We start from the raw sequence: 115,343 nt of genomic DNA, 5'->3' as shown, positions 1-115,343 counted from the left end.
TAATACTCCAATGAACGCCATGATAGCAGCGGCTATGATTGACAACATGTCGCGTTTTGAAACTTTATCACTGTTTTGCATTTTTTTTCTCCTTTTCATGTGCTTTGGCAGAAGTTATTAGCAATGATTGGATAATATCACGTTGTTCGTGACTTAAATTACCTAAAGCAACTTCTTCGGCATGTTCCGTTAGCTTAGATAAAATTGGAATTAATTTTTTACCAGCATCTGTCACGTAAAGTCGACTAGCTCGTTTATCATCAGGATCATCTTGTCGATAAATATAACCTAATTTAATTAGTTTAGCGACCGATCGAGTAATCGTACTATGATCTAGAAACATAATTCTAGTTAAGTCATCTTGGGAAGATCCAGGATGATCTAATAGAAATAAAATGTAAAAATAATTGTTCGCTTTTAGATCATAGGGTTTTAGTGAACGATTCAAATCATTTTGAATGATTCTAGCAATAATATTAATCCCTTGAACACGGTCTTGATCAAATCCAAATGCCATAATAATAACCTCCATTTATGTGCAGTTGCACATAAATGCAACGTTTCTATTCTACTTTTATTTTTAAACTATGTCAAATTTAAATTAAAAAAGCCCGCTACGTTAATGGTAGTGGGCTTTTATTTGTTATTTATTGTTACCATTCATATTATCGTCTTCGGCGCTGTCTTCGAAGTATTCTTCTGGATTAAGCGAATTAGTTAATTCTTGATATTTATCTAAGACATCCTTTAATTGTTGGGCATCTTTAATACCATATTGTTTTAAAACTTTTTCCATATCTGACATGCTAATTTCCCCCTTATATGAATTAAATTTATTTTAGTACATTTTTTTAATAAACTATACTAATTAGTTTCAAAGTCTTCGGATTATAAAATATCTTTATGGTAAATAGAGCAATAAAATTTCAATAAAAAGAATAACTTTATTCAAAAAAGTGTATAATACTAAGTAGGGGAATCGAGGGGGAATCATACCTGGCAGCATTAGTTTATCGGGGGATAACTGATGCTTTTTTTATACATAAAATTAGACCGGCTAATAAAATAGTCGGTCTAATTTAAGTTATTTTGTGGATGATAATTTAATATGGTAAATTGATTAATTAAATTCGATTCCGTATTAGTAATATTAACATTACTTAAACAAGTAATTAACCGCTGTAAATCGCCTAAGGTAATGTCACTAGAGGCATGAGGCTGATTTAATAATGCAATATTATAACCTTGCTGGAATAAATTATTCACTGAAATAATTTTTTTAGGAGTGAATATCAATTGATTTTGATGTTCATCGGGAACGGACATATTAGCATGGTTAGGATCAGCAATTTGGTAGTTAAGTAAATTAATAAAATTATCCAATGAATCGCTAGGAATGGTATAACTGGAATTTTTCTTAGTATCCAAGTTAGGAATTGTCACTTGTATAGATGAATTAGGAACTATTTTAAGCTGATCATCATTCCGACTTTTAAGAAAGTCCGGTTCGATTTTAAAGTCAATTTTGATATTTCCAATTTCTATGATTTGCAATAATAATGAATTTAAATCATTCATATAAGTGCACCACCTTTTTAGTATTCTTAGGTAAAATATCTATAGATCATCTTCTGATTCAGGAGTTTCTGTTGATTCAGAATCTTGATCATTGGGTAGAGAGTTAGATGTTATGGGACGCCTGTCGGCTCTTAGAACTTTTTTGTCTTCCATTTCATTTTTATATTGTTGTTTCAGGAAATTAATATAATCAATCACGGCTTGACGCTGAGAAGTAGACATACCATCTAGAGGGATATCAACATGTAAATCAAATACAGAATCGTGGTGTGGATGACTGTCACGGCCGAGTAAATAATCTGCGCTAATGTCAAAAATATCAGCTAGTGCCGATATTTCATCACTATAGACCTTACGATCACCACTTTCGATTTTACTCATGGTTGACTTATCAATATGTAATTTTCTAGCTAGTTCGGTTTGCTTTATGTCACGCGCCTCGCGTAGATCAACTATGCGTTTTCCAAGGTAATTGGTTAACATAAAAGGTCTCCGTTTCTATTAATACAACCAATGATAGCAAAGTTTCTAAAATAGATACGTTTTGTTGTTGAAATGGCTACTAAATCAACGTTTGTTTATCTTTTAGCAACTTTTTTCACTAATATATAAAATGCAAAAACACACTATCGATTGGTAGTGTGTTTTTAGTTATTTACGGCTAAATTGAAGAAATTTTTTTAATCGTTGCTATAAGTTGATCTTTGGCAGCTTGGTATTGCTCTATTTTATCGCCAAATTGTTGGTTAAAACCAGCTAGGCCCCCGATGGCATAAGCTACTTCATAATTATAAACAGCGTGATAGTCCGAAGTAAATTGGACTAGTAGGGCATGATGATTATCGCCGGCCATTTGTAGGGCCATTTGAATTACACGAAAATCAGTATAAGCAAGCTCAAACTGGACCGCCCAGATTCGTTCAAAGGGTTGTTGACTCTTGATAGATTGGAAATGTTTTTCAACTGTGTCAGTTAAATTATTAATTGAACCTTTAACATCTAACATACAAATCCCTCCGTATTATTTGAATACTTCCAGTGTATAACAATTAGTTATGAAAGCTAGTTATGTGACTTATAGATTAAATTTTAAATTCCAAATAAAACACTTATTGGCGTTTTTTGAACGCTTAAATAAAAAATAACCACTTATTATAAATTAGTGTAATATTAGCTATGTTGGTTATACAAAATAATTAGTACATAAATTTTATAGTTTAAAATGTATTGGGTTAAAGTACTTCTAAAATTAAATATCGATTAATGAAGAATATGAATTATGTAAATAATAAATTATTGGGGATTGAACAAAACAATATTATGCTTAATTGGGGAATTAAGGATTAATCAAGATATTTAATTTATCAAATTTAAATTGGGGAATTTAGGTTTGATCAATAATGAATTTTAAATTATATTATTTTTTCGATAATACGTTAAAAATTACTACTTTATGTATGATAATTTTTAGCGTATTCTTTATATAAGAAAAATATTATCTTTATAGATAAATATTTATTTAATTATAATCAGAAAGGAATGATAAATATGTTTTCGACTTTTTCTTTTGGAACTTCAAAGAAGTCAGGCTGGAACATCTGGGATTGGTTGTTTTAATTGGGGAGAATTAATAAATGATTTATGTAGCTAATAGCTGGATGTTTGCGATTGATGTTTTTACCTTATTAATGGTAAAAATGTTGGTCCACAATTTTGAAAAGAAGGTTACTTCATTCGGATTTATTTTAAATCTCTTTGGAGTGCTTTTTTTTGCATTTATCGATTTAATGGTCGATGATTTAGTTTTTTTACTATTAGTTTTATTTGATTGGTTTTTTATGTATATTGCCGTTAAATTAAAAAAACGGACTACGATTGATTATGAACACTTGTCGTTTCTAACAATCGTAATTATATTGTTATTTGTCATTTTTTCACTGACAAATTATTTAGTGAATGTTTTATTTCTAAGAACTAAATTAATCGCAAGTTTTGATCCAAATTTATTAGAGATAGAACTAAGCAATAAAGAGTCTTGTCTATTTTTTGTGGCCTTTAGCTTAATTGCTTTAACAATAATAGGTCTTATGCATCTGGTGGTTCGCCACTTGAAAATTAGGAAGCGATTGAAACAGTTTTATTTAAGAATCTCTGAATTAAAACTTGAAAATCGGGGCTTTAAAATGGTCTTTATTTTTTTAGTTTATATTGAAGTAATTGTTTCAATTACCAATGCTCAGCATATTACCTCTAAAATTCAATTAATGTTAATTATTGTCTTTGTTGCTTCGATCGTATTTATGGTTTGGCAGGTTATTACATTTGCGCAAAGTTTTTCGATTAAGAAAATTGCTCAACAAGAATTACATTATGCCAAAGAGACTAATGCATATTTAAAGGGTATTGAAAAACAAAATAATGAGATCAGAGAATTTAAACATGACTTTAAAAACATAATTTTATCCATGCAAGAGTCTTTAGACAATAATAGTTCCTTAGTACTTAAAAATTACTTAGAAGAATTATCGCAACAAGATAAATTTATGAATAAGATTAAAGAAGTTAGTTTTGTGAAAATCAATCATCTTAAAAATGAGGCCATTAGAAGCTTAGTAGTGCAAAAATTTTTCCAAGCTAAAAGCAAAAAGATTAACTTAATTATTGAAACAGGAGATAATGATATTGAACTCAATCACTCAATAATTACAATAGTAAGAATTTTAGGAATATTATTGGATAACGCAATTGAATATGCCGAAGAACAGCACCTAACTGAAATTCGTTGTGCTTTTATTACTTTTGATAATATTATTGAGATCTCAATTGAGAATCAATTAGTCGATAAAGTTGAAATTAGAAAAATATATGAAATGGGATATTCCACTAAAGAAAATCATGATGGCCTGGGACTATATAATGTCAAAAGATTAACTAATCAAACGGATGGTCTTTATTTTAATGTCGAGGCTAAGAAAGGACGTTTTCAGACAACATTGGTTATTGAACGTTAGGGAGATTGCTTATGAAATATGTTGTTTTTTTACTTGAAGATAATCCTATTCAACTTCAAGAATTTTCAAAAATTATTAATTATTGTTTAATGGGAAATGATTATGATTTTGAATTTATTAAAACTAGTGAGATTGATGAACAACTGCTAGAACCATTTTCAAAATCAGATTATGGGATTTTTTTCTTGGACATCGATATTAATGGAAAAGAAGAAGCGGGGATTGATTTTGCTGAAAAAGTCCGTCAAAAAATGCCCTTTGCAAACATTGTGTTTGTTACTAGTCATGTTGAACTATCATTATTAACGATTGAAAGAAAAATTGAACCGTATGATTTTATAGTCAAAGATGACGATATTGATCAAATTAGAGATAACATAAATACCGATATTAAACATACTTTTGAAAAAAATATGGAACAAATTAATCAAACTAAGAGTATGTTTAATTATTCAATTGGTAAACATTTTTATTACTTACCAATGAATGAGGTAATTTCTTTAGAGACACAACCCGATGTACCAAATATAGTAACATTGAATGGTGAGGATAGTCAGTCTTCATTTCCAGGTAGTTTAAAAGAAATTGAGACGGAGTTTTCGAATTTATTTAGATGTAATCGAAATTGTTTGATCAATTTGGACAAAGTGGTGGACTATGATGGTCATAAACGTATAGTTAATATGGAAAATGATCTTTCTTATCGAGTGTCGGTTAGAAAATCCAAACCATTAATTATGGCCTTAAATGATATTAATAAGTAGTAATTTTAAAATGGGATGTCTAGGGGAATATGAATTGAAAATGAATAATAATAGGAAGGTTTTGTTTATTTTAAATAGTCGCGATAAGATTAGAAATTCTTCAGTTAGGTATTTAAATTCATTAAAGATTGAATATGATTGGAATTTACAAGTACGAGCTGATAGAAAAAAATTATTATCGATAATGCAAAAAATAAATTTAGAATCTAAATCAGAATGCCAAAGAATTAAAAAAGAAAATAATGAGTTAATCCGGGTTAATCAATTGATTAATCAATATGCGAACGCTACAGAGGAGCGGTATGAAAAAGTCTATCATCAAAAAGATGATATTCTTTTAGCGATTATTGATGCTAAGGATAACGTCAATAGTCAGCTAGCGGATGCCTTTGTAGCTTCATTAGCGCATAAGAAATATAGTAAAGTTCGGCGAACTCAATTAGTTAATCAATTGATTAAGCGTCGCCAAATGCATCATACGCCACCAAGTGAGGTTAAGATCCTAAAGCGTTTAATGATAATTTCAGAAAAAATCATCGATAAATATTTAAAAAATATTTCTAATTATAAATTAGCCTTGAAGGACCATGAAATGGTTAATCAAATTATGTCGATAATTTTACAACTAAAGACGGCTAAAATTGATTACTATGCTGAATTTGAAAATTTACTAATTAGTATTGAGGATGCTATTCAAAATTATCCGGTGATTGATGATCGTGATCGCATTAATTTAAAAAATGCCATTTGTGAAGCTAAAAAGCAAAATTTAAAAGCGGATAATGCTTCCAGTATCAAGGCTAATATTGATGAAATTAATGCGAATTTAAAAAGATTAATTAATACGATCAATCGCTGTGGAAAATTTACGGTGCTGAATCAGGACCTCAACCAGTACTATTTGTCAGTAGATCATCTATTAAGTAATTATCAACAGATCTATATTGTCAAAGAACGCCAAGCGATTTAATAAAAAAAGCTAACTAGATACTAGTTAGCTTTTTTATTTAGATAAATTTTGATACTTAGCGGTCCATTGATGGTTTTTGATAGCTTGGGTAACCTCTTTAACGGGTTGTTGATTCATATCTTCATCAACAGCGGCTTGAGCAACCGCTTGGGCGATGGTTTGAGAAAATTCAGTGAGACGATTTACAGGAGGTAGTACGGCTGCTCCCGGTTCTGAAGCATCGACGATTCCACCTAAAGAATGTGCTGCTGCCGAAATCATCCCGTCAGTCAGTAATTTAGCATTAACGGCAATAGCTCCCAGACCTAATCCTGGATAGATTAAAGCGTTATTGGCTTGACCAATCTGGTAAGTGGTTCCTTTGTATTCAACTGGTTTAGAAGGGATTCCTGTAGCAATTAAGGCTCGACCATCCGTCCATTGAATTAAATCTTTAGCCGTGGCTTCAGTTAGCTTAGTAGGGTTAGAGATGGGGAAAATAATGGGACGCTTAGTATGGTTAGCCATTTCGGTAACGACTTCTTGAGTAAATGCTCCGGCAACGGTGGAAGTCCCAACCATGATAGTAGGGTGGACGGCTTTAACGACTGATAGTAAATCGGTGAGTTGTTGATCATTGGTAAATTCGCTACGTTTACGAGCAAATGGTTTTTGAGCCGGAGTTAAAGTAGGATCATCATCAAATAATAAGCCTTGTTTATCAACTAAATAAAATCTAGATTTAGCCTCTTTAGGAGTTAAACCTTGTTGAAGCATTTCTTGATAAATTCGGTTAACGATTCCTGCCCCAGCTGTTCCGGCACCAAAAGAAAGATAAATTTGATCAGTTAGTTTTTCTTTAGAAATATTTAGGGCACCTAAAATTCCGGCTAGGGTAATAATTCCAGTACCTTGGATATCATCATTGAAAGTAAGAATTTTATCTTTATAGCGATTCAAAATTTGGTCAGCGTTACGACGACCAAAGTCTTCAAAGTGAAGATATAAATTAGGAAATTGATTTTCAACAATCTCGACAAAGCGATCCACAAATTGATCATAAGTTGGTCCGTAGATCCGTTTGTGACGATTACCTAAATATAAATCGTCATTGAGTAATTTTTCATTATTAGTGCCGGCGTCTAAAACTACGGGTAAGACTTTAGCCGGATCAATCCCAGCTGCAGCAGTGTATACCATGAGTTTACCTACAGCGATATCTACCCCGTTAGTTCCCCAGTCACCAATTCCTAAAATTCCTTCGGCATCGGTAACGACTATCAATTGAATGTCACGACCATTGGCTCCGTTGATAATGGCCTCTTCCATATGTTCTTGATCATCAATTGATAAAAAGACGGCGCCTTGGGATTGGACATATAAATTACTGTAATGCTCAATTGTATCAGCAATCGTAGGATCATAAACGATTGGCATAAATTCCGCAACATGCTTACTAAACAAATAATAAAATAGTGTGCGATTTTCATTAAAGATTTGCATCAGATATAGACGCTTTTCTAGTGCAGATGACTTATGCTGATATTCGGCATAGCTTCGGATTGCTTGAGTATTAATATCTTCAATAGCTGGTGGCACTAAACCATTTAATTTAAATTTATCGCGTTCAGTGGCAGTAAAAGCAGTTCCTTTATTTAAAAATGGATTTAGTAAAATTTCTTCAGCTTGCATAGTTCGGCTTCCTTTTAAGTAGATTTAATTTAAAATTCTTTGCTAGTATATTCTAAATAAAAAATAATAGTCAAATGGTGCTTTTTTGATAAAATATACTTATCACGGAGGACAATAATGAATACCAATGATTTTAGATATTTTTTGAAATTAATCGAGTTAAGAAATTTTCGGGCAACGGCCAGATACTTTGGAGTTTCCCAACCGACGATATCGTATGCTATTAAACGCTTAGAAGCCTTTTATGGTATGCAATTAATTCAACGCCAGCGCGGACAAACGATGATTATCACCTTGGCAGGGTGGCGGCTAAATGAACATTTGAAAAGGGTAGTAAGAGAATTAGATTTAGCTAAAATCGATATTGAAAGTTTAGATAATCCAAAAGTAAAATTTGGAATACCCCCAATGATTGGCAATGTGTATTTTTCTAGTTTGGCTGAATCCTTAAAAGCTGAACGAATTCTATCCAAAATTGAATTAGTCGAAGATGGTTCGCAAGAAATCCTAGAGCAATTAAAAAAAGGTAGAATTGATTTGGCACTGATTGGAACAAGACAGCCGATTAATGATGTAGCTTTAAGCACCATTCCCATTACTAAACGTACAATTAGTATTGTGGTTAGTGAACATGATGAACTGGCCCAATTAGATCAAGTGGATTTTGCTGATTTAGCTAATGAACCCTTTGTTATCTTTAACTCAGGCTTTGTTCACAAACAAATTTTTGATGAATTGTGTGCGACTACCGAGGTTTATCCCCAGATTTTACAACAGACTAATGATTTATCAATTTTGAAAAATATGATTGCAGAAAATATCGGAATTAGTTTGTTAGCCGATGTAGCAATTAGTCCCTTTGATGGAATTAAAAATATTCCATTAATTAATTCAGTCCCTGATTTTTATATTTCGTTAGTCTACCGTAGAAATTATCAGTTAACTAAGGTGGAACAACAGTTAATTGAAATCACCAAGCAAATTAAATAAAAAATCCCAATTACTTAATATAGGTAATTGGGATTTTTTTATTTAGTATGTTTAATAATTTTAGCCGGATTACCAGCAATAACAGTATTATCTGGAAAATCTTTAGTAACTACACTACCAGCCCCAACGACTACGTTATTTCCGAGGGTCACTCCGGGAAGTAAGATTACCGAACCGCCGAACCAACAATCGTCACCAATGGTAATTGGCAAATCATACTGCCAACCGGCCCGTCTTAAAAGTTTATTGGAGGGATGGTGGTTAGGCGTATATAACTGGCAATTTGGACCAATGAAACAATTTTTACCTATAGTAATTTTACCAGCACTTAATATCTGTAAATTGGCATTGATAAAGGTTCCATCACCTATATAAAGGTTTTGTGGATATTCAATGCCGGAAATGGGAAAGTAAATTTCGGCGTTATCGGCGATATGAGGAGCGATATCACTTAGCATCTTACGCGCATTGACGTCGTCGACTTTGGCCACATCGTTAATTTGTTGAATTACTTGAGCACTATTTTTAACGATTGCTTGTAGTTTAGGTTCATGGCCATATTGGTACCAATCGCCATCCGCTAATTTTGCAAAAATATCTTTCTTGCTTAATTCGTCAATATTTGGCTCACTAGGTTGTTTATTTGTCATAATGATCTCCTAAATTAAAACGTAATATGATAGTCGATTTCATGGGCAACGGTGTCACCTTTTGGTAAAACAATGTCACCAAAGTCATTAAAACGAGTAGCATCAGGTAAATTTTGTGCTTCTAAAGCTACTCCTTCATAAGGCATTCCTAAACCATTAGTTTTAGTTAGATTCATATGGTCGTGGGTAAATGAATTGGCGGTGAAGACTACCAAACCATTTCGATCGGAATTAATCGTGACACTACGTCCAGAATTGGGATCACTTAATACCGCAATTCCTTGGCCTTGATTGGTTTCATTAATTTTGAAAATATCATCGAAACCTTTTTCTTTGGTATTTTGCATTGCTTCAATAGCTTTACCTAAACTGGTAGGTTTTCGAAAATCAAATGGTGAATTATCAACGTCAATAAATTCACCGGTAGGCAACTTATTAGCATCAAAGGCTAGATGAGTGTCGGCATCAACCATTAATTCGTGATCCAAAATAGTATCTGAATCGCCTAAATTAAAGTAGGTATGATAAGTCGGATTAAACACCGTATCTTCATTTAAAGCGGTAGCAGCTAGTTCGATTTTAACTGTATTATCTTCAGTTAATCGATAAGTGATGGTGACATCAATATCACCAGGAAATTGATCCTCGCTGTGACGTTGGAGGCGGTGAAATTGAATCGCAGGAATGCCAGCTTCGTCAATGATTTGGCTATCCCAGATGTGGGTGTTAAAACCATGAGGACCACCATGTAAGGTAGTAGTACCTTCATTAGCTTCTAATTTATAAGTTTTATGATTTAATTCTAGTTCGGCATTTTTAATACGACCGCCAGTTCTACCGATGGCCATTGATACATAGAAGGGATTTTGGAGATAGTCAGCCGCGTTAGGATAATTTAAGACGATATTAGAAAGTTTGCCTTGTTTATCTGGGGAAATGATTTCATAGAGAGTTGCCCCAAAACTAAGTGCTGAAACCGTAACGTTATTGCCGTTACTTAATGATAATTTATCAATTTTTTGTCCATTATAATCACCGAAATACGTAACATTTGCTGAAATGGTATTTGTTAACATAATTAATTCTCCTTTTGGTAACGTTTTCAATATAATCGTAAAATATTGGTACGGATAAGTCAATTAATGAATCATATTTTAGCTAAATAATGAAAAAAACTTGATAAAACCAATAAAAAATTGAATAAATCGGAATTGTTTTTATAACGTTTTAACAGTTAATTTAGCAAGGATGCTAAATTAACTGTTAAAAATTGTACGTATAAATTTAAATGAAAACGCTTGATTTATTATGATAAATATTTTAAACTACAGATATTGAAATATGAAACTACTTCCAAGAACGCTTTTATTTTTTTTAATTATGTTTGTAAGCGGTTTTATAAAAATTAATTCGTACTTTGTTAGTTGCAATTATTAAGGGAGGAACAATTATGAAAAAGGAAAAGAAAATATCTAGTGCCTTTATTTATTTCTTCGGTTCATTTGGGGGAATTTTGTTTGGTTATGATATTGGTGTTATGACCGGGGCATTACCATTTCTACAAACAGATTGGCATTTAGCAAATGCACCAACTATTACAGGGATGATTACTTCAGCCGTTATGTTCGGGGCCATTTTTGGGGCTGCGATTGCGGGACAATTATCCGATAAATTAGGTAGAAGAAAAATCATTTTGATTTCATCATTGATTTTTGCATTAGGAGGAATCTTATCTGGATTAGCTCCTAATAATGGCTCAATTTACTTAATCATTGTTCGAACTATTTTAGGTACAGCCGTCGGAGCTGCTTCGGCTTTAGTTCCTACTTACATGTCAGAAATGGCTCCTGCTAAAGCGCGTGGTAAGCTTTCTGGTTTAAATCAAACCATGATCGTTTCTGGTATGTTGATTTCTTACATTATGGACTTCTTACTAAAAGATTTACCTGAAAACTGGGCCTGGAGAACTATGTTAGCCTTTGCGGCAGTTCCTGCCTTGATCTTATTCTTTGGAGTTTTAAGATTACCTGAATCACCAAGATTCTTAGCTAACTTAGGAAAAGTTGATGAAGCTAGAGAAGTTTTAGGTATTTTACGTTCAACCGATCAAGAAGCTGATGAAGAATTAGCTAACATTCAAGTTACTTCTAAAGAAGAAGCTGATGCTGCTAAAAACACTTCATGGAGTACCTTATTCTCTGGTAAGTATCGCTACTTAGTTATTGCAGGGGTTGGGGTTGCAGCCTTTCAACAATTCCAAGGTGCCAATGCAATTTTCTACTACATTCCATTAATTGTTGAAAAAGCAACTGGTAGTGCTGCAAGTAATGCTTTGATGTGGCCTATCATTCAAGGTGCCATTTTAGTTATTGGTTCCTTAGTCTTCTTACCACTAGCTGATCGTTTTAACCGTCGTACTTTATTAACACTGGGTGGAATTGTTATGGGAAGTTCATTTATTCTTCCTTCATTACTTAAAATGATGATGCCTAACATGAACAACATGATTATTGTAGCTTTCTTATGTTTATACGTTGCCTTTTATTCATTTACTTGGGCTCCACTTACTTGGGTTATTACCGGAGAAATGTTCCCACTACAAATTAGAGGTCGCGCTTCTGGTTTAGCTTCATCATTTAACTGGATTGGTTCATGGTTAGTTGGTTTATTATTCCCAATTATGACCGCTGCTATGTCACAAGAAGCTGTGTTTGCTATCTTTGGAATCATTTGTCTATTAGGTGTTATGTTTGTTCGTTTAGCAGTTCCCGAAACTCGTGGTCGTTCACTTGAAGAAATTGAAGAACAAGGAACTAATAAACATCACTCTTCTAAAACTGTTAGCGCTAAAAGTAAATAGGAGGAATTCACAATGAATTTAATCGAAACTTCTAAAGCAATCTCCAATGGTGAAATCACCCTTGGACTAGAATTAGGCTCAACTAATATCAAAGCCGTTTTAATGACGGATGATTTTAACACAATCGCTAGCGGTAGTTATAACTGGGAAAATCAGTTAGTCGATGGAATCTGGACTTATTCAATGGATGAAGTTTGGCACGGAATTCAAACTAGTTATACTCAATTAGCCGCAGATGTTCAAAGCAAATACCATCAAGCAATTACTAAAATTAATGCAATCGGAATTAGTGCTATGATGCACGGTTACCTTGCATTTAATCAAAATAATGATTTATTAGTTCCATTTAGAACTTGGCGAAATGCCATTACTGGCCAAGCTGCTGATGATCTTACTAAGTTATTTGACTTTAACATTCCACAACGTTGGAGTGTGGCTCATTTATATCAAGCAATTTTAAATGATGAAGAGCACGTTAAAGAAATTGATTTTATTACTACTTTAGCTGGATATGTAACTTGGAAGTTGTCCGGTGAAAAAGTCTTAGGAATCGGGGATGCCTCCGGGGTATTTCCAATTGATTCCAACACTAAGACCTATGATCAACGCATGCTTAACCAATTTAATGATCTAGATCAAGTTAAAAAATACGATTGGAAAATTGATGAAATTTTACCAAAAGTGTTAGTTGCCGGCCAACAAGCTGGTCAATTAACTGAATCAGGTGCTCAGTTACTTGATTTAAGTGGTAATTTACAAGCCGGTAGTGTCATTGCACCACCTGAAGGGGATGCCGGTACTGGAATGGTTGGTACCAATAGTGTAAGAAAACGTACGGGAAATATTTCAGTTGGTACCTCAGCCTTTTCAATGGTGGTTTTAGACCAAGAATTAAAAGCGGTGCATAAAGATATTGATATGGTAACTACTCCGGATGGATCACCAGTTGCAATGGTTCACGTTAACAATTGTTCATCAGATATTAATGCTTGGGTATCATTATTTGGTGAATTTGCTCAACGACTAGGGATTGAGGTTAATCCCAACAAGCTTTATGGAACATTGTTCTTAGAAGCAACTCGTTCAGATCCTAATGCCGGGGGACTAGTTAACTATAGTTATCTATCTGGTGAAAATATTACTAACATGCCAGAAGGTCGACCATTATTTGTGAGAACTCCCAATAGTGAATTTAATTTACCAAACTTTATGTTAACCCAGTTGTATGCAGCCTTTGCACCACTAGAAATTGGGATGCATATCTTAACTGAGGACGAGGGAATTAAAACAGACGTAATGGTTGCTCAAGGTGGTCTATTTAAGACTCCCGTAGTTGGTCAACAAGTCTTGGCCAACGCCTTAAATATTCCAATCACCATCATGCAAAATGCTGGTGAAGGTGGTCCATGGGGAATGGCCGTCTTAGCTAACTTTGTTAAAAATGGTAACGGTCAAAGTCTAGAAGATTTCTTAGATTCACAAGTCTTTAGTGATCCGGAATCAATGACTCTTAGTCCCGAACCTGCTGGAGTTAAAGGTTATCAAGAATTTATCACTAATTATCAAGCCGCTTTACCAGTTGAAGGCGAAGCAGTTAAAACGCTTAAAAATTAAAACTTACGGAGGCTATTATGTTAGAAAAGCTTAAACAAGAAGTTTACGATGCCAATATGCGTTTACCTCAATTAGATTTAGTAACTTTTACTTGGGGAAATGTATCTGGAATCGATCGAGAAAAAGGGTTGTTTGTAATCAAACCTTCTGGAGTTGAGTACGGTGATTTAAAACCATCTGATATGGTCGTAGTTAATTTAAAGGGTGAGGTTGTCGAAGGGGATATGAATCCCTCATCAGATACACCTACACATACTTATCTTTACAACCATTTTCCAACAATTGGTGGAATTACCCATACGCACTCTCCATGGGCCGTCTCGTTTGCAGCTGCTAAGTTGGATATTCCAGCCGTAAGTACCACTCATGCTGATACTTTCTATGGTGATATTCCATGTGCTCCAGCCCTAACCGATGCCCAAATTAAAGAAGGGTATGAGTTAAATACCGGGATCGATATTGTCAATGAATTTGAACAACGCGGAATCGATCCAGATGCAGTTCCGGCTGTCCTAGTTAGTCAACATGGTCCATTTGCTTGGGGACCAACTCCGGATAAATCAGTTTATAACGCTAAAGTATTAGAAGTCTCAGCCGAAATTGCTTATCACGGATTACAACTAACTAGAGATGAGATTCACGTTCCACAATATCTTTTAGATAAACATTATTACCGTAAACATGGTGCTAACGCTTATTACGGTCAAAATAATGCTAAATCTAAAGAACATGCTACACACAAATAGGTTTTAAAATTTAAAAAATAAATTATCTAATAAAGGGGATTATGATTATGATGAACACACAAAACTACAAATTCTGGTTTGTTACAGGTAGTCAATTTTTATATGGTGAAGACCAATTAAAACAAGTTGGTGCGGATGCTGAAGATATCGTAAAGAAATTAAATGCAACTGGTAAATTACCATACGAAATTGTTTATAAAGGCGTAATGACTACTGCTGATGGTATTACTCAATTTATGAAAGAAGCTAATTACAACGATGAAGTTGCTGGGGTAATGACTTGGATGCATACTTTCTCACCAGCTAAAAACTGGATTCGTGGGACTGAATTATTACAAAAACCATTACTTCATTTAGCTACTCAATATCTAAACAATATTCCTTATGACACCATTGATTTTGATTACATGAACTTAAATCAAAGTGCTCATGGTGATCGTGAATACGGATATATCAATGCTCGCTTAGGCATTAACAACAAAGTAGTTTATGGTTACTGGGGTGACGAAGAAGTCCAAGCAGAAATTGCTTCATGGGAAGATGTAGCCGTAGCTTACAACGAAAGTTTCAAGATTAAAGTAGCTTCATTTGGTGACAAAATGAGAAACGTTGCCGTAACTGATGGTGATAAAGTTGAAGCTCAAATTAAAATGGGCTGGACTGTAGATTACTTTGCAGTTGGTGATTTAGTTGCTGAAATGAACAAGGTTTCTGATGCCGATATTGATAAAAAATATGCTGAATTAGCCGAAATGTATACTATGAACCAAGGTGACAACTCTAAAGAAAAATACGAACACGCAGTTAAATATCAAATTCGTGAATACTTCGGTTTGAAACGCTTCATGGATGATCGTGGTTACACTGCTTACACTGATAACTTCGAAGATCTATACGGCATGGAAGAATTACCAGGATTAGCAACTCAATTATTAATGGCTGAAGGTTATGGATTTGGTGCCGAAGGTGATTGGAAATCAGCTGCCTTTGGTCGCTTATTAAAGGTTTTGAGCCACAATAAACAAACCGCCTTTATGGAAGACTACACTTTAGATTTACGTAAAGGTCACGAAGCTATCTTAGGTTCACACATGCTTGAAGTTGATCCAACATTAGCATCTGATAAACCAAGAATTGAAGTTCACCCATTAGACATTGGTGGTAAAGAAGATCCTGCTAGATTAGTATTTACTGGTACCGAAGGAGAAGGGGTTGACGTAACTATTTCAGACTTCCGCGATGGCTTTAACATGATTAGTTATGCAGTTAACGCTAACAAGCCAGAAAAAGAAACTCCAAACTTACCAGTTGCTAAACAATTATGGACTCCAAAAGTTGGTTTAAAGGCTGGAGCAACTGCATGGATCCATGCTGGTGGTGGTCACCACACCATCTTCTCATTAACTATTACTGAAGAACAATTAGCTGATTTAGCCGTAATGTTTGGCATTAAATCAACCCAAATTGATTAATGATTAAGTAAAAAGACTTCAACCTAATTATAGGTTGAAGTCTTTTTTTGAAGACATTTGAAGACATCTGCATGTTTTACTGGCATAATGTTATATATAAGTAATTCGATATTTGATAAATTGGAGCTACCTAAAATGATAACCAAATATGAACGAGTAAGACAAGATTTAAAAGAAAAAATTACCTCAGGGTACTACGCTATCAATGATAAGTTACCCACGGAATCTGAATTGATGGAAAAATATTCGGTCAGCCGTTATACAATTCGTCGGGCAATTGGCGATCTAGAAAATGATCACTATATTTATCGAATTCAAGGTGGGGGGATGTTTGCTGATGACTGGAAACAAAAAAATATCAGTCCAACCGATAAAAAATTTATTGGTATTTTATCCACCCATATCGCTGACTATATTTTTCCTAATATTATTAGTGGCGTTGATCATACAATTACCGATAACGGTTATATGACCGTTATTAGCAATACTCATAATGATCCTAAGCGTGAGCGTGAGGCTTTGCTAGCAATGCTTGATCGAAATATTGCGGGCTTAATTATTGAACCGACTCAAAGTGCTTTGGAAAGTCCCAATCGCGATTTATATAAACGGATTGAGGAGCTACAAATTCCAACTGTATTTATTAATGCCATTTATCCAGGCATGGAAGATAACTTTTTATCAGTCACCACTAATGATAGAAGTGGGGAAAAGCGCCTCACTAATTATTTAATTGAACAAGGACATAAGCGTATCTTGGGAGTCTTCCAAGTTGATGATATTCAGGGAATTAATCGAATGGATGGTTATCTATCAGCTTACCGGGAAAATCCGGATATTTTTATCCAATCTCAAGTACTAATGTACCAATCTTCTGATAAATTAAACGACGTTTTTAGTCGCATTGAAGGTTATCTAAATAGTGAAAATGCTCCTACTGCCATTGTTTGTTACAACGATAAACTAGCTATTCAAATTATTGATTTAATCCGTTCCCTTAATCTAAAAGTACCGGATGATATTTCAGTAGCTGGATTTGATAATTATCAATTAAGTCAGTATATTGATCCTAGTTTAACTACTCTAACTCATGAAAAAGAAAAAATGGGTCATGATGCTGCCGAATTATTATTAGATCTAATCCAACATCGTAAAGATATTAAATCAATTAGCTATGATCCAGAATTAATTATTAGAAATTCCACTAAATAATAAAAAGACCAAATTGCTTTTAAGCAGTTTGGTCTTTTTTGCTATAGAAAACTTTCATTTCAATATCTTGAGGATAATTACCAAATCCGGCTCCAAAAATGGTACAACCACCTTTATGTTTGGCACTATTTTTAATTTGAAATCTGATGGTGATGGTATCAGATTCGTTTTTTATGTCTTTTAGAGAAATATCTGATAAAGGTTGTCCATCTAGATAACTTCCATGATTAGTAACCCGAAAAGTTTTTAAAATTCCGTATTGATTAACGTTATCAGGGACCCAATCAGGAGTGAACTTCCCACGAGTATCGGAGAAATCTCCCGGACTAGTCCAAAAGCCGATTTCCTTATCATTAATAAATACAGAAATATCACTAGGCCAGGCGTTATTGGAAAATGGGAATTCAGACCCTAATTCGGCAGAAATGTCTAACATTTCAACGTGATTAATATTTTCAAAATACTTGGGAAATTGATATTCTACATAGCCATTATTCCACCAAATCATTTGAGCGTTGACTCGTTTAGGATCCATAAAATAGGTTGGCTGATCGACTTTACCAATAAAGTTATGTTCGCCAGCTAATCCACAAGATGGTTTAACAGCATATCCAGTGTATTGACCTACTGGCACTCGAACTGTGTAGGAAGAAAAATCCGGATAAACCTTTTTAGGAAAACTAATGTGGATGTTATCGATATTTAGAATGGATAACTTACGATGACCCCGGTATCGAAATTTAATGATGTTAGCATCTGCTAATTTGTTTAAATGCATTAAAACAATGGAACTACTAATCCCTAGTTCGGATGATAAATCTTGAACACTCATATTTCTGGTTGATAGTAAGTCGATGATTTTTAAACGTACTTCACTAGCCAGTGCTTTATATACGGGAAGTGAAGCTTGAGAAATGTCTAAATCCATTTTTATCCGGACCCCTTTTAAACGGAAAATTTATAAAAATATGAATTCAATTATGATAGCGCTTTAATTAACTGTGATTAGTATAACATAAATGTTAATTGTACATAAAAAAATCCAAAAACTTCTCTTCAAAATATTGAAAACGATTACATATAATTTTATGATTAATTTGTAAAAATAATTTATACGTATAAATAATAAAAATTTTGAAAGGTTTAGAGGAAATATGACAATTAAAAGTGATCAATACATTAATCCGTTGATTGTGCAAAGAGCAGATCCATATATCTATAAGCATACCGATGGTTACTACTATTTTACTGCTTCGGTACCTGCATATAATTTAATCGAAATTAGAAAGTCCAAAACATTAGCTGGTTTGGCTCACGCCGCCCCCAGAACCGTCTGGCGTAAGCATGAAACTGGTGAAATGAGTCAATTAATTTGGGCACCAGAATTACATTATATCGATGGCAAGTGGTTTATTTACTTTGCTGCTTCGGACACGACTGCGTTTGATGAAAATGGAATGTTTCAACACCGCATGTTTTGTATTGAATGTGATCAAGCCGATCCGATGGCTAGTGAAGATGATTGGATAGAACATGGCCAAGTCAAAACTCCCATGGATACTTTCGCACTAGATGCAACTTGTTTTGAACGGGATGGAGAATTGTACTATGTCTGGGCTCAAAAAGATCCACAAATTGCTGGTAATTCTAATCTTTACATAGCTCAAATGGAAAATCCTTGGACGCTAAAAACTCAACCTGTAATGATTTCTAAACCGGAATATGATTGGGAAACTAAAATCTTTTCAGTCAATGAAGGTCCGGCGGTTATTCATCGAAATGGTAAATACTTTTTAACTTATTCAGCTAGTGCAACAGATGAAAATTATTGCATGGGAATGTTAAGCATCCCAGAAGATGCGGATTTATTAAATGCTAATAATTGGTCAAAAACTGATCAGCCGGTATTTCAAAGTGACATGGCAGAACATCAATATGGTCCGGGACACAATTCTTTTACAGTGGCTGAAGATGACCAAACGGATATCTTAGTTTACCACTGTCGTGATTATACCGATATTAAAGGCGATCCATTATATGATCCTAATCGTCACACTAAGATCCAAGTGTTTAATTGGAATGCTGACGGGACACCTAATTTTGGCAAACCCGTACCTTATAACTATCAATAAAAAAGTAAAAGAAGGGGAAGAATATGGATACAAATGAACCAAGTACTAATGAAGGAGCAGTAACTGGAACTGATCCTAAAAAAATGCAATCAATTGATCAAGCAAGCAGCTCTAAACATGGATCTAACTTTTGGGGGTTTCCATTAACCCACTTTAGTTATTTCTTTATTTGGGCCGTTATTAATGGGTATTTAACCCTTTGGATGGAACAAGTTGGCCACCTCAATGGTGCTGAATCCGGAGCGGTATTTTCAATGATGGCGGGAATTTCATTGATTTATCAACCATTCTTTGGTGTAATTTCAGACAAGCTATTGTTTAAAAAGAATTTAATTTTAACTATTGCGATTGCTGGAATCTTTATTGGTCCTTATTTCCAATGGCTATTTATGCCTTTGTTAAATATTAATTCTTATTTAGCCGCTATTATTACCGGAGCGTTTTTAAGTTTTGTGCTTAACGGTGGTGTATCAGTTATTGAGCAATATGTTCAACGAGCAAGTCTAGCTAATCATTTTGAGTATGCTCACTCGCGAGTAGGTGGTTCAGTAGCCGGAATAGTAGCTGCCTTAGTTGCCGGAAGATTATTTATTTGGAGTCCTAATTCAATTTTTTGGATTTGTACTTTAGCTGCCATTATTTTGGTAGGATTATTAGTATTTTCTGACAAAATTAATCTTAACAATGCGTCAGCTGCAGGAGATACTTCAGATTCGCTTAATTGGAAGACGGTTCTTTCCGTATTTAAGTTAAAAAATCTTTGGGTACTAGCTATCTTTTACATGGGTGCCTCAGCTCTATATGACGTATTTGACCAACAGTTTATTATTTTCTTTAAAACTTTCTTTCATACCGCAGCACAGGGAACTTTAGCCTATAGTTATATGACCTCGGCACAAACTGCCATAGAATTTTTACTAATGTTTCCTATGCCGTTAATTATTAATAAAATTGGTTCAAGAAATGGACTAATTATTTATGGATTTATCACAGCTATTCGAATCATTGGTTCAGCGCTATCACCAAACTGGATTTGGATTATTGGCTTTAGATTATTAGCTGGTTTAGAAATGCCACTATTATTAACTTCAATTATGAAATACATTGCCGGAGCGTTTGACATTAGATTATATGCAACCATTTATGCGTTGGCATCTAACTTCGCTAAACAAATTTCGGTATTTATTTTCTCTTCAGTTGCTGGTGGTTTGTACGATTCAATAGGTTATCAACACACTTATATTTACATGGGAATTGTGGTAGCTGTAATTACTATTTTTGCCATGTTCTTCTTGAAAAAAGAAAATCCGGTACAGGCTGGAGAACGAGATTCTGAAGGTCATGTATTAAGATAAAAAAATCCGTTGCGATTAAGCAACGGATTTTTTTATTGGCTAGAATTATGAATATTAATATTGGAAAGCTAAATCAGTTAGTAAATTGATTAATTATCATATAATAACGACAAGGAAGTTGTAGTGATTATTAAGAGGAGGTAAGCAAATGATACTAGGATTAGTGACACTAATAATCTTAATGGGCGGATTAGTGATGGGCTATCATCAAGGGTTTATCAGTCAATTTGTCCAAATTATTGCCTTATTCCTAGCATTTATATTTGCCATATACTATTTTCAAACATTATCTGAAGTAATTATTCAACTGACTAGAAAAGTTTTAAAAATTTCCATGGATGTTCAATGGATCTATATTATAAATATCTTAGCCTTTTCGTTAATGTTTAGTGTTAGCTATTGGATTTATTTGGCGATCGGTAGCTTACTAGGTTCACTCACTAATTTACCGATTATTAATTTTACAAATTCACTGTTGGGTGCAATGATTGGCGGCTTAAAACGCTATTTATTAATTTTTGTTTTGTTAAATATATTATTAGCAACCCCCATAACTTGGTTTAAGCAACAATATCAAGAAATCCCCATACTTCAAACAATCGTAAAAAATACCCCTATTTTATCAAAATTAACCTTTGATAAATTCATTTTACAAGTAAAAGAAGGGGATTAAATGAAATGGTTTAGACGAATTTTGGTTTTATTAGTTTTAGGACTTTCTTTAAATATGTTTGTCCAGCCAAATTCGGTTAAAGTTATTGGAGAACGTATTAGAAGCTTAATGGTAATTCCGACGATTTTTAAAACTGAAATCAATGCAACTATTGCTAGCCAAACCGCCATTAAAGACACTAGTGATAATACGCCAATTGAAACCGTGGTTAATGGAAATCGGCTTAAACGACAATATAATTATTATTTCGCTAAAAATGTTCCAATTCCTGTGAAAAAAGTGTTCTTTAAGGCAGTTTCAAAATATAATCAGCTTCATATAGTGAAACTAAATTATGAAAAAAAGGCGTTAGATAATCAAAAAAATCAAATAAAATTTTATGTATACGATAAACCTGGTGAAAATGACAATGGAACTATTGAATTAGGTTTAGGAGGTCCGCAGATATACCCACTAATTGGGGGCAATGGATTTGCGATCAATCATGGAGAAGCAGGCTTAAATATCCAATATACTGAAAGTATTCAAGAGTCGGTTGCCATGCATGAAATTGGTCATGTCTTAGGGTTGGATCACAGTTATAGTCGTAGTTCAATAATGTATCCGATCGATCAAGGTCATACCAATTTTTCACCAATGGATTTAAAAGCACTACATGAAATTTATAAATAAAAACGACTTCCGATTGGGAAGTCGTTTTTATTAGTTATTAATCCATTTAGCAACTTGGTCGGCGAATTCTTGACCTTGTGGGAAGATTCCAAATTTATCTAAGAATGCGTGAGTCATCCCACGATAATTTGAATAGTAGGTGGAAACTCCATTGCCAGCTAATTTTTTAGCATAGGCATAGCCAGAAGGTCTTAAGGGATCGAATTCGTCGGTAGCAATGAAGGCTTTAGGCATGTGTTTATAATCTTCATCAGACATGTTATATGGTGAAAATCTAGGATCTTTGGCATCACCACCATTAATATAAACATCTACAATGGCAGGCATTCCTTTAGATGAAAAGACACTATCATTTTGATATCTAGTTTGCATGAAGCTATCTAAATGATATTTTGATTCAGGCCAAGAAAGTTGATCATTAGTAGTTTTATCTAAAGTAACACAGGGATAACACATTAATTGATGAGTTACATATTTATTACCAGCTTTTTGATCCATATAGGCTACTGCGGCTGCGACATTTCCACCAGCACTATCACCATAAACGGCTACGGTATTGGTATCAACGTGGAGATTCTCAGCATTTTCAACAATAAAGTTTAAAGCTTCAAAACAATCATCTGTTAAAGTAAAGCCCGGATATTCTGGAGCAAAACGGAAATCGACATTAAAAACTCGTAAGTGTGCTTTTTGGGCAATATATTTACAGAAATTTTCATTGACCAAAACGTTACCGCCAATCCAGCCACCACCATGGTAAGCAATAAAGGCGCCTAATTTTTCGTTAGGATCTTTAAGTTCGGGAGTATAGACACTAATTGGAATTTCATTAGTGTCGGTGTAAATCTTGGTAGTGGTTACGCCGTTGGAAATGTCTACCCCCATTGATCCCATTTGATCACGCCATTGGAAACAAAATTGTGCTGAGGGACTGTCGGGTTTAGGGCCGTTAAAACGTTTCATAATTTCAGATTCCGGTGCAAAGGGGCCCCCATTATCTTGCATGAAATGTAGATTAAAATCATCTACTGAGTATTCGGCAACTACTGAAGTATCCGAAACTACTCGATTCATGACCCCATTTTCATCTTTTTTAAAATCTGGGCTTTTACGTAAACGATTTAATTTATTATAGTAGTCTTTTGTTGTTGGTGTCCAAGTTAACATAATAAAATCCCCCTAAAGTATTTGTTATGGCTATTTTAAACGAGATATTTGAAAATTTGGTGTAATTTGATTATTAAGTCGTTTTGATGGATTATTATAATATCTTTAGATATAATGGCATCACAAAATAGTTAATGGGGTGTTATTATGAAAAAAATAAGTTTTTTGTTAGCTAGTGCTGCAGTCTTTGGAATGATTACAGCTGGACAAAGTGTATCTGCTAAAAGTTATGCAACTGTTAAAACTAATGAGTACATGAAAACTAGTGGAACTACCCGTAACGTATTACCAACTGGAAGTAACGCATTATATACTAAGGCTGGAACCCTTAAAGGGGCAAAATTAATATTAACCAAATCACAAATGAACAATTTAAAAAACTCATCGTCATCTAAAAGCTATTTTAGAGCTTATAAAATAGCTACTACTTCTAGAAACAGTGTTTATTACAAAGTAGTTAGTTTTGATGGTAAATACCGTGGCTGGGTGTACGGTGGTAGCAAGACAAATCAATTTGGCGGTGGAATTAAGTATGCTAATACCACTAAGAAGGTTGATAGTTCTAAATTAACTGGCGATTACTATTTTAAAAACGATCCTGCAGCGGTAACTAGAAATTATCCTACGATGACACAATATAAGGTTAAAAAAATAGTTACTAATCCGCAAAAATATTTAAACGTACCCTTAAAAGTCAATAAAGCCGCTCAACGTACCAAAGAAGGTAGCATTTATTATTATGTAAGTAGTGATAAATACCCTGAGGTAAAGGGTTGGATTTGGCGCGGTTATCTAACCACCAAAAATGACAGTTCAACTGATAAAAATATTGTCTCCTTTAACGCCTTATCCAGTACGGATGTAGTTGTAAAGGTTAAGGGACTTAGTTCAGATAAAGAGTATATGGCTCGTTATGTTTATAGTAATCAAGTAAAGACGGCTAATGCTTATCAATATGATGCTAATGATAAGAGTGCAAGTAATCAAGCTAAAATTAAACAGGCTTTAGGGGATGGAACTCGATTAGATCTAGGCGATAATTTACCAACTGGGGTAGTAAAAGTTAGCTTTGATAGTCAAGGAAAAGCCATCGTTACAATTGTAGGTGATGGAACTGAATTACCTGACAGTGATTACACTTTGGCGGGTAATAGGGATGCCATTAATAGTTTTAATGGATCACCTAAACACTTACCAATCTTTTCTAATGCTACTGATCAAGAAGTAGCTCAAAAATTATTTGGTCAAAGTGAAGCACCAATTTACTATTCTTATACTGATAGTAATGGTAAGATCAATAAGTCGTTAGTAACAATGGAAGTTAAGCGAGATAGTGACGGAAATATTACCAACATTTCGATTAATTTTGCTTAGTATAGAAACTAATTAAAAAGATAGTCCTAAGGGGCTATCTTTTTAATTTGGTAACAAATTTTATTGAAAAATAATTTATTATTGAGATAACAAAATTGTAATAAAATTTAGTTTAGGGTATATTATTTTTGTATCAAAATATTTATAAATGGGGAAGGATATATGAAAAAAATATTAAAATTTATGCTATTAGCATTTAGTTTAATACTAGTTTTTAGTAGTTTTGGGGGTAATTTAGAGGCCAGTGCTAAGACTACTAATTTAAACCAAACTAAACAAATTTTATCTAAGCACTATCGCTTTTATCGAAGTCCCACAAAATTAACTAAAGCTAGCAGAACTTCAACAGCCTATTATCTAAAAAGAGTTCATGTTAGCAAAGAAACTCATAATAAACATGGGTATTTTTACAAAGTTGACTACCAAGGTAAACAATTTGGTTGGATTAAGCGCGGAGCTTTTTATACCAAGATATATGAAACTTGCAATTATCGTTATAAGTTAACGATTAATAGTACTAATACTAAATTATATTCAGCACCTGCTAGTGTTTTGGGGGATAAACGTTTGGGCACAGTTAAAAGCCTAAAATTAAGTAAATACATAACAGGTATAAAACGTGATGATTTAAATAATAATAAAAGTTGGGGTTACATTAGTTTTAAACAACACGGTAAAACTTATTGGGTTAAGGCCCAAGCGGTTAAGTTTAGAGATTTAAACGCCCTTAAGGGGAATAATAAAAAGGTCGAAAAAGCCATTGCCACTGGTTTAAAATTAGTTGGTAAATCACCTTATAATTGGGGCGGCGGTCGTAACTCCTATGATATTGCGCGTCGATCATTTGATTGTTCTTCTTTTATTCATTATATTTACGCTAAAGCTGGCGTACGTTTGGGTAACACGGCTACAGCTACTACATATTCGGAAGTTAAATTAGGTAAAAAAATTAGCTATAAGAATATGAAACGTGGTGATATTTTCTTTTTCACAGCACCAGGTGAAGGAGTAAATTGTCACGTAGCGATATATTTAGGTAATCATTTGTTCTTACATGATTCACCGGCTTCAGATACTGGTGGGGTAGGAGTTTCCTCTCTTTTACAAAAAGAATGGAAATCATACTTTAATTATCGCATTCGTCGAGTAGCATAAATAAAAAACCTATTACTAATTTAGTAATAGGTTTTTTATTTATTGATGGCTAATCAAGAGCAAAATTAAACTAATTATTGCTGGTAGTCCTTGGGTAAAAATAATTTTTTTATTAGCCGTGATGGCTCCAAATAATGCTGCAATAATAACAAATACGATAAATAGTAATAAACCTGGATAGATAGCATCAACGGGAAAAGCAAAGCGCACCAATAAAATTCCTAGCCCAATAAAACCATTGTATAAACCTTGGTTTTGCATACTAACTTTGGCTTCGGGTTGATTTAAGTAATCTAAATCAAGATCAAAAGCTTTTTGAGCTAATTTAGAAGTACTCCCAAACATCTCTAATAACATAATGAAAAGCGCCTCGACGGCAACAAAAATAATCATAATATCGGAAATTAATTTTAACATTTTTAATCCTCCCGGAAATGATTGCTTTAAATTTAAAAAGTGTTATCATTGTTAAAAATATTATAACAGTAATAGGAGAATTGAATTGATCATTACCTTATTATTCATTTTAATAATGATATTTTTTATTAAAATGTTAGGGTCAACTTTAAGAATTTTACCAATTATAATTTTAATGATTTTAGGATTTTTATTGATTAAGTGGTTGGTGTTACCAATCATTGTAATTATGGGAATTGCATTTTTAATTCGCAATTAAGAGACCTCGCTAATTGGCGAGGTCTTTTTGGTTGGGTAAATTTCGCCATGAGCTAAATTATGGTTTTAAGTAATTAACATGGATATAATCGAATATGAAGTATTAATTTAAATCGAAGGGGTTAAGTAAAATGCGTAACCTAGTTTTAATAATTATTTTGGTGTGGTTATACCTGTTATCAGTATTGCGACGATCCAAAACCCCGGCTCTTTACTTTATTTTTGGTAGTATTGGAATGTTTGTAATTCTACTTACGATTAGTCGGCCTTATTGGGTTTGGCTTTTCACACATGCAATAGTTGAGGGCGTGAACAATTTTAGTAAGCTAATAAATATCTGCCGAGTTGACACATATACCGGCCTGGTTGAAATCTTTTGTAATCCAGCGCCGATTACTATGTCAATTGATTATGAACATTCCGGTATTATGGAAACGACGGCGTTTATTTCGTTAGTTTATTTTTACCCAATTTTTAATCGACAAGAAAAACTAAAATGGGGATTATTTGGAATAGTCTGGCTCTATTTTGCCAATATAATTCGATTAGTTGTGGTAATTAGCCTAGTGTATGTCTTTGGTAATGGTTCATTTTATTTGGCTAATACTTTTGCCGGACGCATGGTATTTTATGTACTTTTAGTAATTTTGTATTATCAGGCCTTTACATATTCAGCCGTTAATTATAGAAGGAGTCTTTAATAATGTATCTGGGAAATGACTTAAAAAAAACCATTTTTGATATTTTCTTTTGGATGAGTTGGTTAACCATTCCATTCTTAATTGAAGTAATTCCTAAGTTATATGTTGAATTTATTGTCCTAAAAGACTACCTATTAAAGAAATTTAATTTTGATGAAATTGGTAAGTTGAAAGAATTTCCATTTATTACAGTCATTATTCCCGTTTATAATTCATCGCCAACTTTATGGGAATGTCTTAGATCTATCAATAGTTCTACTTATCCTGATGAACAAATTCAAATAATTGTGGCTGATAACGAGAGTGGAGATGGCTTAAGGGAAACCTTTTTTAAAATCCAAAAGCATTTTCCGAATCTAATGATGCAATATGTGAATACGCAAAAAGGTAAAGCGAGTGCTTTAAATGCCGCAATTTATCGGTCGGTCGGGTCATATATTATTAATATTGATAGTGATGGTCGCCTAGATTCACGAGCTCTCGAAAAAATCGTTAAAGATTTAGAAGATCATCCAGATTTAGCTGCTACTGGTGGTACGGTATTGACCGATCAAAAGCAAATAAAGGGTCGTTCGTTTTTTAAAACAACCGAATTTTTTGAATATTGCCAAATATTTTTCTTCGGTCGTAAATATGCCGCTAGATCAAATGAACTATTTACTATGTCAGGGGCCTTTGCAGCCTATCGCCGAGATGCCTTATTGCAGACGGAAATGTACAATACGGGATCGATTGCTGAAGACACGGATTTAACTTTTCAAGTTAGAAGTGATTTGGAAAGTAAAGTGGGATATTGTCGGGATGCCATTTTTTATACGGATCCCATTGATGGTTTTGAATCGTTATACCGCCAGCGTGAACGTTGGCAACGAGGAGAATTAGAAGTTGTAAATAACTTTTCTAAGTTAAATTTTAAGATTAAAAATTTTTTTAATAACTTTATAGTTCGCCAATTAGTTTTCGATAATACCTTTGCCTTTATGGAAGTTATCTGGCTATTTTCGAGTATTATGCTGATATCAATGCATTTATCGGCAACCATCGTAATTGTTTCTTATATCCTGTTGTATTTAGTCTATATTATTTTAGCTTTGTTATATTGGATAGGCTGTTTAATAATTATGCCGTCTCAATCTAAAAATCGGCAATTTTTAAAGGCTAATTGGCAGGTGATTTTTACTTATCCGGCCTATAGTTTTATTACCTTTTGGATCCGTTTAATTGGAATTATCGATTTCTTTACCAAAACCACTAAGTGGAATGATCAAGAATTAAAAACCTTTTTTAAGAGAATCCAACGTATTATAAAATCAGATTTTGAAGCTTTGACAGAAAGGGTGATTAGATGGTGGCAGAATTAATTAAAAGTTATGATATGCATTATTTTTTTAATACCGATCGAGTTATTGTGAGAGATACCAACATTATTCCTAAGTCCTATACTTGGGAAATTAATTGTGATTTTGAAGCCGGTGAAGGGGTTCAAGATGATAAATTATACGTAGCGGTGAAGAATGTAATTGCTAATTTTAAACTTAAATTAGATAATCGAGAAATGGTCACTGTCGAAAAAATGGCTAATGAATTATTTGAAGATATTAGTAATGAATTAATCAATAGTACTTTGATTTCTTTATCGGTAAATAGTTCTCCCATGGTGGAATATAAAATAACTAGATCAAATATTTGAGGCTAACGTAATGAAAAAATTATATTCATTTAGTATTAATACCATAAATGTAATTTGGGTAATTTTAATTAGTCTAACTTTATATTTTGCATATAATTCACCTAATTTAATTCTAGGTGATAATAGTAAATTTGGAACTAGTACCACGATTACCCTAACTATTTTAATTTTAATTAGTATTTTATTTATTATTTCTGTCTTTACCTTTACACCATTTAAAAACCTATTGAACTATATCTTTGTTAAAAATCGTAATCTAACTTCTTACATTGTGTTAGCATTGGCGATAATATTTCAAATCATTTTTGTTCACTATGTTCATCCAGCCAATGGGTTTGATGCGGGGATGTTGCACTATGCCGCCACCAATGCCCAACATGTCAAAGAACCTGATGTGATGGCTTACTTTAGTTTAAATCAAAATAATTTACCGGTCATGCTAGTCATGCATTGGATTGTGACTACTTTTGGTCATAGTTCTTGGGAATTTTTTGATTACATAAATTTAGCATTAGTCGATCTATCGGTATTGCTAAATATTGCTAGTGTAAATGTAGTTTCTAAAAAGGTGACTTCCTTTGCAGTCTATGTCCAAGCGGTAGGCCTATGTTTATTTCCTAGCATTATTTTATCCTACACTGATACCTGGGTTTTGCCTTGGGTATCGGGATATTTGTTGTGTTATTTTATTTTGCTTAGTCATCGAGTGAAGTTAATTAATAAAATCATTGCGCTAGTTTTATTTGGTCCCTTAGTGGTAATAACTTACTTTATTAAACCTTCTGCTATTATTCCGGTAATTGCGATGGTCATTATTCGAATGATTCAAACTTTACCTAATATGAATCGAATAATTTGGAAAAAGATTCGTTTATCTTTACTAAGTACTTTAATAATATTGGCAAGTAGTGCGGGAACTTACTATGCAATTTCTCAAACGGTTGCGAAACAAAATTATATTTCAGTTGATTCCGCTAGAAATATTCCCGCCATTCATTTTGCCAGTATGGGAATTAGTGGAGATGGGGGATACGATGCCCATCAAGCCTTAGAAATGGTTTTATTACCGAATAAAAAAGCTAAAAGTGATTATTCTAAAAATATTATTAAGCAACGCTTAAAAGAATTAAAACCATGGGGGTATGCGGCCTTTTTGATAAAAAAACAAGGCAATAATACTGCCGATGGAACGTTTGGTTGGCTTAAAGAAGGTCACTTTTTCATGGAAAATCAAAAGCCTAAGTCACATGGCATCAGTAATTGGCTTAAAAATTATATCTATTTATATGGACGCCATATTGCTGATTTTCGCTTTATAGCTCAAATTGGTTGGTTAGCTTTTTTAATAATTATTGGTTTTGGTTATGGGAATAAGTCTAAACAAATGTTGATGCTTAGATTGGCCTTAATTGGTGGCTTTATGTTTTTACTATTATTTGAAGGTGGGCGTAGTCGTTACCTAATTCAATATTTACCATGTTTCATTATTATGGCCTCCTTGTCGTGGAAGAACTTTTTGAAGCGAGCACGGAGAATTAATAAGCTTTGGCGCTATGGTCATGCTAAAAATGTTCAAATTGAACCAGATAACTAATAAAAACTCCAATGGATATAGCTAGCTACCCATTGGAGTTTTTATGTTGGTTTTTAAGTAAATAAGTCGTACTAAGAAAAATAGTGGCTAAAATAAAAGTTGATAGCGGTAAGACTTGGGCCATATTGGCTGGTAATACAATGATTAGAAAGGGAAAGACAAAGGCAGCTGGTAATTTTAAACTTAGAAATTTTAGCATTAGTACAATTAAAGGTAAGGCTAAAGTAACGGTCACTAACCAATTAGCGGTAAATTGAAAAATAAACCAACTAATTAAAGCGGCCAGTGATAAAGCGAAAATTTGTCGGACTAATAAGTCAAACCGGTATTTTGGTTTATTTAATACTTCAAAAAAGGTAACCATTACGGGAGGGATAACTCCCATTTGAGCATGGTCAATTAACTGAGTAAATCCTACCCAAATAATTAATAACAATAAAAAAATAAAGTAATTTAAATAATTGATCGGTTGCTTAGCTGCTATTTTAGGTTGGCCAGCTGAAATTAAGACTCCCATCATTACTATAAAGGTAGTTATGAAGATAGCAATTAAAAATGAAAATTCAGTGGCATTAACAATAATTGGTAAGAAACCAGTTGCTAGGGAAGTGGCCAAAGTCGATCTAGTTACCATTAAAAACATCATCATAAAAGTTGCTGAAAGAATTATTTTAAGGGAGTAATTAATTTTAAATTGATTGATAATAAAGCCGATAATGGCGGTACCGGAGGGAATGAAAAATATTTTATAAGGATTATTAATCCAACTAGGTTCTTCATAAATCCACATTCCCGCAATCATTGCGGCGATTTCTGGCAAAATAATTTCTCGGTCGGCTCTTAAAATGGCAATGAACACCATAAGAATCAGCACTAAAAAACCCATGCCAGTCTTTTTAATGATTTTATTTGATAATTTCATAAAATTAACTCCTATATAAAAGAATGCTAATTAACTATTATAGGGATAGTTACGAATGTATTCAAATTGTAATTACTTTGACAAATAACATGACTTGTTATTTATATTACTAAAGTGTAAACTTAAGGATAATTAAGGGGGTGTACAATTAACCCAGTTAATTAAATACATATGAATGAATATTGGGGGATTAATAGTTATGAAGACAAATTTGAAAAATTCATTATTTTTAGGGATGGCAGCCTTAGGTTTTGTAGCAGCTGCTAGCTCAATAGATGCTAATGCAGCATCAACTGTTAAGGTAACATCAAATGTACACTTATCAAAAAATGTTAATGTTAACACCACTGGTAAGAATGGAATTTATACTAAAGCAGGGACCTTAAAAGGGGCCAGAGTACTTGCTGATACAAGTGAAGCCAAACGTATTAATAAGTCAGATAGTGGTCAAGATAATGTTTTAGCTTATCGTATGGCTACCACCAATCGTGGTTCAGTTTATTATAAAGTAGTAACTTTTGATAAATCATACCGTGGTTGGATTTATGGTGGTAAAACTAAGAACAGTTTTGGTGGCGGTTTAACTAAATACACCACTTTTAAAACTGGTAGTGTAAGCTCTGATGATAGTAATAAGAAATTTTATATTAAAACTCCAGGTACTGCCAATGATAACCAGTCAACTACTTACACCGCTCCAGCTTGGACTGAAATGGGTAAGGGTCGAACTGTTACCGATTCATCAAAATATGCTAACGATGAATTAACGATTACTAAATTAGGAACTCGTACTCGTGAAGGCGATACTTGGGTATATGTAACTGATAGTGAAAATCCAAGCTTTAATGGTTGGATTTTACGTAGTGGCTTGACTACTACTAATAGCGGATCTTCAGTAGATGCTACTGATGGAATTACTATCAAATATGTTGATGCTAGCGGTAACGATATTAGCTCTAAAGTAGTTAGTTTCGCCCCATCAACTACTGATAGCACTACTATGGACATGACTAGCGCGATTAACGATAATATGCCTGCGGGTTATAGTAAGAGCACTCAAACGGCCACTACCGCTAAAAAAGGTGACACAATTACCGTTACAGTTACTCAAAATAAGAAAACAACCTCTTTAAATATTAATATGAAAGAAAAATCAGGTGAATCTAAGTTAGCTAACAATGATATTTGGAATTATCTTTCAGACGAACAACAAGAAGCTGTTAGAACTCAAATTAATTCAGCTGATAATCAAGTAGTTACAGGAACTACTTGGACTAGCGATAAAATTCAAGCAGTTATTGAAAAAGCTCTAGGTACTTCCTTTAAGATCTCGGTAGATACTACTACTAAGCAACGCGCAAATGATTCTTCCGATGCTAAAAATGTTAAAGAATATACGGTTAAATTCAGTAGTGCTGACGATGTTAAAGTAGCTAAGGATGCCACTGTTGCCGATGCAACCGCCTACTTTACAGTAGGTAGTGGTACTAGTTTAGGAGATATCTTTGGTGATGATAGTAGTTTATCTGACATTCTTAATGGTTTAGGGTTAGATAGTGATAGCGACTTATCTGATATCTTAGATCAAATAGGTTTAGGTAGTCTATCTGATATTCTAGGTGGTCTAGGACTAGGTAGTGACAGTGGTTTATCAGATATTCTTAATGGCTTAGGTTTAAGCAATAATTGAAGTGGAGTTTCATCCATTATTAATGGATTGTTCGGTAGTTCATCTACTACAACTTTAAATCATGAATTAAGCCAAGCCGGTTTAGATCAAAATAGTAAACTAAGTTCACTTAATATTGATGCGAATACGCTGGCTAAATTAAAAGATTTGGGAGTTAATAGTGGAACTACAATTGCTCAATTGTTGGAAAAATTAGGTCTAAGTAAAGAACAAACTAAACAATTGTTTAGCACATCCTTCAAGACAATTAACCAATTATTGGATGCAGTAAAATCAATCAATGATTTGGTTGGTGGTAATCTTAGCACTAATGATATTAATGCCATTAAATCTGCATTATTATTAATCCAAATACAAATCCAAGCTAAAATCTAAATAAAAAAGACTCTCTTAATGGGGGTCTTTTTTATTTTGGCTAATTATTTAGACTTTCTTTTTATAAGTAAACGGTATATGATAATTTAAATATTGTCTGAGGAGTGAGGTAAATGGCTAAACATAAACAAAAATATAAATCTCCGTATGAATCATTTGAAACTAATCAACGCTTTGAATTTGCTAGTGAATTAGCTAAACAATATCATATGGATGTCAGTGAAATATTAATGGCTTATATGAAAATTACCGCCTCTGTGGCTAATAATTTTTCGGGAAAAATTAAACAGCAACAAGAAATTGACCAACGCTTTACCGCTTTTTTAAACGACGCTCAAGAAATGCGAAATAGTTAAGATATCCCGTGATATAATATTTAGATAAATTAAAACCTAAGGAGAAATTTATGACTTATCCACAACTAGATTTAGCAAATGTAAACGGACCGAAAGCAACTATTAATACTAATTATGGTAAAATTGAAATTCAATTATTACCTGAACAAGCTCCTAAAACTGTTGAAAATTTTGTTGCTTTGGCAGAATCAGGTTACTATAATGGCGTAACTTTCCATCGAGTAATTCCCGATTTTATGATTCAAGGTGGCGATCCTACTGGAACTGGAGCAGGTGGACAAAGTAGCTTTGGTGGAGAATTTGAAGATGAATTTTCTTTAGAAGCCTTTAATTTAAATGGGGCTTTATCAATGGCTAATGCTGGTCCCAACACTAATGGTAGTCAATTCTTTATTGTTACTAACCAAAATGTTCCCAGCAAAATGATTGATCAATTAAAGGGCGCTAATTACCCCGATGAAATCATTGAAGCTTACAAAAATGGTGGAACTCCTTGGCTTGATTTTAGACACACCGTATTTGGTCAAGTAATTGATGGAATGGATGTAGTTGAACAAATTAGCAAAGTAGCCCGTAACGCTCAAGATAAACCTAAAGATGATGTAATTATGGAATCAGTTGAAATTACTAAATAAAGAATCGACTATCGTTAGTCGATTCTTTATTAATTTATAAATGTCAATCTTGTTATACAAATTTTTTTCTTCTAAAATAGTTAAGAACAATAAAATAATAAAGGAGTTCTTATTATGTCAGAAACAATGAATATTTATTTAGCAGGTCCATTTTTTGATGAACAAAATATCCAACGTGATCGTGCCAACCGTGTTGCTGAAAAACTTCGCAGTAATCCAACAGTTACCGATGTGTTTGTCCCTATGGATAGTGATGAAAATACAAGTGCTGATTTTACCCAAGCACTAGATAAACAACATGAATGGGGTACGATGACTTATAACTCTGATATTGAAGAACTTTCTAAGGCTGACTGTGTAGTGGCCATCCTAGATTTTTATGGTCATGGTATGGATGATGGAACTGCATTTGAAGTTGGTTATTTCCATGCTTTATATCCCAATAAACCAATCATGATTTACCAAGAAGGCGATGAATTAGCTAACTTGATGTTAACTAACGCTGCTCGTTATTACACTAGAGATATCAATGATTTGGCAACGGTTGATTTTAAAAATATGCCTAAAAAAGAGTACGAAGGTGCTTTATTCTAAATAAAACAAAAGCTTTACTACCAACTGGTAGTAAAGCTTTTTTTATATATTGTAGTAAATTGAAATAAACATTAAGGAAGTCCCCAACATGACTAAGAAATGCCAAATTACGTGCATGATTGGTTTAGCTGGAAAACTGTAAATAAACGCTCCTAAGGTAAAGGTAATTCCGCCTGCAACCAATAACCAGAATCCAAGTCCGGTCAGATTAGTAAATAATTGCTTACCGGCTAATAGACAACACCAGCCCATTAAAACATATATCGTGGTTTCTAATTTTTGGTGTTTTCCTTTACTAACTAGATGATTGATAATTCCAAAAATAGCTAGAATCCAAATGAAAATTAACATTAGGTTACCTAAGTTTGAGTGCAAAATTACTAAGCAATACGGTGTATAAGTTCCAGCAATTAATAAATAGATGGAAGTATGGTCCATAATTTGAAATAAACGACTAACTCTAGAATTTACTAAAAGATGATAGAGACTGGAATTTAAGTAAAGGATTAATAGGCAGATACAATAAACAGCAAGTGCAAAAATATTATATCCAGAAAGTCCTAATTGAACTGACTTATTGATTAAAAAGTAACTGCCAAATAAGCTAACTAATAAAGCTATTGAATGGGTAACTATATTCCAAAACTCGTATACTCTAACATGATTGTTCATTGCTAATCCACCTCATATAAATAATATAACTAAATGATATAGTTTTTAAAACTAGATGTCAATTTAAAAAAAGCTACTTGCATTTTGTGTCGATATAGATATATAATACTTTTGTCGTTAACGATATATTTTTTAAGGAGATTTTATGATGACAAAAACATTTAAAACTTTAGATGACTTTTTAGGTACCCACTTTATTTACACATATGATAATGGTTGGGAATACGAATGGTATGCTAAAAATGATCACACGGTAGACTATCGTATCCATGGTGGAATGGTAGCAGGTCGTTGGGTTAATGACCAAGAAGCTAATATCGTAATGTTGACTGAAGGGGTTTATAAAATTGACTGGACTGAACCTACTGGTACTGATGTTGCTTTAGTATTCCTACCTAATGAACAAAAACTACATGGTACGATTTTCTTCCCTAAGTGGGTTGAAGAACATCCCGAAATAACCGTAACTCATCAAAATGAACATATTGATTTAATGGAAACTTCTCGTGAAAAATACGCAACTTATCCCAAACTAGTCGTTCCAGAATTTGCTAAGATTACGTATATGGGAGATGCGGGACAAGATAATGAAGATGTAATTAGCGAAACTCCATATCCTGATATGCCAAGCGATATCCGCAACGGTAAATACTTTGACGAAAATTATCACCGTATTAATAAATAAAGTAATTCAAATGATTTTGCGGTAAAATTGAGTACGATGTTATGATTAAAGGAGTAAGCAAACATGCCTAAACAACGTACTTTACCATATATAATAATGGGACTAATTAATATTTCTTCCATTGGTAAATTAACTGGTTCGCAAATTTATGCTGAATTTAACGACGAAATTGGTGAATTTTGGAAAGCTTCACATAGTCAAATCTATCCCGAATTGAAGCGCATGGTAGATGATGGTTGGCTAGAAGTAAATCAATTACCAGATAACGATAAAGAAAAACTGTATCAATTAACTTCGGTTGGATTGGATATCTTAAATGATTGGTTGGCTCAACCGGTCAATAACTTGCCATTGTTAAATGATCCATTTTCGTTAAAACTTTATTTTATTAAGAACAAAAATGATCCTCGCTTAATTCCGTTGATTAACCAACGAATTAAGTTATTAGAAGAACAAATTGTTCATCTTAAAGATCGTCAAGCACAGGTGTTTAAAACTGAAGCTGATCAAGAGCAAAATTTCGGTCACTACCTAATTTTACAGCGAGCTCTTTCAAGACAAACTAGTCTGTATGAATGGCTCCAACAAATCAGATTACAACTAAAATAAAAGACTACCGAATTTTTCGGTAGTCTTTTTAGTTTACAATTCCCAATTAAAGTTTTATAATCTGATTTTAGAATGATCGTTCTAAAAAGGAGTAAAATATGTCTAGAATCCAAACTGTACCCACCCAAACAGCTTTAGATGAAGCAATGTATTTATTTTGGCAACAAGGTTACGAACATACTTCCATGCAACAATTAGTTGAGCGTATGCAAATTAATCGCCAGAATTTATACAAAAACTATGGAGATAAACACACTTTATTTATTAAGGCTTTGAAGCGTTACATTGAAATTGTTAATCAAAAATTATTAACGATGACAGCAACTGGTTCCGTTGAACAACGCTTAATCCGTATATTTGATTATTTGAAAAGTGAGATCAGTAGTTACCAAATTAGGGGATGTTTAATTGTAAATAGTGCGACTGAGTTTGGTGACCGAGATTCAGAAGTAAATCAGTTGGTGGCCCAATTTACAGAAACTAATCGAATTGAAATCTATAAAATGCTGGCTCAAGCACAAGCTACAGGTGAAGTAGCTAAGGATAAAGATATTGAACAGTTAGCGAATTTAATTAATGTGAACTTAATCGGATTTAGAGTGCTAGTAAAAGTTACTAGTGACCAAACAGTTTTACAATCAGTAATTGAAGCAACCATTAAATTGTTAAAATAAGGAGATTAGTTATGAAAGCTGTTCAAATTAAGGAATATTCTCAAAATATTGATCCACAAATAAATGAAATTGCTAAACCTAAAATTGAAGATAATCAAATTTTAGTTAAGGTTGTTTCAGCGGCTGTAAATCCCCTAGATATTATGGATATTAAGGGCGAGGTTAAATTAATGCAGTCTTATAAGATGCCACTAACACTAGGTAATGAACTATCAGGGGTAGTTGAAGAAGTAGGCGCTCAAGTAAGTAATTTTAAAGTTGGTGATAAAGTTTATACTCGATTACCAATTCCCCACATCGGAGCATTTGCTCAATATGTGGCAGTAGATGCTCGAGCAGTGGCTAAAATGCCTCAAAATTTAGACTTTAAAATGGCTGCGGCAGCCGCTTTAACTGGTTTAACCGCCTATCAAGGATTAAATGATATTTTGCATGCTCAACCAGGTCAAACTTTATTTATTCCGGGAGGTTCAGGAAGCTTTGGTCAAATGGCGATTCCAATCGCTAAATCGATGGGCTTATATGTAATTGTATCTGGTAGTCCACGAGCTAAAGAGCAAACTTTAGCTGCCGGAGCTGATGAATTTTTAGATTATAAAACTCAAAATTATTGGGAAGAATTATCTCCAGTAGATTATGTAATTGATGCGATAGGAATGTCTGAATTTGAACATGAATTATCTGTTATTAAACCCGGGGGAACTTTACTTAGTTTAAAAGCAATGCCTAATTATCAATTTGCAAAAGCTAATCAATTACCATGGTATAAAAAACTTATTTTTGGTTTAGCAGGTCATAAATTGGATAAATTAGCCAAGCAACATCAGGTTAACTATCGATTTATATTTGTTAAATCTAGTGGTGAACAATTACAAAAGATCACTGAAATTATTGAAAAAAATAATATTCAGCCAGCGGTTGATCCTACTATCTTTAGTTTAAATGATGCCAAACAAGCGCTTGAACTAGTTGCTAATGGTCATCCTAAGGGAAAAGTTGAATTTCAAATTAATTAAAAAAAGCCATCAATTATTGATGGCTTTTTTGATTAGTTTGGTGAGGTAGTAACCAATAATAATGCCTAAGCAGTTGTTGATGACATCCATGATGTCAACGGTCCGATTTAAATTAATGAGTTGGTCTAAGATAAACTGAGTAGTCTCATTAAATAATCCAATCAATAAACTAAAACTAAAGACTTTCATGAAGTTAAGGCGTTTAGTAAATAAGTAGAGATAGATTCCTAAAGGTAGCGTCATAATAATGTTTAAAAAGGATTCTAAATCAAAATTTTGAAAGGGAATAACCACAATATGAGCTTTACCAATGGAAATATATTGATAAATACTAGTACTAAAACTAAATTTGGCGACGGTAAAAATTAAATGAAAAACACAAATTGAGTAAACTACAAAGGTAATTGCAACTAAGTGATTCCAAAAGGTTGGCTTTTGTTTATAGAAATGAATTCCGAAAATTAAAATTATTATTGAAAAAGTTAAGAATGGTACTTGATTAATTAATGACAAGATTTGACTCCTTTATAATAATTTTTTCATCATTAATGATATGATATACCTATTAGAGAAGATAATTAAAAAAAGTAACTTAATAATTTTTACATATTAGGAGAAGATTAATGGCAATTTTAGTATTAGGTGGTGCCGGCTATATTGGATCTCATACCGTGGACCAATTGGTTGAGCAAGCCAATGATGTAATCGTAGTGGATAATTTATCTACGGGACATATTCAAGCGGTAAATCCGCAAGCAAAATTTTATCAAGGTGATATTCGAGATAAAACGTTTATGAATTCCGTATTTGATAAGGAAAAAGATATTGAAGTGGTCGTACACTTTGCATCATTTTCGATTGTTCCTGAATCAATGCTAGATCCATTGAAGTATTTCGATAATAATATTGGGGGAATGATTACTTTACTTGAAGTTATGCACCAACACCAAGTCTTAAAAATGGTCTTTTCAAGTACAGCTGCAACTTATGGGGAACCTAAGCGAGTTCCAATTGAAGAAGCGGATCTTAAAATTCCTACCAATCCCTATGGACAAAGTAAGTTAGGAATGGAAAATATTATTAAATGGTGTGATGAAGCTTATGGCATTAAATTTGTAGCTTTAAGATACTTTAATGTTGCCGGTGCCAAAGTTGACGGAAGCATTGGCGAAGATCATCGCAATGAAACCCATTTAGTACCCATAATTTTACAAGTAGCGAGTGGAAAACGTGATAAATTACAAATTTTTGGTGGGGATTACGCCACTGAAGACGGAACGTGCGTTCGTGATTATGTACACGTATTAGATTTAGCTAAAGCTCATATTTTAGCAATTCAGTATCTCAATGAGAACCATGCTAGTACCGTATTTAATTTAGGTTCATCTACTGGTTTTTCTAATATGGAAATTTTAAAGGCTGCTCGTAAGGTAACTGGAAAAGCCATTCCAGCTGAAGTCGTTGAACGCCGAGCTGGAGATCCGGCGGTGTTAATCGCGGATTCTAAGAAGGCGAGAAATATTTTGGGATGGCAACCCCAATATGACGATATTGAAGAAATAATTCAAACAGCTTGGCAATGGCAACAAACTCATCCTAACGGATACGTTGATGATGAACTAACCATTGAATAAAAATAGTGGGCAATCAAAATTTTGGTTGCCCACTATTTTTTATATTTAAAATTGGTATAGTCCTAAAAAATGATAATAAATTGTGGTATTGTTCAATTGTTTGTGGTAATATTTTTACATTGGTATTGGTTAAATCATTTAATTTAAATACATATGAGTATATTACTAGGAGGGATACAATATGATTAAAACATACTTACAACGTATGGGCCGTTCGCTAATGTTGCCGGTTGCTACCTTACCAGCTGCAGCATTACTTATGGGAATCGGTCATGCGTTACCATCAACTTGGGCGTTTGCTTTATTTTTACAAGCGGGGGCAAATGCGATCTTATCAAACTTACCAATGCTATTTGCAGTTGGTTTGGCCTTAGGAATGTCAGTAGATAAATCCGGGGCTGCTGCTTTATCGGGATTGGTTGCTATGTTAGTGCCAATGTTTGTATTAGATCCAGTTCAAGTTGCTACATATTACCACACGACTGTTGGTAAAATTAACCCGGCATTTGGAGCAATTAAATCCAATGTTTTAATAGGGATTGTGGCAGGGTTAGTCGCCGCTGCTCTATACAATAAATTTCACGAAACCAAATTACCAATGGCTTTATCATTTTTCAGTGGTAAACGCCTAGTTCCGATTTTAGCTTCAGTTACTATGTTAATAATTTCTGGATTATTATTGGTAATTTGGCCACCAATGTATGATGCCTTGGTAGCATTTGGTAAATTCATGGTTGGTCTAGGTGCATTAGGTGCCGGACTTTATGGTTTATTTAACCGTTTATTAATTCCTACTGGATTACACCAAGCTTTAAATTCCGTATTTTGGTTTAACGTAGCCGGAATTAATGATATTGGTAAATTCTGGTCTGGTGATGGAATCCGTGGAGTTACTGGTATGTATCAAGCTGGTTTCTTCCCAATCATGATGTTTGGACTACCAGCCGGAGCTTATGCTATTTATAAAAATGCTTTACCAGAACGTAAGAAAGAAACTGCCTCTTTAATGCTAGCTGCTGGGGTAGCTTCATTTTTCACCGGGGTAACCGAACCGCTGGAATTCTCATTTATGTTTGTGGCTTGGCCACTATATGTGTTACACGCAATCTTTACTGGATTTTCATTAGGTTTAGCAGCATTTATGCATTGGATTGCCGGATTTGCCTTTTCTGGCGGTTTAGTGGATTACATTTTAAGTTTCCATTTACCATTAGCTGATAAACCTTACATGTTAATTGTTCAAGGCCTTTTAATGGCTGTGATCTATTACTTTGGTTTTGATTTTGCGATTAAAAAATTCAATTTAATGACTCCGGGTCGTGAACCAGTAGAAAGTACAGACGGTGGCGACCAAATCATCGAAGATAGTAACGATGATAAATACACTACTAAAGCTAAGAAAGTTTATATCGCTATTGGTGGTGCTGATAACATTAAGATTGTTGATAGTTGTGCTACTCGTTTACGTTTACAATTAAATGACACTAGTTTGATTGATGAAAAAGCTTTAAAACGTGCCGGAGCTGCAGGTGTAAACGTAGTCGATAAAAATAACTTACAAGTAGTAATTGGGACAGACGTTCAATTTGTTGATACGGCATTAGCTAAATTAAATGATGCTAACATTCCACTTTCTGATCTAACAATCTCAACTGATAATCCAGTGGCAGAAGATCAAGCAATTGAAAGTAAAGCGGTTGATGCTCCTAAACCAGTTACTGAATTATTGCATAGTGTTGCTAATGGACAATTCGTTGATATTACTCAAGTAGCTGATGATACCTTCTCACAAAAAATGTTAGGGGATGGTTTTGCCATAGAACCTAGCGATAATACTATTGTTTCACCCGTTGATGGGGTTATTACTACAGTATTCCCAACTAAACACGCCTTAGGAATTAAAACTAATGATGGTGTTGAGATTTTGGTTCATATGGGATTAGATACGGTTGAATTAAAAGGTGAACCATTTAGCGTTAAAGTAAATGATGGCGATCAAGTAGTAGCTGGTGATACTTTAGCCTTGATGGACTTAGACCAAGTTAAAGCAGCCGGTAAACAAACTACTATCGAAATTGTTATGACTAATATGGACCACGTTGGAAACCTTAAATTTGATAATATAAAAGAAGTTAATCACGGCCAAGTAATTGGTGCGGTTACTACTAAATAATTAAAAAAACATCTCAATTTATGAGATGTTTTTTTATGATTAATTATCGAATAATCAAATTGTTATAAGTTTGAATTGTTCGCATTTTAAACCGATAAATTAAATTTAGGGTTTATTTTTTGAAAAAAATGGATTATACTCGTATGTATAATTTTTTTTGGCCAACTTTACTCATTTACTGGCCATGATAAACCCTAAAGGAGATATATTTATGCAAAATGAACAAAATTTAAGTAGTACACCTGAAGAAAGAATTGCTTTAACTAGTGTTTTAAAACCTAGTTGGTATATTGAACAAATGAAAGGTTGGACTCGTCGAAGTTATATTTTATTAACGATTGGTTTAATAATTATCATTGGTTCTACTTTCTTAAGCCCAATTAATCCAATTTCAATTGTAACCATGATTGCGGCAGTTTTAGGATTTACTTGTACTATTTCAATTACCAATACCAAACCGTTGAATGGTATTTTTGGATTGGTAAGTGCATTAATTTATATTTTTGTTGCTTTTGCAGCTAAGAATTATTCAGATATTTTATTACAAGTGGTATTTATTGTTTTACTTGATTTACCGGTATTATTACTACCCGGTTGGTCAAAAGATGTTGATAAAAAAGTACGACAAATTAAAAATACTACTAATTCTAAAAAAACCTGGGCACTATTTGCCCTATTCTTTGTAGTTGTTTTAATTGCTTTATATGGTTTTGAAGCACACTTTACTGATTCACCAAGACCATTAGTTGATGCAATTACTTCTACTATCGGGGTTACTGCAGCCTTAATGACCACTTTACGTTACTCAGACACATATTACTTATGGTTATTACAAAGCATTATGTCCGTTGTCCTTTGGGGAATTACTGCTCTTCAAGGTGGGGCTAACTGGGTATTATTTATAACTTACCTACTATACCTAAGTAATGACTTAATTGCTTTATTTGATAAAGACGTTGCTTGGTTTAAAGAAAATAACTCAAAAGTTAAAGAAATTAAATAATAAAAAAGGTCTGGACTAATTAGTCCAGACCTTTTTTATTATTTAATTGATAATCGGGATGAACCCATAAAATACTGTCTATAATGCCAGAGGTAACATAAATTTGATTATCTTTGGTTACCAAGATACCTTCAATGTCCGGTTGTTTCTCAAGATCAGCAATTCCTTGCTGAATACCTTCGTAAAAACTAATCGTCGACCAAATTTCACCATCGATAGATTTATCACTAATGATACTAGCGCTTTTAATATCATTTTGCATGGGATAACCAGTTTGAGAATCTAAAATGTGGTGATAGATTTTACCGGCTTTTTTCAAAAAGCGTTCGTAAATTCCTGAGGTTACGACTGATTTGGGGGAAGTTTGAATAATCATCATTGGCTTATCACGAATTTGATCAGGATCTTGAATTCCCACATTCCAGTAACCGTTATGATCGCCTGGACCGATAAATAATAAATTACCGCCTAGATCAATAATTCCTTGATCAATATTGTGACTAGTCCAAAGTGCTTTAATCGCATCAGCAATATAACCTTTAGCGATGGCACCTAAATCAATCTCCATGCCAGCTTTAGTTAAGTAGACGGTGCGATTGACTTTATCTAATTTAATATTTTGAGGATCAGTTAGAGCTAAGCGTTGTTGAATTTGGTCATCATCGGGAACGTTAGCATTATCAAAACCAATGCTCCAAAGTTTCACGATGGGGCCAATAGCAATATTGAAACCTTTATTTTGTAAACTAACTTGAGTAGCTCGTTCAATTAAATTATAGGTGATTTCAGAAACCTGTACGGGATGGTTACCGGCAGCTTGGTTGATTGACATAACTTCGGATTTAGCTCGATTAACCGTTAATAGATCTTCATAATTCTTGATTAGCTCCTGAGCACTTTTTAATTCATCGGTAGCATTAGAAGAGCTAATAGAAAGATTAATATCAGTACCTAATCCATAAATCTCTAAATGTTGCATATTACTCCTCCTATTGGGAAAAACTTGTTGAGCGGTGTCGATAAATTGATTAATAATTTCAATATTCTTAGAATGCGATTGATAAGCTATGGTAAAGTCCACCTTAAAAACATCGGGATTAATATAAATTACCGCAATATCTTGATTAACAAATTCAGGTAACATATTTTCTGGAATAATAGTGGCCCCATATCCGGCCAAAGCTAAGTTTTTAGCCGTTTCAATATTAGCCGTTTCCAAAATAATTTTGGGTGAAATATTTAATTGAGTTAGGTAACTATCCACAACATGTTGGAAACCGGAATCGTTAGTTTCGATGACTAGTTCTTGATTGTTCAAGTAAGGTGATAAATCATTAACAGGTTGCTTAGGGATTGCTCCATCAATCTGATCTTTTTTAATTAAAAGTATGCCACCACCGGTATAAATTGACTGGTAACTTAAAAAATCATGGTAACTAGGTTTCATTCCCAGGTAAACATCGATTTCTTGATCTAATAGGTGTTGCTCTACGGCGATTGAAGGACTTTCCATGATTCTTATTTTAACTTCAGGATAAGTGTTTTTAAAGATGGGGAGAATCTTTGGTAAAATACTTACCGCCACGGCAGGATTAACGCCAATCGTAATCGTTTGTGACAGATAGGGATGAAACAGACTTAATTGATTAGCCATTAACTGATATGAGTGATTTAAATTTTGAATGGATTCTAAATAAAATTCTCCAGCTGCAGTTAATTTTAAAGGGTGTTGTTTGCGATCAATCAGTTGAACATGATACTTATCTTCTTCCTGCCTAATTAGCTTACTAACAGTAGGTTGGGTTAAATACAGTTGCTCGGCAGTTCTTGAAATGCTCCCCACATCACGCAACGTGGTTAAAATTTTGATGATTTGATTTTCTTTATTAAAATTAACCATAAATTATCTCCTTTAAATGAAGTATGCCAAAATTTGCATATTTTTTCAACGAATTAACTATTTTCCTTTTTAGTGAATTAAGTTCATAATCGAAGTGAATTAATTAACAAACAAGGAGATAATACCATGAAATTAGTTGCTTTTGTAGGGACAAATGCAAGCTTATCATACAATCGAAAATTGTTAGCATATATGCAACGTCATTTTGCTAGCCGTGCAGAAATTAACATTGTTGAAATTGGTAACTTGCCAATGTTTCGTGAAAATGCACCATTACCTGAGATAGTTGAGCAATTAGACAACTTAGTTAAATCAGCTGATGGTGTGATTTTCGGGACTCCCGAATATGATCATTCTATTCCAGCAGTTGAGAAAAATGCAATCGAATGGATGTCATCCGTCACTAATCCATTAAAACATAAGCCCGTTATGATTGTGGGAACCTCACTAGGCGCCCAAGGAACGGTTAGAGCTCAAGGCCATTTACGCCAAATTTTAGATTCTCCCGGAGTAGATGCTCACGTTATGTCCGGACATGAATTTGAATTGGGATATGCCCCAAGTGCGTTTGATGCTAACAATAACTTAACGGATCGTCGGACTATTAAATTTTTAGAAACCTGTTTTAGTCGATTCGAATTATTTGTTTCGGTTAATTCTGAAGGAGGAAATCAAGTGATTCAAGCAAAACAAACAGTTTTACCAACTAGTTGGAATAAAACTTATGATGTAGTAGTAATTGGATTTGGAGCTGCTGGAGCTTCCGCTGCTAGATTTGCCGCGGATAATGGTGCTAGTGTTTTATTAGTAGATGCAGCCCCACTGGGACACGAAGGCGGTAACACGCGTTATGCCGGTCAAATTGTTTTAACCGGTTATGATCGCGACCAAGTTAAAAAATATATGCAAACCCTATTTGGAAGTATTCAAGTTGAAGATGATATTTTAAACGTTTATATCGATGGAATTACTAATATGCGTGATTACTTTATTAAGTATTTAGACGTTAAAGATCCAGTTAGTTATCGTCAATCAACTCCTGAAACTACTGCTAAGGATACCATTGCACCGGAATATCCCGAATTTCCAGGAGCCGATACTATGGATGAAACTTTAGTTAGTGAAGGAGCATTTAATGCCTCACTTTGGAAGAATTTACGACAACATGTTATGGATCGCGATATTGATGTTTGGTTGGAAACACCCGCTAAACATTTAATCCAAAATCCGGATACGCGTGTAATTGAAGGAGTTCAAGTAAGTCGCCATGGACAAACCGTAAATATCCAAGCTAGAAATGGGGTAGTTATGGCCATGGGAGGTTTTGAAAATGATCCCGAAGCTATTCAAAGTTATATTGGTGCTCCTAAGTTAAAAGTTATTGGTACCCTTTATAATCGTGGCGATGGTGTAAGAATGGCCCAAGAAGTTGGGGCTAAATTATGGCATATGTCAGCTTATGCAGGATATGGATTTGATTCCGGATTTACTTTTGAAAATCCTAGTGAAGAACGAGGTAAATTCATTCACAGTGATCAACCATCTCTTTATGACGGTAGTATCTTTGTAGTAGGTGATGATGGAAGTCGTTATTTACGTGAAGATGAAGCTGGTCGTCACGGATTCATCTATTCACATGGTGGTTGGAGACATCCTGACGTATATAACCATCCATACGTGGTATTTGACCAAGCTCAAGCTGATAAGATTAAAGCTGATGCTAATTTCCCATATCCGGAAATTGGTAAGATTGTCATTCAAGCTAACAATTTAGAAGACTTGGCTGCCAAAATGGATGTTAATCCTGAGATCTTTGTTAATACAGCTGCAACCTTTAACCAAATGGCTAAACAGGGTCGTGATATGCAATTTAATCGTGATGGAGCTACTATGCAACCATTAAGTGATCAAGGACCATACTATGCAGCTCCATTAGCTACGGGACTATTAAACACCCAGGGTGGTGCCAAACGCAATGCTAAAGCAGAAGTTTTAGATGCAGAGAATAATCCGATTCCGCATTTATATAGCGCCGGAGAATTTGGTGGAATTAACGCTAACCAATATAATGGTGGTGGAAATCTGGCTGAATGTTTAATCTTTGGTAAGATTGCCGGAGAAAATGCAGCTAAAGTAAAATCAGATGCTTTAATGGTTATGGCCGCAAATGCTAATGATAATGCGGAAGATCTTGGTAGTAATGATATGGCTGCGATTGATTTAAGTAACTATACAGTTGAGGAAAACCAATATTTGGGTGTTAGTGATGCTGATACTGGAATTGGTGATCAAATTGTAGTTCGAGTTACTTATAAAGATCAGGTCATTGAAAATGTTGAAGTTCTGGAACAACACGAAAGTGAAGATATTGGACTTCAAGCTGTTGAAGAAATGCCTAAGGCGATGGTTGCTAAAAACACTGTCGATGTTGATGCGGTTTCTGGTGCCTCTGCTTCAAGTAAAGCTATTAAAAGTGCGGTAAAAAACGCAATTGCTCAAGCAAAATAACAAAAAAGTTTAGAACTTTGATTAGTTCTAAACTTTTTTTGTTAGGTGAATTTTTTAAAACGATTAACTTAATTGAGGAGAAAAAATTCTAAAAAATATTTTTTACTGTTATATCAACGGATTAGACCAATTTTGATTTTTACCGTCGAAACGAGTATAAAAGTCAATCCTTTAAATCCAAAAATTATCCTTGTATACTTTTTTGTAGGTTAAATTTACTCATTTACTGGCCTAAATATAAATCCTAAAGGAGAGAACCAAAATGCAAAAGAATCAAAGTTTCCAAGACAGTCAATCTGTCGAAAATATAGCGCTATTTAGCGCTTTTAAGCCTAGTTGGTACGTTGAACAGATGAAGGGGTGGACTAGGCAAAGTTACATACTATTGTTACTAGGATTGGCGATAATCCTAGGCACTACCTTAGTGGGTCCCATTACGCCACTAGCAATTGTTACAATGCTTGCGGGGATGTTGGGATTCACCTGTACCATTTCTATAACTAACACCAAACCATTAAACGGAGTGTTTGGATTAGTTAGTGCATTAATCTATATTTTTGTAGCTTATGCAGCTAAAAATTATGCTGATATGTTACTTCAAGCAGTTTACATCGTTCTTTTAGATATCCCAGTTTTACTTATGCCGGGATGGGCTAAAAATGTAGACTCACGAGTTCGTCAAATTAAAGATACAGAGCATCCCTATCGAATTTGGATGCTTACAGCCCTATTTTTTGGATTAGTCCTAATTGCACTCTATGGATTTGAATCTAACTTTACTGATTCTCCACGTCCATTAATTGATGCTTTGGCAGCCACTATCGGAATTACGGGGGCATTATTAACCACCTTGCGTTTTTCAGATACATATTATTTCTGGTTGGGCCAAGGCTTATTCTCCGTAACACTTTGGGGAATTACTGCTCTTCAAGGTGGAGCTAACTGGGTATTGTTTATTACTTATTTACTTTATTTAAGTAATGATTTTATTGCCTTGTTTGATAAGGGAGTAGCTTGGTTCCATAATGATAACGTTAAAAAAGGTATGATTGATTAATGAAAATCAGCTTGACTTTCAATTTTTAGGCTGATACTGTATATATCAATATTTAAAAATTAAAAACTAATAAATGAGAAAAATTGTTTATATAACGTCATGATATGGATGACAGTCTCTACCCAGTGCCGTAAATACTGGACTATGAACAAAAAGTGCTAAGTCGACGCCACTTTTTGTGGTGTCGACTTTTTATTTTGATTTGAAATGAGGACAGTTATGAAAAATCTAGTTGATTTACAAATAATTAATGCAAAGGTTTTAAATGTATTTAACCAGAAGTTCGAAGCAACTGATTTATGGATTAATGACGGAAAAATTATCAGTAACGTAAAAAACGATGAGAACCTTATGGCCAAATCAACTATTGATTTAACTGGAAAATGGATTGTTCCGGGGATGATTGATGCCCACGTTCATATGGAAAGCTCTATGGTAACACCTAGTGAACTAGGAAAAATTTTACTAAAGCATGGTGTCACCACGATTGTTACTGATCCTCATGAATTAGCTAATGTAATTGGAGTTGCAGGAATTCAATATTTAATGGAAGATGCCAAACAAACGGCATTAGATGTTAAATTTATGTTACCTTCTTCAGTACCATGTATTGCTTTTGATCATAATGGGGCAATTTTAACTGCTAAAGATTTAAACGGTTTATACAAAAATCCCGAAGTAGTGGGCTTAGCAGAAGTCATGGATTATCCGGCAATTGTTAATCATGACTTTGATTTATTTCAAAAAATTAATGATGCTAAACGTCATGGCAAACATGTTGATGGCCATGCTGCTGGCTATTCGGTATCTCAATTAAACCAATTAAGACTGGCCGGAGCGGATACGGATCATGAAGCAACCACGGTTAGTGAAGCCTTAGATCGGGTAAATAGTGGTTTTTATGTCTTTTTAAGACAAGGAACTGTAGAAAATGATCTATTAAATACCATGGGTGCAGTAAATGATTATAATTTTTCTAGATTTGCCTTTTGTACGGATGATAAAACCATTACCGATATTATTGCTGAAGGTTCAATTGACCATAATGTTAGATTAGCAATTGCTCATGGGATGCAACCGGAGTTAGCCTATATTATTGCTAGTTATAATGGGGCACAAGCCCATCGTTTATATGACCAAGGAGCCTTATCAGCAGGATTTTTAGCTGATTTAATAGTATTAGATGATCTAAACTCAGTTAAAATTGATCGGGTAATGAAACGGGGAAATTGGATTGCAGATTCTGCTCAACTTGAATCAACTCCAGTAAAATTAGATCGCCAAACAGTCAAACATCATTTACAAAAATCTGATTTAAAAATGCCGTTAAACGGCCACTCAGTAAATGTTATTGAGATTGAACCGAACCATATTACTACTCATCACTTGATTGAAAAACTTTCAGCTACCGATAACTTTGAAAGTGATGTGGATAATGATTTACTAAAAATGGTGGTCATCGAACGCCATCATAATTTAGGAACCGTTGGCTTAGGCATTGTTAAGGGATTCAAGTTAAATTCTGGTGCGATTGCTTCATCAATTGCTCACGATGCTCATAATATTGTGGCTTTTGGAACTAATGATGAAGATATTTTTCAAGCTATTGAACAATTAACTAGTACCAATGGAGGCTTGGTGATTGTTAATAAAGGTGAGTTGGTAGCCAATATGCCTCTACCAATTGGTGGACTTTTGTCTGATCAATCCTACGAAGTAGCTTCGCAACAATTACAAAACCTACTTAATAAATATCAACAGATTAGTCATGAAGTTAATTTTGATCCCTTTATTACCTTATCGTTTTTAACTTTGCCGGTAATTCCTGAATTAAAACTAACTGATCAAGGCCTCTATGATGTGACATTAGGTAAATTTATTCCATTAGAAAATTAAAAAAGCACCCCGTGGGGTGCTTTTTACATATCACGATTTAATAAATCAATTTTTTCTCCATTGGCAACTCGGCGATCAATATCGCATTCTCCCCAAGTACATAATTGATTTAAAATATTGCTCAAGGTTTTTCCATAGTCAGTTAAAGAATATTCAACTTTGGGTGGGACTTGGTTATATACTTTTCGATTAATGATAGAATCATCTTCTAATTCACGTAATTGTTGGGTTAGCATTTTTTGTGAAATATTCGGAATGGCTCTGCGTAACTCATTAGTTCGTAGAACCTTCTTACGTAAGTGACATAAAATAATGGGTTTCCATTTACCACCAATAACTTCCATCGTTGCTTCAACGCCAATATTATATATTTTTTCCAAACTATTTTCCTCCATAGGAACTAAAAAGTGACTATAGCACTTTAAAGTACGTAATTGCTAAAAAGTTCTCCAAAAGTATAATTTATATTTGTCGAATAATCAAGTTGATAAAAGGAGAATACTTATGGATGTCAATACAAAGAAGGCTTCAATTGCACCAGGTCTAACTTTACTTGCTTTAGCGATTAGTGCTTTTGCAATTGGTTCAACTGAATTTATTAGTGTAGGTCTAATTCCTATGTTAGTAAAAAGTTTTGGAATTACCGTATCACAAGCCGGTTTAACGGTTTCGATTTATGCTTTAGGAATTGTAGTGGGGGCGCCCTTACTTACAATTCTATCTAATAGAATCAATCGGAAGACCTTAATGATTTTAATTATGCTGTTATTTATTATTGGAAATGTTATGGATGCAGTAGCACCTACTTTTACTATCTTATTAATAGGTCGAGTTTTTGCCGCTTTTGCTCACGGAATTTTTATGACCGTGTCATCGATCATTGCAGCTGACGTAGTAGCGCCTAATAAACGAGCATCAGCTATTGCTATTATGTTTACAGGATTAACAGTAGCAACCGTTACGGGAGTGCCATTGGGAACTTTTATTGGTCAGATTACCAACTGGCATATGACCTTCTTATTTATTAGTGTGATTGGGGTAATTGGTTTAATTGCTAATGCAATCTTAGTACCGAATAATTTACCATTACCAGCTAAAACCAATGCTCTTGGCATTTTACGAGTTTTAAAAAATCCGCAATTATTAGTGGCCTTATTAATTACGGTCTTTGGATATGGTGGAACATTTGTAGTTTACACTTATCTATCACCAATTTTAGAACAAAGTATGCATTGGAGTGCTGGCGCCGTCGTTGTTATTTTAATCATTTATGGATTAATGGTAGCGGTGGGAAATACGATTGGTGGAAGATTAGCTAATCAAAAGACTTTACCAGCTTTATTAGCAATGTTTATTGGTTTGGCAGCCGTTTTACTGATCTTACAATTCACTTTAAAACTACACTGGTTAGGCTTAATCACCGTGTTGTTAATGGGCTTATTCGCTTTTATGAATGTTCCCGGTCTTCAACTTTATATTATGAAATTAGCAGAAAAATTTACACCTAATGACGTCACGATGGCTTCGGCACTGAATATCTCAGCGTTTAATGTTGGAATCGCGCTTGGTTCTAGGGTAGGCGGATATTTATTTGAACAATTTGGAATTACCACTACTCCCATTTCCGGAGCAATGATGGTGGGAGTGGGAATTATTTTAACTTGGCTGCTAATTAAAATGAAAAAATAAGTTAGTAAGCCAACCACTGATATTTCTTGTAAAATGTAGTTACGAGATATATTAGGAGGTAGATAAAATGAAAATTGGTTTTATTGGAACTGGCGTAATGGGTTCTCAAATGGTAATTAATTTATTAAAGAATGACTATGACGTTACGGTTTATAATCGGACTAAGGCGCATGCTCAATCAGTTTTAGATTTGGGCGCTCATTGGGCCGATAATCCACTGGAATTAACTAAACATCAAGATGTAGTAATAACGATTGTTAGTAATCCTAAAGATGTGGAAGAGACTTATTTTGGCGACCAGGGAATTTTTAAATCAGCAGTATCTGGACAGATTTTAATTGATATGACGACTAGTTCCCCAGCAATTGCTAAAAGAATCTATGAATATGGCCAATCCCGGAAAATTGAAACTTTGGATGCTCCTGTATCCGGTGGCGATGTGGGGGCTAAAAATGCCACGCTAACTATTATGGTCGGCGGTAATTCAGATACATTTCAGGCAGTAATGCCTATCTTTAATTCTCTAGGTAGTTCGGTTAATTTATTTGGGGAAGCTGGCATGGGTCAAAATGCTAAGATGGCCAATCAAATTATGATTGCCGGAACGATGACAGGGATGAGTGAAGCCTTAAACTATGCTAAAGAAGCGGGACTAAATCTAGACCAAATTATGGAAACTATTGATGGTGGTAGTGCTCAAAATTGGAGTATGGAAAATTATGGTCCGCGAGTGTTAGCGGGCGATTATCAACCCGGTTTTGCTGCTAAATATTTACTAAAGGATTTAAAAATTGCACTAGAAATGGCTCAGTCCATGCAAATTGATTTACCAGCTACTCAAAAGGCTGCTGATTTATACCAAAATATGGTGTCGAACGGTTTAGGTGATGAAGGTACGCAAGGATTAGTTAATATTTATAATAATTGGAAAAAATAAGCTTAGCCCTCAAGGCTAAGCTTATTTTTTTTGCTTTTTAATTTTTTTGAAAGTATCACTTAAGTTAATGACAATTGATATTACTAGTAAAATTAAGGCGACCACTATTAATGCCACTTTAATGTTAGCAGGCATATCAACACTTTTATTGATATAAAGTGCTAATATAATTGAAATGATTAAGCAGATATCTGCAAATATTAATTTTGGAGTGAATCCCATAAATCTGACCTCGCTTTTATTAATATTCGTATTATAACAAAAAAGATCTTCCATGATGGAAGATCTTTTAATTAATTAAGCTTTTTTTCAAAGTAACTAAGTGGTTGTAAATCTTCAGCTAAATAGCGTTTCTTAAATTTAGCAATTTGGTCGGCACTAAATTTATCTGGATCTAATTCGAGTTTTTCAACTGGAATTGGACGGGCATCTTGGACGTGAACATTAATTAAAAATGGTTCGCCGTTAGCAGTAACTTGGGCGGCTTGATCAAAAGCTTTTTCTAGATCTGCAAATTGTTGTACATCAGCACTTTGCATGTGTTGAGCTTTTGCGATGGCAGCGAAGTCCATTGGATCTAAGGCTACCCCGAAATCTTCGTGATTTTCATCTTCTTGTTCGTCTTGAATAAAGCCTAAAACATCATTCATGAAGACTACGTTAATGATTGGTAAATGGTATTTTACTTGAGTATCTAAATCTTGCATTACCATGGAAAGTCCACCATCACCAGCTAGGTTAAAGACTTGGCGACCAGGGAATTGGAGACTAGCAGCAATTGAACCGGGTAAACCAAAGCCCATAGTTGCAAATAATCCAGAAGTAAACCAACGTTTTTTACCATTCATCTTAAGTAAGCGAACGGAGTTTTGAGTAACTTGACCTACATCGATTGAATAGATAGCATCACTATTTGAAATACGATTAATTTGTTCAAAAGCTGGTTCAACGCGCATTGGATCGCTAGTCATGCCCATTAATTTATTATTGTATTGCCACCAGTTAGCAACGTTTTGAACATTTGCCTGGTACCATTTGGAATCAGGAAGGGGTTCACTTAAACTAATTAATTTATTTAAAGTATCCCCGGCAGTACTTAAAATAGCAATATCTGCACGATGACGTTTGCCCAATTTAGCTGGGTTGGTATCAATTTGTATGAACTTAACTTCTGGTCTAAATTCGAGTTGGCCAAAAGGAATATCCGATCCAATTAGTAAAATTAGGTCAGTTTCCGCAATTGCTTCATTAGCTGGTTTGGAAGCAACTCGAACAGATGAGCCTAAAAGAGCTTCAAAATCTGACGGAATAATATCTTTAGCGATAGCTGTAGTAGCGATTGGCATTTGTAATTTTTTAGATAATTCCATTACTAGGTCAGCGTGATCGGCTACCCCGATACCCACGAAAATCATAGGCTTTTTGGCTTTACTAATCATATCTAAAACGTTATTAATTTGTTCGTTGGTAGGTGCCTTTAATTGATTAACTTGATGAGCATTGGCTGCAGAATAGTATCCGTCTGCGGGAATATCTTCACCAGCTAAGTTTTCGGGCATGATTACTACACTTGGTCCACGATAAGCATAAGCTCGACGAATAGCTTCATCGACTACATGTGGTAAGGTGGTAGCGTCAGTGACTGTACGGGCATAAACCGCGCCATCTTGAAACATTGGATCTTCATCTAATTCTTGGAAGGAATCCATGTTCATTTGAGATTGAACTGATTGGCCCACCAAAAATAAGGCAGGCACTTTATCCATCTTAGCATCATAAATTCCTTGCATTAAATGAGTAGCACCAGGACCGGCAGAACCTAAGGCTACCCCAATTTGTCCACTGATTTTATAATCAGCTGAAGCTGCTATAGCTCCTACTTCTTCGTGCCTAACTTGGATGAATTTAATTTTATCTTTTTCAGAATCTAAGGCATAAATGAAATTGTTAATTGAACCACCGGGTAACCCATAAATATGATCGATTCCCCAGCTCTCTAAGGTCTTAACAGTAGCAATTCCTGCATTGATTGTATTTGTCATAATCATTCCCCCTAATAATTATGTAATCTACTATTTTTATGCCTTAATATTATCATAGTATTAAGGTTACTTGATTATATTTGCTTAATAAAAAAAGACCGCTTTTAGCGGTCTTTTTTTATTCAATAGACATTTTTTGAAGTTCTTTTTTGGTTTGATCCATAGCTTTTTGTTGAGCTTGTTGTGTAATCTTTTTAATTAGTTGTTTTTGTTGACTCTTAGTCATAGAAGGGTTAGCCATCATGGCTTGAGTTACTTGTTGTTTAACTAATTTTTCCATTTGTGGTTTAGCCTTTGCTTGTTGGTCCTTCATTTTAGTTTGAAGAGAACTAGCTTGCTTAGGAGTTAACACAATCCAATCATCATTAATAATGAATTCATTTTTACGTGATTGATAAACGTTGTTATTATCTAAACCGGCATAGAGAACTTTAAAGAAGTTATTTTTATAAACATATTTAGTAGTAGTAACTTTTAATTGCGGATCTTTTTTATTATCTCTAACAAATTTATTATCCGTGTTTTTGTCAGCTTGGGTATGAGCAGTCTTATTGCGATCATCTTTATAAACAATTACTGATTCATCCTTGGTACCTAATGGATTTTTAATTAATAATTTAGTATCTAATTGTTTAATATCTGAAGCGGGTTTTAAAGTTTTAGTTTCGGTAACCGTAACTTTTTTCATTCCATAGTGATTATTATCGCCGGCAGTAATTAATACTAATGAACCAATCATAATAACTAGCGAGAATATAAAAGTAAGAATTCTCAAAATTCCTTTAGGCATTAATACATAAGAAGCTATAAATAATAAAGCAAAAATAATTACTAAAGCTAGTGCCATTATTTAACGCCTCCTTTAGTAGGATTATTTTGTTTTAAGAAATAGGTGAGGGCCCAACCAATAAGACAGAATAAAATAGCAACGCCAAAAGCGGCAGTGTATCCATTTAAAACTGAATTGATAGCAAGGTCTTTGTATTGTAATGGGTTTTGGTGTAAGACGTGTTTAGCCGGCATGTTATTGTTAGTAACATTAGTTAAGACACTAACTAAAATAGCAGTACCGACTGAACTAGCGACTTGACGTAAGGTACTATTAACAGCAGTACCGTGACCAATTTGGTTAACTGGTAAGACATTCATACCAGCGGTTGTAACAGGCATCATAACCATACCAACCCCGACCATTCGAATTGCATACACAATTACGATAAAGGCTACGGGAGTATCTTTAGTTAAGAATAGGAATGGGATGGTACCAATAGTTAATAAAATCATTCCGGCAGTAGCTAAACGTTTAGCTCCCATTTTATCAAAAATGCGTCCAGTGATAGGACTAGCAATCCCGATCATTAAAGCACCAGGGAGTAAAGTCAATCCTGATTCAAATGCGGTATCGCCACGAACGGTTTGAAGATATAGCGGAACAATCATTTCAACCCCTACCATTGCCATGTTAACCACGGCTGCCAAAATGGTAGTAAGGGTAAATTCACCATTTCTAAATACATTTAGGTTTAAGAATGGATCCTTCATAGTTAATTGACGCCAAGCAAAAAGACCGATGAAAATAATACCAATTATAATAAAGGTAATTACTATTGATGATCCCCAGCCTTTGTCCCCAACTTCAGAAAATCCATATAGTAATGAACCAAATCCAATGGTTGATAGTCCAGCCGATAAAATATCTAGGCGATCATTATTAGTAGGAAGTAGTTTTTTAAAGAAAATTAATCCTAAAACTACCACAAGGATTCCAATCGGAATTAAAATTCCAAATAAAACGCGCCAATTATAATTATCAATAATCCAACCAGATAAGGTGGGACCAATGGCGGGAGCTAATCCAATAGCTAGCCCAAAGATACCCATGGTAGCTCCTCGCTTATCAGGTGGAAAGATTGATAATAGTAAGGCTTGACCTAATGGCATTGAAATACCTGCCCCAACTGCTTGGATAAGTCTAGCAACAAAAAGAGTACCAAAATTTGGTGCACAATAAGCTAAGATAGTTCCACCTAAGAAGAAAATCATAGCTAAATTGTAAAGTAATTTGGAACTAAAGCGGTTCATTAACCAGGCAGTGATGGGAATCATTACCCCGTTAACTAGTAAATATCCAGTGGTAAGCCATTGGACAGTAGATGTTGAAACATCAAAGGCTTTCATTAAAGCCGGATAAGCAGTAGCTAACATAGTACTACTTAAAACTGCCATAAAAACACCAACAATCATAGTTACGGTTAGTAAAGTACGATTATATGGTTTTCCATTGGCATCTAAAGGTTTTTCTGACATAGAAAAATCTCCTTTCGATTAATAATGGTGTGGAAAATTTAAGATGTTAATATAATAGTCTCTGGAAAAAAGTTTGTCAATAAAGTTTACAATGATGTTTATTAATTTGCCAAAAATATAGTGTGTTGGTATAATTATTTTTGTTAAATAACAAATTGGGAGAGAGATCATGTCAGAAACTAAAGAGTTCGATAAAATTAAATCATTAATGAGTGTTGATAATTTAATTTTTGGTATTGGCCAAGTTAGTGAATTATTAGGTGTATCTACTAGACAACTTAGATATTGGGAACAGCAGGGATACATTGAATCACTTGAGTCCCCCAAAGGATCCTCTCGACAGTTTAACTTAAAAAATTTAATTAAAATATTTCATATAAAGCATTTTCAAAATGAAGGATATACCTTGCAAGCAGCCGTTAAAAAGGGACAAAAGATTGAAAAGCAGTTTCCAATTCTAAAAGACTTTTTACGTAATAGAGTAGAAGATATTATCCCAACTGAAGATGGTGGTAAAGTTGATTTTGGCTTTTTAGATGATGATAAAACCAAACATATATATGGAGTAGTTGATAAAGATGGCTACCATTTTAAAATAGTAAAAGAAAAGTGATTACCTCTGGTGGCAATCACTTTTTTGCATTTTCTAAATAATTATATAATCCATAAACGGTTGCATCATTTAATTGAATGGGTTGATTATCTAAAGTAACACTTAGAACCTTATAATAGTCTTCTAAATCAGGAACTTCTAGTTGTTGGTTAGCTATGAAATCATCAGCTGACTTATAGGAAATGGTGCCTTGCTTTCCAGTAGTATCTTGAAAATTAATTTGTAACATTAAAATCACCCCTAATTAGTTTATGTCCTTATAGTAGAAGAAAAAATTTATTATTCAATTAATAAGCTCAATAATCTAATTGACATTAGTGAGTGACTACATTAATATTATGGTGATAAAGCGATGACATAGCCTGAGTAGTAAATTCATTGGACATTAGAAATTTAGCGGAGCTGAAAGCTAAACAAAGTGGATTTGTGAATTACATCTATGGAGCTTAATAACGGGTCATCACGTTATAGATGTATTGAGATGGTCATTGAATTTTAGATGACAATTCGGGTGGTAACGCGGAAATTTCGTCCCTAGCAATTAATTTTGCTGGGGACTTTTTATTTAGGAGGAATATCATGAACATTATTGATGATTTACAATGGCGTGGTGCCATTAACCAAGAAACTGACCACGATGCTTTATATGAATTAGTTAATGATAAAGCAGTTGGAATTTACGCCGGAATTGATCCAACTGGTGACAGTATGCATATCGGTCACTTAATTCCGTTTATGATTTTAAAAAGATTTCAATTAGCTGGACATAAACCAGTTATTGTCATTGGTGGTGGAACTGGTTCAATTGGTGATCCAAGTGGTAAAAAATCAGAACGAGTTTTACAAACAATGGATCAAGTACACCATAATGAACAAGCATTGACTAAACAAATGGAGAGTTTATTTGGTAAAGATGGTAATTTCCAAATTGTAAATAATTATGATTGGTTATCAAAATTATCATTATTAGACTTTTTAAGAGACTACGGTAAATTATTTAGTGTTAATACTATGTTGAATAAAGAAGTAGTATCTAGTCGATTGGAAAGTGGAATCTCATTTACTGAGTTTACTTACCAAATTTTACAATCAATTGATTTTCTTCATTTATATCAAGAAAATGATGTCCAAGTTCAACTTGGTGGAGCTGATCAATGGGGAAATATTACTGCCGGTATTGATTTAATTCATCGTATTGAAGGACCTAATGCCGGGGTATATGGTTTAACTATTCCATTAATGTTAAAAGCTGATGGTACTAAATTTGGTAAAACAGCCGGTGGAGCCGTATGGTTAGACCCTGAAAAAACTACTCCTTACGAATTCTACCAATTTTGGATTAATCAAGACGATCGCGATGTAATTAAATATCTAAAATATTTTACCTTCTTAACACAAGATGAAATTGATGATTTAGAAGAAAAGGTTAAAACTCAACCAGAAAAACGTGAAGCACAACGTCGTTTGGCCCAAGAAGTAACTAAGTTTGTTCATGGAGAACAAGCAGTTGCTGAAGCAGAACATATTACTGCGGCATTGTTTAGTGGCGACGTAGCTGATTTAACAACTAGTGAAATTGAACAAGGGTTTAAAAATATGCCTACCGCCGAAGCAGAAAATAAATCAATGAATATTATTGAATGGTTGGTCGATGAGACTAGTATTGAACCATCTAGAAGACAGGCTAGAGAAGATGTTTCTAATGGGGCAGTTAGAATAAATGGTGAAAAAGTGACTGATATTGAAGCTATGGTAGATCCTTCTTCAATGTTTGATGGTAAATTTGTAATTGTGCGAAAAGGTAAGAAAAAGTATTTCTTAGTAAATATAAAATAATAAAAATGGACAAGTTTAAAAACTTGTCCATTTTTATATTGACATGGTAATTGCTGACCTGTATTATAGATTATGCTTCTTACTTGAGAGAAAAATAAATTTAAAAAAGTTATTGACGCAAGCAAGTAGTTTTGGTAAGATATTACCTGTTGCTGATGAGCAAGCAAATGTATACCAATTATTAAATAAATTAATTTTAAAAAGTTGTTGACTTTCTAAAATACATGATATATAATAATTTATGTTGCTTGAGAGAAAAGCAAACGAACTTCAAAATTAAATATACCAATTAATTTTGAAACAGTAGATCTTTGAAAACTGAACAAAGTTTCGATTAAACAAATGTGCAGGGCGTCATAAATCATTTCGGTTTATGACCAAAACATTTGCGAAGTCAATTCGCTAGTAAATAGAACAACAAAATGAGCTTACAAGCTTAATCATTTTTAAAATGAGAGTTTGATCCTGGCTCAGGACGAACGCTGGCGGCGTGCCTAATACATGCAAGTCGAACGCGTCCTCGTTTAAAACAATCGGTGCTTGCACCGAGCGTTTTAAACATTGGGACGAGTGGCGAACTGGTGAGTAACACGTGGGTAACCTGCCCTAAAGCAGGGGATAACACTTGGAAACAGGTGCTAATACCGTATAACAACTGAAACCGCATGGTTTCGGTTTAAAAGGTGGTTTTGCTACCACTTTAGGATGGACCCGCGGCGCATTAGCTAGTTGGTGAGATAATAGCCCACCAAGGCAATGATGCGTAGCCGACCTGAGAGGGTAATCGGCCACATTGGGACTGAGACACGGCCCAAACTCCTACGGGAGGCAGCAGTAGGGAATCTTCCACAATGGACGAAAGTCTGATGGAGCAACGCCGCGTGAGTGAAGAAGGGTTTCGGCTCGTAAAACTCTGTTGTTGGAGAAGAACAGGTGTGATAGTAACTGATCATGCTTTGACGGTATCCAACCAGAAAGCCACGGCTAACTACGTGCCAGCAGCCGCGGTAATACGTAGGTGGCAAGCGTTGTCCGGATTTATTGGGCGTAAAGCGAGCGCAGGCGGTTTTTTAAGTCTGATGTGAAAGCCTTCGGCTTAACCGAAGAAGTGCATCGGAAACTGGGAGACTTGAGTGCAGAAGAGGACAGTGGAACTCCATGTGTAGCGGTGAAATGCGTAGATATATGGAAGAACACCAGTGGCGAAGGCGGCTGTCTGGTCTGTAACTGACGCTGAGGCTCGAAAGCATGGGTAGCGAACAGGATTAGATACCCTGGTAGTCCATGCCGTAAACGATGAGTGCTAAGTGTTGGAGGGTTTCCGCCCTTCAGTGCTGCAGCTAACGCATTAAGCACTCCGCCTGGGGAGTACGACCGCAAGGTTGAAACTCAAAGGAATTGACGGGGGCCCGCACAAGCGGTGGAGCATGTGGTTTAATTCGATGCAACGCGAAGAACCTTACCAGGTCTTGACATCTTCTGCCAACCTCAGAGATGAGGCGTTCCCTTCGGGGACAGAATGACAGGTGGTGCATGGCTGTCGTCAGCTCGTGTCGTGAGATGTTGGGTTAAGTCCCGCAACGAGCGCAACCCTTATTGTTAGTTGCCAGCATTTAGTTGGGCACTCTAGCAAGACTGCCGGTGACAAACCGGAGGAAGGTGGGGATGACGTCAAGTCATCATGCCCCTTATGACCTGGGCTACACACGTGCTACAATGGACGGTACAACGAGTCGCGAAGTCGCGAGGCTAAGCTAATCTCTTAAAGCCGTTCTCAGTTCGGATTGCAGGCTGCAACTCGCCTGCATGAAGTCGGAATCGCTAGTAATCGTGGATCAGCATGCCACGGTGAATACGTTCCCGGGCCTTGTACACACCGCCCGTCACACCATGAGAGTTTGTAACACCCAAAGTCGGTGAGGTAACCTTTTGGGGCCAGCCGCCTAAGGTGGGACAGATGATTAGGGTGAAGTCGTAACAAGGTAGCCGTAGGAGAACCTGCGGCTGGATCACCTCCTTTCTAAGGAATAAAGGAAGCCTGCACATTAATCGAAACTTTGTTTAGTTTTGAGAGGTCTACTCTCATACAAATAAGTGAGTTACACTTATGGGCCTATAGCTCAGCTGGTTAGAGCGCACGCCTGATAAGCGTGAGGTCGATGGTTCGAGTCCATTTAGGCCCATCACCGACCATAGGCCGGCAGTAACTTGGGGAATTAGCTCAGCTGGGAGAGCACCTGCTTTGCAAGCAGGGGGTCAGCGGTTCGATCCCGCTATTCTCCATTGGCGTAAAGCCAAACTTGGTTCTTTGAAAACTAGATAATATTAATTTTTCTGTAGTAATTATAATAAATATAATTAAACCGAGAACACCGCGTAATTTTGAGTTTTTAACAAGAAAAAATCGCAAATACTCAATAACTAATGCACAACCGTAGGTTGTGAGGTTAAGTTATAAAGGGCGCATGGTGGATGCCTTGGCACTAGGAGCCGATGAAGGACGGAACTAACACCGATATGCTTCGGGGAGCTGTACGTAAGCTTTGATCCGGAGATTTCCGAATGGGGAAACCCAGCAATCTTAGTCGATTGTTACTACTTAATGAATACATAGTTAAGTAGAGGTAGACGTGGGGAACTGAAACATCTAAGTACCCACAGGAAGAGAAAGAAAATTCGATTCCCTAAGTAGCGGCGAGCGAACGGGGAACAGCCCAAACCAATGAGCTTGCTCATTGGGGTTGTAGGACTGAACATTTGAGTTACCAAAGTTATTGATAGCTGAACAACCTGGGAAGGTTGGCCAAAGAAAGTGATAGCCTTGTAGGCGAAATCGATAACTCTCAGTTCAGGATCCTGAGTACGGCGGAACACGTGAAACTCCGTCGGAATCCGGGAGGACCATCTCCCAAGGCTAAATACTCCCTAGTGACCGATAGTGAACCAGTACCGTGAGGGAAAGGTGAAAAGCACCCCGGAAGGGGAGTGAAATAGTTCCTGAAACCATGTGCCTACAAGCAGTTAGAGCCCGTTAATGGGTGATAGCGTGCCTTTTGTAGAATGAACCGGCGAGTTACGGTAACATGCAAGGTTAAGGTGAAAAGCCGGAGCCGCAGCGAAAGCGAGTCTTAATAGGGCGAATAAGTATGTTGCTGTAGACCCGAAACCAGGTGATCTACCCATGTCCAGGCTGAAGGTGCGGTAAAACGCACTGGAGGGCCGAACCCGTGTACGTTGAAAAGTGCTGGGATGAGGTGTGGGTAGCGGTGAAATTCCAAACGAACTTGGAGATAGCTGGTTCTCTCCGAAATAGCTTTAGGGCTAGCCTCGGAATTAGAATCATGGAGGTAGAGCCACTGTTTGGGTAAGGGGTCCGTCATGGATTACTGAGCTCAGATAAACTCCGAATACCATTGATTTATGTCCGGGAGTCAGACGGTGAGTGATAAGATCCATCGTCGAAAGGGGAACAGCCCAGACCACCAGTTAAGGTCCCTAAATATATGCTAAGTGGAAAAGGATGTGGAGTTGCTTAGACAACTAGGATGTTGGCTCAGAAGCAGCCACCATTTAAAGAGTGCGTAATAGCTCACTAGTCGAGTGATTCCGCGCCGAAAATTTACCGGGGCTAAGCATATTACCGAGACTGTGGACATGAACTTTGTTCATGTGATAGGAGAGCGTTCTAAGGGCAATGAAGCTAGACCGTAAGGACTAGTGGAGCGCTTAGAAGTGAGAATGCCGGTATGAGTAGCGAAAGATCAGTGAGAATCTGATCCACCGAACGACTAAGGTTTCCTGGGGAAGGCTCGTCCTCCCAGGGTAAGTCGGGACCTAAGCCGAGGCCAAGAGGCGTAGGCGATGGACAACAGGTTGAGATTCCTGTACTAGTTAATCATGTTTGAGCGATGGAGGGACGCAGGAGGCTAAATTGTGCACACGGCTGGAAATGTGTGTTCAAGCAATAAGTCAGGTTAAGAGTCAAATGCTTTTAACCGGGTTGACAAGTTGTGATGAGGACCGAAATAAAGTAGGGAAGCAATTGACGTCACACTGCCGAGAAAAGCTTCTAGTTAGTGATTAACTACCCGTACCGCAAACCGACACAGGTAGTCGAGGAGAGTATCCTAAGGTGAGCGAGTGAACTCTCGTTAAGGAACTCGGCAAAATGACCCCGTAACTTCGGAAGAAGGGGTGCTGTCCGCAAGGACAGCCGCAGTGAAGAGGCCCAGGCGACTGTTTATCAAAAACACAGGTTTCTGCAAAATCGTAAGATGACGTATAGGGGCTGACGCCTGCCCGGTGCTGGAAGGTTAAGTGGATGAGTTAGCATTTAATGCGAAGCCCAGAAATGAAGCCCCAGTAAACGGCGGCCGTAACTATAACGGTCCTAAGGTAGCGAAATTCCTTGTCGGGTAAGTTCCGACCCGCACGAAAGGCGTAACGATCTGGGCACTGTCTCAACGAGAGACTCGGTGAAATTAAGATACCTGTGAAGAAGCAGGTTACCCGCGACAGGACGGAAAGACCCCATGGAGCTTTACTGTAGCTTGATATTGGGTGTTGATACAGCTTGTACAGGATAGGTAGGAGCCATTGAAGCCGGGACGCTAGTCTCGGTGGAGGCGTTGGTGGGATACTACCCTAGCTGTGTGAACACTCTAACCCGCACCACTTAGCGTGGTGGGAGACAGTGTCAGGTGGGCAGTTTGACTGGGGCGGTCGCCTCCCAAATAGTAACGGAGGCGCCCAAAGGTTCCCTCAGAATGGTTGGAAATCATTCGCAGAGTGTAAAGGCAGAAGGGAGCTTGACTGCGAGACAGACAGGTCGAGCAGGGACGAAAGTCGGGCTTAGTGATCCGGTGGTACCGTATGGAAGGGCCATCGCTCAACGGATAAAAGCTACCCTGGGGATAACAGGCTTATCTCCCCCAAGAGTCCACATCGACGGGGAGGTTTGGCACCTCGATGTCGGCTCATCGCATCCTGGGGCTGTAGTCGGTCCCAAGGGTTGGGCTGTTCGCCCATTAAAGCGGTACGCGAGCTGGGTTCAGAACGTCGTGAGACAGTTCGGTCCCTATCCGTCGCGGGCGCAGGAAATTTGAGAGGAGCTGTTCCTAGTACGAGAGGACCGGAATGGACATACCGCTGGTGTACCAGTTGTTCCGCCAGGAGCATCGCTGGGTAGCTATGTATGGATGAGATAAACGCTGAAAGCATCTAAGTGTGAAACTCGCCTCAAGATGAGATTTCCCATTCCTTTATGGAAGTAAGACCCCTGAGAGATGATCAGGTAGATAGGTTGGAAGTGGAAGCGTAGTGATACGTGGAGCGGACCAATACTAATCGGTCGAGGACTTAACCAATAGAGTTGATTTGGTGTTCTCAATGCGGAAAAATTAATATTAGCTAGTTTTGAGAGAACGAAGTTCTTTCTAGATATATAGTGTGGTGGCGATAGCCAGAAGGATACACCTGTTCCCATGCCGAACACAGTAGTTAAGCTTCTGAACGCCGATAGTAGTTGGGGGATCGCCCCCTGCGAGGGTAGGAAGTTGCCATGCCAATCATAAAAAAGGACTTGTTAGCATTGCTAGCAAGTCCTTTTTTGTTTATAATTGAAATAATTTTAACTTTTGGGAGAATAAAATGAATGGATATTTACATACCAATAATTTATTAAGGCAAAATAATGGTAAATTAATATTGCAGGACATATTTAACTCTGGAGTAACTACTAGAGCACAAGTTGCTAGGGATTTATCATTAAATAAATCAACAGTTTCATCAATATATAACGATTTAATTAAAACCAGAATTATTAGGGAAGGTGGAGATGGAGAATCTTCAACAAATGGTGGTAGAAAGCCAACCCTAGTTAGCATAAATGGTAGAAATGGTTATACAATAAGTTTTGATATAGCATATAATAATTTACATTATATGGTTAATTATTTAGATGGTGAAATCATAAAACATGAAAGTATTATGATAAATAATAATATACATGAAATATTAAAATTAATTGATAATATTATTAATAACTTAGAAAATTTTATTTCATCTGAAAATGGATTATTAGGGATAGCTATTTCTTATCATGGAGTTGTTAGTAATAATCAAATTATATCTTCACCATTTTTAAATCTAGATAATGTTGACTTAAATGATTATTTTCAAACAAAATATCCTAACGTGATTTTTGTTATTGATAATGAATCAAATTTAACAGCAGTTTATGAACGAGACTTTGAGCATGAAATGGATACAAATAATTCAATCACAATAAGTATACATAAGGGAATTGGCGCAGGAATTATCATAGATAAGAAAGTATTTCGTGGATCAACCGGTGAATCTGGTGAAATTGGTAATAGTCTAACCGTATTACCAAATGGGAAAGTAACTAAAATTGAGGATGTATGTTCAGAAGATGCAATAATTACACTTATCGAACAAAAAATTGGTAAATCATTAGATAGAAATGAAATTGTTAAATTATATAATGATAATAATAAAATTGTTATCGAAAATATTACTCAATTTATAAATATTATGTCATTAAATATTTACAACTTAAGTAAAAGTTTTAACCCTCAATCAATATTTATTAGCTCACCACTGATTGAACAAATACCTGAAATCCTAACAAAAATTAATCACAGAATAAGTAATTTTAGCAATAACTTCGATGCTCACATTTATCTAATTAACAATTCAGTTAAAGCAACATTATTGGGAGCATGTTCCTTAATTACACATAGTGTATTAAATTTACAAGGATATGAATTAAATTTTTCAAATAAAAAGGACTGATAGATATCAGTCCTTTTTATTATACGTTTGATTTTTCACGTAGAGTATTTTCAATCTCTTCTAACGATTTATTTCTAGTTTCAAAAACTTTAGTCTTAACAAACCAAATGGATAGGAAACATAACACTGCGTAACCAATAAATAAGCTACCCGTACCAAATAAATTTAATAGAGGAGGGAATGTTAGAGAGACGATCATATTAGCACTCCAGTTAATAACACTAGCAAATGAATTACCTAAACCTCTAATACTTAGTGGGAATACTTCACCAATCATTACCCACATAACTGGTCCCCAAGTTGCAGAGAAAAATGCAATATAAATTGTTAAGGCAAGTACACAAATCCATGCAGCAAAACTACTACCATTTGAAAAATGCATAGATATACTCATAATTAATAGAGAAATTCCCATACCGATTGATCCACCCATGAGCATTTTTCTTCTATCAATTTTATCCATAATCATAACTGCCACAGCAGTTACAATAACATTAAATATTCCAATTCCAATATGGGCAATCAATGCGGCAGAAACTCCGAAACCAACATCTGTAAATATAGTAGGTGCATAGTATAAAACAGTATTACATCCCATTACTTGTTGAAAAATTGCTAAACCAATACCAATAATTAATGCTGGGTGAACAAAACTACTAAATAGTTCTTTCCATCCGCCACTTTTAATCTTAGCCTGTTGTTTAATATTATCTAATTCGCTATTAACTACGTTCATATTATTACCATTCATAGTTGCTAGAACTTCTTTAGCAGCATCAGAATTACCTGATTTGGCTAAGAATCGTGGACTTTCTGGAAGAATTAGTGCACCTAAAAATAATAAGATAGCGGGTAAGGCAGCAAAACCAAGCATCCAACGCCAACCAGTATAAATTCCAGAAAATAAATAGTTTGTAATATAAGCAAGTAAAATTCCAGTCATAACCATTAATTGGAATAGACTAGACATCGCACCACGTTTATCTGCAGGTAATAGTTCTGCCAAGTAAGTTGGAACTAGGGCAGACGAAGCGCCAACACCCATTCCCAATATTACTCTGAAAATAATTAAAGACCAAAATTCTGGAGAAAAAGCAGAACCTAGTGCACCAACAAAAAAGATAATTGATGATAATAACACTAACTTTTTTCTACCATATTTATCAGACATTGGTCCAATAACTGCTGCACCAATAATGGCCCCTAATAATACAGCAGAAACTACCCAACCTTGTTGCCATGAATCTAAATGAAGTTGTTTTTGAATAAATAAAATTGCTCCGGATATAACTCCGGTATCATATCCAAACAGCAATCCACCTAAAGCACCAAAAAAGTAAACAAAACCAGCAGAAATATGATGTTTTTTATTATTTGAAATTGAAGTTTCCATGTTCTTCCCCTTATTTATAGATAAAAATTATAAGTAAGGTTGTTAAATACAAAAACAATATAACATTGAAAAAATAATATTTCAAGCGCTTTCATTAAAAAACATTAATTATAGGTATATAAATAAAAAATAATAAAAGCGCTTGCAAAAAATATTTTTGTGGCTTATACTCATATTCGTAAGTTGGTTGTTAATACAAACTAATGTTTATGGGAGGATTTATTATTATGAGTGATTTATGGAAAGGTATATCAAAAATTGAATATGTTGGAAATTCTGATGTTAATTCTGGATTAGGATTTCATTACTATAATCCAGAAGAAGTAATTGCTGGTAAAAAGATGAAAGATTGGTTACGTTACTCAGTTGCTTATTGGCATACTTTTGACCAACGTCTTGTTGATCCATTTGGGGATGGAACTGCACAACGACCATATGATAAAATAACTGATCCAATGGATTTAGCATTAGCAAAAGTTGACTATGCTTTTGAATTTTATCAAAAACTAGGGGTTCAATTCTTTGCATTCCACGATCGTGATCTTGCACCTGAAGGAAATACTTTGCGTGAGACTAACGCAAATCTACAAAAAGTCGTTGATAAAATTGTTAAAAATCAAAAAGATACTGGAATGAAAGTTCTTTGGAATACATCAAGCTTATTTACAAATCCAAGATTTGTTTCTGGTGGTGCCAGTGCTCCATTTGCTGACATATTTGCATATTCAGCTGCACAAATTAAAAATAGTTTGGATATCGCTAAACAAGTTGGTTCTGAAAATTATGTATTCTGGGGTGGTAGAGAAGGATATGAATCACTTTGGAATACGGATATGAAGAGAGAACAAGAACATCTTGCTAAATTCTTCCATATGGCTAAAGATTATGCTAATAAGATTGGCTATGAAGGACAAATGTTATTAGAACCAAAACCTAAAGAACCAACTACTCACCAATACGACTTTGATGCCGCTACAACAATTGAATTCATGAAAGAGTATGATTTAGATAAAGACTTTAAGCTTAATCTTGAAGGAAACCATGCTAATTTAGCAGGTCATACTTACCAACACGAAGTACGAGTTGCTCGAGATGCTGGCTTACTTGGTTCATTAGATGCTAACCAAGGAGATAAGTTAATTGGTTGGGATATTGATGAATATCCTTCAAACTTATATGAAACTACTGCTGTAATGTATGAAGTGTTAGAAAACGGAAGTATTGGACCTAAAGGTGGTTTAAACTTTGATTCTAAACCAAGAAGAACTTCATTTGAACCAGAAGACTTATTCTACGGACATATTGTTGGTATGGATAGCTTTGCAGCTGGTTTAAGAGTTGCTGATAAGCTTCAACAAGATGGATACTTAAAAGATATCGTTTCAAAACGTTATTCATCATGGGATGAAGGAATTGGTGCTTCAATTGAAGCAGGTAAAGAAGATTTTAATAGTTTAAATGAATATATTATTGATACTCCACAATCAGAATTAATTTCTGCTACTCATTCAGACCATTTGGAACAAATAAAAGATACAATTAACCATTATATTGTTAATACTTTAGGTAATAACTAAAAATTATTAATCAATAAAAGTGATTGGTTCATTAAATGGGCTAATCACTTTTTTATTAAGGAGAATGACAATGAATAAATATGCTTTAGGGATTGATTTGGGAACCAGTTCTGTAAAAGTTTCTGCAGTTAATCCTGATGGAAAAATTATTGCACAAGAAAGTTTCAGTTATGATCTAAAGCAACCTCATCCAGGTTATGCTGAACAAAATCCAGATGACTGGGTATACGGAACGACCTCTGCAATTGTTAAGTTGATTTTAAATGATAATATCCAACCAGATGAAATTGAAGGAATTAGCTTTTCTGGCCAAATGCATGGGTTAGTTTTATTGGACGAGGCTGGAAAGGTTTTAAGACCAGCAATTTTATGGAACGATACTAGAACAACTAAGCAATGTAAAGAAATTATGGATGCTATGGGAAAAAGGTTTATAGATATTACTCATAACGTTCCTTTAGAAGGATTTACGTTACCTAAGCTTTTATGGGTAAAGGAAAATGAACCTGAAATTTTTTCTAAAGCTAAAACTATGCTATTACCCAAAGATTATCTAAGATATAAAATGACGGGAATTTTAGCAATGGATTATTCAGATGCTACGGGAACCGTTATGTTAGATATTGAAAAAAATACTTGGAGTAAAGAAATACTTGATAAATTTGAAATTCCCATTTCTTTATGTCCAAAACTAGTCAAATCAATTGATTTTACAGGAAATATTACTCCCAGCTATGCAGAATTTTCAGGACTAACTACCACAACTAAGACTTTTGCTGGTGGAGCAGATAATGCTTGTGGAGCAGTTGGTGCCGGAATAGATTCTTCTAATAAAGTTTTATCAAGTATCGGTACTTCTGGAGTAGTTTTAAAATTTGAAGATAGCTCTAGTACAAATTATGATGGAGTTCTTCAATTTGAAGAACATGCTGTTCCAGATGCTTATTATAGTATGGGAGTGACATTAGCCGCTGGTTTCTCATTAAGTTGGTTTAAAAAAACGTTTGCTAACGATGAAGATTTTACTGATTTTGTTAATAGTGCAACACAATCAACTATAGGAGCTAATGGGTTAATGTTTTCACCATATATCGTTGGTGAGAGAGCACCATATGCGGATGCAAACATTCGCGGGAGTTTTGTAGGGATTGATGGAATTCATCAAAAACCAGATTTTGTAAGAGCAGTTTTAGAAGGTATTACATTTTCATTCGAAGACATTATGGAAATTTATCGTAAAAATGGAGCTAAATTTGATACCGTAGTCTCTATTGGTGGTGGAGCCAAAAGTGAAGTATGGCAACAAATTCAGGCTGATATTTTTAATACTAAAGTGGTTTCTTTAAAAAATGAGCAGGGACCAGGTATGGGGGCTGCCATGCTAGCTGCGGTTGGCTTAGGTTGGTTTAAAGACATTCATGAGTGTACTGATAAATTTGTTGAATATAAAAATGTGTTTGTTCCTAATCCAGAAAATGTTAAAAAATACCAACAGTTGCATGGTATATATGCCAAAATATATGAACAGACTAAAGAAATTAGTCACGAACTAATTGATTTTAGAAAAGAACAGATTTAGATGATTTATTGAGTGGTATATATTATAATTAATATGCCGTTTTAGCTCAGAAGGTAGAGTATTTCCATGGTAAGGAAAAGGTCCCGGGTTCAAATCCCGGAAACGGCTTATTAATTATTAAATAAAAAGTACAGTATAATTTAAATATACTGTACTTTTTGTTTGGGGGAATTTTATTATGCAAATAAATTATGATGTAGTAATTATTGGTGGTGGAGTTGCAGGAACCACTTTAGCTGACCAATTAGCAGCTAATAAGCTAAAAATAGCAGTTATTGAAAATGATTTATGGGGTGGGACTTGTCCAAATCGAGGCTGTGATCCTAAATCCATCTTAATTGCAGGAGTTTCAACCGTAACCAATTTTAATAATATGGAAAATAACGGGGTTAGTGGCCAAGCCAAAATCGATTGGCCCAGTTTAATGGAACATAAAAGAAATTATACCAATCAGATTCCTAATCGGACCGAGCAGGGACTTCTTCAGTCAGGAATTACTACTTACCATAATGCGGGTCATTTTATTGATGCTAATAGTTTTTTAATTGGTGATGATATATTAATGGCAGATAGATTTGTAATTGCTACTGGACAACGTCCCCGAACTTCAAAAATTGTCGGTCAAGAGTATTTATTAAATAGCAATGGATTTTTAGATTTAGATGAACTACCCAATGATATTACGTTCATTGGGGGAGGTTATTTGGGCTTTGAACTAGCTGCCATTGCTAACGCAGCCGGAGCAAAAGTTCATTTGATTCACCATAACGATCGTCCGCTAAAAGAATATGATCCGGAAATGGTAGATAATTTAATTAAGTGCTATAGAAATAGTGGAATTGAGATTATCCTGGATACTGACATTACTCAAGCAGCTAAAAAAAATAATCAATATGTTTTAACTGGTCAAGATTTTTCTTTAACGACTGACTTAGTTTTTGCTACATTAGGTAGAGTTCCTAATATTGAAAATTTAGGTTTGCAACAAGCTAATGTTAATTATGATAACAGAGGCGTTATAGTTAATGATTCTTTACAAACCACTAATCCAAAAGTATATGCTGCCGGAGATGTGATATCACGAAACTTGCCTAAATTAACACCAGTTGCCACTTATGATGGCGACTACTTAAGTAAATTGTTTATGGATAACAATGAACCAATTAAATATCCTACTATTCCAACAATTATATTTGGGAAACCAGCTTTGGCACAAGTTGGGCGAGTATCCACTAACGCCGATGATTCTAAAATAGAATGTGTAGAAAACGATATGACTAATTGGCTTAGTTATAAACGAATGCATACAAAATTTGCTAAAGCTAAAATATATGTTGAAAAATCAACTCAAGAAGTTGTCGGAGCTACTATAATTAGTGACCAAGCCGATTACCTAATAAATATATTTACAATAATGATTAATAATCACGCTACAGTTACTGAAATCGATAAGTATATTTTTACCTATCCGACGCTAGCCAGTGATATAAAATATTTAATTTAAATAAAAATGCTTAGGAAATTTCCTAAGCATTTTTGATTTGGACATCATTACGAGTTGTATGACTCATTTGCCAAAATTTAGTTTCGTATAGTGAACTAGTTCTAAAAATTTTCATATATTTATGTTTTTCGGCATTAGTTAAATTAGTGCAAAGTTGATCAGTAAATTTAATCCACTTATCGCAATCATTTTGATATTCTAAGTTAGCGTAATCACTGATTAGCTGATAAAAAATACTATCTTTATTAAGCTTAGGGTCTTTAATCACCTGATTAAAAATATAGTTATAACTAAGCATGCAAGGTAAACTAGCCATCATACATTCAATTGCGCCGGAACCGGTTTTAGCCATGGATAGCATATAATCGACATACGCTTGATTATCGGGACGTAGGGGTAGTGACTGAATTGCTTGATCAGTCAACTTAAAGTATTTTAAATACTGCCGTCTAGTTGAATTTTCATTTTCATTAACAAAAGCTAATAGTGAGTAATACTGACTAATTTCTTCCATACTATGGGCATGTAAAATTCCCCATGCAAAAATTTTAGAGTACTCTCTTAAATATAAACTATCGTCAATAATATAATCTCTAAATTTAGTTTCATCTAAAGATCCGTTAGTTAATTCCTGAATGAACGGAGTTTGTAGGGATGTTTGCCATAGCGGCAAACTATCAGTAACGCATTCGTTAACAAATGACATAATCAGGCTCCTAATCTATATATTTACTACTAAGGTCAAACAAGTGATTCATAGGACCACTACCTTGTCCTAAGTTCAGCATGGCGTTTAAGGCGCCAGAAATGTAATCTTTAGCATTGGCAACGGCAGTTACTAGATCTTGTCCTTTAGCTAAGTTAGCTGCAATGGCTGAAGATAAAGTACATCCGGTACCATGAGTATTAGAATTATTAATTCGTTTACCATTAAACCAAGTTAAAGTTCCATCTTTTACCAACAAATCATTAGCATCGTTTAAATCATGACCACCCTTTAATAAAACGGCACTGTGGTAATTATTACTGATTTTAGTGGCGGCAATTTCCATATCTTCTACGGTATTAATCGACATCTCAGCTAATAATTCACCTTCCGGAATATTCGGAGTTAAAACAGTAGCTAATGGAATTAAGTGCTCTTTTAAAGTATTGATTGCATCGTCTTTAAGTAATTTATCACCCGAAGTGGAGATCATTACGGGATCAATAACAATGTTTTTAGCTTGATATTGTTTTAATTTTTCTTCAATAACTAAAATTAATTCTTTTGAAGAGACCATTCCGATTTTTACAGCATCGGGATAAATATCGGTAAAGATAGCATCAATTTCTTTGCTTAAAAAAGCTGGTGAAGCATCAAAAATATCAAAAACTCCAGTAGTATTTTGAGCGGTTAATGAAGTAATGGCACTAGTGGCGAACACTCCATTTGCTGTCATAGTTTTAATATCGGCTTGAATACCGGCACCTCCACTTGAGTCACTACCGGCGATTGTTAGAGCTGTTTTCATAAAATTATCTCCTTTAAGTTAAATGGTTTAGTTACGTTAATTACTTTAAAACCTGCCTTCATGGCAGTTTTAATTGGTAAATTAGTATCTTCAAAAACTAGTGTGTTTTGAGGAATACTAGCGATTTTTTGAGCAGCAGTTAAATAGATTAAGGCTGACCGTTTACTAGTATGTAAATCATCTGTGGTTAAGATGACTTTAAAATAATTAAAAATTCCTAAGCGTTTTAGAGCCATAGCTACTAATTTATAATCGTTGTTAGTGGCAATAGCTAAGGGAATTTTATAATTAGCTAGAATTTTTAGATTTTTCAAAATTCCAGGCATTAAAGTTGCTTCATATTGATAAAAGTTAGTAATTAAACGTAAAATATCGATTTTAATTTGATTGATCGGGTCTTTAATCTGATAATGATCTTTTAAATATTGACTACTTTCTAAAATAGTAAAGTCTTCGAGGATGACGTTTAAATTTTTTTCGGGAGTTATATTTTTTTGTAATAGGTAACGAGAACCTAAATTTTCCCAAAGTTCTAGAGAATTTAAAATGGTCCCATCGACGTCAAAAATAGCACCGGTAATCATTAAATAATTTCCTCGACTTGCTGTTTTAATTTCATAGTGGCCGTTTGAATATCTGATTGTGCAAAAATAGCACTGATAACTGAAATTCCTTGGATTCCAGTGCCTTTTAGTTGTCCAAGGTTTTGATCAGTTATACCACCAATAGCTACAACCGGGATAGTTACAGTATGACAAATTTTATTTAATTCATTTAAGCTGACCATTTCGGCATCTTTTTTGGAATTGGTAGTAAAAATGGCTCCCACGCCTAAATAGTCTGCACCCCCTTTTTGGGCAGCTAAAGCTTCTTGGATAGTGTGAGCTGATACGCCAATGATTTTATGAGGACCAAGTATATCGCGAGCGATTTGCAATTGAGTATCTGATTGACCGATATGAACACCAGCCGCATCAACTTGTTTAGCAATTTGAACGTTATCATTAATAATTAAAGGAACATGATAGCTATCACAAAGGGTTTTAATTTGTTGGGCTTCTGCTAAAAATTGATCATCTGGTAAGTCTTTTTCTCTTAACTGTAAGCAAGTAATACCACCAGCGAGTGCCTCCTTGATTTGGTCTATGAAAGTTTGTTTACCAACCCAGTGTCGATCGGTCACGGCGTATAAAGTTAGGTAATTATTTAAAGAGTTCATATTGGGCCTCGTTTTCTAATTTTTCGGGTGATAAAGTATAAATTTCATCAAATAAATAGTTTTTAAAAGTTAGATTGCCTTGATCAGGTTGTAATTTTAAAGCTGCTTTTTTTCCAGCGACTCCCATGGCACATACGGAAGCTACACAAGCAGCTAAAGGATCTGAATTTGCCCCTAGAAAGGCCCCAGTCATGGCACTTAACATACAACCAGTACCAGAAAGTTGACTCATCATTGGATCGCCATTTTTAATTAAATAAGTGGATGATTGATTAGTTACGATATCGATACGACCACTAATGATTATAATGGCGTGAGTGCTTTGGGCTAGGTTTCTAGCAAATTGAATGGTTTGCGGTAAATTTTCAGTAGTAATTTGGTCGCTTGAATCTACGCCATAGCTATTAAAATGTTGCGCGGCCAAGGCTTTAATTTCTGATAAATTGCCTTTAATCGCTGTAAAATTAATTTCATTAAGTAATTTTTTAACGGCATCTAGTCGGTAGGTAGAGGCTCCAATTCCTACCGGATCTAAAATGATCGGGCACTGATTTAGATTGGCTGACTTTCCAGCGACTAGCATCGCCTCTAGAGTCCTTTCATTAATCGTTCCTATATTTATATTTAGTGCTGAAGCCATTTTAGAAATTTCAGCCACTTCTTGAATTTCATCTGCCATGATCGGTGAACCACCACAGGCAATAACAATATTGGCACAATCATTAGCGGTTACATAATTAGTGATGCTATGGACCAAGGGAACTTGATTTTTAAGATTAGTTAACTGATTAGCTAACATATTAATTCCTCCTAAATAAAAAAGTACAAAATACCAGCGCAGTATTTTGTACTCAATTTATGAGAATCTTATCCTACGTTGGCATTATCCAAATCAGGTTTATGGGTCAAAGGTCACACCTTTTTCTCAGCAAGTTTACAAGCTCCCCGTTGTTTATTTATTTGAGTTAATCGTACACTAACTTAATTTAAATGGCAATTAAAATTAGTAAACGACTAATTAATCTTTCGAGTGATTATTAAGTTATTTAAAGTTTCTGAGTGTCTAGTTATTAAAGGACTGACTTCATTAATGCTAATCATTGTAAGTTGATGCATTGCGCGAGTCATGATGGTATATAAGGTTCCTAGTAAGTCGTCGGTAGGATAGTTTTGTTTGGAAACATCCCAAGCAATAACTGAGTCAAATTCTAACCCCTTAGCTAAATAAATTGGCAATATGACTACTCCTTTAGGTAATGTTCGATCGGCATCTTTTAAAAGAGTCGCTTGAGTTTGTCGATGAATTCGATTATAAATTAGTTCAGCTTCTGTCATATTTTTAGTTAAGATGGCAATATTTTCATTATGATCAGCTTGCTTATCAATCGTTTCTAGTAAGCTTTTAAATCCTTGATCGAGGTTAGATGTAATCAATAGTTCAGGTTGCACTCCCTGGCGATTAAACGCTTCAATCTCATTATTTTTTGGCAAAATCGATTTAACGAAAGTAGTGATTTGATAAGTTGAGCGATATGATTTCAGTAATTTAATTAATTTAGAATGTTTGGAATCAATAGCTTGGTCTAATCTAGTTAGCAAACTTTCAGGAGCTTCCACGGCTTTAAATAATGCTTGCTCACTATCACCTAGTAACGTCCATTTGGTTTCTGGAAAAGCGTATTTAAGATACTTTAATTGAGCGATTGAATAATCTTGCATTTCATCAATAAATAAATATTTCATGGAAACATTTTTACCATCATCTAAACAATAATCTCGTAAATACATAAAGGGTGCGACATCTTCTAAGTCCATTTGATGAAATTCTACCTGTTGATTAAAGTGTTCAATAGTTAGTTGCCATTGTTTGGGATCAATGGCTGCTGGTAGGGAATAATGATTTAAAAAATGATTGTATTGGATGTAAGGATCAAAGAAATTACCATTAAAAATAGCATCATAAACTTGTCTAAGTCGTTCGGTAACTAATATTTTAGCGATGTAGTGTCGTTCCACTTCCTCGTCTTGAAACTCACCTAATTCTTTATCCATGACGAGATCGTGGTAACGCTCTTCGGACAATTGATCGATTTCTTCGTTAACCCAATCAGCTTTAGTTTCTAGTTCAATGCGGTGTTTGAGGATTTTTATTAAAGCATTTTTGGTTTGTAAGAAGCGATCATAAATTTTTAAATTGCGAGGTTGTTTTTCAAAAGTAGTCCGAATTTCTTCTTTAGAGAAAAATACTCGGCCATTAAAGTAGATATCCACAAAAGCTAGTTCAGAGGCTTCAAGCTGATTACAGTAAGTAATCAAGTTATCGATAAATTGACCACTTTCTTTTAAGTCACGGATGTTTGGATTAAAATCATTATTCTGACGATCATTTTCATAACGATCGAATAAACTTTGAACATGGACACCCTGTAAGCGATTGGCCATAAATTCATTGAAAGTTACTTGTCGCATATTACGTTCACCTAAACTAGGCAAGACTTCCGAGATATAATGACTAAATAATTTATTTGGTGAAAATAAAATAATTTGATCTGCTTCTAAAGTATCTCGGCTATGATAAAGCAAAAATGCAATTCGTTGTAAGATGGCGGAAGTTTTTCCTGAACCGGCAACTCCTTGTACTACTAGCAAATCATGATAAGTGTCGCGAATAATATCGTTTTGCTCACTTTGAATGGTGGCGACGATATTTTGCATATACTCATCATTTTGATTACTTAAGGCATCCTGTAACATTTCATCACCAATGGTCTCATTGGTATCAAACATATTTTTAATTTGTCCATCAATAATTTTAAATTGGCGTTTTTTCTTTAATTCGGTTTTTTGTGCTCCATTGGGAGTCTGATAACTGGCTTTACCTAAAACCCCATTATAGTAAATACTCGAAATAGGTGCTCGCCAATCATAAATTAAAAACTCACCAGAATCATCTACAAAAGAAGCGGTTCCGATGTAGAGTTGTTCTTCATCTAATTCGCCTTCATCTTGAATATCAATTCTACCAAAATAAGGTGACGGCTTAAGGGTATTATAGGTACCCAGTTGTCGTTTGATGATATTTTCATTTTCAGATAGTCGAGTAACCAAGTTACGTTGCTGTTGAAGTTCAGCACTAGTTTCCATACGGTCATCAACTTCAAAGTAGTTAACGGATGTATTGTTTGAATAATCTTTTTGAACCTTGGTAATTTCTTGGTGAGCTTTATTAAATTCTTCTTGAGTTGCTAAAATTTTACGGCTGATTTTAGCAGTTACTTCATCAACTCGAGCTTGTTCATTTTTAAGTTCTGAATTTTCCAAAACAATCCCCCTAATTAGTCGAAATAATTTTAAATGCTTTGACAATTTTAGTTGCTAAAACGCGGACTGTCAACTAAAATGAGACTTTGACATTTAGGCTATTTCTAGGTAAAATTATGGTGTAAATAAGTAATTAAGTAGGAATACAACAGAGAGATCGATTTAACTGAAATTCGATTGGAATTCCGAAATGGGTAAATTATGTATGGGTGACGCCTTATTGTCTAAAGCGATGATTTTATTATCATAATTTAGGTGGTACCGCGTTGAAGCGTCCTATTGTTATTTAACAATAGGACGCTTTTTTTAAAAGGAGGAATTAATATGGAAAAGAAAATTATTTTAACGGGTGATCGTCCAACTGGTAAGTTGCATATTGGCCACTATGTTGGATCACTTAAAAACCGAGTAGAATTACAAAATTCTGGTGACTACGAAACTTTTATTATGATTGCTGACATGCAAGCTTTAACTGATAATGCTCGTGATCCAGAAAAAATCCGTAAGAGTTTAACTGAAGTAGCGTTAGATTACTTAGCAGTTGGGATTGATCCAGCTAAGTCTACAATTTTTGTTCAATCACAAATTCCTGCCCTAAGTGAACTAACTCAACATTATTCTAACCTAGTGTCAATTTCACGATTAAGACGTAATCCAACCGTTAAAAATGAAATTAATCAAAAAGATTTTGGTCAAAGTATTCCGGTGGGATTTGCAACTTATCCAATTAGCCAAGCTGCTGATATTACAGCTTTTAAAGCTAACGTTGTCCCTGTAGGTGATGATCAAGAACCAATGCTCGAACAAACTCGAGAAATTGTTCGTTCATTCAACAATATCTATAAGCAAGATATTTTAGTAGAACCAACTGGATATTTCCCACCTAAAGGTCAAGGAAGAATTCCGGGTCTAGATGGAAATGCTAAAATGAGTAAATCATTAAACAATGCAATCTATCTTTCTGATGATGAAGATACTTTACAAAAAAAGGTTATGTCAATGTATACTGATCCTGATCATATCCATGTGGAAGATCCTGGTAAAGTAGAAGGCAATACCGTATTTACCTATTTAGATATTTTTGATCCGGATAAGGCTAAAGTTCAAGAGCTAAAAGATCAATACCGCCAAGGTGGTTTAGGTGACGTTAAAATTAAGCGTTATTTAAATGAAGTTTTACAAGCCGAATTAAAACCTATTCGTGATCGTCGTAATGAATATGCTAAAGATATCCCCGCTATCTATGATATGTTGAGAAAAGGTAGTGACTATGCAAATACTATTGCTAACCAAACTTTAAAAGAAGTTCGCGATGCAATTGGAATTAATTATTTTGATTAATAAAAAGGCCTAACTAGTTTGAGTTAGGCCTTTTTTAGGTTTAAAAAATATTTGCTTGTTAGTAGGATTCTTAATATAATTGTAATGTTAATAACTGTAATAAATATGTACTTTTATTTATGTGTAATCTAGAAATTTATAGTGCCAGACCTATAAATATACCAACGAATTATTTAATTTAATTCGAAAAGGAGTGACAGGGATGGAAAACCTGGTTATCTTAGATATTGGGTCTAATTCTGTGAGAATGGCAATTAATCAAATTCAATCAGATGGCTCTTATCGGGAAATCAAGCGAATTAAAAGTGATAGTCGCTTATCCGAGGGAATGGGAAACAATAAAATCCTTCAACCCGAAGCAATGAAGCGAACTATCGACGCCCTGGTGGGATTTCATAAAATATATGAAAATTATAAGTCAATTAAAGTTATTGGAATTGCAACGGCAGCAGTTCGGCAGGCTAAAAATCAAAGTGAATTTTTAGACCAAATCAAACAAAAAATTGGCATCGAAATTAGGGTGTTAACTGGTAATCAGGAAGCGTACTATGACTATGTAGGAGTAATGAATCGATTAGGATTAAAAAATTGCGTTATTTTAGATATCGGTGGTGCAAGTTGTGAAATTGTGCGTGTTGAAAAAGGCAAGCCAATTCATTTAGATAGCGTCCCGATTGGTGCAGTCAATATAACCGAAAAATATAGGTTAACTGATCGAATCTCTGGGGCTAATTTATTTAACGCTCAAATCAATCTCAAAAAAACTATTGCTAGTATTCGATGGATTAACAAAATTCATCATCAACCTTTAGTACTTTTAGGTGGAGCTAGTCGTTCATTAGCTAGGATTAATCGTAAACGACAACATATGAATCGAATTGATGCAATTCATGGTTATCATTTAACGGTTGAGCAAGTTAATCGAACCTTTACTAGTTTATTAAAAGGCAACTTAAGGCAACGTAAGCAAGTTCCCGGACTTGAACCGGATCGAGCAGATATCATCGTTGGTGGCTTACTACCATTAATGACGATTATTGATATCACCGATGCCCGCAAAATGTACTTCTCAGAAAGCGGTGTTCGAGAAGGAATTATCGTTGAATATATTAAAAAATATCATCTAGATAGTAATTCGAATAAGAAAAAATAATTTGGCTGGAATCAAGTAAAATTGACCAGCTTTTCTTGCTTTAAATTAAAATGGGAGCAACTTCATATTATGAATGAAAAAAGCTTTTATAAACTTACTTATAAACAACGCATTGAGTATTTAACCCAAAAATTAAATTTATCGGATCAGCAAGTCGAGCTAATTACTGGTGCCAACGATTTGATTAGTGATCAGTTAATCGAAAATTTTTTATTGAATTACGATTTACCTGAAGGAATTATGACTAATTTAAAAGTTAATAATAAAAGTTATATGATCCCAATGGTTACAGAAGAACCCTCGGTCATAGCTGCCGCTAGTTATGGAGCTAAGATGTTAGCAAACCAAACTGGGGTTATTGCCGAAGTTTTAGATAATGAATTAACTGGCCAAATTATTATTGAAACTCATGACTTAGAACAACTAAACGCCTATATCACTACCAAGCAAGCACATCTAATTGAAATTGCTAATCAAAGTCATCCCACGATTTTAAAATATGGTGGTAGAGCTAAAAATATTAGCGTAAGGGTTCTAGACCATAATTTGGTTTCATTAGATGTCAATGTTGATACGGCTGAAGCCATGGGAGCCAATATTATGAATACCATGTTAGAAGCTATGGCTAATGAATTAAGCTCTCAGATAACTGGTCAAATCATTATGAGTATTTTAAGTAATTACGCTGATAAAAAGCTAGTTAAAGTGACCGGCAAGGTGGCCTTTGATCAACTTTCTAAACATGGAGATGGCCAAAAGGTTGCCCAATTAATTGAAAAGGCTAGTTATATATCAACGATTGATTATAAACGAGCCACTACGAATAATAAGGGCATTATGAACGGAATTGATGCAGCAGCCATTGCTTTAGGAAATGATTGGCGAGCAATTGAAAGTAGTGTTCATGCATTTGCGGCTAAAGATGGACATTACGTCGGATTATCACAATGGCGAGTTGTAGAACAACAATTGGTCGGTCAAATGATTCTTCCGATGCCAGTTGGATTTGTAGGTGGAGCCACTAAAGTTTTACCAAAGGCACAGCTCAATAAAGATATTGCCAAAATAGAAAATGTTCGAGAAGAAATGCAAGTTTTAGCAGCCGTAGGTTTAGCTCAAAATTTAGCAGCCTTAAGGGCCTTAGTTTCTGAGGGAATTCAAAAAGGGCATATGAATTTGCAATTTAAATCCATGGCCATGGCTAATGGTGCTAAAACTAGCGAAGTTGATATGGTGATTAAGGAATTAAGAAAAATCGATCATCCAAGCTCAGACGATGTAATTGAAATTTTAAAAGATATTAGAAAGTAGGATAAACATGGAAAAAGATATTAATATTGAATTAAGTTCAGGCGTACAAGATCTCTTAAATTTAGTAAATGCTTATTATCCAGGAACTATTACAGTAACCTTTATTGGAGAATTACAAGCGGGTTATGTACGTCATGATCAAGCTCAAATTGTTCAAGATGGTGAAGATGTTACTATCCAAATTGCTGACTTAAGTGAGCCAGATTATACAGCTTCTCATGAGTTATTACACTTGCTAATGATTCTCAAAGGATTCCCTCAAATCTTTTTCTCATTAACAACTGGACAACCAGAATTAGATGACCAACTTAAAATGATGGGAACGGAATTATATGATATTGTTTCTCACTTTGTAGTGGTATCAGAACAACGTAAACATAACTTGATTAATGAATCTATCGAAGCTAAATATTACAAAGGAATTTATGCTACCCTTAAACCAGAATCAGACGATGATGATCAATTGACATTACGTTTATTAACATTATTAGATGCCATGGTCTTTTATGGCAGCAAGATTAGTCAATATGAAGACCAACTTAAAAAAGATTTTCCTAAGGCTTACGCAGCTGCTCAAAAATTATATGAAGTTATTACTGCTAAACCAACCGATTCACCATTTAATTTAAGAAGAAACGTAGTTAAGTTGTTTAAAGCATTTGACGATCAATTAAAAGATTGGAGTTTACCAGCTCTTCATAATACTGAGTTTGTTACATTGACTAGTGTCTTATCTGAACGTCAATTAGGACTAAATGTTAAGCAACTCTTTGAAATTTTCCATTCAGAACTTCATGAAGTAGAAACTGATCGCCGGGCATATGTTGGATTTAGTAAAGTAGATGATCAAAATTCATTTGTTATTCCTAGTCCAATTGGTAAAGATGACGATCCACAATTCTTTAAAGATTTATATGCTAAAACCGTTAAAGAATTATTTGATTACTTAAAAATGCCTTATATTATTAGAAAGTAAAAATAGATAATGATTTCAACAAACATTCAAAGTATGTTCGATAATGCTAATTCAATTGTATTTTTAACAGGAGCGGGAGTATCCACTTCATCTGGAATTCCAGACTATCGGTCTAAAAATGGACTTTATACCAAGGATACTGATAAATCAGCAGAATATTATTTAAGCGCTAAGTGTTTAAATAACGAACCCGAAGTTTTTTACCAGTATCTTAAAGAAAATATGTATTATCCAAATGCTAAACCTAATATAATTCATCAACGTCAAGCAGAATTTACCCAAAATAAACGAGCTGCCATTATTACCCAAAATATAGATGGCTTGTATCAGAAGGTAGCTGCTAAAAACTTAGTTGAATTTCATGGTAATTTATATGATATATATTGCCAAACCTGCCATCAAAAGGTGGATTACCAAACTTATTTTAATTTCATGTATCATGAAAATTGTGGCGGGATCTTAAGACCAAATGTGGTGTTATATGAAGAGGGATTATCAACTGAAAATGTTAAACGTAGTATTGAACTAGTCTCTAATGCTGACTTATTGGTGGTAGTCGGCACAACCATGCGAGTATATCCCTTTGCAGGCCTTCTTAATTACCGATCAAATATTTCTAAACTTATTGTAGTTAATCAAGAGGAATTGCAATTTTCAGTTCCCTACGAAATGATTAAGACTGATGCTAAGGAGTTTTTTACAGAGTTAAAATAAGGAGGAGTAATGATAACCATTGGTTTAGTGACTTTTGGAGAACATCCAAGTCTAATAGATAATGATTCTCGACCAGTAACTTTAAATGAATACGCTGGTCATTTTCCAATTGTTGAGTTAGATACTCCATTTTATGGAATTCCTAGAGAGCAGACTATCTTAAATTGGAAAAAGCAAGTACCGGATACGTTTCAATTTATTTTAAAGGCTAACAGACTAATGACTTGCATGATCGGATGACTAACGATCCAGCGAGTGAAGACGAGCGGTTAGCAGCATTTAAAAACTATCATAAGACAGTTTTGCCGCTAGTGAAAAGTCATCAGTTAAAGACCATCTTATTTCAATTTCCGCCATCTTTTAAACGTTCGATACCAGCGTTTACTTACTTAAGAAATGTGCGTCGCTTGATGAAAAATTTACCAATCGCTATTGAATTTAGAAATCCGAGTTGGTATGATCCCACCATCATTCAAGACGTTCAACATTATTTAAGCGATTTGAAAATGACTTGGGTAATGGTCGATGAACCTCATAATAATAATCAAGGGGTGCCATTTGATCCAATTATTACCAATTCTGATTTTATGATGCTTAGGTTGCACGGTCGTAATGAACAGGGCTGGAATTCACCAACTAATTGGCGTAAGAATCGGACCTTATATAATTATTCTACTCAAGAATTGATTGAGATTGCTGAAGAAGTTAAGAAAATAAGTGCGGAAGTTCAGGAAGTTGCCGTTATCTTTAATAATAATTCTGGTGGCGATGCTGCTAGTAATGCTAAAGAACTACAACAAATTTTAGGAATTGATTTTCATGGCTTAGCCGCAATGCAATTAGATCTATTTTAAAATTCAAATCCAAAAGGTCATCAAATTTTGCTATACTTTATTTAAATTATTTTGCGTTTTATACAAAGAAAAGAGGAATTTCATGGCAGATAGTAAGCCCACATTTTATATTACAACTCCAATATATTATCCATCTGGAAAACTTCATATTGGTAATTCATATACAACGATTGCATGTGATGCAATGGCTCGTTACAAACGTTCCATGAATTTTGACGTTTTCTTTTTAACTGGGACCGATGAACACGGTCTAAAAATTGAACAAAAAGCTGAAAACTTAAATATGTCACCTAAACAATATGTTGATAACATGGCAGATGACATTAAAGATCTTTGGAAGACTTTAGAAATCACCAATGATAAATTTATTCGTACTACGGATGAAGACCACGAAACTGCTGTAGCTAACATTTTCCAAAAATTATTAGATCAAGGTGATATTTATCTAGGAGAATATAGTGGTTGGTATTCAGTTTCTGATGAGGAATACTTTACTGAAAGCCAATTGGCAGAAGTATACAAAGATGATAATGGTGTAGTCATCGGTGGTAAGGCTCCTAGTGGTCACGAAGTTAAAATGGTTCAAGAAGAATCATACTTCTTTAAAATGAGTAAGTATGCAGATTGGTTGTTAAAATATTACAAAGAACATCCAACCTTTATTCAACCTGAATCTCGTATGAAAGAAATGATTAAAAACTTTATTGAACCGGGCCTAGAAGATTTAGCAGTTTCTAGAACTACCTTCAACTGGGGAGTTAATGTTAAATCAGATCCTAAACACGTAGTTTACGTATGGATCGATGCTTTAACCAACTATATTACTGCCTTAGGCTATGGTACTGGTAAAGATGATCAATTATTTAATAAATTTTGGCCAGCCGATGTACAAATGGTAGGTAAAGAAATCGTTCGTTTCCATACAATTTATTGGCCAATTATCTTACACGCTTTAGGTTTAGAATTACCTAAAGAAGTTTTAGGTCACGGTTGGCTTTTAATGAAAGATGGAAAAATGTCTAAATCAAAAGGTAACGTTATCTATCCGGAAGTGTTAGTAGATCGTTATGGCTTAGATGCAGTTCGTTATTACCTATTAAGAGCAGTACCTTATGGTAATGATGGGGTCTTTTCACCAGAAGATTTCATTGATCGAATTAATTTTGATTTGGCCAATGATTTAGGTAACTTATTAAACCGGACTGTCTCAATGGTTAATAAGTACGAAGGCGGTAAAGTTCCAACACTAGTTAGTGGCGTCACTGAATTTGATCAATCTTTGGAAGAAACTGCTAAAGAAGTTATTAGTCAATTTAAGAAATTGATGGACAGCATGCATTTTTCCGATGCTCTTCAAGCTGCTTGGAAATTAGTCGCTAAAACTAACAAGTATATTGATCAAACAGAACCATGGATCCTAGCTAAAGATGATAGTAAAAAAGATCAATTAGCTTCAGTTATGAGTCACTTGGTAGCCAGCTTACGAGTGATTGCTGAATTAATTAGTCCAATAATGACTCATGCACCTAAAGAAATTTTTGAACAATTAGGTATTCAAGAAGAAATTAATATTTTAGGTCTTAATTATTACGACTTACCAGAAAATATCCAAGTAGTATCTAAAGGTACGCCAATCTTTCCTCGTTTAGATGTAGATGAAGAAATTGCATATATTAAAGAACAAATGACTAAATCTGAAAAAACTAAGGGACGTAAAGCTATGAAAGAAGCTGCTGAAAATAAGGCTAATACCGTTAAGCACGATGATAAATTTGATCCTAAAGAAACCCATCTAATTTCTGCTCGCAAAACCATGGGATTTGAAGATTTTGAAAAAGTGGAATTAAAAGTAGCGGAAGTTAAAGCAGTTAAAAAGGTTGAAGATGCGGATAAACTTCTTCAATTTAAACTAGATGCTGGTGATCAAGGAGACCGACAAATTGTTTCTGGAATTGCTAAGTGGTATCCTAACCCTGAGGAATTAGTTGGCAAAAAAATAATTATTGTAGCTAACTTAAAACCTCGAAAATTACGCGGAGTATTAAGTCAAGGTATGATACTATCGGTTGAACAAGAAAATGGTGATATCAGAGTAGTAACTGTACCTAATGAACTAGATAATGGTTCAACTTTAGAATAATTATTTAATAGGCCGTGTAAAAACGGTCTATTTTTATAAAAAATAAATAAGGGGATGCTTTAAATGCAAATTTTTGATTCACATACTCATTTAAATGATGATGATTTATTAAATAATATAGATCAATATGTTGAACATGCTGAACGTTTGGGAGTTAGTAAGTTAGCGAATGTTGGTTCTAATCAAAAATTAAATCAAAAAAGTATTGAATTAGCCCATAAGTATTCTAATATGTATTCCATCATTGGCTGGCACCCAGAAGACGCCATTGATTTTGGAGAAGAACAGGAGAAATGGTTAATTGATAATTTATCTGATCCTAAAGTGGTAGCTTTAGGAGAGATAGGTTTAGATTATCATCAAGACCGCTCACCAAAAGATGTTCAAAAGTCAGTATTTAAACGCCAAATTGAGATTGCTAAACAAATGCATATGCCTATCTCGGTGCATAATCGGGAAGCTTTTGAAGACACTTATGCCATTTTAAAAGAAATGCATATCGAAGAAGTGGGTGGAATTATTCATAGCTTTAATGGTGATACGGAATGGTTAAATAAGTTTTTAAGCTTAGGGATGGTTGTTTCTTATAGTGGTGTAGCTACTTTTAAAAAGACTAAGGAAATTCATGAAGCTGCTAAAAATACTCCAATGGATAAATTCCTAGTTGAAACGGATGCCCCTTATTTAGCTCCAGAACCATTACGAGGCACCCAAAATGAACCAGCTAATACTCTATATACGGTGGAAGCAATTGCTAGATATAAAGATATTAATCCTGATGAAGTTGCCCAGGCTACTTATCAAAATGCTTTAAGAGTATTTGGAATTGAGGAATAATGAAAAAAATTAAAGAAGTTATTGTAGTTGAAGGAAAAGATGATACTAAAAGAATTAATATGGCAGTAGATGCTGATACGATTGAAACTCGTGGTTCAGCCGTTCCAGAAGAAACCTTAGATTTAATTGAACGCATTGCTGAAAAACGCGGCATAATTATTTTTACTGATCCGGACTTTTCAGGAGAAAAGATTCGAAAAACAGTCGCAGAAGTGGTTCCTAATGCTAAGCATGCGTTTATTAAAAAAAGTCAGGGAGTTCCTAGTAAAAGTGATGGATCTTTGGGAGTAGAACATGCTAGTGTGGAAGCAATCCAAGAGGCCCTTAAACATGTTTATACTGAAGATGATCAAGCTGATGAATTAATATCTCAAGAAGATTTAATCAATGCCCATTTGATAGGGACTACCGACGCGAAAGAACGTCGCAAACAAATTGGCGAAATTTTAAATATTGGTTATGTAAATGGTAAGCAACTACAAAAACGTTTAAGAATGTTTGGCATTAGTCAAGCGATGTTTAATCAAGCGATTCAAAAAATCAATCAGGAGGATCAATAATATGTCAAACAATCCAGATATTGCCAATCCCGCACGAACTCAGGCAATTTTAAACACTTATCATTTATCAGCTAAAAAAAGTTTAGGTCAAAATTTTTTGACCGACTTAAATATCTTAAATAATATCGTAGAGGCCGCTGATATTACTGATGAAGATAATGTAATTGAAATCGGTCCGGGAATTGGAGCTTTGACGGAGCAATTAGCCAAAAAAGCTCACAAAGTAGTGGCTTTTGAAATTGATCAAAATCTATTACCTGTTTTGGATGAAACGTTATCTCCATACGATAATATTAAGATTATTAATCAAGATATTTTAAAAGCTAATTTGCCACAAATTGTGGAGCAAGAATTTGAGAGCAATAAGTCTTTAAAAGTGGTTGCTAATTTGCCTTACTATATTACGACTCCAATTATCTTAGACTTATTAAAAAATCCAGTTGAATTTGATACTATCGTAGTTATGATGCAAAAAGAAGTTGCTAAGAGAATTACAGCTAATCCGGATAACAAAGACTATGGTTCATTATCAATTATTGTTCAGGAAATGAAACAAGCTGAGATTGCTTTTGAAGTTCCTCGAACTGCCTTTGTTCCACAACCTAATGTGGATTCAGCAATTGTTAAATTAAGTAATGAAGCTACCTTTGCAATTGAACCGTTTGATCAAAGTAAATTTTTTGGATTTGTTAGAGGCTGTTTTATGCATCGAAGAAAGAGCTTTTGGAATAATCTCTTAGGTATTTTTGGAAAAGATCCCGAAGTTAAACAAAAAATTACAGCGGTCTTAGACGAAGTTAAAGTTAGTCCTAGTATTAGATCAGAGCAATTAACCATTGAACAATTTATTGTATTATGTAATGCATTTCACCGCGCTGGCTTAGTTTAATAATAAATTTAATAGCCAATAATAACTTATTTATTATAAGGGTTGAAATTATAACTATTTTGTGATAAAATTAACTATCGTGAGGTGAGTTATAATGACATTAAGTTTATCATTGATTAAGCAAACTATGGATGCTCATTTAGGTGAACATGTATTAGTCACTGCACAAGCGGGGAGACGCAAATTAATTAAGCGTCATGGTGTTTTAAGTGAAACTTTTAATTCGGTATTTGTTGTTGAACTAGATAAGGAAAACTCCAAATTCGAACGAGTATCTTATAGCTATACAGATGTATTAACAAGAAACATCAGAATTGTTTTTGATGGGGAAAACTCAGAAAATATCGATGAAGCCGAATCCGTTTCGGTAGAAAATTAATTAAATAAAAATAGGGATGATGTAAAATCATCCCTATTTTTATTTAATTTATAATTATGTCAGTTAATTTTATAACAACTATGCTAGTATAATATTAAACATAATTTGATCTAGTTCGAAGAGGTGACGATGAATGAAGCTAATCGTTAAAGCTCCGGCAAAATTGAATTTAGGATTAGATTCGCCATTTATTCATAATGATGGTTCCCTGGAATGGAATATGATTATGACATCAATTGGGTTATCGGATTATATTCTGATTGAAACAAATGAGCATTCTAATCAAATTCAAGTCTTTTCAGATAGCGGATTTTTACCAGAAGATGGTCGTAACTTAGCGTTTCAAGCGGCTAAAATATTTGTAAAAGAAGCTCAATTAGATGTCGGAATTAATATATCAATTGAAAAACACATTCCAGTTGCAGCAGGTTTAGGTGGAGGTTCGTCAGATGCAGCGGCTGTTTTAAGAGGTTTAAATGAAATTTTTGAAACTAACTATTCATTAGAAAAATTAGCTAGATTGGGATTGCAAATTGATTCCGATGTACCATATTGTGTATATAGTAAAACATCATTAGTTAGTGGAAGAGGTGAAATTATAACCCCATTGCCTAAGCTACCTAAAATGAAATTTGTAATTGCTAAGCCGGATATAAGTGTATCTACTCCCAGAATCTTAAAAAAAATTAAGCATAGTGAACTAGACCATCCCAATATTCCTCAATTATTAACCGGGATTAATGAACATAACTATCAAGAAATAATTAATAATATGGGTAATGCATTAGAACCAATAACTTCCAGTTATCACTCACAGATCACGGCCTTAAAACAACGAATGCTATCTTCTGGAGCAGATGTAGCACAAATGAGTGGTTCGGGACCAACTGTATTTTGTGTTTGTTCTACTGAATCACGAGCTAAACGAATTTATAATAGTATTTCTGGATTTTGTAATGAAGTTTATTTAACCCAACCAATTTATTTATAAAAGCTTACTATGATTAATCGTAGTAGGCTTTTATTTTTATTGAAAAATACTTTCTTGTAATTTAAAATAGTAATTATTACTTTTTAGAATCGAGGAGATTTTATTTTGAAAGAAACCTTAATAAAGGTTCAGAATTTGGAAGTTGGTTATCCTAACCAAAAAGTATTTCAAAATTTAAGTTTTGAAATTCATGCAGGTCAGTTTTTAGCCGTTATTGGTGAAAATGGTATTGGGAAAACTACGCTTATCAAAACTTTACTTGGCCAAATTAAACCGTTAAATGGCAAAATCGAAATCGAAAATCATTTAAAAATTGGCTATGTACCACAATTTAGAAATATTGATATAGAATATCCATTAACGATTGCGGATTTTATTAGTTTAAATTTTACGGGCATCAAATTACCGTGGTTATCCAAACGAGAAAAGCAAAAAATTAATGAAGTTTTAAAACAGGTTAATTTATTTCATTTAAGAAATCGCCCCTTAGGTATGGTTTCTGGCGGTGAAAAGCAACGCGCTTATTTAGCCCAAGCTTTAATAAAAAATCCTGAATTATTAATATTAGATGAATCTACGGCTAGTCTAGATCCTAAAACTAAACGAGAAGTTTTAGAAGTGGTTTCCAAGTTGAACCGCGAGTTAAATATTACTATTATTTTTATTTCTCATGATCTAAATCTAGTTAAGGAATATCCGGACTCCTTTTTATGGTTAAAACGAGATGAATATTTAAGCGGAGATATTAATAACTTACCAGATCAATTAAAAGGAGAATCACATGTTTAGTTATGAGTTTATGCAAAATGCTTATTTAGCTGGAACCTTAATTGCAATTATTAGTGGAATTATGGGAGTTTTTGTAATTGCTAGGAACATGTCATTTATGGCACACACTTTATCTGAAATTGGTTTTGCCGGAGCAGCTTTTGGGATGTATGCCGGTTTAACTCCCTTAAATGGGATGCTTGTTTTTACGACGATTAGTTCCATGTTAGTTGGTCAGTTGAGTAGTAAAATTGAATCCAGAAGAGAATCGGTGATAAGTGCTATTTCTGGTTTGTTTATCGGTTTAGGAATTTTATTTTTAGCTTTATCAGATAAAAGTTCGAGTTATGCAACCAGTATTTTATTTGGTAGTGTAATTGGGATTAGTCGAGCCGATGTTTGGCAAATGTCAATTCTTTCCATATTAATTTTGATCGTTTCTCTTTTGATGTATCGAAATTTAAAAGATGATTCATTTGATCCGGTTGGTGCAAAGACGAACCATATTCCCAATCGATTAATTTCTGTGGTCTTTTTAATTATGCTAGCTTTAAACGTTAGTGTGGCCGCTCAAATAGTTGGATCATTATTAATTTTTATTTTACTTACGTTACCAGCATCTAGTGCTAAATATTTTGCCCATACAGTCTTTTCAATGATGTTATTGGCAATTGCTTTTGCGCTAGTTGGCGTTTGGGTAGGACTGTATTTAGGTTATGTAACTAATTTACCAGTAACCTTTTTTATTGCAGTGATTGAGGCTTTAATTTATGGCGTAGCTTTAATTTTTAATCAATTAAAGTATCGACACTAATTTAATTGCAACTTTATTCCCTAAAACACGAACATTATGTTAAAATTTAAATGGTATTATACAAAATTTGGGGTGAAAAAATGAAGGTACGACGCAGTGATCGGCTGATTGATATGACGAGGTATTTATTAGAAAATCCTCACACATTAATACCGTTAACTTTTTTTGCAGATCGATATGAATCTGCTAAATCTTCAATTAGTGAAGATTTAACTATTATTAAAAGAACTTTTAAGGACCGAGGAACTGGAGTATTAGAAACAATTCCTGGGGCTTCAGGAGGTAGCAGATTCTTACCTTACATTTTAAAGGATGAAGCAATTGAGGTTGTTGATAACTTAATTGAACAAATGGCTACCCCACAAAGGTATTTACCTGGTGGATACGTTTATATGTCGGATTTATTAGGAAATCCCAAAATTTTACGCCAAATTGGCCGAATTTTTGCAACACAGTATTTAAATCAAGAAATTGATGCTATTATGACGGTATCTACTAAGGGAGTTCCCATTGCCCAAAGTGTGGCAAATTATTTGAATATACCATTTGTAATCGTTCGTCATGATATTGAAATTACTGAGGGACCAACTGTTAATGTTAATTACGTTTCGGGGTCATCTGAACGAATTAGCAAAATGTCACTATCTAAACGTAGTCTTAAACCAAAATCAAAAGTTTTAATTGTTGATGATTATATGCGTGGTGGAGGTACGATTGGAGGAATGGCTTCAATCGTAAAAGAATTTGATGCCGAATTAGTAGGCGTAGCAGTAGTTGCTGAAAGTACAGTTTCTAAAGAACGTAGTATCAGTAACTATACTTCATTAATGCGTGTTGACGCTAAAGATAATGCGGTCTATGCCCAAAATGGAAACTACTTAGATAAGATTTACAATGATTAATTAAAAAGACAGGGAGTGATCTAAATGCCAACTAGAAATACAATTATTTTAGCTGCAGGTAAAGGGACTCGAATGAAGTCTAAAGTCTATAAAGTATTACACCGAATTTGTGGTAAAACAATGGTTGATCACGTATTAACACAAGTTGAAAAAACTAATATGGATAATATCGTTACCGTAGTCGGCTATGGTGCAGAAGCTGTTGAAGAAAATATCGGTGACCGTGCTAAGTTTGTAGTCCAAAAAGAGCAACTAGGTACTGGGCATGCGGTAATGCAAGCTGAAGATTTACTAGGTAACTTAGATGGAACCACTATGATTGTTAGTGGAGATACACCATTATTTACTGCTGAAACTTTTGAAAAGCTATTTGAATATCATGAAAATGAAAAAGCAGCGGTAACTATTTTGACATCAAAAGCTCCAGATCCTACGGGTTATGGAAGAATTGTGCGCAATGATTTAGGAATTGTAGAAAAAATTGTTGAACAAAAAGATGCCAATGAAATTGAACAAGCAATTGACGAAATTAATACTGGAGTATATGTTTTTGACAATAAGTCACTATTTAGTGCGCTCCATAAGACTAATAATGATAATGCTCAAGGCGAATATTACTTGACTGATGTTATTGAAATCTTAAAATCAGAAGATAAAATAGTAGCCGCTTATGAAATGGATGATTTTGATGAGTCCATGGGAGTTAATGATCGAGTAGCTTTATCTAAAGCAACTAAAATTATGCAAAAGCGTATCAATGAAATGCATATGCGTAATGGAATTTCTATGGTCAATCCTGAAGATACCTATATTGATGTAGATGTCAAAATTGGTTCTGATACCATTATTGAAGCTGGAGTTTCAATTAAAGGAAAGACAACTATTGGCGAAGATTGCTTTATAGGAAGTAATTCCGAAATTCGCGATTCAGTTATTAAAAACAACGTTACAGTAACTTCATCAATGATTGAAGAATCTGAAATGGGCGATGGTTCTAATATAGGACCTGATAGTCATTTACGACCTCAATCTAAAATCGGTAAGAACGTTCACATCGGAAACTTCTGTGAAGTTAAAAAAGCTGAGATTGGTGAAGGCACTAAAGTTGGTCATCTAACTTATGTTGGGGATGCTACCTTAGGTAAAAATATTAACGTTGGTTGTGGAGTTGTATTTGTAAATTATGATGGAGCTAATAAATTCCATACTAATGTTGGTGACGATACTTTCATTGGTAGTAATTCAAACTTGGTGGCTCCATTAGAAATTGCTGACCACTCATTTATAGCTGCAGGTTCAACTATTACTAAAGATGTTGAGCAGTTTGATATGGCTATTGCCAGAGAACGTCAAACTAACAAACCAGGATATTTCAAAAAATTAAATTATAAAAATAATTAATTTATCATTATGCAAAAAACATTGTATAATGTTTATTGAAAAATTTATTAAACGAATTAATTTTTAATTATGGAGGACTTTATGGTTCAAAAATATTTTGACCCAAAACTAAAAATATTTGCATTAAATTCTAACCTTCCACTTGCTAATAAGATTGCAGAAGCTATTGGAGTTCCACTCGGAAAATCATCAGTTGATCGTTTTAGCGATGGCGAAATTAGAATTAATATTGAAGAGAGTATTCGTGGCGATAATATTTATATTATTCAATCCACTTCAGCTCCGGTTAATGATAACTTAATGGAGCTATTGATTATGGTTGATGCCTTAAGGAGAGCTAGTGCAGGTACCATTAACGTAGTTATTCCTTATTATGGATATGCTAGACAAGACCGTAAAGTTCGTTCAAGAGAACCAATTACAGCCAAATTAGTTGCCAATATGCTTCAAAAAGCTGGAGTTGATCGTATGATCACTCTTGACTTGCATGCTGCCCAAATCCAAGGATTCTTTAACATCCCAGTGGATCATTTAATGGGAGCTCCTTTATTAGCCGATTACTTCATCAATGAAGGACTTTGTGGCGATAAAGTTGTAGTAGTTTCACCTGATCATGGGGGAGTTACTCGTGCTCGAGCAGTGGCCGAATTCTTAAGTTCACCAATTGCTATTATTGATAAACGTCGACCCGAAGCTAATGTTGCAGAAATAATGAACATTATTGGAGATGTTGAGGGTAAGACTTGTTTAATGGTTGATGATATGATTGATACAGCCGGTACTTTAACTTTAGGTGCACAGGCTTTAATGGATGCTGGAGCTAAAGAAGTTTACGCTTGTGGAACCCATCCGGTCTTATCAGGACCAGCAATTAAGAGAATTGAAGACTCACCAATTAAAGAATTGGTAGTAACTGATACTATTCAATTACCTAGAGATAAACAAATTCCCAAAATTAAACAAGTTACAGTTGGTTCATTAATTGGTGCTGCTATTAAGTTAATTAATGAAAATAAACCAGTTAGTCCCTTATTCCAAAATACTTTTAAGAGTAACTAATAAAAAGCCTCTCACGCTAAGTGAGAGGCTTTTTATTTAATTAGGACTAATCATTATTAACGTATTTATTGATGGCATAGGCTACACCATTTTCAGCGTTGTCCTTAGTAACGAATTGAGCAGCTTGTTTAACTTCATCAATTCCGTTACCCATGGCAACTCCTAAGCCGGCATATTTGATCATGGTTAAATCATTTCCTTCGTCACCGATGGCCATAACATTATCTGCAGTTAGACCTAGACGATTAGCAAGATCACTTAAGGCATTTCCCTTGCTAGCAGATTTGTTCATGATTTCTAAGAAAAATGGTTCACTTTGAACGATGTAAAGACGATCAAATAATTCTTTTGGTAAATCACTTTTAACCTGAGTAATCTTATCGGGGGTGTCAATATACATAAGTTTTGACATCACTAAGTCATCGGTAATTTCTTCAGGAGTTCTAAAGCGAAGTGGTAAGCGTACTAAGTAACTTTCAGCAACTGAATAGGGACTAATATTATGATTAGTTACATAAGCATAGTCAGTGGTTTCAATTTGGAAGTGTACACCCAATTTTCGACTAAGCATTTCCATATGTAGATAATCGGCATAAGCAACAGTGTGATGGTCTAATACATTACCGTTTAAATCTTGAACCATAGCTCCATTAAAAGTAATGGCATATTGATCTTCACCAGTTATACCAATTTGATCTAGATAAGGTTTAACCCCGGTTAGAGGACGACCGGTACATAAGACAACTTTAACTCCTTTAGCACGAGCATCGTTGATGGCATCAATAGTAGCTTGAGCCAGTTGGTGTTTTTCGTTAAGTAGAGTACCATCAATATCGATGGCGATTAATTTGATATCCATAATTATTATTTCTCCTTTGGGGTAATTAATTTTCCATTTTTGATGTATTTATTAAATTCATCAAATTTAGACTGAAATAAATTGATATTTTGATCAGGAATAATAACGTCTTTGGGGAAAAAGAAGCGCTGATCACCGGTAGATTTATTAGAAATGGCGTTTACGATGGGACTTACGGTCGATAATTCTTGGAGGGAACCATCATGCTGGACTAGTTGAATTGGTTTTTTATTTGGCCGATAAGCATCATAAGGTAAATCAAAATTAGTATCAGTGGCTGTATAGTATTTTGGATTAAAGCCGGCTTCACTAATTAATTCTTTCAACTTAGGCAATAAATAGGCCGTGTCTTCATCATAAGCAACGGATTTTAATGGCTTACGATCTAAAAATCTCGTAGCTAATTCTCTTAAATCTTTATCTGGATGAGATTTCCAAGTATTAAAATAAGTTTCTAAAACTCCGTCATCTAATTTTAGATATTCATTTAAATTAAATTCTCCTTTGAAAAAGGGAAGTAAAATAAATGGAGTTTGCGCATTAACTTGGGTAGTATTAGTAAAAATTTCTTTTGCTCTAAGTAATAGACGATTTAAAATTACTTCCATAGACCTTGATACGGGATGAAAATAAACTTGTTGATACATTTGGAAGCGACTCATTAAATAATCCTCAACTGCATGCATGCCATCCATCTCAAAATAAATACCGTCTTGATAAGGACGCATTACTTCTAGGATTCGGTCCAGATCAAAAGTTCCGTATTTAACTCCGGTGTTATAGGCATCTCGAAGTAGATAGTCCATGCGATCGGCATCAATTTGACTAGAAATCATGGCAACTACTTGCTTGTTGGGATAAGTTTTATTAATTACACTAGCAACTTTGTCAGGAAAATCATCACTTACGGTTCGTAAAACTTTATTAACTTCAGTATCTGGTGAAGTAATAATTTCTTGAGTAATTTTTTCGTGATTAGTATTAAAAAGATGTTCAAATGTATGGGAATAAGCACCGTGGCCTACGTCGTGAAGTAAAGCGGCAGCTAAGGTGACCAATTCTTCATTAGCATCCCATAATCCATCGCCAGGAACTTTACTAGGATAATTTTTGTTGAAGTTTTCGCTTATCCGGCGAGCAATCTCATAAACTCCTAGTGAGTGTGAAAATCGAGAATGTTCTGCTCCGTGAAAGGTAAATGAGGTAGTTCCTAATTGGTGAATTCGACGCAAACGTTGAACTTCAGTGGTATTAATTAAGTCTAAAATTACTTGGTAACGAATATAAATATGATTATGCACAGGATCACGAAAAACTTTTTCATGATCTAATGGTGTAATGGTTTGATTCAAATAACTACCTCCTTTAATAAATAAGGACGCTTAATGTGAATTTATGAATTCGTATATTATAATAAATTATATGTTTAATTATAACAGAAAACGCTTAAAAGATTGGTACTTATTAAGTTAAATGAATGCAAATTTGCAAATATCAAGCTATAATTAAAAAATATGCCGATTTCTAAGGAGGATAATTAAATGAATAATATAAGCAATGGAACAACTGTGCAAATTCATTTAGAGACTACGATCAAACAAGATCAGTCTAACGAACATTTTGTGTTTGATACGGTTGGTCAATTAGTTGAGATTGGTGATAATATCTACATTCGATACGTTGAAGAAAATCAAGATGAAGGTGATATTCCAGTAACCTTAAAAATTATGAAAGATGGTTCAGTTAAAATTACTAGATCATCTCAATCAAGACTTCAATTGGTTTTACAAAATCAAAAGAAAGTTAGTTCCCAATATAAAACTCCTTATGGAATTTTAGGTATTGATACGCTAACAACTAATTTAGATATTAAAATTTTAGAAAATCCTTTAAGAGGAAATGTTAACGCCGATTATATGCTTTATAATGGTCAAGAACTACTCGGTAATTATAATATTAGATTGCAATTTACAATTTAATCGAGTATTATATTTTGTAGACTGTTGAAAGGGCGTGTACCAGTTTGGAATTAGAAGTCTTTGAAGGCCAAAATAAAAATGAATTATCAATGATTGAAGTCGCTCATGCGATTTTAGCAGAAAAAGGCGACGTTATGCCATTTGCAGATTTAGCAAATGAAGTGCAAAAGTATTTAGGTGATAGTAATAAAGAAATTCGCGAACGTTTAGCGCAATTCTATACTGATTTAAATATTGATGGTAGTTTTATCTCGCTAGGTGACAACCTTTGGGGCTTAAGAACATGGTACCCCTACGATTCAATTGATGAAGCTACTGTTCACATGGAAGACGATGAAGATCGTCCAAGACCTAAGAAACGTCGTAAAGTTAATGCATTCTTAGCAGATGCATCTGATGACGATGACGTAATTGATTACGATGACGATGATCCAGAAGATCAAGATGTTAATGAATTTGTTGATAACGAAGGTATCGTTGAAGACCGTGAACAAGATCTTGGCAAATACTCAAGTGACATCAAAGATGTTGATGATACTCCAGATGATGAAGATGACCAAGATATGCCAGACGGCATTGAAGGTGAATTATCTGAATTAGATGAAGATAACGATCTATTAGACGATCAAAATGATAATGATGCTGATTTATCAGTTTCAAACTTTGATAATGGTTCAGATGATTATGATTATGGTACCCAAGATTAAAAAACTACTTGACTATTAGTTCAAGACTCAGTATTATATCTTTTGGGCTCCCCTAAACTTATTAGGGGCATCTGAACGAGTAATTAAGTTCCCCCTCTATTTCTAATTGGAATAGAGGGATTTTTATTTTTTTATCCCCACAATAGCTAAAGATTAAAATTTTGAGGAGAAATCATATGACCAAATATATTTTTGTAACTGGCGGAGTTGTTTCATCATTAGGTAAGGGTATTGTTGCGGCCTCATTAGGTCGTTTATTAAAAAATCGTGGATTAAAAGTTACGATTCAAAAATTTGATCCATATATCAATATTGATCCTGGTACAATGAGTCCTTATCAACATGGGGAAGTATTTGTTACTGATGACGGAACTGAAACTGATTTGGATCTTGGTCACTATGAAAGATTTATTGATATTAATTTAAATAAATATTCAAATATGACAACTGGTAAAATCTATCATGAAGTTCTTCAAAAAGAACGTCGTGGAGATTATCTTGGTGCTACTGTTCAAGTTATTCCTCATATTACTGGAATGATTAAAGAAAAAATGATGCGAGCAGGTAAAGTTGGTAATGCTGATATCGTTATTACTGAAATTGGTGGTACCGTTGGTGATATCGAATCATTACCATTCTTAGAAGCAATTCGTCAAATGAAATCAGAAATGGGTGAAAAGAACGTTTTCTATATTCACACCACTCTAATTCCATATTTAAGAGCTGCTGGAGAAATGAAAACTAAACCAACACAACACAGTGTTAAAGAACTTAGAGGTTTAGGAATTCAACCTAACCTATTAGTAGTTCGTACTGAACAACCAATTAGTGATAGCATGCGTGAAAAAATTGCCATGTTCTGTGATGTTAAAACTGAAGCTGTTATTGAATCATTAGATGCACCAACTTTATATTCAATTCCATTGGCTTTACAACGTCAAAACATGGATCAACAAGTAGTTGATCATTTTGAATTAGATGTTCCAACTGCTGATATGAGTGATTGGTCAAAATTAGCCGACCATGTTCAAAATCTAAAACATACTGTTAAAATCGCATTAGTTGGAAAATATGTTGGCTTAAACGATGCCTACATTTCAGTTGCCGAAGCTTTAAAACATGCTGGTTATCCAATCGATGCTGATATCGACTTAACTTTATTAGATGCTGAAGAAATTAATGATGCTAATGCAAAAGATATTCTTGGCTTTGCTGATGGTATTATCGTACCTGGTGGATTTGGAGATCGTGGTACTGAAGGCATGATTTCAGCTATTAAATATGCTCGTGAAAATAACGTAGCCTTTTTAGGAATTTGTTTAGGAATGCAATTAGCATGTATTGAATATGCAAGACACGTCTTAAACTTAAAAGATGCTAATTCAACTGAATTAAATCCTAACACTCCATACAACATTATTGATTTAATGCATGATCAAGAAGAAGTTGAAGAACTAGGTGGTACTCAACGTCTTGGTGCATATCCATGTAAACTAAAAGTTGGTTCTAAAGCATACGCTGCTTATGGTAACCAAAATGAAATTTCAGAACGCCACCGTCACCGTTATGAATTTAATAATGAATATCGTAAAGCTATGGAAGACAATGGTTTGGTAATTTCTGGAACTTCACCAGATGATCGTTTAGTTGAAGTAGTAGAAGTACCTACAAATGATTTCTTTGTTGCTTCACAATATCACCCAGAATTTATCTCTCGTCCAAACCGTCCTGAAGGACTCTTTACTGACTTTGTTAAGACTGCTTTCAATCACCAAAAATAATAAATATTTTAGTTAATTCATATTTATTGATTTTATATATTTAAATGTATTAAGATGTTCCTATATTGAAAGTTGAACTGAATTTAATAAGTTTAAAATTCAGCTGGGCGTAAATGATCTGAGATTAATTACGCTATGCTAATAAAAGGCACCACAATTTGTATTGTGGTTCCTTTTTTGTCATATTTATTTATATAAAAAGTATTGTAATTTATGCAAATTTTCTTTAATATTATTGATGATATGATATATTGTACGAATATGTACGAAAGAGCAAAGTGAGGAAAGTTATAAATGAAAAAATTAATTGTCCATGGAGGTAATCGGCTTTCCGGGGAGATAACTATTGGGGGCGCAAAAAACAGTACGGTAGCTTTAATTCCAGCTGCAATTTTAGCGGATACTCCCGTTCGTTTTGACTCTGTACCTGATATTTTAGACGTTCATAATCTAATGGTAATTTTAGAATCTATGAATGTAACGTCAAAATTTGAAAATGATATTCTAGATATTGACCCAACAAACATTAAGGAAGCTCCATTACCCAGTAAAGCAATCAAAAGCCTAAGAGCCTCATACTACTTTATGGGAGCCTTATTAGGTAAATTCAATCGCGCAATCGTTAGTTTTCCTGGTGGAGATAACATTGGGCCACGACCTATTGACCAACACATTAAAGCCTTTAGAGCTTTAGGAGCAGAAGTTACTGAAAATGATGGCACGGTAACTATTAAGACTGGAGAAAATGGTTTACATGGTGCTCCAATCTTTTTAGACATGGTTTCAGTTGGTGCTACCATTAATGCAATTTTAGCTTCAGTTAAGGCACCAGGAACTACTACTATTAGCAATGCGGCTAAGGAACCGGAAATTATTGATTTAGCAACCTTCTTAAACAATATGGGTGCTAATATTCGTGGAGCTGGTACGGATGTAATTCGTATCGAAGGGGTTTCATCTTTAAGAGCCCAAAACACGCATACTATTATTCCAGATCGTATTGAAGCGGGAACCTATTTATCATTAGCGGCCGCTGCTGGTGATGGAATTTTAATTAATAATGTTATTCCTGAACACTTAGATGCATTTTTAGCTAAGTTTGAAGAATTAGGCTGTGACCTAATTATTCGCCAAGATAGTATTTATGTTGGACCTTCTAAAAACTTGAATCCAATTCAAGTTAAAGTTATGCCTTTCCCAGGCTTTGCAACGGATCTTCAACAACCAATCACTCCATTGTTATTTAAAGCTAAGGGTGAAAGTACTATTGTAGATACCATTTATCCAAAACGAATTAAACATATTGCTGAACTTAACAAAATGGGAGCAAATATTGAATCCTTTGATGCTGAAGAAGGCATTATTAAAGTTAATGAATCACTTGATTTACATGGAGCAGTAGTTGAGGCTGGTGAAATTAGAGCCGGTGCCTCACTATTGATTGCTGGTTTAATGGCTAGTGGAACCACTGAAATTCGTGAAGCTGATAATATTCTTCGAGGATATGGTAGCTTGGTTAAAAAATTAACTAATATTGGTGCCAATGTAGAATTAGTTAATCAAGAATCAGTTACGAAAGATATTGAACCAGAATAATTTTTATGATAAACTAAAAAAGTTGACTAATCGATAATCTCTGGATCACAAATGATTCAGGGCAAAGGAGCGATATATAATGAAAAAAGGAATTCACCCAGATTACCACCAAGTAGTATTTCAAGATTCTAGTACTGGATTTAAATTTTTATCATCTTCTACTAAGAATTCTGAAGAAACCGTTGAATTTGAAGGCAACACTTACCCATTAATTCGTGTGGAAGTTACTTCTGACTCACACCCATTCTACACTGGTAAACAAAAATTTACCCAAGCAGATGGCGCTGTGGATCGTTTCAACAAGAAATACGGTTTTTCAAACAACTAATAAGATTGAGATTATCTCAGTCCTATACAAAAAAGGATGTAGACATTTGTCTACATCCTTTTTTATTTTAATTTCTATGTTGTTTTCGAAGGGTTCGAGTTTCGTTATATACCATAATTAAGTTAATAACGACAACAACTGAAGTGGAAATGAACACGGCGGAATAGTTAAAAATAGATGAAACGATTGAGCCTAACATCGGTCCGACTACTGATCCCATGTTTTGGAACGACTGATTCCAACTGAATATACGACCAGTAACTTCGGGAGGCGTATTTTTGGCTAAAATGGTTTGTACCGCTGGCAACATGGAGGCATTGGAAATTCCAATCAAGAATCTTAAACCAATTAATTGCCAAACGTTGGTTACGAAAGCCATTGGAATATAAACAATAATTGCTAAGGTAAAACCAATGATTAAGATGCGTTCCGTACCAATCCGGTCACCTAAAGCGCCTAACCGAGGGGCTGCTATCAGAGTAGCTACTCCGGGAATGGCAGCCACAATTCCACTATAAAATGTGGTTTGAGGACTACCATGCATAATTTGACGAACATACAGCGCCAAAATTGGAGATATCGAATTATTAGCAGCCTGAATTAATAGGGTAGTAATAAACATTCCAAATACTAGTTGAGGGCTAATAAGTGCTTTAATTACTCCACGAGTACTTAGCATTGCTTCTTTTTCAACCGGAGCAAAATTTTCATGGACAAAAATAACAGTAATTGCAAAAACCAATACATAAATTACCCCAGTAATTATACAAGTTAATCGATAGCTAAAAAATGATGCCAAAGTTCCGCCCAATAAAGGACCTAATAAAGTTCCTGAAACATTTCCAGTAACTAGGGTTCCAAGAGCCTTACCACTCTTTTCTTTAGGCACTTGGGTGGCAATCAAGGCATTTGCATTACTAACATATCCTGAAAAAATTCCTTGAATTAATCTTAAAACAATTAATTGCCATACATTAGTAACTAAGCCCATTAAAACAAAAACAATTGCCATTCCAATGGAAGATCGTAAAAGCATTAATTTTCTACCCGTTCGATCGGCTAAACGTCCCCAAAAAGGAGATGCGATGGCTGATACTAGATAAGTAGCCGAAAATGCTAACCCACTATATAAACTCAATTGATTATGAGAAAAATGGCCCATTGAGTCAACATAAAGTGAAAGGAAAGGAAGGATTTCACTAAAACCAATTCCAGCCATAAACGTTCCAAACCACAAAACAAATAGATTACGCTGCCAAGAGGTTTCTTTTGGCTTATTAACTTCTGTCAAAATAAATACTTCCTTATTAAATTATTAAATAGTGTCTAAATAAAATAATAGTATAATTTTATTATTGGTACAAGCAATAATGTTATTGAAGAATTATATATAAGTTATAAAAAAAGCACCGATTAAAATTAATCGATGCTTTTGGCTAATTTTTAATAAAATCTAGCCAGTGAGGAAGGGTTTCTGAAAGTTGTCGATAAGTACGATCGAAGCGATGATCATACCAGGGATCAGCAATTTCTACTCCTTGCTTATCTGGTAAAATATCATAACAGAGTTTAATCTTATTAAGGTCTTCTTGGCTAGGAGCAATCCGTTTTAATTGATGAATATTTTGACTATCCATCCCAATAATCAAATCGGCCCATTTGAAATCATCTTTAGTAATTGGTCGAGAAGTATGACCAGCATAATTTAAAGCATGCTTATCCATTTCAGCTTGTGCTCCAGGATGAGGTGAATTACCAAATTCTTCACTACTAGTAGCGACAGATTTAACAAAAATTTGTTGTTCAAGATGTTGCTCAGCAATCATCTTTTTAAACATTGCTTCTGCCATAGGTGAACGACAAATGTTACCAAGGCAAACGAATAATACATTAGTCATTAACAATTACATCCTTTTAGTTTTTAATTAATGGTAGTTAATATTACCAAGCTTTTAAAAAAAGCGCAAATTATAAAGGACTTTTTTAGCATTTGGTTGTACAATTACAGTTAGTAACTAAGATTATATTAAAGGAGAGTCTAAATGGTAGTTAAAGACAATTATATTTTTATTAATACCAATCCATTAACTAATATGATTTGGTCTTATGGGATTACAGCTGCCGATTATATCAATGGTTTAGATGAACTTCCGGAAAGTATTATCTTATTAAACGATGATGAAGAGGCCGCTAATAATTATAACTCCCATATTAAATTTAACTTAGTCACGGGTTCGTCAGAAATAAGACGTTATCTACTCAAAAAAACCACAATACGTAAAAAATTCATTGATTTTAAAGGTGAAGATAGCTTAGCTAACCTTTTACCTACTGAAATTGCTGCCTTGCTTTATATGGCACATATGGGGGTTCCTATGCATCGCCCGTTTTCGTCTAAGTTAATGAATGAGTATATTTATTTAACTCAACCCGATGAAACTATTCGTAGCTACTATCGTCGTTTTTCTGATTTTAATCACATATTGGAAATCAGTATTAAACGTAATTTGCGCGAACTACATAATTCAAGAAGGATGTTTGCGAGATCCCTTGCGATTAAAGATATTGATAATTCAATCTTAATTGATTTAATTACCAAAGCTAACGACGGATTGATTATTATGTTTGGTGAGATTAAAGAACATAAAAGAAACTATCAAATTCCTTTATATATTTTAAATGACCCTGAGAAAGCATCGATTACTTTAAAAACTAATGAAATTAATCAAAATGCTACTTTATCTGGTCACTTGATTTATGATATTTTAAATAAACAATGGGATTTAAAATGGGAATAGTTAGTAAATTGAATTGGAGAGAATTTTAAATGAAAATGACAATTGGCGAAATAGCAAAAGCTGTTAATGCATCAACTACTGACTTGTCAACTGAAGTATTAAACACTGAAATTACCAACGTTTCTTTTGATACAAGACAACTTTTACCTGGAGCCTTGTTTGTTCCATTGTCTGGTGAAAATGATGGACATGATTATATTCAAAACGCAATTGAAAATGGGGCTACGGCTACTTTTTGGGATAAACGTCGCAAAAATGATTTACCATTAGAAATTCCAGCTCTTTTGGTTAATAATCCATTAGAAGCTTTACAAGAATTAAGCAAATATTACCTTAAAAAAATTAATCCCAAAGTAGTTGCTATTACAGGAAGCAATGGTAAAACCACTACTAAGGATATGGTTGCAGCTATTTTATCTAATGAATTTAATGTCACTAAGACTAAAGATAATTTTAATAATGAAATTGGCGTTCCCTTTACAGTTTTACAAATGGAACCTAATACGGAATGTTTAGTAGTGGAATTAGGTATGGATCGTCCCGGACAATTGGACTTTTTAAGTAAATTAGTTGAACCGGACTTTACTATCATCACTATGATTGGTGAAGCTCATATTGAATTCTTTGGCACGCGCGATAAAATTGCAGATGCTAAAATGGAAATTACTAATGGATTAAAAGATGATGGCTATTTCATCTACAATGGGGATGAACCATTGTTAGTAGAACGTGCTAAAGACTTAGATAACTTCGAAAAGACTTTTGGTTTAGGTACACAAAATGATATTTATCCAATTGATATTGTTAGCCAAGGTTCTAAAACAACTTTCAAAACTAATTTATGGGATGAAGAGTTTACGATTCCATTAATGGGAGATTATAATGTTTCGAATGCTTTAGCTGCAATCCTAGTAGGAAGTTTATTTAGACTTCATCCGCATTTAATTGCAGGAGCATTAAAGAAATTTGATCTAACCAAAAACCGTACGGAATGGTTAGTTGGAAATCATAATGAAAAAATTCTAAGTGACGTATATAATTCCAACCCTACGGCAGTTAAAGAGGTTTTACAGACTTTTAAGAAGGTTCCTACTAATAACCATCGTATTGCCGTTTTAGGAGATATGCTGGAACTAGGAGCCCATTCTAAAGAAATGCACGAGCAATTGGCTGATTATCTAAATCCTGAAGAATTTGATGAAATTTATTTAATTGGAAATGACATGAAAAATCTAAATGCAATATTAATTAATAAATTTTCTCCTGATAAAGTTCATTATTATGAAGATGGTGAATTAGATCAATTGAGTCATGATTTGCAAGCTAACTTAACTGGTGATGATATAGTGCTATTAAAAGCTAGTCACGGAATTCACCTCGAAAAAGTAATTAATAACTTAACTGAATAATTTGAAAAAAATAAACTTAAATCGATTACTAAGATTTGAGTTTATTTTTTTATTGAATAAAGAAACTTGCTTATTTATCCTAACCGGTGTAAACTTGAAAAGTTATTTTATAATGACATTATTTCGGTCAAACAAAAAGCGCACCATGAGAAACGGATTTTTCTTTAGCTATTTGTGGCACCACAGATTGTTTCAAATTTAGGAGGAAACATACTTGAAGTTTAGTGAATTAAATCTATCAGACCATATTTTATCAGCAATTGAAAAAAGTGGTTTTGAAGAAGCAACCCCAATCCAAGCAGAAACTATTCCATTGGTACTAGAAGGAAATGACGTTATCGGACAAGCCCAAACTGGTACCGGTAAAACCGCAGCCTTTGGTTTACCAATTCTTGAAAAAATTGATTTAAAAGACCCTAAGGTACAAGCATTAGTTATTTCACCAACTCGTGAATTAGCTATCCAAACCCAAGAAGAATTATATCGCTTAGGTAAAGATGAAGGTGCCAAGGTGCAAGCAGTTTATGGTGGTTCTGATATCAGACGCCAAATTAACTCACTTAAAAATCACCCACAAATTGTGGTTGGTACTCCTGGTCGTATTTTAGACCACATTAGAAGACGTACTTTAAAATTAGAAGATCTTAAATTTTTAGTTCTAGATGAAGCTGACGAAATGTTAGACATGGGATTCTTAGAAGATATTGAATCAATTCTTAAAGAAACTCCCGCATCTCGCCAAACTCTTTTATTCTCAGCAACTATGCCAGCTGGTATCAAACGTGTAGCTGTTCAATTTATGCGTGATCCTAAGCAGGTTAAAATTAAAGCTAAAGAATTAACTACTGACTTAATTGAACAATACTATGTAAAAGTAAAAGAATTCGAAAAATTTGATACAATGACTCGTTTCTTTGATGTTCAATCTCCTGAAGTTACTATTGTTTTCGGTCGTACTAAACGCCGAGTTGACGAAGTTTCTAAAGGACTTGAAGCTCGTGGCTATAAAGCTGCCGGTTTACATGGTGATTTAACTCAAGCTCGCCGATCACAAATTATGCGTGAATTTAAAAACGGTAAGATTGATTTCTTAGTAGCTACTGACGTGGCTGCCAGAGGTATTGATATTTCTGGAGTTACTCATGTTTATAACTATGATATTCCTCAAGACCCAGACAGTTATGTTCACCGTGTTGGTCGTACTGGCCGTGCCGGTAAAAAGGGTATTTCAGTAACTTTTGCTACTCCAAATGAAATGGATTATCTAAGAGAAATTGAAAAATTAACTAAGGTGCGTATGCTCCCATTAAAACCACCTACTAAAGAAGAAGCTATTGTTGGTCAATTAAGCTCAGCAGAAAGCGAAGTTGCTGACTTAGTTCAAAAGACTGATACTAGCATCTATAAAGATACTGCTGATAAATTGTTGACTGAATACGATGCAGTTGATTTAGTAGCAACTTTATTAAACCAACTTACTGGTGATTCTGACGTTAAGGTTAAAATTACTCCAGAACGTCCATTACCATCAAGACACCGTAAGAGCAATGGTGGTCGTCGTCGCAATGATCGTCGTGGTGGTGGCTATCGCGGAGGTCGTGGTAATGGTGGAGACCGTCGTCGTAATGGCAATGGTGATCGCCGTAATAATGACCGTCGTGGTGGCAACAACGATCGTCGTAACAATGGTAACGGTAATCGTCGTCGCAATGATAACAATGATCGCAAACGTAACAACGATCGACCAAAGAAAAACTTTACAATTAAAAATAACGATTAATAATCAAAAGCCAGAGAAGTTCTCTGGCTTTTTTTTGTACCATTAATATGGTACTATGAAGACTAAGTAAAAATTGAGGCATAGATTATGATAATTGGAATTGGCATAGATATAACAGAAGTAAAACGAATTAATCAGGTAAATCTTCGACAACCGAGGTTTGCCAAACGAGTTTTAACGGACAGTGAATATAAAGTTTATCAACAATTATCAAAGCAACAACAAAAATTATATTTAGCAGGAAGATTTTCTGCTAAAGAATCATTTAGTAAGGCGCTTGGTTTGGGAGTTGGACATGGATTTTCTTTTCAAGATTTATCAATTTTAAATGATGCAAATGGTAAACCAATTGCGATAAATCAACAATTTAATGGTAATATCCATGTTTCGATTTCTCATACCCACGACCTAGTGTTTACAGAAATAATTTTGGAAAACGAGGAGAATGCATTATGACAGTTGGAAATCATCGTCCCGCACAAATTGTTATTGATCAAAAAGCACTTTATGAAAATATTAGTAATGCTAAAAAGCATTTACAACCAAACACTAATCTTTTTATGGTTGTAAAAGCAGATGGTTACGGTCATGGAGCGGTTCAGGTGGCTCGAGTTGCTCAACAAGCTGGTGCTGATGGATTTTGTGTTTCGATCCTAGATGAAGCTTTGCAATTACGTCAGGCTGGAATTGTTGATGTACCTATTTTGGTATTGGGAATTATTGATCCATTAGATGCAATGGTTGCCGCAGAAAATCAAATTTCGGTTACCGTTGGTTCAATTGAATGGTTACAAAGAGCAGAACAAGTGCTTTCAGATCTACCAAATGAATCTCCAATTTTAAATATTCATTTTGGATTAGATACAGGAATGGGTAGAATTGGCTTCCAAAAACCATCGGAATTAAAAGATGCCATAAATTATTTAGAAAGTAATAATAATCATTTTAATTTTGAGGGAATTTTTACGCACTTTTCAACGGCTGATAGTTCTAATACCGATTACTTTGAAATTCAAAAGCAACGTTTTAAGGAATTTATGGAAGTAGTTGATAAAAAGCCTAAATACGTACATGTGGCTAACTCGGCCACTAGTCTATGGCATCAATATGGTCAAACTAACATTGTACGTTTAGGAATTGCTGGCTATGGCTTAAATCCTTCTGGTAGAGAAATCGCGGATTTACCATACCAGTTAAAACCGGCCATGTCATTTACTTCCAAATTAGTTTATACTAAGTATGTAGAAAAAGGCCGTTCTATTGGTTATGGAGCAACTTATGAAACTGATGAAGATCAGTGGATTGGAACGGTTCCAGTAGGCTATGCAGATGGCTATTCACGAAATATGCAGGGATACTATGTGTTGGTTGATGGCCAAAAATGTCCCGTAGTTGGACGAGTTTGCATGGATCAATTTATGATCCGACTTCCTAAAAAATATGATGTGAATACACCAGTTACCTTAATGGGAACATCTGGCAATGAAACTATCACTGCTGATGATATTGCTGACCATTTAGGAACAATTAGTTACGAAATTATTTGTGGATTTAGTGTACGTCTTCCAAGAAAATACATTTAACAACATTTTTTTCAAAATATAGTATATTATTTATATAAAGTAAACTTTTATTAGGGGTCCTATTTAATGAAATCTATGAGTAAACAACGTTTTTCAGTCATTTTAAATGATGAAGCTGCCAATCGCGTTCGTCAATGGTATGATGATATAGATATTTCTAATTTATCAACTGCTGATGTTGTGGTTAGCTACTTTTTTAGCGATTCAAAAACTATTGAATTGTTAATGAATGGCTATCGAGAAATGGCTAGTTTAAATCAGGAAATCACTAAAGCATTTACACCTTGTGAGGAAGAGGCTGATATTTGCTTTTTGAATTCATTACAAGTATTAGATAATTCAACGCTAGGATAAGGTTCCCAAAACTGGGGGTGTTTGTCAGTGAGTAACATTACCTACAAACGGGGAGATGTATTTTATGCGGACTTATCTCCGGTCGTTGGATCAGAACAGGGGGGTATGAGGCCAGTTCTGATTATCCAAAATGATGTTGGTAATCATTATAGTCCGACAATTATTGTTGCTGCGATAACTGCTAAAATTACTAAGCCTAAAATGCCAACGCATGTTGGTATAACTGAAGTAGATGGGGTTGAACGACCATCAGTAATTTTATTAGAACAAATTCGCACTATTGATAAGCAACGGTTAAGAGAAAAGGTTACTCATTTAAGTGATGCGGTCATGCTTGAAGTTGATAAGGCTTTAGAAATAAGCATTGGAGTTACTATGAAATGAAACCTTACATACATAAAAAATAGACTAAGCAGAAATATCTGCTTAGTCTATTTTTTATAGTTGTTTATTTATTACTTTTTTCTTCGACCAGGTTTTCGACTTCAACGACTTTATAATCTTTTCTCTCAAGAGCAGCAATAATTCGATTTACACGTTCTTTGTTAACATCACCGGGAAGTGTAAACATAATTCGATGAATTAATTTACTTTCCTGAGAATCTAGGGTAATAACACTTGCAATATAAGTGTATTTAGTAATAATTTTTGACATTTCTTCGAGTTCACCACGTTCACCACTAGCAATTACGGTTAATACGTAACTACCAACGTTAACATTCCAAGATTGGGAAAGCATATCTAGTAAACGAGTATGAGTTAAGATACCATAAAAATGATTGTCTTCATCTAAAACGGCAATAAAAGGTAAATCTTTAATTGAGAAAAATACTTTAAAGAAAGCTGAATCAATATTGATGAACTTGGTAGCATTTTTTAATAAAGTAGTAACTGGTAAATCCATTTCACCACCACGAGCAATGTGGCGATAAATATGCATTTTGTAGATATTTCCTCTAAAAATAGTACCGGTTTCATCAAGTATCGGAATACAACGATAACCAGAATCCTCTAATACGTCTAAAGCTTCTTGTAAAGTAGCATTTTCTTTGACGGTGGTTAGACGATCTTTAGGCTTGATAAGTGTTTTTAACAACATGGCAAACCCCTCCAACTTATATTTGACTTCCACTTTATAGTAACATATAACTTTTAAAGTAAGTAAATATTTTTGAATTAGTTTTAATAATTAGCAAATAAAAAAAGACCAACTAACACGTTGGTCTTTTTTATTTATTATTTGTTTAAGTTTGCTAAACCGTCAGCAGTAGTTTGACGTAAAGTATCAGCTGAAGCTTTCATTTTAGCTGCTTCGTCAGCATCTAAAGGAACTTCAAGAACTTTAGCAACACCTGAGGCGTTAATAACAGCTGGTGAACCGATGTAAATATCAGTTAAACCATATTCACCGTTCATTGGAGCACCAACAGGTAATACAGTGTTTTCATCACGTAAGATAGCTTTAGTAATACGCATTAGACAAGTACCAACACCGTAGAAAGTAGCACCTTTACGGTTGATAATTTCGTATGCTTTATTTCTAACACCATCTTCGATTTGAAGAAGATCATCTTTAGATAATCCAGCTTCTTTAGTTAATTCAACAAGTGGTTGTGAACCAACAGTTGCAGCACTGTAAGCAGCAAATTCTGAATCACCGTGTTCACCCATGATGTAAGCATTGATTGAACGAGGATCAATGTTTAATTTGTGACCTAAAGCAACTTGTAAACGTGAAGTATCAAGTGAAGTACCTGAACCGATAACGCGTTCTTTAGGGAATCCAGAGAATTTTTGTGCAGCATAAGTTAAGATATCAACTGGGTTAGCAGCAACCACGATAATACCATCAAAACCAGAATCAACGATTGGTTTGATAATTGATTGCATAATTTTTAGATTCTTGTTAACAAGATCTAAACGAGTTTCACCTGGTTTTTGAGGTGCACCGGCAGTAATAACAACAACATCTGCATCAGCACAGTCATTGTAATCACCTGCATAGATGTTTTTTGGAGAAGTGAAGACAGTTGCATCTTCTAAATCAAGAGCATCTCCTTCGGTTCTTTCCTTAACAACATCAATAATAACGAATTCTTCAGCGATACCTTGTTGTACCATTGAGAATGCAAATGATGAACCAACAGCACCGTCACCAACTAGGGCAACTTTTTGACGACCTAAAGCCATAATAAATAACTTCCTCTCATATTAAGATAGTAACTACCGATAAATTATACCATGTTCTTCACAAATTTATAAGGGTATGAAAGTCTTATAGTCAGATTTAATTAAAATAATAACAATATGGTATAATTCACATAAAGTAAGCAAGCTGAACAAATAATTTTGTTCAGCCTTTTGTGTTGAATATAGGAGAAATAATTATGAAAATGATCGTTGGATTAGGAAATATCGGACCACAATATGATAATACTAGACATAATACTGGTTTTATTGTGGTTGATGCGTTCGCTGCTGAACATAATATCGAATTAAATAATCGTAAGTTAAACGCTAAGTTTGGAATTGGAATGGTTGGTACACAAAAAGTTATTTTAGTGGAACCCACTACTTTTATGAATGAATCAGGAAGAGCTGTTAGACCTCTAATGGATTACTATGATATTGATATTAATGATGTGATCATAGTTCATGATGATATGGATTTACCAGTAGGCAAGCTTAGAATTAAAGCTAAGGGATCTGCAGGTGGCCATAATGGAATTAAAAGTTTAATTGATCATTTAGGTACTCGTGAATTTACTCGATTAAAAGTAGGTATTGGTCATCCAGCTAATAATAATGTAGTGGATCATGTTCTAGGTAAATTTAATAAAGATGAAGTTCCCTTATTAAATCAAACTGTTGACCAGTCCATGGAATTATTGAATGAATGGGTAAATGGAGCTAGTGTTTCTAATTTAGCTAATCAATTTAATTAAGGAGTGGTATATGTGAAACTTAGTCAAATATTGACAACATTACCGCAATACGACCAATTGATTACGGCCATTCCTAATAAAGACCGGCAATTGGTAACGGGAATGAATGACTCTTCAATGGTTTTGTTAATTGATACTTTATTTGAAAATTTAACTCAACCGATGCTAATTGTCTGCGATACTTTATATCATGCTGAACAAATGATGGATGATTTAAGTAATTTAGTTAATAATAATCAGTTATATGAGTTTCCCGTCGAAGAAACGGTAGCTGCTGAAATTGCTACTAGCTCGCCGGATTATCGGGCTCAACGAGTTACTGCATTACATGCGCTAATTACTAAAAAACCAGCGGTCGTTGTTACTTCAGTATCTGGTATTAATCGCTTATTACCAACCGTACAACAATTTGAAAATATGCAATTACAGTTGAAACTAGGTTCCGATTATGAAATCGATCAGCTTCAGTTACTGTTAAATCAAATGGGATATACTAAACAAAATTTAGTAGCTGCTCCGGGCGAATTTTCTATTCGTGGTTCTATTATGGATATTTATCCCTTAAATAATGAGTATCCGGTTAGAGTTGATTTTTTTGATACGGAAGTTGACTCCATGAGAGTTTTTGATGCAGCGACTCAAAGAAGCATTGAAAATATTGAA

The 115,343-nt window shown here is 34.5% G+C and carries 108 protein-coding genes, 3 tRNA genes, 3 rRNA genes, 1 pseudogene, 2 riboswitches and 1 other annotated feature (2 of these 118 running past the window's edge); of the genes and pseudogenes, 79 read left to right on the top strand and 36 right to left on the bottom strand.

What is annotated here, in order from left to right; genetic code table 11:
* From LHL71_RS05695 to LHL71_RS05670, 6 genes are all read right to left on the bottom strand, one after another.
* A protein-coding gene (locus LHL71_RS05695) for a DHA2 family efflux MFS transporter permease subunit (protein WP_227360837.1) crosses the window boundary here: on the bottom strand, positions 1-81 show its 5' portion. It extends 1,311 nt beyond the left edge of the window; 81 of the gene's 1,392 nt are visible here — the first part of the coding sequence; it begins with the start codon at positions 79-81; its stop codon lies off the left edge, out of view.
* The gene (locus LHL71_RS05690) at positions 68-517 is read right to left on the bottom strand and encodes a MarR family winged helix-turn-helix transcriptional regulator (protein ID WP_227360836.1); all 450 of its coding nucleotides are present in this window, start codon (positions 515-517) and stop codon (positions 68-70) included. The genes LHL71_RS05695 and LHL71_RS05690 overlap by 14 nt, the downstream gene beginning before the upstream one ends.
* A gap of 126 nt (positions 518-643) precedes the next feature.
* On the bottom strand, positions 644-805 hold the full coding sequence (locus tag LHL71_RS05685) for a hypothetical protein (protein WP_227360835.1): 162 nt from the start codon (positions 803-805) through the stop codon (positions 644-646).
* 269 nt (positions 806-1,074) lie between these two features.
* On the bottom strand, positions 1,075-1,578 hold the full coding sequence (locus LHL71_RS05680; RefSeq protein ID WP_227360834.1) for a hypothetical protein: 504 nt from the start codon (positions 1,576-1,578) through the stop codon (positions 1,075-1,077).
* A 39-nt stretch (positions 1,579-1,617) separates the two neighbouring features.
* Entirely contained in the window at positions 1,618-2,061 is a 444-nt protein-coding gene (locus LHL71_RS05675; RefSeq protein ID WP_227360833.1) for a helix-turn-helix domain-containing protein, read from the bottom strand.
* Positions 2,062-2,239: 178 nt separating this feature from the next.
* Entirely contained in the window at positions 2,240-2,584 is a 345-nt protein-coding gene (locus LHL71_RS05670) for a hypothetical protein (RefSeq protein WP_227360832.1), read from the bottom strand.
* Between the two features lie 628 nt (positions 2,585-3,212).
* Between LHL71_RS05670 and LHL71_RS05665 the strand changes: the two genes are divergently transcribed.
* From LHL71_RS05665 to LHL71_RS05655, 3 genes are read left to right on the top strand one after another with little or no spacing between them, the layout of a single operon-like run.
* Entirely contained in the window at positions 3,213-4,589 is a 1,377-nt protein-coding gene (locus LHL71_RS05665) for a sensor histidine kinase (RefSeq protein ID WP_227360831.1), read from the top strand.
* A gap of 11 nt (positions 4,590-4,600) precedes the next feature.
* Positions 4,601-5,353 carry a response regulator transcription factor gene (locus tag LHL71_RS05660; RefSeq protein ID WP_227360830.1) on the top strand — a complete coding sequence of 251 codons (753 nt, stop codon included), beginning with the start codon at positions 4,601-4,603 and terminating at the stop codon, positions 5,351-5,353.
* Positions 5,354-5,387: 34 nt separating this feature from the next.
* Positions 5,388-6,323 carry a hypothetical protein gene (locus LHL71_RS05655; protein WP_227360829.1) on the top strand — a complete coding sequence of 312 codons (936 nt, stop codon included), beginning with the start codon at positions 5,388-5,390 and terminating at the stop codon, positions 6,321-6,323.
* Between the two features lie 33 nt (positions 6,324-6,356).
* On the opposite strand, the gene LHL71_RS05650 is transcribed toward LHL71_RS05655, so the two are convergent.
* Entirely contained in the window at positions 6,357-7,994 is a 1,638-nt protein-coding gene (locus LHL71_RS05650) for a malolactic enzyme (RefSeq protein ID WP_227360828.1), read from the bottom strand.
* Positions 7,995-8,111: 117 nt separating this feature from the next.
* On the opposite strand from LHL71_RS05650, the gene LHL71_RS05645 reads away from it, so the two are divergent.
* The gene (locus tag LHL71_RS05645; RefSeq protein WP_227360827.1) at positions 8,112-8,984 is read left to right on the top strand and encodes a LysR family transcriptional regulator; all 873 of its coding nucleotides are present in this window, start codon (positions 8,112-8,114) and stop codon (positions 8,982-8,984) included.
* Between the two features lie 38 nt (positions 8,985-9,022).
* Here the strand turns inward: LHL71_RS05645 and LHL71_RS05640 are convergent, their stop codons facing one another.
* Positions 9,023-9,634 carry a sugar O-acetyltransferase gene (locus LHL71_RS05640; RefSeq protein WP_227360826.1) on the bottom strand — a complete coding sequence of 204 codons (612 nt, stop codon included), beginning with the start codon at positions 9,632-9,634 and terminating at the stop codon, positions 9,023-9,025.
* A gap of 14 nt (positions 9,635-9,648) precedes the next feature.
* A complete protein-coding gene (locus LHL71_RS05635) occupies positions 9,649-10,710 on the bottom strand; it encodes an aldose epimerase family protein (RefSeq protein ID WP_227360825.1) in 1,062 nt (353 codons plus the stop codon).
* A 374-nt stretch (positions 10,711-11,084) separates the two neighbouring features.
* On the opposite strand from LHL71_RS05635, the gene LHL71_RS05630 reads away from it, so the two are divergent.
* The 5 genes from LHL71_RS05630 to LHL71_RS05610 all read left to right on the top strand — a co-directional run bounded on the left by LHL71_RS05630 (position 11,085) and on the right by LHL71_RS05610 (position 17,538).
* Positions 11,085-12,494, top strand: a complete 1,410-nt coding sequence (locus LHL71_RS05630) for a sugar porter family MFS transporter (RefSeq protein ID WP_227360824.1) — start codon at positions 11,085-11,087, stop codon at positions 12,492-12,494.
* A gap of 12 nt (positions 12,495-12,506) precedes the next feature.
* Complete coding sequence (locus LHL71_RS05625; RefSeq protein WP_227360823.1) at positions 12,507-14,108, top strand: xylulokinase; 1,602 nt, start codon at positions 12,507-12,509, stop codon at positions 14,106-14,108.
* Between the two features lie 17 nt (positions 14,109-14,125).
* Positions 14,126-14,854, top strand: a complete 729-nt coding sequence (locus LHL71_RS05620; RefSeq protein ID WP_227360822.1) for an L-ribulose-5-phosphate 4-epimerase — start codon at positions 14,126-14,128, stop codon at positions 14,852-14,854.
* Between the two features lie 47 nt (positions 14,855-14,901).
* On the top strand, positions 14,902-16,326 hold the full coding sequence (gene araA, locus LHL71_RS05615) for an L-arabinose isomerase (RefSeq protein WP_227360821.1): 1,425 nt from the start codon (positions 14,902-14,904) through the stop codon (positions 16,324-16,326).
* A 135-nt stretch (positions 16,327-16,461) separates the two neighbouring features.
* A complete protein-coding gene (locus tag LHL71_RS05610; RefSeq protein ID WP_227360820.1) occupies positions 16,462-17,538 on the top strand; it encodes a GntR family transcriptional regulator in 1,077 nt (358 codons plus the stop codon).
* Positions 17,539-17,557: 19 nt separating this feature from the next.
* Here LHL71_RS05610 and LHL71_RS05605 read toward each other — a convergent pair whose 3' ends face one another.
* The gene (locus LHL71_RS05605) at positions 17,558-18,466 is read right to left on the bottom strand and encodes an ArsR/SmtB family transcription factor (RefSeq protein WP_227360819.1); all 909 of its coding nucleotides are present in this window, start codon (positions 18,464-18,466) and stop codon (positions 17,558-17,560) included.
* A 226-nt stretch (positions 18,467-18,692) separates the two neighbouring features.
* On the opposite strand from LHL71_RS05605, the gene LHL71_RS05600 reads away from it, so the two are divergent.
* The 4 genes from LHL71_RS05600 to LHL71_RS05585 all read left to right on the top strand — a co-directional run bounded on the left by LHL71_RS05600 (position 18,693) and on the right by LHL71_RS05585 (position 22,370).
* The gene (locus tag LHL71_RS05600; RefSeq protein ID WP_227360818.1) at positions 18,693-19,670 is read left to right on the top strand and encodes a glycoside hydrolase family 43 protein; all 978 of its coding nucleotides are present in this window, start codon (positions 18,693-18,695) and stop codon (positions 19,668-19,670) included.
* Positions 19,671-19,753: 83 nt separating this feature from the next.
* A complete protein-coding gene (locus LHL71_RS05595) occupies positions 19,754-21,025 on the top strand; it encodes an oligosaccharide MFS transporter (protein WP_227361622.1) in 1,272 nt (423 codons plus the stop codon).
* A 148-nt stretch (positions 21,026-21,173) separates the two neighbouring features.
* Complete coding sequence (locus tag LHL71_RS05590) at positions 21,174-21,698, top strand: CvpA family protein (protein ID WP_227360817.1); 525 nt, start codon at positions 21,174-21,176, stop codon at positions 21,696-21,698.
* Positions 21,699-22,370, top strand: a complete 672-nt coding sequence (locus LHL71_RS05585; RefSeq protein WP_227360816.1) for a M57 family metalloprotease — start codon at positions 21,699-21,701, stop codon at positions 22,368-22,370.
* A 30-nt stretch (positions 22,371-22,400) separates the two neighbouring features.
* Here LHL71_RS05585 and LHL71_RS05580 read toward each other — a convergent pair whose 3' ends face one another.
* Positions 22,401-23,537: an alpha/beta hydrolase fold domain-containing protein gene (locus tag LHL71_RS05580; protein WP_227360815.1), complete on the bottom strand. Its 1,137-nt coding sequence runs from the start codon at positions 23,535-23,537 to the stop codon at positions 22,401-22,403.
* Between the two features lie 147 nt (positions 23,538-23,684).
* On the opposite strand from LHL71_RS05580, the gene LHL71_RS05575 reads away from it, so the two are divergent.
* Together LHL71_RS05575 and LHL71_RS05570 are read left to right on the top strand one after the other, a co-directional pair.
* Positions 23,685-24,911, top strand: a complete 1,227-nt coding sequence (locus tag LHL71_RS05575) for a hypothetical protein (protein WP_227360814.1) — start codon at positions 23,685-23,687, stop codon at positions 24,909-24,911.
* 162 nt (positions 24,912-25,073) lie between these two features.
* On the top strand, positions 25,074-26,066 hold the full coding sequence (locus tag LHL71_RS05570) for an NlpC/P60 family protein (protein WP_227360813.1): 993 nt from the start codon (positions 25,074-25,076) through the stop codon (positions 26,064-26,066).
* A 39-nt stretch (positions 26,067-26,105) separates the two neighbouring features.
* Here LHL71_RS05570 and LHL71_RS05565 read toward each other — a convergent pair whose 3' ends face one another.
* Complete coding sequence (locus LHL71_RS05565) at positions 26,106-26,483, bottom strand: DUF1304 domain-containing protein (RefSeq protein WP_227360812.1); 378 nt, start codon at positions 26,481-26,483, stop codon at positions 26,106-26,108.
* A 60-nt stretch (positions 26,484-26,543) separates the two neighbouring features.
* Entirely contained in the window at positions 26,544-26,738 is a 195-nt protein-coding gene (locus tag LHL71_RS05560) for a hypothetical protein (protein ID WP_227360811.1), read from the bottom strand.
* A 134-nt stretch (positions 26,739-26,872) separates the two neighbouring features.
* On the opposite strand from LHL71_RS05560, the gene xrtG reads away from it, so the two are divergent.
* The 4 genes from xrtG to LHL71_RS05540 are packed head-to-tail and all read left to right on the top strand — an operon-like array spanning position 26,873 to position 30,726.
* Complete coding sequence (xrtG, locus tag LHL71_RS05555) at positions 26,873-27,442, top strand: exosortase family protein XrtG (RefSeq protein ID WP_227360810.1); 570 nt, start codon at positions 26,873-26,875, stop codon at positions 27,440-27,442.
* A gap of 2 nt (positions 27,443-27,444) precedes the next feature.
* On the top strand, positions 27,445-28,803 hold the full coding sequence (locus LHL71_RS05550; RefSeq protein WP_227360809.1) for a TIGR03111 family XrtG-associated glycosyltransferase: 1,359 nt from the start codon (positions 27,445-27,447) through the stop codon (positions 28,801-28,803).
* On the top strand, positions 28,791-29,132 hold the full coding sequence (locus LHL71_RS05545; RefSeq protein ID WP_227360808.1) for a hypothetical protein: 342 nt from the start codon (positions 28,791-28,793) through the stop codon (positions 29,130-29,132). Before LHL71_RS05550 ends, LHL71_RS05545 begins: the two co-directional genes overlap by 13 nt.
* 10 nt (positions 29,133-29,142) lie before the next feature.
* On the top strand, positions 29,143-30,726 hold the full coding sequence (locus LHL71_RS05540) for a TIGR03766 family XrtG-associated glycosyltransferase (protein WP_227360807.1): 1,584 nt from the start codon (positions 29,143-29,145) through the stop codon (positions 30,724-30,726).
* Between the two features lie 25 nt (positions 30,727-30,751).
* Here the strand turns inward: LHL71_RS05540 and LHL71_RS05535 are convergent, their stop codons facing one another.
* Positions 30,752-31,648, bottom strand: a complete 897-nt coding sequence (locus tag LHL71_RS05535; protein WP_227360806.1) for a hypothetical protein — start codon at positions 31,646-31,648, stop codon at positions 30,752-30,754.
* A gap of 199 nt (positions 31,649-31,847) precedes the next feature.
* On the opposite strand from LHL71_RS05535, the gene LHL71_RS05530 reads away from it, so the two are divergent.
* From LHL71_RS05530 to LHL71_RS05510, 5 genes are all read left to right on the top strand, one after another.
* Positions 31,848-33,338: a hypothetical protein gene (locus LHL71_RS05530; RefSeq protein WP_227360805.1), complete on the top strand. Its 1,491-nt coding sequence runs from the start codon at positions 31,848-31,850 to the stop codon at positions 33,336-33,338.
* Between the two features lie 27 nt (positions 33,339-33,365).
* Entirely contained in the window at positions 33,366-33,713 is a 348-nt protein-coding gene (locus tag LHL71_RS05525) for a hypothetical protein (RefSeq protein ID WP_227360804.1), read from the top strand.
* 113 nt (positions 33,714-33,826) lie between these two features.
* Positions 33,827-34,069, top strand: coding sequence for a hypothetical protein (locus LHL71_RS05520; protein ID WP_227360803.1), 243 nt, complete (start codon positions 33,827-33,829; stop codon positions 34,067-34,069).
* A 50-nt stretch (positions 34,070-34,119) separates the two neighbouring features.
* Entirely contained in the window at positions 34,120-34,704 is a 585-nt protein-coding gene (locus LHL71_RS05515; protein WP_227360802.1) for a peptidylprolyl isomerase, read from the top strand.
* A 114-nt stretch (positions 34,705-34,818) separates the two neighbouring features.
* Positions 34,819-35,298 (top strand): nucleoside 2-deoxyribosyltransferase, encoded by a 480-nt coding sequence (locus LHL71_RS05510; protein WP_227360801.1) that lies wholly within the window; start codon positions 34,819-34,821, stop codon positions 35,296-35,298.
* Positions 35,299-35,340: 42 nt separating this feature from the next.
* Here LHL71_RS05510 and trhA read toward each other — a convergent pair whose 3' ends face one another.
* Positions 35,341-35,970, bottom strand: coding sequence for a PAQR family membrane homeostasis protein TrhA (trhA, locus tag LHL71_RS05505; RefSeq protein ID WP_227360800.1), 630 nt, complete (start codon positions 35,968-35,970; stop codon positions 35,341-35,343).
* 148 nt (positions 35,971-36,118) lie between these two features.
* On the opposite strand from trhA, the gene LHL71_RS05500 reads away from it, so the two are divergent.
* From LHL71_RS05500 to LHL71_RS05485, 4 genes are all read left to right on the top strand, one after another.
* Positions 36,119-36,655 carry a phenolic acid decarboxylase gene (locus LHL71_RS05500; RefSeq protein ID WP_227360799.1) on the top strand — a complete coding sequence of 179 codons (537 nt, stop codon included), beginning with the start codon at positions 36,119-36,121 and terminating at the stop codon, positions 36,653-36,655.
* A 63-nt stretch (positions 36,656-36,718) separates the two neighbouring features.
* Positions 36,719-37,264 carry a PadR family transcriptional regulator gene (locus tag LHL71_RS05495; RefSeq protein ID WP_227360798.1) on the top strand — a complete coding sequence of 182 codons (546 nt, stop codon included), beginning with the start codon at positions 36,719-36,721 and terminating at the stop codon, positions 37,262-37,264.
* A gap of 98 nt (positions 37,265-37,362) precedes the next feature.
* Positions 37,363-37,938 (top strand): TetR/AcrR family transcriptional regulator, encoded by a 576-nt coding sequence (locus tag LHL71_RS05490; RefSeq protein WP_227360797.1) that lies wholly within the window; start codon positions 37,363-37,365, stop codon positions 37,936-37,938.
* A gap of 11 nt (positions 37,939-37,949) precedes the next feature.
* Positions 37,950-38,954 carry an NADP-dependent oxidoreductase gene (locus LHL71_RS05485; protein WP_227360796.1) on the top strand — a complete coding sequence of 335 codons (1,005 nt, stop codon included), beginning with the start codon at positions 37,950-37,952 and terminating at the stop codon, positions 38,952-38,954.
* A 9-nt stretch (positions 38,955-38,963) separates the two neighbouring features.
* Here the strand turns inward: LHL71_RS05485 and LHL71_RS05480 are convergent, their stop codons facing one another.
* Positions 38,964-39,467 carry a VanZ family protein gene (locus LHL71_RS05480; RefSeq protein ID WP_227360795.1) on the bottom strand — a complete coding sequence of 168 codons (504 nt, stop codon included), beginning with the start codon at positions 39,465-39,467 and terminating at the stop codon, positions 38,964-38,966.
* Positions 39,468-39,577: 110 nt separating this feature from the next.
* Here LHL71_RS05480 and galE point away from each other — a divergent pair, with 110 nt between their 5' ends.
* The 3 genes from galE (at position 39,578) to pnuC (LHL71_RS05465) (ending at position 43,764) form a co-directional block, all read left to right on the top strand.
* Entirely contained in the window at positions 39,578-40,588 is a 1,011-nt protein-coding gene (galE, locus tag LHL71_RS05475) for a UDP-glucose 4-epimerase GalE (protein ID WP_227360794.1), read from the top strand.
* Positions 40,589-40,772: 184 nt separating this feature from the next.
* Positions 40,773-42,761, top strand: coding sequence for an N-acetylglucosamine-specific PTS transporter subunit IIBC (gene nagE / locus LHL71_RS05470; protein ID WP_227361621.1), 1,989 nt, complete (start codon positions 40,773-40,775; stop codon positions 42,759-42,761).
* A gap of 211 nt (positions 42,762-42,972) precedes the next feature.
* Positions 42,973-43,764, top strand: coding sequence for a nicotinamide riboside transporter PnuC (pnuC, locus tag LHL71_RS05465; RefSeq protein ID WP_227360793.1), 792 nt, complete (start codon positions 42,973-42,975; stop codon positions 43,762-43,764).
* Positions 43,765-43,783: 19 nt separating this feature from the next.
* On the opposite strand, the gene LHL71_RS05460 is transcribed toward pnuC (LHL71_RS05465), so the two are convergent.
* Entirely contained in the window at positions 43,784-45,664 is a 1,881-nt protein-coding gene (locus LHL71_RS05460) for an FAD:protein FMN transferase (protein ID WP_227360792.1), read from the bottom strand.
* A 126-nt stretch (positions 45,665-45,790) separates the two neighbouring features.
* Here LHL71_RS05460 and LHL71_RS05455 point away from each other — a divergent pair, with 126 nt between their 5' ends.
* From LHL71_RS05455 to ade, 3 genes are all read left to right on the top strand, one after another.
* Entirely contained in the window at positions 45,791-48,172 is a 2,382-nt protein-coding gene (locus LHL71_RS05455; protein WP_227360791.1) for an FAD-dependent oxidoreductase, read from the top strand.
* Positions 48,173-48,524: 352 nt separating this feature from the next.
* Positions 48,525-49,229 carry a nicotinamide riboside transporter PnuC gene (gene pnuC, locus LHL71_RS05450; protein WP_227361620.1) on the top strand — a complete coding sequence of 235 codons (705 nt, stop codon included), beginning with the start codon at positions 48,525-48,527 and terminating at the stop codon, positions 49,227-49,229.
* A gap of 67 nt (positions 49,230-49,296) precedes the next feature.
* A riboswitch (purine riboswitch) is annotated at positions 49,297-49,394 on the top strand.
* Between the two features lie 54 nt (positions 49,395-49,448).
* Positions 49,449-51,125, top strand: coding sequence for an adenine deaminase (ade, locus tag LHL71_RS05445; RefSeq protein ID WP_227360790.1), 1,677 nt, complete (start codon positions 49,449-49,451; stop codon positions 51,123-51,125).
* A 23-nt stretch (positions 51,126-51,148) separates the two neighbouring features.
* Here the strand turns inward: ade and LHL71_RS05440 are convergent, their stop codons facing one another.
* Positions 51,149-51,505 carry a winged helix-turn-helix transcriptional regulator gene (locus LHL71_RS05440; RefSeq protein ID WP_283812367.1) on the bottom strand — a complete coding sequence of 119 codons (357 nt, stop codon included), beginning with the start codon at positions 51,503-51,505 and terminating at the stop codon, positions 51,149-51,151.
* 124 nt (positions 51,506-51,629) lie between these two features.
* Between LHL71_RS05440 and LHL71_RS05435 the strand changes: the two genes are divergently transcribed.
* Both LHL71_RS05435 and LHL71_RS05430 read left to right on the top strand, forming a co-directional pair.
* On the top strand, positions 51,630-52,814 hold the full coding sequence (locus LHL71_RS05435) for an MFS transporter (RefSeq protein ID WP_227360789.1): 1,185 nt from the start codon (positions 51,630-51,632) through the stop codon (positions 52,812-52,814).
* Between the two features lie 67 nt (positions 52,815-52,881).
* A complete protein-coding gene (locus LHL71_RS05430) occupies positions 52,882-53,751 on the top strand; it encodes an NAD(P)-dependent oxidoreductase (protein ID WP_227360788.1) in 870 nt (289 codons plus the stop codon).
* 21 nt (positions 53,752-53,772) lie between these two features.
* Here the strand turns inward: LHL71_RS05430 and LHL71_RS05425 are convergent, their stop codons facing one another.
* The 4 genes from LHL71_RS05425 to LHL71_RS05410 form a co-directional block, all read right to left on the bottom strand.
* Complete coding sequence (locus tag LHL71_RS05425) at positions 53,773-53,973, bottom strand: hypothetical protein (RefSeq protein WP_227360787.1); 201 nt, start codon at positions 53,971-53,973, stop codon at positions 53,773-53,775.
* A gap of 71 nt (positions 53,974-54,044) precedes the next feature.
* Positions 54,045-55,793 (bottom strand): pyruvate oxidase, encoded by a 1,749-nt coding sequence (gene spxB / locus LHL71_RS05420; protein ID WP_227360786.1) that lies wholly within the window; start codon positions 55,791-55,793, stop codon positions 54,045-54,047.
* Between the two features lie 118 nt (positions 55,794-55,911).
* Positions 55,912-56,640 carry a DUF4811 domain-containing protein gene (locus LHL71_RS05415; protein ID WP_227360785.1) on the bottom strand — a complete coding sequence of 243 codons (729 nt, stop codon included), beginning with the start codon at positions 56,638-56,640 and terminating at the stop codon, positions 55,912-55,914.
* Positions 56,640-58,100, bottom strand: a complete 1,461-nt coding sequence (locus LHL71_RS05410; protein WP_227360784.1) for an MDR family MFS transporter — start codon at positions 58,098-58,100, stop codon at positions 56,640-56,642. The genes LHL71_RS05415 and LHL71_RS05410 overlap by 1 nt, the downstream gene beginning before the upstream one ends.
* A 169-nt stretch (positions 58,101-58,269) precedes the next feature.
* On the opposite strand from LHL71_RS05410, the gene LHL71_RS05405 reads away from it, so the two are divergent.
* On the top strand, positions 58,270-58,713 hold the full coding sequence (locus LHL71_RS05405) for a MerR family transcriptional regulator (protein ID WP_227360783.1): 444 nt from the start codon (positions 58,270-58,272) through the stop codon (positions 58,711-58,713).
* A 16-nt stretch (positions 58,714-58,729) separates the two neighbouring features.
* Here LHL71_RS05405 and LHL71_RS05400 read toward each other — a convergent pair whose 3' ends face one another.
* Positions 58,730-58,942 carry a DUF4649 family protein gene (locus LHL71_RS05400; protein WP_227360782.1) on the bottom strand — a complete coding sequence of 71 codons (213 nt, stop codon included), beginning with the start codon at positions 58,940-58,942 and terminating at the stop codon, positions 58,730-58,732.
* 114 nt (positions 58,943-59,056) lie between these two features.
* Positions 59,057-59,252: a binding site (T-box leader), on the top strand.
* 40 nt (positions 59,253-59,292) lie between these two features.
* Between LHL71_RS05400 and tyrS the strand changes: the two genes are divergently transcribed.
* From tyrS to LHL71_RS05365, 7 genes are all read left to right on the top strand, one after another.
* The gene (gene tyrS / locus LHL71_RS05395; RefSeq protein ID WP_227360781.1) at positions 59,293-60,549 is read left to right on the top strand and encodes a tyrosine--tRNA ligase; all 1,257 of its coding nucleotides are present in this window, start codon (positions 59,293-59,295) and stop codon (positions 60,547-60,549) included.
* 447 nt (positions 60,550-60,996) lie between these two features.
* Positions 60,997-62,569, top strand: a 16S ribosomal RNA gene (locus LHL71_RS05390).
* 89 nt (positions 62,570-62,658) lie between these two features.
* Positions 62,659-62,732, top strand: a tRNA-Ile gene (locus tag LHL71_RS05385).
* Positions 62,733-62,759: 27 nt separating this feature from the next.
* Positions 62,760-62,832, top strand: a tRNA-Ala gene (locus tag LHL71_RS05380).
* Positions 62,833-62,994: 162 nt separating this feature from the next.
* Positions 62,995-65,915, top strand: a 23S ribosomal RNA gene (locus tag LHL71_RS05375).
* A gap of 81 nt (positions 65,916-65,996) precedes the next feature.
* Positions 65,997-66,113, top strand: a 5S ribosomal RNA gene (gene rrf, locus LHL71_RS05370).
* The 16S, 23S and 5S rRNA genes sit together here with 2 tRNA genes alongside, the layout of an rRNA operon.
* A gap of 85 nt (positions 66,114-66,198) precedes the next feature.
* Positions 66,199-67,365: an ROK family protein gene (locus LHL71_RS05365; RefSeq protein ID WP_227360780.1), complete on the top strand. Its 1,167-nt coding sequence runs from the start codon at positions 66,199-66,201 to the stop codon at positions 67,363-67,365.
* 19 nt (positions 67,366-67,384) lie between these two features.
* Here the strand turns inward: LHL71_RS05365 and LHL71_RS05360 are convergent, their stop codons facing one another.
* On the bottom strand, positions 67,385-68,758 hold the full coding sequence (locus tag LHL71_RS05360; protein WP_227360779.1) for a sugar porter family MFS transporter: 1,374 nt from the start codon (positions 68,756-68,758) through the stop codon (positions 67,385-67,387).
* A gap of 227 nt (positions 68,759-68,985) precedes the next feature.
* Here LHL71_RS05360 and xylA point away from each other — a divergent pair, with 227 nt between their 5' ends.
* The 4 genes from xylA (at position 68,986) to LHL71_RS05340 (ending at position 73,418) form a co-directional block, all read left to right on the top strand.
* The gene (gene xylA / locus LHL71_RS05355) at positions 68,986-70,335 is read left to right on the top strand and encodes a xylose isomerase (RefSeq protein WP_227360778.1); all 1,350 of its coding nucleotides are present in this window, start codon (positions 68,986-68,988) and stop codon (positions 70,333-70,335) included.
* Positions 70,336-70,405: 70 nt separating this feature from the next.
* Positions 70,406-71,914: a xylulokinase gene (xylB, locus tag LHL71_RS05350; protein ID WP_227360777.1), complete on the top strand. Its 1,509-nt coding sequence runs from the start codon at positions 70,406-70,408 to the stop codon at positions 71,912-71,914.
* Positions 71,915-71,949: 35 nt separating this feature from the next.
* Positions 71,950-72,022 (top strand) — tRNA-Thr (locus tag LHL71_RS05345).
* Between the two features lie 70 nt (positions 72,023-72,092).
* Positions 72,093-73,418, top strand: coding sequence for a dihydrolipoyl dehydrogenase family protein (locus LHL71_RS05340; protein ID WP_227360776.1), 1,326 nt, complete (start codon positions 72,093-72,095; stop codon positions 73,416-73,418).
* Between the two features lie 22 nt (positions 73,419-73,440).
* Here the strand turns inward: LHL71_RS05340 and LHL71_RS05335 are convergent, their stop codons facing one another.
* The 6 genes from LHL71_RS05335 to helD all read right to left on the bottom strand — a co-directional run bounded on the left by LHL71_RS05335 (position 73,441) and on the right by helD (position 79,472).
* Positions 73,441-74,124: a thiaminase II/PqqC family protein gene (locus tag LHL71_RS05335; protein WP_227360775.1), complete on the bottom strand. Its 684-nt coding sequence runs from the start codon at positions 74,122-74,124 to the stop codon at positions 73,441-73,443.
* A gap of 10 nt (positions 74,125-74,134) precedes the next feature.
* Complete coding sequence (thiD, locus tag LHL71_RS05330; RefSeq protein WP_227360774.1) at positions 74,135-74,932, bottom strand: bifunctional hydroxymethylpyrimidine kinase/phosphomethylpyrimidine kinase; 798 nt, start codon at positions 74,930-74,932, stop codon at positions 74,135-74,137.
* Positions 74,929-75,516: an HAD family hydrolase gene (locus tag LHL71_RS05325; RefSeq protein WP_227360773.1), complete on the bottom strand. Its 588-nt coding sequence runs from the start codon at positions 75,514-75,516 to the stop codon at positions 74,929-74,931. Before LHL71_RS05325 ends, thiD begins: the two co-directional genes overlap by 4 nt.
* Positions 75,516-76,151 (bottom strand): thiamine phosphate synthase, encoded by a 636-nt coding sequence (gene thiE / locus LHL71_RS05320; RefSeq protein ID WP_227360772.1) that lies wholly within the window; start codon positions 76,149-76,151, stop codon positions 75,516-75,518. Before thiE ends, LHL71_RS05325 begins: the two co-directional genes overlap by 1 nt.
* Positions 76,135-76,950, bottom strand: a complete 816-nt coding sequence (thiM, locus tag LHL71_RS05315) for a hydroxyethylthiazole kinase (protein ID WP_227360771.1) — start codon at positions 76,948-76,950, stop codon at positions 76,135-76,137. Before thiM ends, thiE begins: the two co-directional genes overlap by 17 nt.
* A 53-nt stretch (positions 76,951-77,003) precedes the next feature.
* A riboswitch (TPP riboswitch) is annotated at positions 77,004-77,109 on the bottom strand.
* Positions 77,110-77,165: 56 nt separating this feature from the next.
* A complete protein-coding gene (helD, locus tag LHL71_RS05310; protein WP_227360770.1) occupies positions 77,166-79,472 on the bottom strand; it encodes an RNA polymerase recycling motor HelD in 2,307 nt (768 codons plus the stop codon).
* A gap of 324 nt (positions 79,473-79,796) precedes the next feature.
* On the opposite strand from helD, the gene trpS reads away from it, so the two are divergent.
* The 17 genes and pseudogenes from trpS to LHL71_RS05225 all read left to right on the top strand — a co-directional run bounded on the left by trpS (position 79,797) and on the right by LHL71_RS05225 (position 96,561).
* A complete protein-coding gene (gene trpS / locus LHL71_RS05305; RefSeq protein ID WP_227360769.1) occupies positions 79,797-80,813 on the top strand; it encodes a tryptophan--tRNA ligase in 1,017 nt (338 codons plus the stop codon).
* Between the two features lie 202 nt (positions 80,814-81,015).
* Positions 81,016-81,966, top strand: a complete 951-nt coding sequence (locus LHL71_RS05300) for a Ppx/GppA family phosphatase (protein ID WP_227360768.1) — start codon at positions 81,016-81,018, stop codon at positions 81,964-81,966.
* Between the two features lie 69 nt (positions 81,967-82,035).
* Positions 82,036-83,277: a hydroxymethylglutaryl-CoA reductase, degradative gene (locus tag LHL71_RS05295; RefSeq protein ID WP_227360767.1), complete on the top strand. Its 1,242-nt coding sequence runs from the start codon at positions 82,036-82,038 to the stop codon at positions 83,275-83,277.
* 7 nt (positions 83,278-83,284) lie between these two features.
* Positions 83,285-84,253, top strand: a complete 969-nt coding sequence (locus LHL71_RS05290) for an IpaB/EvcA family protein (protein ID WP_227360766.1) — start codon at positions 83,285-83,287, stop codon at positions 84,251-84,253.
* Between the two features lie 9 nt (positions 84,254-84,262).
* Positions 84,263-84,967, top strand: coding sequence for an NAD-dependent protein deacylase (locus LHL71_RS05285; protein ID WP_227360765.1), 705 nt, complete (start codon positions 84,263-84,265; stop codon positions 84,965-84,967).
* Between the two features lie 9 nt (positions 84,968-84,976).
* Positions 84,977-85,821 (top strand): annotated as a pseudogene (locus LHL71_RS05280) (DUF72 domain-containing protein).
* An 82-nt stretch (positions 85,822-85,903) separates the two neighbouring features.
* Positions 85,904-87,961 (top strand): methionine--tRNA ligase, encoded by a 2,058-nt coding sequence (gene metG / locus LHL71_RS05275; protein ID WP_249778700.1) that lies wholly within the window; start codon positions 85,904-85,906, stop codon positions 87,959-87,961.
* Positions 87,962-88,024: 63 nt separating this feature from the next.
* Positions 88,025-88,798, top strand: coding sequence for a TatD family hydrolase (locus LHL71_RS05270; RefSeq protein ID WP_227360764.1), 774 nt, complete (start codon positions 88,025-88,027; stop codon positions 88,796-88,798).
* Positions 88,798-89,358 (top strand): ribonuclease M5, encoded by a 561-nt coding sequence (gene rnmV / locus LHL71_RS05265; protein WP_227360763.1) that lies wholly within the window; start codon positions 88,798-88,800, stop codon positions 89,356-89,358. Before LHL71_RS05270 ends, rnmV begins: the two co-directional genes overlap by 1 nt.
* Position 89,359: 1 nt before the next feature.
* Positions 89,360-90,247 (top strand): 16S rRNA (adenine(1518)-N(6)/adenine(1519)-N(6))-dimethyltransferase RsmA, encoded by an 888-nt coding sequence (gene rsmA / locus LHL71_RS05260; protein WP_227360762.1) that lies wholly within the window; start codon positions 89,360-89,362, stop codon positions 90,245-90,247.
* Positions 90,248-90,341: 94 nt separating this feature from the next.
* On the top strand, positions 90,342-90,626 hold the full coding sequence (locus LHL71_RS05255; RefSeq protein WP_227360761.1) for a Veg family protein: 285 nt from the start codon (positions 90,342-90,344) through the stop codon (positions 90,624-90,626).
* Positions 90,627-90,759: 133 nt separating this feature from the next.
* Complete coding sequence (gene ispE, locus LHL71_RS05250) at positions 90,760-91,617, top strand: 4-(cytidine 5'-diphospho)-2-C-methyl-D-erythritol kinase (RefSeq protein ID WP_227360760.1); 858 nt, start codon at positions 90,760-90,762, stop codon at positions 91,615-91,617.
* A gap of 105 nt (positions 91,618-91,722) precedes the next feature.
* Positions 91,723-92,406: a metal ABC transporter ATP-binding protein gene (locus tag LHL71_RS05245; RefSeq protein WP_227360759.1), complete on the top strand. Its 684-nt coding sequence runs from the start codon at positions 91,723-91,725 to the stop codon at positions 92,404-92,406.
* Positions 92,399-93,199 carry a metal ABC transporter permease gene (locus LHL71_RS05240; protein WP_227360758.1) on the top strand — a complete coding sequence of 267 codons (801 nt, stop codon included), beginning with the start codon at positions 92,399-92,401 and terminating at the stop codon, positions 93,197-93,199. Before LHL71_RS05245 ends, LHL71_RS05240 begins: the two co-directional genes overlap by 8 nt.
* A gap of 80 nt (positions 93,200-93,279) precedes the next feature.
* Positions 93,280-94,101 carry a pur operon repressor gene (purR, locus tag LHL71_RS05235; protein WP_227360757.1) on the top strand — a complete coding sequence of 274 codons (822 nt, stop codon included), beginning with the start codon at positions 93,280-93,282 and terminating at the stop codon, positions 94,099-94,101.
* 24 nt (positions 94,102-94,125) lie between these two features.
* Positions 94,126-95,502, top strand: coding sequence for a bifunctional UDP-N-acetylglucosamine diphosphorylase/glucosamine-1-phosphate N-acetyltransferase GlmU (gene glmU, locus LHL71_RS05230; protein ID WP_227360756.1), 1,377 nt, complete (start codon positions 94,126-94,128; stop codon positions 95,500-95,502).
* 81 nt (positions 95,503-95,583) lie between these two features.
* A complete protein-coding gene (locus tag LHL71_RS05225; RefSeq protein ID WP_227360755.1) occupies positions 95,584-96,561 on the top strand; it encodes a ribose-phosphate diphosphokinase in 978 nt (325 codons plus the stop codon).
* A gap of 46 nt (positions 96,562-96,607) precedes the next feature.
* On the opposite strand, the gene yidA is transcribed toward LHL71_RS05225, so the two are convergent.
* Both yidA and LHL71_RS05215 read right to left on the bottom strand, forming a co-directional pair.
* On the bottom strand, positions 96,608-97,420 hold the full coding sequence (yidA, locus tag LHL71_RS05220; RefSeq protein ID WP_227360754.1) for a sugar-phosphatase: 813 nt from the start codon (positions 97,418-97,420) through the stop codon (positions 96,608-96,610).
* A 5-nt stretch (positions 97,421-97,425) separates the two neighbouring features.
* Positions 97,426-98,772 carry an HD domain-containing protein gene (locus tag LHL71_RS05215; RefSeq protein WP_227360753.1) on the bottom strand — a complete coding sequence of 449 codons (1,347 nt, stop codon included), beginning with the start codon at positions 98,770-98,772 and terminating at the stop codon, positions 97,426-97,428.
* 189 nt (positions 98,773-98,961) lie between these two features.
* On the opposite strand from LHL71_RS05215, the gene LHL71_RS05210 reads away from it, so the two are divergent.
* From LHL71_RS05210 to LHL71_RS05190, 5 genes are all read left to right on the top strand, one after another.
* Positions 98,962-99,399, top strand: coding sequence for a YwiB family protein (locus tag LHL71_RS05210; protein ID WP_227360752.1), 438 nt, complete (start codon positions 98,962-98,964; stop codon positions 99,397-99,399).
* A gap of 44 nt (positions 99,400-99,443) precedes the next feature.
* The gene (gene rpoE, locus LHL71_RS05205) at positions 99,444-100,106 is read left to right on the top strand and encodes a DNA-directed RNA polymerase subunit delta (protein WP_227360751.1); all 663 of its coding nucleotides are present in this window, start codon (positions 99,444-99,446) and stop codon (positions 100,104-100,106) included.
* A 176-nt stretch (positions 100,107-100,282) separates the two neighbouring features.
* A complete protein-coding gene (gene pyrG, locus LHL71_RS05200) occupies positions 100,283-101,887 on the top strand; it encodes a CTP synthase (RefSeq protein WP_227360750.1) in 1,605 nt (534 codons plus the stop codon).
* A 294-nt stretch (positions 101,888-102,181) separates the two neighbouring features.
* A complete protein-coding gene (gene murA, locus LHL71_RS05195) occupies positions 102,182-103,483 on the top strand; it encodes a UDP-N-acetylglucosamine 1-carboxyvinyltransferase (protein WP_227360749.1) in 1,302 nt (433 codons plus the stop codon).
* 79 nt (positions 103,484-103,562) lie between these two features.
* The gene (locus LHL71_RS05190) at positions 103,563-103,811 is read left to right on the top strand and encodes a type B 50S ribosomal protein L31 (protein ID WP_227360748.1); all 249 of its coding nucleotides are present in this window, start codon (positions 103,563-103,565) and stop codon (positions 103,809-103,811) included.
* 67 nt (positions 103,812-103,878) lie between these two features.
* On the opposite strand, the gene LHL71_RS05185 is transcribed toward LHL71_RS05190, so the two are convergent.
* Positions 103,879-105,102, bottom strand: a complete 1,224-nt coding sequence (locus tag LHL71_RS05185; RefSeq protein WP_227360747.1) for a multidrug efflux MFS transporter — start codon at positions 105,100-105,102, stop codon at positions 103,879-103,881.
* A gap of 145 nt (positions 105,103-105,247) precedes the next feature.
* Positions 105,248-105,709 (bottom strand): low molecular weight protein-tyrosine-phosphatase, encoded by a 462-nt coding sequence (locus tag LHL71_RS05180; protein WP_227360746.1) that lies wholly within the window; start codon positions 105,707-105,709, stop codon positions 105,248-105,250.
* Positions 105,710-105,853: 144 nt separating this feature from the next.
* Here LHL71_RS05180 and LHL71_RS05175 point away from each other — a divergent pair, with 144 nt between their 5' ends.
* The 7 genes from LHL71_RS05175 (at position 105,854) to LHL71_RS05145 (ending at position 112,119) form a co-directional block, all read left to right on the top strand.
* Positions 105,854-106,609 carry a hypothetical protein gene (locus tag LHL71_RS05175; protein ID WP_227360745.1) on the top strand — a complete coding sequence of 252 codons (756 nt, stop codon included), beginning with the start codon at positions 105,854-105,856 and terminating at the stop codon, positions 106,607-106,609.
* A 29-nt stretch (positions 106,610-106,638) separates the two neighbouring features.
* The gene (locus tag LHL71_RS05170; RefSeq protein ID WP_227360744.1) at positions 106,639-108,018 is read left to right on the top strand and encodes a UDP-N-acetylmuramoyl-tripeptide--D-alanyl-D-alanine ligase; all 1,380 of its coding nucleotides are present in this window, start codon (positions 106,639-106,641) and stop codon (positions 108,016-108,018) included.
* A gap of 214 nt (positions 108,019-108,232) precedes the next feature.
* The gene (cshA, locus tag LHL71_RS05165) at positions 108,233-109,798 is read left to right on the top strand and encodes a degradosome RNA helicase CshA (RefSeq protein WP_227360743.1); all 1,566 of its coding nucleotides are present in this window, start codon (positions 108,233-108,235) and stop codon (positions 109,796-109,798) included.
* An 87-nt stretch (positions 109,799-109,885) separates the two neighbouring features.
* Positions 109,886-110,254 carry a holo-ACP synthase gene (gene acpS, locus LHL71_RS05160; protein ID WP_227360742.1) on the top strand — a complete coding sequence of 123 codons (369 nt, stop codon included), beginning with the start codon at positions 109,886-109,888 and terminating at the stop codon, positions 110,252-110,254.
* The gene (alr, locus tag LHL71_RS05155) at positions 110,251-111,381 is read left to right on the top strand and encodes an alanine racemase (protein WP_227360741.1); all 1,131 of its coding nucleotides are present in this window, start codon (positions 110,251-110,253) and stop codon (positions 111,379-111,381) included. The genes acpS and alr overlap by 4 nt, the downstream gene beginning before the upstream one ends.
* Positions 111,382-111,447: 66 nt before the next feature.
* Positions 111,448-111,735 (top strand): antitoxin, encoded by a 288-nt coding sequence (locus LHL71_RS05150; RefSeq protein WP_227360740.1) that lies wholly within the window; start codon positions 111,448-111,450, stop codon positions 111,733-111,735.
* Positions 111,736-111,762: 27 nt separating this feature from the next.
* Positions 111,763-112,119 (top strand): type II toxin-antitoxin system PemK/MazF family toxin, encoded by a 357-nt coding sequence (locus LHL71_RS05145; RefSeq protein ID WP_283812365.1) that lies wholly within the window; start codon positions 111,763-111,765, stop codon positions 112,117-112,119.
* A gap of 64 nt (positions 112,120-112,183) precedes the next feature.
* Here LHL71_RS05145 and cbpA read toward each other — a convergent pair whose 3' ends face one another.
* Both cbpA and LHL71_RS05135 read right to left on the bottom strand, forming a co-directional pair.
* Positions 112,184-112,834: a cyclic di-AMP binding protein CbpA gene (gene cbpA / locus LHL71_RS05140; RefSeq protein ID WP_227360739.1), complete on the bottom strand. Its 651-nt coding sequence runs from the start codon at positions 112,832-112,834 to the stop codon at positions 112,184-112,186.
* Between the two features lie 137 nt (positions 112,835-112,971).
* Positions 112,972-113,925, bottom strand: a complete 954-nt coding sequence (locus LHL71_RS05135; protein WP_227360738.1) for an L-lactate dehydrogenase — start codon at positions 113,923-113,925, stop codon at positions 112,972-112,974.
* Positions 113,926-114,122: 197 nt separating this feature from the next.
* Between LHL71_RS05135 and pth the strand changes: the two genes are divergently transcribed.
* Both pth and mfd read left to right on the top strand, forming a co-directional pair.
* Positions 114,123-114,680: an aminoacyl-tRNA hydrolase gene (pth, locus tag LHL71_RS05130; protein ID WP_227360737.1), complete on the top strand. Its 558-nt coding sequence runs from the start codon at positions 114,123-114,125 to the stop codon at positions 114,678-114,680.
* A gap of 12 nt (positions 114,681-114,692) precedes the next feature.
* Positions 114,693-115,343: the 5' portion of a transcription-repair coupling factor gene (mfd, locus tag LHL71_RS05125; protein ID WP_430689981.1), read on the top strand. The gene runs 2,874 nt beyond the window's last position; the window shows 651 of its 3,525 coding nt (coding positions 1-651); the start codon lies at positions 114,693-114,695; its stop codon lies off the right edge, out of view.

Origin of the sequence: Lentilactobacillus laojiaonis (genome assembly GCF_020616595.1) — a bacterium.
Classification (GTDB): Bacteria; Bacillota; Bacilli; order Lactobacillales; family Lactobacillaceae; genus Lentilactobacillus; species Lentilactobacillus laojiaonis.
The sequence above is the reverse complement of the archived record's forward strand: the minus strand, read 5'-3'. Positions and strand labels throughout refer to the sequence as shown.

Bases quoted from the DNA above. Each gene is read 5' to 3' on its own strand.
- LHL71_RS05400 (WP_227360782.1), bottom strand. From the start codon at position 58,942: ATGTTACAAATTAATTTTCAAGATACTACTGGAAAGCAAGGCACCATT.
- LHL71_RS05455 (WP_227360791.1), top strand. From the start codon at position 45,791: ATGAAATTAGTTGCTTTTGTAGGGACAAATGCAAGCTTATCATACAAT.
- LHL71_RS05490 (WP_227360797.1), top strand. From the start codon at position 37,363: ATGTCTAGAATCCAAACTGTACCCACCCAAACAGCTTTAGATGAAGCA.
- LHL71_RS05575 (WP_227360814.1), top strand. From the start codon at position 23,685: ATGAAAAAAATAAGTTTTTTGTTAGCTAGTGCTGCAGTCTTTGGAATG.
- pnuC (WP_227360793.1), top strand. From the start codon at position 42,973: ATGCAAAATGAACAAAATTTAAGTAGTACACCTGAAGAAAGAATTGCT.
- glmU (WP_227360756.1), top strand. From the start codon at position 94,126: ATGCCAACTAGAAATACAATTATTTTAGCTGCAGGTAAAGGGACTCGA.
- metG (WP_249778700.1), top strand. From the start codon at position 85,904: ATGGCAGATAGTAAGCCCACATTTTATATTACAACTCCAATATATTAT.
- tyrS (WP_227360781.1), top strand. From the start codon at position 59,293: ATGAACATTATTGATGATTTACAATGGCGTGGTGCCATTAACCAAGAA.
- LHL71_RS05485 (WP_227360796.1), top strand. From the start codon at position 37,950: ATGAAAGCTGTTCAAATTAAGGAATATTCTCAAAATATTGATCCACAA.
- LHL71_RS05620 (WP_227360822.1), top strand. From the start codon at position 14,126: ATGTTAGAAAAGCTTAAACAAGAAGTTTACGATGCCAATATGCGTTTA.
- araA (WP_227360821.1), top strand. From the start codon at position 14,902: ATGATGAACACACAAAACTACAAATTCTGGTTTGTTACAGGTAGTCAA.
- LHL71_RS05550 (WP_227360809.1), top strand. From the start codon at position 27,445: ATGTATCTGGGAAATGACTTAAAAAAAACCATTTTTGATATTTTCTTT.
- alr (WP_227360741.1), top strand. From the start codon at position 110,251: ATGACAGTTGGAAATCATCGTCCCGCACAAATTGTTATTGATCAAAAA.
- LHL71_RS05410 (WP_227360784.1), bottom strand. From the start codon at position 58,100: ATGTCAGAAAAACCTTTAGATGCCAATGGAAAACCATATAATCGTACT.
- rsmA (WP_227360762.1), top strand. From the start codon at position 89,360: ATGTCAAACAATCCAGATATTGCCAATCCCGCACGAACTCAGGCAATT.
- LHL71_RS05610 (WP_227360820.1), top strand. From the start codon at position 16,462: ATGATAACCAAATATGAACGAGTAAGACAAGATTTAAAAGAAAAAATT.
- pnuC (WP_227361620.1), top strand. From the start codon at position 48,525: ATGAAGGGGTGGACTAGGCAAAGTTACATACTATTGTTACTAGGATTG.
- LHL71_RS05665 (WP_227360831.1), top strand. From the start codon at position 3,213: ATGATTTATGTAGCTAATAGCTGGATGTTTGCGATTGATGTTTTTACC.
- LHL71_RS05535 (WP_227360806.1), bottom strand. From the start codon at position 31,648: ATGAAATTATCAAATAAAATCATTAAAAAGACTGGCATGGGTTTTTTA.
- LHL71_RS05690 (WP_227360836.1), bottom strand. From the start codon at position 517: ATGGCATTTGGATTTGATCAAGACCGTGTTCAAGGGATTAATATTATT.
- LHL71_RS05530 (WP_227360805.1), top strand. From the start codon at position 31,848: ATGAAGACAAATTTGAAAAATTCATTATTTTTAGGGATGGCAGCCTTA.
- LHL71_RS05285 (WP_227360765.1), top strand. From the start codon at position 84,263: ATGATTTCAACAAACATTCAAAGTATGTTCGATAATGCTAATTCAATT.
- LHL71_RS05510 (WP_227360801.1), top strand. From the start codon at position 34,819: ATGTCAGAAACAATGAATATTTATTTAGCAGGTCCATTTTTTGATGAA.
- LHL71_RS05580 (WP_227360815.1), bottom strand. From the start codon at position 23,537: ATGTTAACTTGGACACCAACAACAAAAGACTACTATAATAAATTAAAT.
- LHL71_RS05675 (WP_227360833.1), bottom strand. From the start codon at position 2,061: ATGTTAACCAATTACCTTGGAAAACGCATAGTTGATCTACGCGAGGCG.
- LHL71_RS05570 (WP_227360813.1), top strand. From the start codon at position 25,074: ATGAAAAAAATATTAAAATTTATGCTATTAGCATTTAGTTTAATACTA.
- LHL71_RS05680 (WP_227360834.1), bottom strand. From the start codon at position 1,578: ATGAATGATTTAAATTCATTATTATTGCAAATCATAGAAATTGGAAAT.
- LHL71_RS05605 (WP_227360819.1), bottom strand. From the start codon at position 18,466: ATGGATTTAGACATTTCTCAAGCTTCACTTCCCGTATATAAAGCACTG.
- xylB (WP_227360777.1), top strand. From the start codon at position 70,406: ATGAATAAATATGCTTTAGGGATTGATTTGGGAACCAGTTCTGTAAAA.
- pth (WP_227360737.1), top strand. From the start codon at position 114,123: ATGAAAATGATCGTTGGATTAGGAAATATCGGACCACAATATGATAAT.
- purR (WP_227360757.1), top strand. From the start codon at position 93,280: ATGAAGGTACGACGCAGTGATCGGCTGATTGATATGACGAGGTATTTA.
- LHL71_RS05600 (WP_227360818.1), top strand. From the start codon at position 18,693: ATGACAATTAAAAGTGATCAATACATTAATCCGTTGATTGTGCAAAGA.
- thiD (WP_227360774.1), bottom strand. From the start codon at position 74,932: ATGAAAACAGCTCTAACAATCGCCGGTAGTGACTCAAGTGGAGGTGCC.
- acpS (WP_227360742.1), top strand. From the start codon at position 109,886: ATGATAATTGGAATTGGCATAGATATAACAGAAGTAAAACGAATTAAT.
- LHL71_RS05175 (WP_227360745.1), top strand. From the start codon at position 105,854: ATGGTAGTTAAAGACAATTATATTTTTATTAATACCAATCCATTAACT.
- LHL71_RS05290 (WP_227360766.1), top strand. From the start codon at position 83,285: ATGGAAAAAGATATTAATATTGAATTAAGTTCAGGCGTACAAGATCTC.
- LHL71_RS05180 (WP_227360746.1), bottom strand. From the start codon at position 105,709: ATGACTAATGTATTATTCGTTTGCCTTGGTAACATTTGTCGTTCACCT.
- yidA (WP_227360754.1), bottom strand. From the start codon at position 97,420: ATGGATATCAAATTAATCGCCATCGATATTGATGGTACTCTACTTAAC.
- LHL71_RS05210 (WP_227360752.1), top strand. From the start codon at position 98,962: ATGAATAATATAAGCAATGGAACAACTGTGCAAATTCATTTAGAGACT.
- LHL71_RS05430 (WP_227360788.1), top strand. From the start codon at position 52,882: ATGAAAATTGGTTTTATTGGAACTGGCGTAATGGGTTCTCAAATGGTA.
- LHL71_RS05650 (WP_227360828.1), bottom strand. From the start codon at position 7,994: ATGCAAGCTGAAGAAATTTTACTAAATCCATTTTTAAATAAAGGAACT.
- LHL71_RS05325 (WP_227360773.1), bottom strand. From the start codon at position 75,516: ATGATTACCGGTGCTATTTTTGACGTCGATGGGACCATTTTAAATTCT.
- LHL71_RS05425 (WP_227360787.1), bottom strand. From the start codon at position 53,973: ATGGGATTCACTCCAAAATTAATATTTGCAGATATCTGCTTAATCATT.
- LHL71_RS05590 (WP_227360817.1), top strand. From the start codon at position 21,174: ATGATACTAGGATTAGTGACACTAATAATCTTAATGGGCGGATTAGTG.
- LHL71_RS05150 (WP_227360740.1), top strand. From the start codon at position 111,448: ATGAAATCTATGAGTAAACAACGTTTTTCAGTCATTTTAAATGATGAA.
- LHL71_RS05685 (WP_227360835.1), bottom strand. From the start codon at position 805: ATGTCAGATATGGAAAAAGTTTTAAAACAATATGGTATTAAAGATGCC.
- LHL71_RS05335 (WP_227360775.1), bottom strand. From the start codon at position 74,124: ATGTCATTTGTTAACGAATGCGTTACTGATAGTTTGCCGCTATGGCAA.
- LHL71_RS05415 (WP_227360785.1), bottom strand. From the start codon at position 56,640: ATGGCACTAGCTTTAGTAATTATTTTTGCTTTATTATTTATAGCTTCT.
- LHL71_RS05625 (WP_227360823.1), top strand. From the start codon at position 12,507: ATGAATTTAATCGAAACTTCTAAAGCAATCTCCAATGGTGAAATCACC.
- LHL71_RS05190 (WP_227360748.1), top strand. From the start codon at position 103,563: ATGAAAAAAGGAATTCACCCAGATTACCACCAAGTAGTATTTCAAGAT.
- ispE (WP_227360760.1), top strand. From the start codon at position 90,760: ATGAAGCTAATCGTTAAAGCTCCGGCAAAATTGAATTTAGGATTAGAT.
- trpS (WP_227360769.1), top strand. From the start codon at position 79,797: ATGGAAAAGAAAATTATTTTAACGGGTGATCGTCCAACTGGTAAGTTG.
- LHL71_RS05495 (WP_227360798.1), top strand. From the start codon at position 36,719: ATGCCTAAACAACGTACTTTACCATATATAATAATGGGACTAATTAAT.
- LHL71_RS05540 (WP_227360807.1), top strand. From the start codon at position 29,143: ATGAAAAAATTATATTCATTTAGTATTAATACCATAAATGTAATTTGG.
- murA (WP_227360749.1), top strand. From the start codon at position 102,182: ATGAAAAAATTAATTGTCCATGGAGGTAATCGGCTTTCCGGGGAGATA.
- rnmV (WP_227360763.1), top strand. From the start codon at position 88,798: ATGAAAAAAATTAAAGAAGTTATTGTAGTTGAAGGAAAAGATGATACT.
- LHL71_RS05360 (WP_227360779.1), bottom strand. From the start codon at position 68,758: ATGGAAACTTCAATTTCAAATAATAAAAAACATCATATTTCTGCTGGT.
- cbpA (WP_227360739.1), bottom strand. From the start codon at position 112,834: ATGTTGTTAAAAACACTTATCAAGCCTAAAGATCGTCTAACCACCGTC.
- spxB (WP_227360786.1), bottom strand. From the start codon at position 55,793: ATGACAAATACAATCAATGCAGGAATTGCTACTGTTAAGACCTTAGAG.
- LHL71_RS05435 (WP_227360789.1), top strand. From the start codon at position 51,630: ATGGATGTCAATACAAAGAAGGCTTCAATTGCACCAGGTCTAACTTTA.
- LHL71_RS05135 (WP_227360738.1), bottom strand. From the start codon at position 113,925: ATGGCTTTAGGTCGTCAAAAAGTTGCCCTAGTTGGTGACGGTGCTGTT.
- LHL71_RS05500 (WP_227360799.1), top strand. From the start codon at position 36,119: ATGACAAAAACATTTAAAACTTTAGATGACTTTTTAGGTACCCACTTT.
- LHL71_RS05225 (WP_227360755.1), top strand. From the start codon at position 95,584: ATGGTTCAAAAATATTTTGACCCAAAACTAAAAATATTTGCATTAAAT.
- LHL71_RS05270 (WP_227360764.1), top strand. From the start codon at position 88,025: ATGCAAATTTTTGATTCACATACTCATTTAAATGATGATGATTTATTA.
- LHL71_RS05240 (WP_227360758.1), top strand. From the start codon at position 92,399: ATGTTTAGTTATGAGTTTATGCAAAATGCTTATTTAGCTGGAACCTTA.
- xylA (WP_227360778.1), top strand. From the start codon at position 68,986: ATGAGTGATTTATGGAAAGGTATATCAAAAATTGAATATGTTGGAAAT.
- LHL71_RS05405 (WP_227360783.1), top strand. From the start codon at position 58,270: ATGTCAGAAACTAAAGAGTTCGATAAAATTAAATCATTAATGAGTGTT.
- LHL71_RS05460 (WP_227360792.1), bottom strand. From the start codon at position 45,664: ATGGTTAATTTTAATAAAGAAAATCAAATCATCAAAATTTTAACCACG.
- LHL71_RS05515 (WP_227360802.1), top strand. From the start codon at position 34,120: ATGACTTATCCACAACTAGATTTAGCAAATGTAAACGGACCGAAAGCA.
- LHL71_RS05170 (WP_227360744.1), top strand. From the start codon at position 106,639: ATGAAAATGACAATTGGCGAAATAGCAAAAGCTGTTAATGCATCAACT.
- LHL71_RS05670 (WP_227360832.1), bottom strand. From the start codon at position 2,584: ATGTTAGATGTTAAAGGTTCAATTAATAATTTAACTGACACAGTTGAA.
- LHL71_RS05585 (WP_227360816.1), top strand. From the start codon at position 21,699: ATGAAATGGTTTAGACGAATTTTGGTTTTATTAGTTTTAGGACTTTCT.
- LHL71_RS05595 (WP_227361622.1), top strand. From the start codon at position 19,754: ATGCAATCAATTGATCAAGCAAGCAGCTCTAAACATGGATCTAACTTT.
- LHL71_RS05660 (WP_227360830.1), top strand. From the start codon at position 4,601: ATGAAATATGTTGTTTTTTTACTTGAAGATAATCCTATTCAACTTCAA.
- LHL71_RS05365 (WP_227360780.1), top strand. From the start codon at position 66,199: ATGAATGGATATTTACATACCAATAATTTATTAAGGCAAAATAATGGT.
- xrtG (WP_227360810.1), top strand. From the start codon at position 26,873: ATGCGTAACCTAGTTTTAATAATTATTTTGGTGTGGTTATACCTGTTA.
- LHL71_RS05565 (WP_227360812.1), bottom strand. From the start codon at position 26,483: ATGTTAAAATTAATTTCCGATATTATGATTATTTTTGTTGCCGTCGAG.
- trhA (WP_227360800.1), bottom strand. From the start codon at position 35,970: ATGAACAATCATGTTAGAGTATACGAGTTTTGGAATATAGTTACCCAT.
- LHL71_RS05630 (WP_227360824.1), top strand. From the start codon at position 11,085: ATGAAAAAGGAAAAGAAAATATCTAGTGCCTTTATTTATTTCTTCGGT.
- LHL71_RS05645 (WP_227360827.1), top strand. From the start codon at position 8,112: ATGAATACCAATGATTTTAGATATTTTTTGAAATTAATCGAGTTAAGA.
- pyrG (WP_227360750.1), top strand. From the start codon at position 100,283: ATGACCAAATATATTTTTGTAACTGGCGGAGTTGTTTCATCATTAGGT.
- LHL71_RS05635 (WP_227360825.1), bottom strand. From the start codon at position 10,710: ATGTTAACAAATACCATTTCAGCAAATGTTACGTATTTCGGTGATTAT.
- LHL71_RS05340 (WP_227360776.1), top strand. From the start codon at position 72,093: ATGCAAATAAATTATGATGTAGTAATTATTGGTGGTGGAGTTGCAGGA.
- galE (WP_227360794.1), top strand. From the start codon at position 39,578: ATGGCAATTTTAGTATTAGGTGGTGCCGGCTATATTGGATCTCATACC.
- ade (WP_227360790.1), top strand. From the start codon at position 49,449: ATGAAAAATCTAGTTGATTTACAAATAATTAATGCAAAGGTTTTAAAT.
- LHL71_RS05255 (WP_227360761.1), top strand. From the start codon at position 90,342: ATGACATTAAGTTTATCATTGATTAAGCAAACTATGGATGCTCATTTA.
- LHL71_RS05300 (WP_227360768.1), top strand. From the start codon at position 81,016: ATGGAAAACCTGGTTATCTTAGATATTGGGTCTAATTCTGTGAGAATG.
- thiM (WP_227360771.1), bottom strand. From the start codon at position 76,950: ATGTTAGCTAATCAGTTAACTAATCTTAAAAATCAAGTTCCCTTGGTC.
- LHL71_RS05520 (WP_227360803.1), top strand. From the start codon at position 33,827: ATGGCTAAACATAAACAAAAATATAAATCTCCGTATGAATCATTTGAA.
- LHL71_RS05640 (WP_227360826.1), bottom strand. From the start codon at position 9,634: ATGACAAATAAACAACCTAGTGAGCCAAATATTGACGAATTAAGCAAG.
- thiE (WP_227360772.1), bottom strand. From the start codon at position 76,151: ATGAACTCTTTAAATAATTACCTAACTTTATACGCCGTGACCGATCGA.
- LHL71_RS05295 (WP_227360767.1), top strand. From the start codon at position 82,036: ATGAATGAAAAAAGCTTTTATAAACTTACTTATAAACAACGCATTGAG.